The following is a 115,343-nucleotide window of genomic DNA, read 5'->3' as shown; positions in this document are numbered from 1 at the left end:
GGACCGCGTGCTGATCAACCTGGCCCGCTGGGTGCGCGGCGCGATGGTCTACGGCGCGGACATGACGGGCTACCGGCAGTACGCCATCAACCACGAGGTCGGGCACGCGCTCGGCAACAACCACGTGGGCTGTCCAGGGAACAACCAGCCGGCGCCGGTGATGATGCAGCAGTCGTTCGGGGTCAACGACGACTACGTCGCGAAGCTCAACGACATCCCCGGCGGCGACAAGGGCAAGGTCACTGCGGACCACCAGGTGTGCCTGCCCAACGCGTGGCCGAACCCGACGCCTCCCGCCCGGTAGGACGGCTGAGGTACAACGTCCCATAATATGGGAGCCGGGAAGTCCCCCTTGCCAGCGAGCGTTGTGGATACTGGGATCGACTACGCGACCCGCGCGAGTATGGAGGACCCGATGTCAGACACGGCACTGCCGCCGCTCGTCGAGCCGGCAGCCGAGCTCACCAAGGAAGAGGTGGCCCGGTACAGCCGTCACCTGATCATCCCCGACGTCGGGGTGGTCGGGCAGAAGCGGTTGAAGAACGCGAAGGTCCTGGTGATCGGCGCGGGCGGCCTCGGAAGCCCGGCGCTGCTGTACCTCGCCGCGGCCGGAGTGGGCACGCTCGGCATCATCGACTTCGACGTCGTCGACGAATCGAACCTGCAGCGCCAGGTGATCCACGGCCAGTCCGACCTCGGCAAGCTCAAGGCCGCGTCGGCGCAGGAGTCGATCGCGGAGATCAACCCGCTGGTCAAGGTGCACCTGCACGTGGAGCGGCTCGAGTCGGCGAACGCGCTGGAGATCTTCAGCCAGTACGACCTGATTCTCGACGGCACCGACAACTTCGCCACGCGCTACCTGGTGAACGACGCCGCCGTGCTGCTGGGCAAGCCGTACGTGTGGGGTTCGATCTTCCGGTTCGAAGGCCAGGTCAGCGTGTTCTGGGAGGACGCGCCGAACGGCAAGGGCCTCAACTACCGCGACCTCTACCCCGAGCCGCCGCCCCCCGGCATGGTCCCGTCGTGCGCCGAGGGCGGCGTGCTGGGCGTGCTGTGCGCGTCGATCGGCTCGATCATGGTGACCGAGGCGATCAAGCTCATCACCGGCATCGGCGAGCCGCTGCTCGGCCGCCTGATCAGCTACGACGCGCTGGAGATGCGGTACCGCGAGGTCAAGATCCGCAAGGACCCGGAAACGCCGAAGATCACCGAACTGATCGACTACGAAGCATTCTGCGGCGTGGTTTCGGACGAGGCCGCCAACGCGGCGTCCGGCAGCACGATCACCCCGGCGGAACTGAAGGCAAAGTTCGACAGCGGCGAGAACTTCGCCCTGATCGACGTCCGCGAGCCGCACGAGTACGAGATCGTGAACATCAAGGGCGCCACGCTGATCCCGAAGGACCGCATCCTGTCCGGAGAAGCGCTGGCCGAACTGCCGCAAGACAAGCCGATCGTGCTGCACTGCAAGTCCGGCGCCCGTTCGGCGGAGGCCCTTGCCGCCCTGCACGCCGCAGGGTTCAAGGACGCCACCCACCTAGGCGGCGGCGTACTGGCCTGGGCCAGGCAGATCGACCCCAGCCTGCCCACCTACTGAGCCGAACGTCCGTGAAGGGAACCATCACGGAATCTAATTCCCTCATGGTTCCCTTCACGGACTTCCCCCACCACCCAACCGCAGCCCGCCCATTCTCCACAAAAGACCAACCTGACCAGCGGGTCTGCGCCAGATCGAGCGCTTACCGCGGTACCCTGACCCACCGTGCGGTCAACCCTGGAACATCCCCCCGAACGCGTCTGTGCCGCCTTCGGCACCGATGCCACCACGGTATCGACCCTCCCCGACTCCACCTCCTGGCGCAGCGGCGACCTCATCCTCAAACCGGTGACCAACCGCTCCCAGTCCCTCTGGACCGCCCGCGCCCTGGACTTCGCCGACGACCACGGCCTCCGCATCGCCAAACCCATCCGATCACGGGACGGCCGCTGGATTGTCGGTGACTGGTCCGCCTGGCGGTACCTCTCCGGCACCACCGAACACCGCTGCGACGAAGCCGTACTGGCCGCAGTACGCCTGCACCGCGCAACCGCCGACCTGCCGCGCCCGGACTTCCTCTCCGCCCGCGACGACCGCGACGCCATCGCCGACCGCATCGCCTGGGAAGACATCGATCGCCCGCTGCCGGAGGAAAAAGGCGGCCGCTGGTTCGAAATCCTCGCCCCCGCCCGGCGCCCGGTGAAGCTGCCGCACCAGGTCGCGCACGGGGAACTCCTGGCCAGCCTCCTTTTCGACGGCGACGCATTACCCGGCGTCGTGAATTTCGTCCCGTACTACCGCCCTGGCGAATGGGGTGCCGCCATCGCCGCGGTCGACGCGCTCGCCTGGGGCGGGGCCACCGGCGCGCTGCTGGAACGGTGGGCGCACCTGCCGGAATGGCCGCAGCTGCTCCTCCGGGCGGTGTTGTTCCGGCTGGCCGCACACGCACTCGACCCGCGTTCCACCAACGCCGCACTGGATGGGCTGCGAGCTGCGTCACGCGAGGTCAGCGCCGTCCTCTGACTCACTGCGCGTTCCGCGGCGCGGAGCGGGCATTGTCAACTCCCGGAAACATTCGGGCACTTCGAGGTAACACGGCGTCCTTACGGTCGGTGCATCGCCGACCCGAGGAGCGCCTGTGCCGCATGTCGACACACATTGCCCGTATTGCGCGCTGCAGTGCGGGATGCGCCTGGCCGGAACCGAGGTCACGCCACGGGAGTCCCCGGGCGGGCTGTGCCAGAAGGGCTGGACGTCCGGTGAGCTGCTGCGTTCCGGCGACCGGCTGACCACCCCGCTGGTCCGGTCCGGCGGAGAACTGCGGCCGGCGAGCTGGGATTCGGCGCTGGATCTCGTTGCCGCGAAACTGGCCGCACTGCGCGGTTCGCACGGCGCGGATTCGGTCGCGGTATTCGGCGGCGGTGGGCTGACCAACGAAAAGGCTTACCTGCTCGGCAAATTCGCTCGCGTCGCACTGGGTACCTCGCAAATCGACTACAACGGGCGCTTCTGCATGTCTTCCGCGGCGGCCGCGGGCATTCGCGCCTTTGGCGTCGACCGCGGGTTGCCGTTTCCGGTTGCTGATCTTGCCGAGGCGAACGTCGTATTGCTTGCCGGGGCCAATCCAGCCGAGACGATGCCGCCGTTCATGCAGCATTTGCGCGAGGCTGACCTGATTGTCGTCGACCCGCGGCGCACGCCGACCGCCGAGCAAGCGCGGTTGCATCTTGCACCTGCGCCGGGTACAGATTTGGGTCTGTCATTGGGAATTCTGCACGCGGTGGTCGCCGAAGGATATCTGGACAAGTCCTATGTGGATCTTCGGACCTCCGGCTTCGACGAGATGTGGCGGATTGCGGCGGCGTGGTGGCCGGAGCGGGCGGAGCGGGTGACGGGCGTCGCGGCTTCGGATCAGCGGCGGGCTGCGGAAATGCTGGCGGGTTCGACGAATTCATATGTGCTCACAGCGCGGGGTACGGAACAGCACGCGACTGGTACGGCGACGGTCGGCGGGTGGATCAATCTTGCACTCGCTCTCGGATTGCCGGGGCGCCGCGGTTCAGGTTTCGGCTGCCTTACCGGTCAGGGAAATGGCCAGGGTGGTCGGGAACACGGCCAGAAAGCGGATCAGCTGCCGGGGTATCGCAAGATCGACGATCCGGCTGCGCGTGCGCATATCGCGCGGATTTGGGGGGTGGACAGCCTTCCTGGACCTGGGCGGTCGGCGACTGAGTTGCTGGACGCGCTGGGGGAGGACCTGAAGGCGCTGCTGGTGTTCGGGAGCAATCCGGTGGTGTCGGCGCCGCGGTCGGCGCACGTCCAGGATCGGCTGCACAAGCTGGATCTTCTGGTGGTGGCGGACTTTGTGTTGTCCGAGACCGCCGCAATTGCCGATGTCGTGCTTCCCGTTACCCAATGGGCGGAGGAGGACGGGACGCTGACCAATCTCGAAGGCCGGATTCTCTTGCGGCGCAAAGCAGTCGACCCGCCATCGGAGGTACGGACGGATCTCGGAGTAATGCAGGGTCTGGCTGTTCTTCTCGGGCAACCTTTCGAGAGATTTCCGTCCGACGTCGTTGCGGTATTCGAGGAACTGCGGGCTGCATCGAAGGGCGGAATCGCGGACTACTCCGGAATCAGCTACGAACGGCTGCGCGCCGGAGAGGTTCTGCACTGGCCGGTCCCCTCCGACGATCACCCTGGTACGCCGCGGATGTTCCTCGACCGGTTCGCGCACCCGGATGGTCGCGCTCGATTTGCCGCGGTTGACCACAGTGGACCCGCCGAGTCACCGGACGCCGAATTTCCTTTGCAGGCGACCACCGGCCGAGTGCTTCAGCATTACCAGTCCGGTGCGCAGACCCGGCGGATTGCCGAGCTGACTGCGGTGGTGCCCGAGGTGTTCGTGGAGGTGCATCCGGACACGGCAGCGCGGTCCGGACTGTCCGAAGGGGACCGTGCCGTCGTGCGGTCTCGCCGGGGGGAAACGGTCGCGAAAGTGCGTTGTGTGCCTTCGCTCCGTCCGGACCTCGTGTTCCTGCCGTTTCATTTCCCCGGCGAGGCACGGGCGAACCTGGTGACCAATCCGGCGCTCGACCCGGTCAGCCGGATGCCGGAGTTCAAAGTGTGCGCGGTTTCGCTGGCGAGGGCAGAAGGATGAGCGCGCGAAATGTGGTCGTCGTCGGCTATGGCATGGCGGGTGCCCGGCTGGCCGACGAGATTCGCCGCCGTGACCCGAAGGCCGAACGGGTCCGGCTGACTGTCCTTGGGGCGGAACAACATCCTGCGTACAACCGGGTCCTGCTGTCCTCTGTGGTCGCCGGGGGAATGAACCCGGACACCGTCCGGCTGCACGATGCGGAGTGGGCCGGACGGTCGCAAGTGGACTTACACCTTGGCGTGACGGTGACGCGGCTCGATCCCGCCCAGCGACTGGTCCAGACCTCGACCGGCGAGTTTTCGTACGACTCCTTGGTGCTGGCAACCGGAGCGACGCCGTGGCTTCCACCGGTCGAAGGGCTTGAGCCAGGACCGGAAGTCGTGACGTTTCGGACCTTGGACGACTGTGCCCGCATTCTCGACGCGGCTCGTCCGGGCGCACCGGTGGTGGTGCTCGGCGGCGGGCTGCTGGGGTTGGAAGCCGCACGCGGGCTGGCCGGGCGCGGCGCGAACGTGACCGTGGTCCATCCGTACTCCCACCTCCTGGAAAGGCAGCTCGACTCCGGTGCCGGTCGCGTGCTCGCGCGGCAGCTGGCGGACCTGGGCGTCACGTTCCGGTTCGAGGTGACCGCTGCCCGGCATCTCCCCGGCGACGGACTGAAACTCGATGACGGCAGCTTCGTTCCGGCGGACCTGGTGGTCGTCGCGGCCGGGGTGCGGCCGGAGGCCGCCCTTGCGGAAGCGGCCGGGCTCGCGGTGGATCGTGGCGTGCTCGTGGACGACCTGCTGCGGACCAGCGACGGCCGGATCCACGCCCTCGGCGACTGCGCGGTGCATCCCGGTGCGCCCGCCGGACTGGTCCAGCCCGCCTGGGAACAGGCTGCGGTACTTGCGGACCTGCTCACCGGAACCGATACCGGTGCGCGATATCGCGGCACCCGCGCGGTGACCCGGCTCAAGGCCCGAGACATCGACCTTGCCGCACTCGGCGAAACGCACGTGTCCATCGAGGACGAATCCGCCGAGATCATCACGTTCGACGATCCGGCCGGTGGGCGTTACGGCAAGCTGGTCGTCCGCGGCGAACGTGTCACCGGTGCGATCCTGTTGGGGTTGCCCGATGCCGCCGCGATGGTGACCCAGTTGCACGACCGCGGCATCCCGGTACCGGACGACCGGCTCGCCGTGCTGCTCGGCCGCGCGTTGCCCGCAGGGGCACCGACCGCGGCGAGCCCGGCCGACCTCCCGTCGTCCGCCTTGATCTGCCGCTGTAACGCAGTGACCAAAGGACGGCTGATCGAAGCCTGGCGGGGTGGCGCCGCCGACGCTGCCGCTCTCGCCCGCACCACCCGCGCCACCACAGGCTGCGGCAGCTGCCGCGACACCGTGGACGCGGTCGCCGAATGGCTTGCGGCGCAATAGATACCGCTTCCGTGCACTGAGGAGGACGCCATGACCTGGATCGAGCAATGGGACCCCGAGGACGAGCAGTTCTGGGAGCGCACTGGCAAACGCATTGCGCGGCGCAATCTGTGGTTTTCCGTTTTCGCTGAACACATCGGATTCTCCATCTGGACACTGTGGTCGGTCGTCGTGCTGTTCATGGGTCCGGCGTACGGCTTCTCCGCGGCGGACAAATTCCTGCTCGTGTCCACGCCGACGGTGATCGGTGCCGCGATGCGGATCCCGTACACCTTCGCCGTGGCCCGCTTCGGCGGTCGCAATTGGACAATCATCAGCGCCGCATTGCTTTTGGTACCAACAGTGTTGACCGCGATTGTGCTGCACCCGGGAACCTCACTCGGCACCTTCTTGCTCGTGGCCGCGCTTGGCGGGATCGGTGGAGGCAACTTCGCCTCGTCGATGGCGAACATCAACACCTTCTACCCGGAGCGGTACAAGGGCTGGGCACTCGGGCTCAATGCCGGTGGCGGCAATCTCGGCGTCGCGGTGATTCAGCTCGTCGGACTGCTCGTGATCGGCACTGGCGGAGCGACCGCGCCACGATTGGTGTTGTACATCTACCTTCCGCTGATCGTGATTGCTGCCGTGTGCGCGGCGCTGTTCATGGACAATCTCGCGCCGGTTCGCGGGGACACCAAGGCAATGCGCGAAGTAGTCCGATATGGACAGACGTGGGTGATGTCGCTGCTGTACGTAGGCACGTTCGGTTCCTTCATCGGGTACAGCTTCGCCTTCGGATTGGTGTTGCAGAACCAGTTCGGCCGGACACCGTTGCAGGCGGCGGCGGTGACGTTCCTCGGGCCGCTGGTGGGTTCGCTGTCCCGTCCGATCGGTGGCTGGTTGTCGGACCGGATCGGCGGCGGCCGCGTCACTTTCGCGACATTCGGCGCAATGGCATTGGCGACCATCGTGCTGGTGCTCGCTTCCTCGGCCGATTCACTCGGGCTGTTCACCGGAGCGTTCATCGTCCTCTTCGTCCTCACCGGAATCGGGAATGGCTCGACGTACAAGATGATTCCGGCGATCTTCCAGGTCAAGGCGCGGGCGGCCATCCAGGCCGGTGCCGACGAGGCCACCGAATTGCGGACCGCGCGGCGGTTGTCGGGAGCGTTGATCGGGCTGGCCGGGGCAATCGGGGCATTGGGCGGGCTGTTCATCAACCTCGCCTTCCGGCAGTCGTTCGCCGACGCGCACAGTGGGGTCCCGGCGTTCATCGGATTCTTGGCGTTTTACGCGGTGTGCGTAGGTGTGACGTGGTTCGGCTACCTGCGCAAACCGGTGGTGCGTGCGCAAGTGGCACTGGCGGGAGCGGAGGTCTGACAATGCCGACCATGGTGGTTGCCGGGCACGGGATGGTCGCGCACCGGCTCGTGGAGGCCGTCAGGGTGGCAGATCCGGCCGGGGAATGGCGGATCGTGGTGCTCGCCGAGGAAAGCCGTCCTGCGTATGACCGAGTTGCGCTGACGTCCTATGTGGAGAGCTGGGACCCGGCCGCGCTGGCGTTGCCCGGCAATGACTACGCCGGGGACGACGCTGTAGACCTGCGCCTCGGCGACGCGGTGATTTCGGTGGACCGGGACGCGAAGACGGTGACCGCAGCGTCAGGTTCTGTGCAGTCGTACGACGTTCTCGTGCTGGCAACGGGGTCCCGGCCGTTTGTGCCGCCAGTGCCAGGCCGCGATCTGCCGGGTGTATTTGTGTATCGGACGATCGAGGACCTCGACGCTATTCGCGAGGCGGCGGAACGGCGGGGCCGCGGACGGCGAGCGGCCATGGTGATCGGCGGCGGTCTGCTCGGATTGGAGGCCGCGAAGGCCTTGCGGGACCTGGGCTTGTCGCCGCATGTCGTGGAGATGGCGCCGCGGTTGATGCCGCTGCAGGTCGACGACGGGGGCGGTGGGGTCCTGCGTCGGCTGATCGCGGACCTTGACGTCACCGTCCACACGGGAACGTCCACAGAGGCCATCTCCGCCGACGGTCCGCGGCTGTTGGCCAGGCTGGGCAACGGCACCGAGCTCGACGTGGACCTGGTCGTCTTCTCCGCGGGTATCCGGCCGCGCGACGACCTGGCCCGCGAGTCCGGTTTGGACGTCGGCGAACGCGGCGGGGTGCTGGTTGATGCGACCTGCCGCACGAGTGATCCGTCGGTGTATGCGATCGGTGAGTGTGCGGCGGTCGAGGGACGCGTGTACGGGATCGTCGCTCCGGGTTACGCGATGGCCGAAGTGGTTGCAGCGCAGCTGACCGGCGGTACGGCGACCTTCCCCGAACCGGACACGGCGACCAAGCTCAAGCTGATGGGGGTGGACGTCGCCAGTTTCGGCGATGCCCACGCGGCAACGGAAGGTGCGTTGGAGGTCGCGGTGAACGACGCCGTGGCCGGGACGTACAAGAAGCTCGTGGTGAGCGACGATGGGCGGACGCTGCTCGGTGGGGTGCTGGTCGGCGATGCCGCGGAGTACAACACATTGCGCGCATTGGTCGGTCGCCCGCTGCCGGCGGAACCCGTCGCATTACTGGCCCCGACCGGCGCGGCGGTGGGAGTCGACGCACTGCCGGACGAGGCGCAGATCTGTTCGTGCAACGGAGTTTCCAAGGGCGCGTTGACCCGGGCGATCACAATGGACGGTTGCGAGTCGGTCAGCAAGCTGAAGACCTGTACCCGCGCAGGAACGTCGTGTGGTTCGTGCGTGCCGATGCTGGCGAAGCTGCTGAATGCATGTGGGGTCGAGCAGTCGAAGGCCTTGTGCGAGCACTTCACCCAGTCGCGGGCTGAGCTGTTCGAGATCATCCGGGCCACGCGGATCACCACGTTCAGCGAGGTCGTGAGCAGGTACGGCATGGGCACGGGATGCGCGGTCTGCAAGCCCGCGGTGGCGTCGATTCTGGCGACGCTCGGCAACGGGCACATCCTCGCTGGCGACCAGGCGGCGTTGCAGGACACCAACGACCGGTTCCTCGCGAATCTGCAGCGCAACGGCAGCTATTCGGTGGTGCCACGGATTCCCGGTGGCGAGATCACGCCGGACAAGCTGATGGTGATCGCGCAAGTCGCGCAGGACTTCGGGCTGTACACGAAAATCACCGGTGGACAGCGGATCGATCTGCTCGGGGCCACTGTGGACCACCTGCCGGACATCTGGCGACGGCTGGTCGACGCGGGGTTCGAATCCGGGCACGCGTACGGGAAGTCGTTGCGCACAGTGAAGTCGTGCGTCGGGTCGACGTGGTGCCGGTACGGGGTGCAGGACAGCGTCGGGCTGGCGATCGACCTGGAACTGCGGTACCGCGGTCTGCGCTCGCCGCACAAGATCAAGGCCGGGGTTTCCGGATGTGCCCGCGAATGCGCGGAAGCGCGGGGCAAGGACTTCGGGGTGATTGCCACCGAACACGGCTGGAACCTGTACGTCGGCGGCAATGGCGGGGCGACGCCACGGCATGCCGAACTTCTGGTGTCCGATGTGGACACCGAGACCTTGGTCAGGACGATCGACCGGTTCCTCATGTTCTACGTCCGCACGGCAGACCGCTTGCAACGCACCGCGCCGTGGATCGAGGAGCTGGATGGCGGCCTCGACCATCTGCGCGCGGTGATCGTGGACGACAGTCTGGGTATCTGCGAGGATCTGGACGCGGCAATGGCGAAGCACATCGAGGACTACACCGACGAATGGCGTGGGGTGTTGGAGGACCCGGACAAGCTGGCGCGGTTCAGTTCATTCGTGAACGCGCCGGGAGCGCCGGACCCGTCGATCTCGTTCCGGGCCGAGCGGGAGCAGAAGATCCCGGTGCTGCTGGGTGTTCCGGAGGTGCGGCGATGACCAGCCTGATGACCTGGACCGCGGTGTGCCCGGCGGCGCAGGTGCCGGAATTCTCCGGGGTCGCGGCACTCGTGGGTGGGCAGCAGATCGCGGTGTTTCGGACTGCGGACGGCTGGTATGGACTGTCCAATTGGGACCCGTGTAGTCAGGCGGCCGTGCTGTCCCGCGGGATCGTCGGCGACGCCGGAGGAGAGCCAGTGGTGGCGTCACCGGTCTACAAAGAACGGTTCTCCCTCCGCAGTGGACAGTGCCTCGACGGCGACGGAGTTTCGGTTCCGGTGTATCCGGTGCGGGTACGGGAAGGGGTCGTAGAGGTGGGCTCCCCGTGACCGAAGTCCGGCCGCTGGCCGGTTTCACAGTGGGGATCACGGCAGCGCGCCGAGCTGAGGAGCTGGGTGCGCTGCTGGTGCGTCAAGGTGCGACAGTCCGTTATGGACCAGCGCTGAGGATCGTGCCGCTGGCTGATGACACCGAACTCCACGCGGCCACTATGCGGTTGTTCGATGCTCCGGTGGACGTCGTGGTGGCAACGACCGGGATCGGCTTTCGGGGATGGGTCGAAGCTGCGGAGGGCTGGGGTGTCGGCGAGAAATTGCTCAACGGGTTGTCGTCGGCATCCCTGCTGAGCCGGGGTCCAAAGGCAGCCGGTGCCGTGCGGGCTGCCGGTTTGGCCGAGGAGTATTCGCCGGCGTCGGGGAGCAGTACCGAACTGCTGCACTACCTGCTGGAGTCCGGAGTGGACGGACGGCGGATCGCCGTGCAGCTCCACGGCGAACCGCTGCCGTACTTTGTGGACACTCTGCGCGAAGCTGGCGCGGACGTGATCGAGATCCCGGTGTACCGCTGGGTCGGACCGGCAGACCCAGGACCGCTCGACCGGTTGCTGGACGCGGTGCTGGAAGGAACCGTCGATGCGCTGCCGTTCACGAGCGCTCCGGCAGCGGCTTCGACGGTGGCGATGGCCCGCCGTACCGACCGGCTGACGGCATTGGTCGATACGTTGTCCAGCCGGGTGGTGGTGGCCTGTGTCGGCCCGATTTCCGCCGCGCCGTTGGCTGCGCTGGGGATCCCGACTGTCCAACCGCGACGGTCGCGAATCGGCGCGCTGGCCCGAACTGTGGCGGATTCCCTGATTGCCCGCTCGCCGAAACTGTGTACCGCGGGGCAGGTACTGGAGGTTCGCGGTACGGGAGCGCTGGTGGACGGCGAATGGCGGGAGATCTCACCCGCACCGATGGCACTCTTGCGGGCACTCGCACGGCAACCTGGCCGCGTAGTGTCGCGTCGGGAGCTGTCCGCCGAATTGCCCGCGGGAGGAGACACGCATGCGGTGGAGACCGCGATCGGACGGCTGCGGACCTCCCTCGGCGGCGCGGCTGTCGTGCAGACGGTGGTGAAACGCGGCTATCGGCTGGCGGTCAATCCGGCTGGCTGACCGCATCACCAGGTGTTGAGCCCTGATCCCACCAGTCGAGCACGCGGGTTCCGTACAGGGTCAGCCATTTCGACGGTGCCCCGGCAGGCACGTCGACGTCGAACCAGACCTCGCCGTGCATCGGGTCGTTCTGGAGCCACGTTCCGTCCGGCTGGCGGGCGGCGCGGATGCGGTCGACGGCCTCGGCGAGGCGGGGTTCGGGCGGTACGTCGTCGACGAGAGCGGCCTCGCGGAAGTACTCGACCGCATTGAGAGCGCTGTAGCGCCAACGGAACGGGTACGTGAAATGGTCCACCCACGGCGCGACCTGCTCGCCGGTCGAGCGGCGGCGGAGCAGGCCGCGTTGCAGGAGGTATTCCTCACCGGCGCGGCGGGCGGCGAGGGTTTCGTCGGTGCAGCCGGTGGCAATGTCGTAGGCGAGCAAGCCTTTCAGCGCGTTCAAAGTGGAGTGGAACGACGAACGCGTCGACCCTTCGACCCATTCGCAATTCCAGCCGCCGTCGGCCATGCGGTGATCGAGGAACCAGCGGGTTATTCCGGTTACGTCGGCGCCCAGCCAGAGCCCGTTCGCGAGGGTCCAGGCATTGATGCAGACGTCGACCTCACCGCCCCAATAAGGCAGATTTTCGTATTCCCACCTGGAGTTTTCCGCGATCAGTTCCGCGGTGCGACGGGCTCTGAGCACCGTCGGGTCCAAACCCCATTCGCGCAATGCGGTGAGTGACCAGGTAGTGGCGGTCCATGGTTGCCCGGAATCGGGGCTGGGGCGGAATTCCGCAGGGAAGTACGCACCGCCTGCCCATTGCCCATCCGGATCTTGCCGGGCGAGGAGCTGCGCGCCGAAGCCCTCGGTGGCGACTTTCGCCCGGGTGGCCGTCCAGACCTCGGGCGGCGCCCCCGCCAGGTCGCGTTCGACCTGCCAGCGGAGTGCCGGATCCGAATCGAGTAGCCAGGTGAGCACGGTCACCTCCAGCACTGTAGCCCTTGCGCGGGCAGCGCGCTCATGACCATTTGACGGAAACGTCCGGATATCCACGCGCGGTTGCGGCGCGTTCGGCCTCTTCCTCGGCAGCGGCCCGGTCGGCGCGGCGGAGCGGGTCGAATTCGGTGAGGGTGAAGGTCAGCCGTTTGCCTGCGCCTTTGGTACGCCATACGCCGAGGATTTCGCCGTCCACGAGAATTGCGCCGGGGCTGCCGAGGATTTTCCAGACCTCCTTGGCTCGCGCTTTGTCCGGCACCAATACCGCTTTGTCGCGAGCCTGGGTGTACGGGTCGAATGGGGGCAATAGCCGTACGCCCGATGGGGTTGGCGGGTTTTCCAATGCGGGTAACCGATCTGTCGGCACAAAGGCGCGTCGACTGTCCACTTTGACCTCGGTGACTTCGTCTGCTGGCCAGGTTTCCTGCACGCAATTCCTTGCGGTGCCGACGAAACCGGCTGCGTCGCCGGGGGTGGCCGGGCCGTTGAATCGCAGGTATTGGTGCAGTAGATGGGAGACGGCTTTGGGTGCGGGCCGGGTGGAAAGCCGTCCGCGCTCTTCGAGCGGGGCAAGCGTTGCCGGGGTTTGCCCGGGTTCGAGCCGCACGCCGCCGTGCAGAGTGGCGATCCGCATGAGCTGTTCGTGGACATGCGTTGCGTTGCAACCTCGGCACCAGCGGCTGAATGCCGGCGGCAGTATTTTGGTGATCGCGGTGCTCACCGCGCCCTTGGTCATCGGTTTGGTGACCACCTTGCGGATCGCTCGGGCGGTGGTGAACAGAACGTCCACAGCGGACACTTCGGTGGCCCGCATTTCCTTCTGCTGCCACAACATTCGGGCCAGCGCGTCGGGATCGTCGATGGGTACCAATGCGGAGACGAGCTCGGGCAGGTCGGCGCGGCGGTGGAAATGCGGCGCGCCCCGGTGCGACCACACCAGAGCCAGGCGTGGATCGTCCACAAGCGACTCCGGGGTGACCGGACCCGGTACGCGGGCGGCCAGGGAGAGCAGGGCGGTGTCGCGCATGCTGTCCTGCAGACCGAGGTCGAGCAGTGGCAGCTCGTACGGATCGGCGGCCGTGCGGTGCAGCCCGTGCTCCGCGATCCGGTACGCCAGCGCCTGGTTGCGCGACACCTCCAGCACTTGCAGCCTCCTTCAGAGCGTGTAGTCGAACGTGTACGACACCGTCGGTTCGCCCAGTACGCCGTGCACCGTGCCGCGGCCCGCGAGCCCGGCCAGCTCGCCGGTGCCGGAGCCCGGCACGACCTCGAACTCCGACCGGATGCTCTGCGGGTCGAAACTCCACTCGTGGCGGACTACGAACGTGCCGCGCCGGCCGTCGACGGTGGCTTGGAACCGGTCGTACCCCGGCGACGTGGTCGCGCCGCCGTCGTAACCCTCACCCGGGTAGTACAGCAGGTAATCGCCCGTGGATTCACCCTCGATCAGGCCGGAGTACTCCAACGTGGCGTGTACGTACGCGACCCGCGGGCCACCCTCCTCGCCGCTCGCGAGGTGCTCGTCCCACTTCTTCATGCCGAACGTGTTCATGACGGACACTGAATCATTCATACCTGCCATCTAGTGTCAGGTTTTTCCGGCATACTTGCGGGATGCGTGCCGGCCGTCTGCTCACCGTGCTCCTCCTGCTGCAGAACCGCGGCCGGATGACCGCCGAGGAACTGGCCGCTGAGCTGGAGGTTTCGGTGCGCACGGTGTACCGGGACATCGAGGCGCTGTCGGCGTCGGGCGTGCCGGTGTACGCGGACCGCGGGCGCAGCGGCGGCTACCAGCTCGTCGACGGTTACCGCACCCGGCTGACCGGCCTCAACGAGGAGGAAGCCCAGTCGCTGGCGCTGGCCGGGCTGCCGGTGGCGGCCGCGGAGCTGGGGTTGGGGACGGTTCTCGCCGCTGCGCAGCTGAAGCTGTACGCCGCGTTGCCGCAGGAGTTGCGCAGCCGCGCCGGCCGGGTGGCCGAGCGGTTCTACCTCGACGTCCCAGGCTGGCACCGCGGCATCGAAAGCCTGCCGACCCTGTCCGCGGTCGCCGACGCCGTGTGGTCCGCGCGCCGGATCCGGATCCGGTACGAACGATGGGGTCAGCGCGAGGTCGAGCGCGTGCTGGAGCCGCTGGGTCTCATCCTGAAGGCAGGCAACTGGTACCTGGCGGGGCGGTGCGAGGGGACCGTTCGCACCTACCGGATTTCGCGCATCCACGAGCTGACCGACCTGGGCGAAGTGTTCGAGCGACCGGCGGATTTCGACCTGGCCGGTTACTGGCAGGAGTGGTCGGAGCAGTTCGAACGCCGGATGTACCCCAGAAGGGCGACAGTGCGCCTCTCCCCGAGGGCGCAGGCTCTCGTACCGTTCTACGCAGGCAGCGTCGGCGCCCGGGCCCTCCGGGAGGCAATCGCCGCGGGCGCGGTACCGGACAGCGATGGCTGGTTGACAATCGCCCTGCCGGTGGAACCGGGTGAACCGGCGATCGGGGAGCTGCTCCGGTTCGGGCCGCATCTGGAGGTCCTGGAGCCGGTGGAGTTGAGAGCGGAACTGGCAAGGGCGATCGAGGAGATGGGGCGGCGGTATGTGGCTGAGCCGGGCGGGGTGGAGTGAGCGGGGAGCGAGGTAGGTGACGTGGGTGAGCGGGATGGCTGAACGCGAAGGGACCGGCGAGCGAGGCTGGCGGCGTGGGTGAGCTGGGCGGGTCTGGGGTGGCTGAACTGGGCGGCGCGAGCACGGGTGAACTCGGTAGCAGGCAAGGCAGTCGGCATGCGTGAGTTCGGCGAGGTCCGAGGGGTGACTGGATGGGGCGAACTGAGAGGCAGGCGAGATGGGTGAGCTGGACGGGGTACGGATCGGCGTGACGGCCGAGCGGCGGGCGGACGATCTGATCGGCGCGCTGGTCCGCCATGGCGCTCAGGTGCAGCATGCGCCCACGATCACGATCGTCCCCCTGGCTGACGATCCCGAGTTGCGTCGCGGCACCGAAGCCGTGCTCGCGGCTCCGGTCGCCTTCACCGCGGTCACGACCGGCGCGGGCTTCCGCGGCTGGCTCGCTGCCGCTGAGGGCTGGGGTCTCCAGGACGCCCTCCTCGAAACGCTGGCCGGGTCGCGCATCTTCGCCCGCGGGCCGAAGGCTGTGGGGGCCGTCCGGGGGGTGGGGTTGCGGGAGGAATATTCGGCGCGGACTGAGACCAATGAGGAGTTGTTCGCAGCCCTTGCCGAAGCTTCCGGGGCGGGCGGATTTGCCGCTATGGGCACGGCGGCTGGTGGGGGGATTGCGGGCGCGCCTGGTCTTGCTGGAGGCATGTCCGGTGTGCCCACCGGCTGGGAAGATTCGGGCCTGCCCGCTGGTGGAGGTGCTTCCGGCGTGCCCGCTGACGGTGGAGTTCCTGGGACACCGGCCGACGGGAGCGTATCGGGCGGGTCAGCTGGTCGACGTGATACCGGCCTATGCGCCGACCAAGGCCCTTCCGGCGAGCCTGCTGGGGGTGGCAGCCCTGAGGTGGTGTCCACCGATGAGGGCAACCTCGGCCCGTCCGGCGACCAACCTACGTCCAGCGCCCCGACCAACCAAGGCATCTCCGGCACCAGGATCGCCGTCCAGCTTCACGGCACCCCGTTACCCGAGTTCACCGGCCCCCTCACCGCCGCCGGAGCGCGTGTGCTCCCCGTTCAACCCTATCGCTGGCACTCCCCGCCCGACCCCGCCCCGGTGTTTTCCCTCGTCAACGACGCCCTCTCCGGCGCCTTGGACGCCCTCGTCTTCACCAGCGCCCCGGCGGCGGCCAACTTTCTCACTCTCGCCGACCAATCCGGACGCGGTCCGCAGCTGCGCAAAGCCCTGGTCGAAGGCGCGGTCGTCTGCGCGTGCGTCGGGCCGGTTACTGCGGCGCCGTTGGAAGCTGTCGGCATCCGGCCGTTGCAACCTGAACGGCAGCGGCTCGGGGCGCTGGTGAAGCTGGTGGTCGCGGAGCTCGGCCAGTAGCCCTCAGGAAGCCCGCTCCCGGCCGACGGCTTCCTCGCTCATGCCCTGGCGCCAGTAGCCGGTGAAGCAGATTGCGGTCTTGTCGAAGCCGCGTTCGCGAACCAAGTGCCGTCGGACGAGCTTGACCACGCCTGCTTCGCCCGAAACCCACGCGTACGGCGTGCCGTCGGGCAAGGTCGCCGCGCGGACGGCGTCCACCAGGGCCTCGCCGTGTGGGCGCGCGCCGCGGACTACCCAGTGCACCTCGACGGCGCCGTCGGTCGAGAAAGTCTGGCGTTCGGCGCGGTCGGGGATTTCGGCGTACACCGTTGCGCGCGCCGAACGCGGCAGCGCCTCCAGGATGGCGCCGATCGCCGGGAGGGCGGTCTCGTCGCCGACCAGTAGTTGCCAGCCGGTGCCGTCGGGGACGTCGTAAAGCCCATGCGGCCCAAGGAACACGACCTGACTGCCGACCGCCGCCTGTCCCGCCCACGACGACGCCGGGCCGCCGCTTTCCTCGTGCAGCACGAAGTCGACGTCCACCTCGCCGCTCTCCGGACGCGCCGCGCGCACCGTGTACGTCCGCATGGGCGGCCGGACGTCGTCGGGCATCGCGAGGTACGTGCGGTACCACGACAGCACGCCTTCGTCGTCCATCTCGGTCGGTGGCAGGTGCGGTACGTCGTCGCCGGGCAGGGGGAAGAACACCTTCACGTACGCGTCCGGCGCCGCCGGGCCGGCTCCCGCCAGGCCGGGGCAGTCGAACGTGATCCGGGCCATGTGCGGCGTGACCCGGCGGACGGCAGTGACCCGGCCGGGATGGTAAGTCAGGACACTCATTAGGTCAGGCTAACCTAAAACAGCCCGGGAGGGCCATCGTCCGTTTCGTCCCCGTCCGGGCGCCAGCGGTACTTGCGCAGGTCGACCCGCTGTCCGTCGGCGAGGACGCCTTCCGCCCGGAGCCGCTCGAGCTGTTCGTGCAGCAGGTGCGGCGCGGGGGTCCCGTTCGCGCGGAGGATGCGGTGCCACGGCACGTCGTGGCCGTCTTCGGCGAGCACGCGGCCCACCAGGCGGGGCGAGGGCGCGCCGGACAGCGCCGCAATGTCGCCGTACGTCGCGACGGTCCCCGCGGGTACGTCGGCGATGACCGCGCGGATCCGCTCGTGCAGTTCGTCGTCCATGACCCATCAGGTTACGAGGCGCGATAGTCCGGCCGAGGGGTGTGCCGGTGCGCCACCCGGGTGAGCGGGCATGGTTCCATCGCTGATGTGCACGTGCGGAGAGCAGGGACCGGGCAGGCGCGGCTGGTGCGCCCGCCGGTCCCCGGCACACCCACGTTCACCTGGGACGAGGGCGCGCGCCGCCTGCTGTCCGAGCCGTCCGGCTTCCTCCGCGTGCTCGGCGGTCCGGGCACCGGGAAGACGGCGCTGCTCGCCACCGCCGCCGCGCGCCGCATTGCCGAGGGCGCCGACCCGGAGAGCGTCCTCGTGCTCACCACCTCCCGCAAGGCCGCCGACGCCCTCCGCGCCGACCTCACCCGCCGCCTCACCTCGGACCCCGACCAGGCGTCGCCCTTGCCGCGCACGGTGAGTGAACCCCTCGTACGCACAGTGCATTCGTACGCGTTTTCCTTGCTACGCCTGGAAGCCCGCGCCGAGGAACTGCCGCCGCCGCGGTTGCTGGCCGGGGCGGAGCAGGACGTCGTCGTGCGTGAACTGCTCGAAGGCGACCTCGAAAGCGGCGCGACGGGCTGGCCCGAGCAGCTGCGCCCGGCGCTCACCGTGCCCGGCTTCGCCGAGGAGCTGCGTGACCTACTGATGCGCGCGGCCGAGCGCGGGCTCGGGCCGGAGGACCTGATCGAGCTCGGGCACCGGCAGGACCGCGACGAATGGGTTGCCGCCGGGCAGTTCTGGGCGCAGTACGAGGAGGTCACGCAGCTGCAGGGCGCCGGGGGCAACGCGCTCGGCCTGCCCGCCGCGCCCGCGCTCGACGCCGCCGAGCTGGTCACCTCCGCGCTGCTCGCATTGGAGGACGACGAGGAGCTGCGCGAGCGCGAACGCGGCCGGGTGCGGCACCTGTTCGTCGACGATGCCCACCATCTGGACCCGCTACAGGTCCAGCTGGTCCGCACGATCGGCTTCACCGCGGCGGAGTTCGTGGTTGCCGGTGACCCGGATCAGTCGGTTTTTTCCTTCCGTGGCGCCGATCCGCGGCTGTTCGCCGACTCCGACACCGACGGTGACCGCACCGTCGTGCTGACCACCTCGCATCGACTGGCCCCGACGGTGCGCGCGGCGGTCACGAAGCTCGGCGCAACGCTGCCCGGCGCTTCGCAGCATCGCAAACTTGTGACACCGCAAGGTAAACGTGGCGGCAAGGTGCGAGTACGGCTGATGCCGACCCCGGCTGCGGAAGCCGGATGGATTGCCGACCAGCTGCGTCGCGCGCACCTCATCGACGGTGTGCCGTGGTCCGACATGGCAGTGCTGGTCCGCTCTCCTGCGCGGACTTTCCTTGTCCTGCAACGAGCTCTCCGCGCAGCCGGGGTGGCGATCGGCTCGGCCACCGAGGAATTGCCGCTGGCCAAGCATTCCGCGGTACGGCCGTTGCTCGCGGTGCTGCGGATTGCCGCCGAGCCCGAGCTGCTCGACGTCGACCTTGCCGAAATGCTCCTTTCCTCGTCGCTTGGCGGCGCGGATCCGTTGGCGCTGCGCCGGTTGCGTCGTGGTCTGCGGCGGCTGGAACTGGCCGGGGGAGGGCAGCGGTCGAGCGACGAATTGCTCGTGGAAGCGTTGCGGGGTGGGGACATTCTCGTTGGTCTCGCCGACAACGAAGCGCTGCCGGTACGCCGGGTCGGGAAGCTGCTGAGTGTCACGCATCAGGCGGTGAGCCGCGGTGACGGGGTCGAGCAGGTGCTGTGGGAGCTGTGGCAGGCGAGCGGTCTGCAGGAACGGCTGCTGCGCTTGGTTGACCGTGGTGGTTCCCTTGGTGCACAAGCGGATCGTGACCTCGACGCGGTGGTCGCATTGTTCGATGCCGCCGGACGGTATGCCGACCGGCTGCCCAAGGCGAGTGTCGCGGCGTTCGCGGATTACCTGTCGTCGCAGAACATTGCCGGGGACACGCTGGCCCCGGCCGCCATTCCGGGCGAAGGGGTTTCCCTCCTCACCGCGCACGCTTCCGCGGGTCGCGAGTGGACAGTGGTGGCGGTTGCCGGAGTGCAGGAAGGTGCGTGGCCGGACCTGCGGTTGCGGGGTTCGCTGCTGGGCGTGGAACGGCTCGTCGACCTGCTGTCCGGAGTGGACGAACACGACAAGGTCTCCGCCATCGCGCCGATTCTCGCCGAGGAACGCCGGCTGTTCTACCTGGCCGCGAGCCGCGCGCGGCGCACCTTGCTAGTCACCGCTGTGGCGGGAGAGGACGAGCAGCCGTCCCGTTTTCTCGACGACCTCGAAGAAAACGGCGCTGACGACGGCATGCTGGACTCCCGGATGAAACCGCCCGGCCGGTCTCTCGTGCTGGCCGAGCTGGTCGGTGAGCTGCGCGAGGTGGTATGCGACGAGAAGGCCGAACCGCAGCGCCGTCAACGTGCGGCGAAACAGCTTGCCCGGCTGGCTGATGCCGGGGTACCCGGAGCGCATCCGGACACCTGGTACGGGCTGCTTCCGGCGTCCACAGAGGACCCGGTGCACCGGCCGGGCGACCTCATGCGGGTCTCTCCGTCCACAGTGGAAATCCTCGTGAAATGCCCGTTGCGGTGGCTCATCGAACGCCACGGTGGGAGCGATCCGGCGCAGCTCGCCGCGGTCACCGGAACCCTGGTGCACGGGCTGGCGCAGGCGGTCGCGGGCGGGAGTACCGACGAGCAGATCCAGGCCGCGCTCGACGAGGCGTGGGTGCGGGTCGACGCCGGTGCGCCGTGGTTTTCCCGGCGCGAACGGTCCCGGGTGGAGCAAATGCTGCGCAACTTCGTGACCTGGCTGGAAATGTCGCGGCGGGAGCTGATCGAGGCCGGGGTGGAGCAGGACATCGAGGTCGAGCTGCCGATGGGCGACGACGAGGTGCGCGTGCTGCTCCGCGGCCGCGTCGACCGGGTGGAGCTGGACAAGGACGGCCGTCCGGTCATTGTGGACATCAAGACCGGCAAGGTTCCGGTTTCCGGTGCGGACGCCGAGAAACACCCGCAGCTGGCGGCGTACCAGCTGGCCGTTCTGCTGGGTGCGATCGAGGGCAAGAAGTCGCCCGGCGGCGCGCGGCTCGTGTATGTCGCGAAAGGAAACGCGAAAACCGGGGCCACGCAACGGGATCAGCCGCCGATGGACGAGGACGGTGGCCGCGAGTGGCTGGAGCTGGTCCGTTCGGCCGCGGCTGCCGCGGTGGGCCCGGACTATCAGGCGCACGAGAACGCCGACTGTGACCGCTGCCCGGCGAGGGGTTGCTGTCCGCTGCGTCCGGAAGGCAGGCAGGTGACCGGGCCGTGAGTCCGCTCGTCACCAACCCGGTCGGACCTGCGGAAATGGCCGACGCCCTGGGTTTGCACCGACCGACACCCGAGCAGGCGACGGTGATTGCGTCCCCGGTCGAGCCGTCGCTGGTGGTCGCGGGTGCGGGCGCGGGGAAAACCGAAACCATGGCCGCGCGCGTGGTGTGGTTGGTAGCCAACGGAATCGTGAGCCCGGAACGCGTGCTGGGTCTCACCTTCACCCGCAAGGCCGCGAGGCAGCTCGGCGAACGGGTGCGCGCGCGGCTGCGGCGGCTCGCCGGTTCGGGACTGCTGGAGCGGATCGATCCGTCCGGGGCGTTGCGGTCCACTGTGGTCGCAGGCGAGCCGACAGTGCTTACGTACCATGCTTATGCCGGACGATTGCTGTCTGAACATGGTCTACGGCTTCCGGTGCAGCCGGGGGTCAGATTGCTGTCGGAGACGTCATCCTGGCAGCTTGCCCACCGTGTCGTGTCCACTTGGGACAACGACCTGGACACCGACCGCGTACCGCCGACGGTCACCGCGCAGCTCCTCGCGCTGGCCGGGGAGCTCGGCGAACACCTGATCTCCATCGAGAAACTTGCACAGTACACGGAATGGCTGTGCGAGATCATCGAAAACGCGCCACGGGCCAAGGGACAACGGGCTTCGTTGCCGGTGAAGTTGCAGGACGTTCTTGCCGCGCAACGGTTTCGACTCGCGCTGCTTCCGCTGGTCGAGGATTACCACCGGCGTAAGCGGGCCGAGGGTGCGCTCGATTTCGCGGACCAGATGTCGCTGGCCGCGCAGCTGGCCGACGGTTACCCCGCGGTGGTCACCGGAGAACGTGAGCGATACGGCGCTGTGCTGCTGGACGAATACCAGGACACCGGCCACGCGCAACGGGTGTTGCTGCGGTCGTTGTTCGGTGGGGTGGACCATCCGCCGATGCCGGTGACCGCGGTCGGTGACCCGGCACAGGCGATTTACGGCTGGCGCGGCGCGAGTGCGGCCAACCTGCCGAGGTTCACGACGGACTTCCCCCGCCAGGAAAAACAAACCGCGCACGAATTCGGGTTGCTCACCAGCTTCCGCAATCCACCGGAAATCCTGGAACTCGCCAACGCGATTTCGGAACCGTTGCGCCAGCGGGGACTTGGTGTCGCAAGACTTCGCGCACGGGATGGCGCGGGCCCGGCCGATATCGCGGTCGCCCTGCTCCCTGACGTGCGGGCGGAACGCGAATGGGTCGCCGATGCGATGGCGCGCCGCTGGCATTCGGAGAAAGAGGAAACCGGGAAACCGCCGAGTGCCGCGGTGCTCGTCCGCCGTCGCGCGGACATGGCGCCGATCGCGGCGGAAATGCGGGCGCGCGGGCTGCCGGTGGAGGTCGTCGGGCTCGGTGGCCTGCTCGACGAACCGGAAGTCGCCGACCTGGTGTCCACGCTGCGGGTGCTGGCCGACCCGCTGGCCGGAAGCGCAGCCGCCCGCCTGCTCACCGGTTCGCGCTGGCGGATCGCGGCGGCCGATGTCGCGGCGTTGTGGCGGCGGGCCAACGAACTCAACACGCCCGAGCCGCGCGCGGACGGCAGCGACGAACCGGTGCTGGTCACCGAACGCGCGGAGCAGGCCGGATTGATCGACGCCGTCGACGAGCCCGGTGCGCCGGAACGGTATTCCGCGGACGGATATCGCCGGATCCGCCGCCTCGGCGCAGAATTGACGGCATTACGCCGGAGGCTGGACCAATCGTTACCCGAATTGGTGGCCGACGTCGAACGCACGCTTTTGCTCGACGTCGAATCCCTCGCCCGCCCGGGTTCGGCCGGACGGGCGCATCTCGACGCGTTCGCCGAAGTGGTCACCGACTATGCGGAAACCGCGCCGACCGCGACCCTGCTGTCCTTTGTGGACTATCTGAACACCGCAGTACACGCGGAAGACGGTCTTACCCCGGGTGAGGTACAGGTGGTACCGGATCGGGTGCAGGTCCTCACCGTCCACTCCGCGAAAGGCCTGGAATGGGAGGTAGTGGCGGTACCGCATTTGGTCGCGGAAGTGTTCCCGGGTAAACGCCGGTCGTCGTCGTGGTTGCGTACTTCCACCGCGCTGCCTGCGCACCTCCGGGGCGACGCGGCCGACCTGCCGAAACTGCAGGTAGCCGAAGGCTTTGACCGCAAGGAAGTACAGGAGGCGCTGGAACTTCACGAGGAAGGGTTCGTCGCGCGCGAAGCCGACGAGGAACGACGGCTGTGTTACGTCGCGCTCACCCGTTCCGAACGTGCGTTGCTCATTTCCGGGCATTGGTGGAACGAAAGCAGTACCCGCGCCAAGGGGCCGTCGATCTTCCTTTCCGAAATCGCCGACGTGATGCGCGAGGCCGACCCGCCACTCGGCGTGCTCGACGCCTGGGCCGACGAACCGGAGGAGGACAGCGAAAACCCGCTCGTCGCCGATTCCCGCACCGCGCAGTGGCCGGTGGACCCGCTGGGGGACCGGCGGTCCGGGGTCGTCACCGGCGTCGAACTGGTCCAATCCGAAATGGCCGGGCTAAAACCAGAACCAGAACCAGAACCCGAGCCAGAACCGGCAGCCGACGACGACGAAATCCCCCTGCCCCCCGAACCCGAACCGGAGGACGAAGAATACTTCCCCACCGAGGACGAGGACGTCGTGGACCCGGAAGATCCCGACGGCTGGGCCGCCGACACCGACGTCCTGCTCGCCGAACGCGCCCGCGCCCAGTCCACTGTGGACCGAGTTGCCCTGCCCGCACAGCTGAGCGTGAGCCAGCTGGTCGACCTGGCGTCCGATGCAGACGCCCTTGCGCAACGCCTGCGCCGCCCACTTCCGTTGCCGCCCAATACCTTCGCCCGCCGCGGCACCGCCTTCCACAGCTGGCTGGAACAACGATTCGCCGGTGACCGATTGCTGGAAATCGACGATCTCCCCGGCGCGGCCGATATCGGCGAAGCCCCGGACACCGAATTCGAAGACCTGCAGGCCGCATTCGAACAAAGCGAATGGGCCGACCGCGTCCCCATTGCCGTCGAGGTGCCGTTCTCCGCGGACGTGGAGGGAATCACCGTGCGCGGCCGGATGGATGCGGTGTATGCCGACCCCGATGGCGGCTGGACCGTGGTGGACTGGAAGACCGGCGCCGTACCTTCCGCAGAACGGCTGCCCGCGCTGGCCGTTCAGCTCGGCGCGTACCGGCTGGCTTGGGCAGCGCTGCGCAAAATCCCGGTGGAACGCGTGCGCGCGGCATTCCACTATGTGCGACACGACCACACTTTGCGCCCGGCGGATCTGCTGGACGCGGAGGGCCTGCGAAACCTGCTGCGGGCTGTACCGCGCGAGTGAGGCCGGATTTGGGCTATCCTCGCCGCTGTGAGTGACGCCGAACACCCGCGGGGAGCCGGTGCATGAAGGCCCTGAGGCGGCTGCCCCTGAACGTCCGGCTGAACGACCGGCCCGACCACGAGCTCGTCGGCGTGATCCGGATGCCGGAACTCACCGTCAGCCCGATGCGATCGATCGTCAAGCGGATCATCGGCGCGCTGCTCGCGCTCACCGCCACGGTGCTGATCGTGTACCTCGACCGCGACGGCTACCGCGACGCGAACGGCGACGGGGTGTCCTTCCTCGACGCCATCTACTACTCCACCGTCTCGCTCTCGACCACCGGCTACGGCGACATCGCCCCGGCCACGGCGTCCGCGCGGCTGGTGAACGTCGTCGTGATCACGCCGCTGCGGGTGCTCTTCCTCATCGTGCTCGTCGGGACGACCCTGGAGGTGCTCACCGAGCGCTCCCGGCAGGCGTTCAAGATCCAGAAGTGGAGGACGAAGGTGCGTGACCACACCGTCGTCGTCGGATTCGGCACGAAGGGCCGCTCGGCCGTCAACGCGCTGCTCGGCGACGAGGAGCTGCAGGCCAACCGCGTCGTGATCGTCGACACCGACCAGCAGGCCCTCGACGCGGCGAGCGCGCTCGGCCTGGTGACCGTGCACGGGTCGGCGACCAGAGCAGACGTGCTGCGCGTCGCGGGGGTGCAGCACGCGCGGGCAGTGGTGGTCGCGCCGAACCGCGACGACACCGCGGTGCTGGTCACGCTCACCGCGCGCGAGCTGGCTCCCAAGGCGCACATCGTGGCGTCGGTGCGGGAGGCGGAGAACGTCCACCTGCTCAAGCAGTCCGGCGCCAACCAGGTCGTGGTGTCCAGCGAGACGGCGGGACGGCTGCTCGGCATGGCGACGGCGAGCCCGCTCGTGGTGGACATGGTCGAGGACCTGCTCACCCCGGAGTCCGGACTGGCGATCGCCGAGCGCAGCGTGGAACCGAGCGAGGAGGGCGGCTCGCCGCGGCACCTGCCGGACATCGTGCTCGGCGTGGTCCGCGACGGCATCCTCTACCGGGTGGACGCCCCGCAGGCCGACGCGATCGAACCGGGCGACCGGCTGCTGTACGTCAAGAAGGTCACCCAGAACGACCAGGTCGAGCGCTGACCCGGGGTCCCCCGGACGCGGGCACCTCACTGGGTTTTACCAGGGGGATCTGGAAGCATGGCCATGTGCAGGTTTCCGCCCCTCCGGAGAAGAGCGCCATCACGCGGTGGCTGCAGGTGGGCATCCCGGTCGCGGCCGGGGTGCTCGTCGTGGTGCTGGCGTGGCTCGCCGGGCCGGGCCTGTTCGGCATTCACGCGAAGGTCGCAGGCACCTCGGTCGCGGCGCAGGTCAGCAAGGCCGCCGACTGTTCCGCGCCGGGAGCCGCCGAAACGGTCACCTTCCAGCTCGGCGGCAAACCCCGTGAGGGCACGCTCGACAGCTGCGGACACGGCAAGGGCGAACACCTGCAGGTCGTCGTGCCGGACGACGCGCCGGCCGACGGCACCATCGCGGTCACCACGCCGGACAGCACGGCGGGCGCGCAGGACCTGCGGGCCCCGATCGCGCTGGTGCTGCTGGTGTTCGCGTGCTTCTGCGGCGGAATGTACGCCTACCTGGTGATCCGCGGCTCCGGCAAGCTCGCGCTGCTCAGCTGACCGCCGACGATGGCGCCGCGAAGGTGTTGCAGTCGGCGATCCGGTTGTCCTTCGCCCCGGCCCGCCACCACTGTGCGTAGTGCGCGTTGGTGCCGTGGTCGTGGCTCTTCGACGTGTTGTCCCCGCGGGTTTCCTGGTCGTTCCAGGCTTTGTTGTACATGTCGCGGGTGACCGTGCCGCCGCGGTCGACGTGCGCGCCGAGGAACATGCCGGAGAAACACTGCGCCTGCAACTCCTTGCGGCGCGACATTTCCAGGCCCTCGGGGCTGTTCTGGCCCGCCGCGTAGATCTTCTGCCACGCGGCGTCCATGATCCCCGCGACCTCCTGCACGTGGTGGCCGTACTCGTGGGCGAACAACGCCAGGTAGACGCCGGGGTTGTTGCCGTACTGGTCGGTCTGCAGGCCCTTGAACGGGACGTACAGGTTGTTCTCGCAGTAGTACGCCGCGGTCGCGATGCCGACCTGGATGGTGCCGCATTCGGTGTCGAAGCTCGGCCCGGTCGGGAAGTGCAGCGCGGGCGGGGTGAACGGCAGGTGGTAGGCGGTGAGGAACGGACCCCACACCGCGTCGAGGCATTTGCTCGCGGCGGTGAAGAACGCCTCTGCCCCGTCCTGTGTGCTCACCCACGGCGGCAGGGTGCAGACCATGTTCTGCAGACCGGCGTTCCGGTCCTGCAGGATCGGGTGGTTGGCCAGCTCGAGGATCTTGTGCGGACCGGTGCTGGAGATGGTCGGGCCCGGCGACGACGTCGGCGCGCTCGACGTGGACGCCGACCCGTTGTTCGGCGGCAGCTCGTACGGCGACGTGGGGCCGGGAGCGGGGGTGAAGCCTGCGTTGCTGACACTCGACCCGCGGTTCAGCGCGACGATCGCGACCACGCCGAGTACCAGCACCGCGACCGCACCGAGGCACAGGCCGATGATCAGCCCGGTCGGCTTGCGCGGCGGCACCGGGTAGGACGGCGGCTGGTGCCACGGCGGCTGTCCCGGCGGTGGACCCTGCGGCGGCGGGCCTTGGTATGGACCTTGCTGCGGACCGGGTGCGCCCTGGTACGCGCCCTGCCCGGGTCCCGGCACCGGCGGCGGTTGAACGGTCCCGCGGGGCGGAACTCTGCCGTAGGGCGGTTGCGTCATCAGGGCAGTCCCGGTGGGTGTCGGCGCGGGCCGGGTGGCTCCCGGCTTGCCGTTCAGCATATCGGGGGACGCGGGGGCCGCTGCAGCACTTCCGCCGACCTTTGGCCCATCCGGACGTCACCCCAGGTCTGGCCGGGTAAGGAGGCCTCTGGAAGAGTGCAGGCAGCAACCGAAGGGCCGTGCAGACGAGGGGCTCCGATGACAGACACACCCGGTTCGCCCGGACCCGGCGACGACACGCCGACCCCGAGCCGCGGGTTCGCGCGTCCCGAGCCACCGGAATCCACCGGCGCAACGCCGCCGTCGGCCGCGAATCCGCCGCCGGGAAGCCAAAACTCGCCGCAATCCGGCGCGTCCACCCCGCCGACCCCAGGTGAGACACCGCAGCCCGGCGGATGGCAGTCCCCCGGGCAGCAGCCGGGACCGCAGCCGCTGCCGCACTACCCCGGCGGACCTCAGGGTCAGCAGGGTCGGCAGGGCTGGAGCCCGGACGGGCTCGGCAAACCGGGGGTGATTGCGTTGCGGCCGCTGAACGTCGGGGACATCCTCGACGGCGCGATCACCGCCATCCGCCGGTACCCGGTGCTGATCCTGGGCATGTCGGCGATCGTCGCGGTGATCGCCGGGGCGCTGAACCTCGGTGCGTCGCTGCTGCTCCTGCCGAAGATCGACCGGGTCGTGCAGCTCGGCCCGGCCGCCACCGAACAGCAGCAGCTCGACGCGCTGTACAGCGTCCTCGGCTCCACGCTCATCGCGGTGCTGCCGGCCCTGGTGATCACCATGCTCACCCAGACTTTCCTCACCGGGTTCTTCACCGTGGTGATGGGCAAGGCGGTGCTGGGCCGTCCGGTCGATTTCGGTTCGGCCATGCGCGAGGTCGCGCCGCGGTTGCTGCCGCTGCTGGCGGTGACCGTGCTGTACACGGTGGCCACGATCGTCGCGGCGGCGTTCTGCCTGCTGCCCGCGGTGCTGCCGTACGTGTTCTGGTCGCTCGCCAGCCCGGCGCTGGTGCTGGAACGCGGCACGATCGGGCAGGCGTTCTCGCGGTCGCGCCAGCTCGTGGCCGGTGCGTTCTGGCGCGTGTTCGGCGTGCTGCTGCTCGCCGAGGTGATCGGCTGGATCATCCGGACGATCATCGGGCTTCCGTTCAGTTTCTCCTCGGGTGCGTTCAGCGGGCTGTTCGACCCGCAGGCGACCGTTCCGGAGATGACCACCGGCGGGCTCGTGCTGCAGTCGGCAGGCACGGTGATCGCGTCGACGATCGTCGCGCCGTTCATCGCGCTGGTCACCGTGGTTCTCTACCTCGACCAGCGGATGCGCCGCGAGGGCATGGACATCGAACTGGCCAGGGCGGCGGGCATCAAGCCGCCGCAGGCGTGGTGATCCTGCTCCTCACCGACGTCCCGGTCGACCTCGACCGGGACCCCGCCCGCCTGCGGGCGATCGAGGAGCTGCGCGACCCGGGGTACGCGGCGGCGCGGCCGGGTGTCGTCCAGCAGGTGATGGAGTGGCTCGGCCAGCGGATTTCCGACCTGCTGGACGCGCTGTCCGGGGTCCCCGGCGGTCCGCTCGGGCTGCTGCTGGTGATCGGGCTCGTGATCGTGCTGGCCGTGGTGGTGCGGTTGCAGGTGGGCAAGGTCGGCCGGACTGCGCGGTCGGCGGGCGAGGTGTTCACCGGGCGTCGGCAGACCGCCGACGAGTACCGCCGGGCGGCCGAGGAAGCCGCGGCACGCGGGCAGTTCGCCGACGCCGTGCGGGAACGGTTCCGTGCGCTGGTCCGGGGCTTGGAAGAGCGGGCGTTGCTCGACGTCCGGTCTGGCCGCACCGCGGACGAAGCTGTCGCCGAAGCCGGGAAACTCCTGCCCGATCTGGCCGCCGACCTCACCGCGGCGGCCCGGCTGTTCGACGACGTTCACTACGGCGGGCGGCCCGGCACCGAGGCGGGCTACCAGGCGTTGACCGATCTTGATGAGCGTGTTCGGCGTACGCGGCCGGTGTTGGCGTCCGCATGAGCACAGCGGTTTCTCCCGATCTGCGCCGGATTTGGCGAGGTGTGCGGTTTCCCCTGGCCATCCTGTTGCTGATCGTCCTCGTCGCGCTGGGCATCGTGCTCAGCCGTGGGTCGCAGACTTCCGGTGAGCTCGAACCCGGTTCTTACGAGCCACGCGGCAGTCACGCCCTTGCACACCTGCTGGAGCAGGAAGGGGTCCAGGTCCAGCCGGTACACACGATCGCCGAGGCCCGGCAGGCCGCCGACGGTGGCACGCTTCTGGTCACCTCGCCGGATTTGGTGCCTGGCAACGGGTTGACCGAGCTGCGGCGGCGGGTCGCGCATCTGGTGCTCGTCGCGCCCGGGCCGAGTTCGCTGGTACAAACCGTGCCGTCGGTTTCGGCGGCAGGCAAGGGAGAAGTCGGTACGCTGCAGCCGGAGTGCACGGTCGGCGCCGCGGTCAGTGCGGGTACGGCCACGCTCGGCGGAGTGCATTACCGCACTACAGATCCCAAAGCGCGCTCGTGCTACCGCGACGGCGGCCTGCCGACGTTCGTCCAGGTGGCCGACCGGTCCGGCACCGTCACCGTGGTCGGCACCGGTGTCGCGCTCACCAACGACCGCATCGCGGACGAGGGCAACGCTGCGTTCGGCATGCGGCTGCTGGGAGATCACCGGAAGCTGGTCTGGTACGTACCGTCCACAGAGGACCCGGCGCTGGCCGGCGAGAAGCGGCCGTTCTTCGACCTGATCCCGCCGGGCTGGCGGTACGGTGCGCTCACCGCCGGGATTGCCGCGGTGCTGTTCGCGTTGTGGCGGGCGCGGCGGCTGGGACCGGTGGTGCGGGAACCGCTGCCCGTGGTGGTGCGGTCGGCGGAAACGGCCGAGGGCCGGGCGCGGCTGTACCGCCGGGGTGGCGCGAGCGGGCACGCGGGCGAGACCTTGCGGGAAGCGGCCCGCGAACGATTGCGGACGAGGCTGGGCTTGCCGCGCGATGCCGGTCCACCCGCGGTGGTGGAGACGGTGAGCGCGCGCACCGGCCGGGCGCCGGCGCAGGTCGGAGCGGCGTTGTACGGTCCGCCGCCTGCCGACGAAGCGGCGTTGGTGCGGCTGGCGGACGAACTGGACGTGGTGGAACGAGAGGTGGAGCGTTCTTGAGTACGGAACAGAGGCAGGACGCGCGAGCGGCCCTGATCGCATTGCGCACCGAGGTCGGGAAGGCCGTGGTGGGCAACGACGCGGCCGTCACCGGGCTCATCCTCGCGTTGCTGTGCCGCGGACATGTGCTGCTGGAAGGCGTACCCGGCGTCGCGAAGACGTTGCTCGTGCGTGCGCTGGCCGCGTCGCTGGACCTGAAGACCACGCGCGTGCAGTTCACGCCGGACCTGATGCCGGGCGACGTCACCGGGTCCATTGTGTACGACGCGCACAGCGGCGAGTTCTCCTTCCGCGAGGGACCGGTGTTCACGAACCTGCTGCTGGCGGACGAAATCAACCGCACGCCGCCGAAAACCCAGTCGTCGCTGCTGGAGGCGATGGAGGAGCGGCAGGTGTCGATCGACGGCCGGTCGCGTCCGCTGCCGGACCCGTTCGTCGTGGTCGCGACGCAGAACCCGGTGGAGTACGAGGGAACGTACCCGCTGCCGGAGGCGCAGCTGGACCGGTTCCTGCTGAAGCTGACCATGCCCGCGCCGTCGCGCGAGGACGAGATCGGCATCCTTTGGCGGCACGCACAGGGTTTCGACCCGCGTGACCTTGCTGCGGCAGGCATCCGCCCGGTGGCCGGCGCGGCAGAACTCGCGGCGGCGCGGCAGGCGGTTTCGCAGGTGACTGTGGGACCGGAAGTGATCGGATACGTGGTCGACCTGTGCCGGGCGACCCGTGAGCTACCCGCGGTACGGCTCGGCGTTTCTCCGCGTGGGGCAACGGCTTTGCTCGCCGTCTCACGCGCGTGGGCTTGGCTGGCCGGGCGGGATTACGCAACTCCGGACGACGTCAAGGCGCTGGCCCGGCCCGCGCTGCGGCACCGTCTCGACGTCCGGCCCGAGGCCGAACTCGAAGGCGTGACCGCGGACGGCGTCCTCGACCGGGTGCTGGCCTCCGTGCCGGTGCCGCGCTGAGCATGGCCCTCACCGGGCGGCTCGGGCTGCTGGCGCTCGTGGGGGCGCTGGTGGTGGGGCTGCTGTTTCCGTCCATCGTCGGCGTTGCGGGCGTTGTCGCGGTGCTGCTCGTGCTGGTCGTCGTGGACCTGGCGCTGGCCGGGAGTGTGCGGGCGCTGCAGTTTTCGCGTAGTGGCACCAATTCCGTCCGGCTCGGGGAGCCGGCCGAGGTCACTTTGACGGTGACGAATCCGGGTCGGCGCGTGGTTCGCGGAGTGCTGCGGGACGCTTGGCCGCCGAGCGCGGGTGCGGATGACCGGCATGCGGTGGTGATCCCAGCGGGGGAGCGACGGGCGTACCCCACGGCGTTGCTGCCTACGCGGCGGGGCGATCGCGTGGCGGCTCGGGTGACGGTGCGTGCGGTGGGGCCGTTGGGGTTGGCGGCGCGGCAGGGTTCGCATGTCGTGCCGTGGACGGTTCGGGTGTTGCCGCCGTTCCACAGCCGGAAGCACCTGCCGTCGCGGCTGGCTCGGTTGCAGCAGCTGGATGGGCGTAATGCGGTGCTGATCCGGGGGCAGGGGACGGAATTCGACTCGCTGCGTGAGTATGTGATCGGGGATGACGTCCGCTCGATCGACTGGCGGGCGACTGCCCGTGCGGCGGACGTGATGGTGCGGACGTGGCGGCCGGAACGGGACCGGCAGGTGGTGCTGGTGCTCGATACCGGTCGTGTTTCGGCCGGTCGGGTCGGTGATGCGCCGCGGTTGGATGCGGCGATGGATGCGGCGTTGTTGTTGGCTGCGCTGGCTTCCCGGGCGGGTGACCGGGTTGATCTGGTGGCTTATGACCGGGTGGTGCGGGCTTCGGTGCCCAGTTCGTCTTCGTTGCTGCCGTCTTTGGTGAACGCGCTGGCGTCGGTGGAGCCGTCGTTGGTGGAGACGGATGCGCGGGGGATGGTGGCGGAGGTGCTGCGCCGTACCCGGCGGCGGGCTTTGGTGGTGTTGTTGACCGGGTTGGAGACGGCGCCGCTGGAGGAGGGGTTGTTTCCGGTGCTGGGGTCGCTGACTGCGCGGCACGAGGTGTTGGTGGCCTCGGTGGCGGATCCCCGGGTGGCGGAGATGGCTGCTTCGCGGGGGTCTGCGGAGGCGGTGTTCGATGCGGCTGCGGCAGAGCGTGCGTTGGGGGATCGGGCATCGGTGGTGGCGCGGTTGGGGCGGCGGGGGGTGGGGGTGGTGGATGCGGTGCCTGCCGAGCTGGCGCCTGCGTTGGCTGAGAGGGTGCTTGTCAAGGCGGGAAAGATGCCTTGACAAGCACCCTCCGCACGTGTGGGGGCTTCGGATCGGGGTGCAGGGCGGGGGCTGGGTGCCTGGTCCCGGTGGGTGCGTCGGCTGCGGTAGGTGGGTGGGGGAAGTCCGTGAAGGGAACCTTCACGGAATGTAGGTCCGTGAAGGGAACCATGAGGGAATCTGATTCCGTGATGGTTCCCTTCACGGAATCAGGCGGCTTCGGGGAGCGCGTCTCCGGCGGTGCGGGCGTCTACGTCGCCTACCTCGCCCTCGCGGGCGGCTCGGCGGCCTAGGGTGAAGACGTACGTCAAGAAAAGTAGTTCCACCACCGCGCCGATGCCGATGCGTAGCCAGGTCGGCCAGCCGGACGGGGTCACGAAGGCTTCGATTACGCCTGACACCAGCAGGACGCACGCCAGACCCAGCGCCATCACTACCACCGAGCGGCCCTGTTCCGCCAGGGCTTTGCTGCGGGAGCGGCGGCCTGGGTCGATCACCGTCCAGCCCAGTTTCAGGCCCGTGCCCGCTGCGATGAACACTGCGGTCAGTTCCAGCAGGCCGTGGGGGAGAAGCAGGCCGAGCAGGACGTCGCCGCGGCCGGCGGCGGTCATCAAGCCAAGGGCGACGCCTACGTTCAGCGAGTTCAGCCACAGTGCGGAGATCACCGGCAGGCCCAGCGCTATCCCTAGGAACAGGCAGGTCGCGGCTACCCAGGCGTTGTTCGTCCACACCTTTGCCGCGAACGACGCCGCCGGGCCGCTCGAGTAGTACGACTCGAACTGGCCGCCGGGGGCGGTGAGGGCCTTGACCTCGTCCGGCGAGACGATCGATGCGCGGACCTGGGGGTCTCCGGCAATCCACACGCCCAGCACCGCCATCACGGCCAGCGACAGCAGCGCGGCCGGGATCCACCAGCGGCGGCTCAGGTAGACCGCGGCCGGGAAGCGGCGGGTGAAGAACAGGGCGACCTCGCGCCACGCCGGGCTGTGCGAGCCGGCGACCGCTGACCGGCCTCGGGCGACCAGGGCGGACAGCCTCGCCAGCAGTGCCGGGTCGGGGGCCGTCGAGCGGATCATCGAGAGGTGGGTGGCGGCGCGCTGGTACAGCATGACCAGTTCGTCGGCCTCTGCTCCGGTGAGCCGGCGCCGGCCTGCGAGTTCTCCAAGCCGGGTCCACTCCGCGCGGTGCGCGGCGACGAACACATCGACGTCCACTGGGCCAGGATAGTGGTGGCCCTCCCGCCCGGGCGCTCTACGCTGGTCGCGTGCAGGAAGAGTCCGATCTCGTCACCGGTGAGGCCGTCGTCCTCGACCTGCGGGTGGCCAAGCTTGCCAGCCGCGCGGTCGCGATGCTCCTCGACGTCCTGGTCCAGGGCGCGTTGCTGCTGCTCGCGGTCGTCGCGCTGGGTCTCACTGCCGGGTCGCTCGACTCGGCGCTCGCGGTGGCACTGCTGCTGACCGTGTTCGTGCTGGTCGTGATCGGGTACCCGGTGCTGTTCGAGACGCTCAGCCGCGGCCGTTCGCTCGGCAAGCTCGCGCTGGGGCTGCGGGTGGTGCGCGTCGACGGCGGTCCGATCAGCTTCCGGCACGCCCTCACCCGGGCGCTGGCCGGGTTCTTCGTCGACTTCTGGGCGCTCGGTTTCCTCGGCGCGGTCGCCGTGATCGTGTCGCTGACGTCGTCGGACGGCCGTCGCGTCGGCGACTACCTCGCCGGCACCCTGGTGATCCGCGAGCGCGTGCCGGAATCCGCGCAGGCGTTGCTGCTGATGCCACCAGGGCTCGAAGGCTGGGCCGCGCAACTCGACCTCAGCCGCCTCTCCGACGACCTCGCCATGGCCGCGCGTCAATTCCTCAGCCGGTATCACGAACTGCGCCCGGAAGCCGTGGCCTCGCTCGGGTTCAGCTTGTCGCAGCAGGTTTCCGCGGTGGTCGGCGTGCCGGTGCCGTACGGGATGCCGCCGTGGGTTTTCCTCACCGCGGTGCTGGCCGAACGGCGTAACCGCGACCACGCGCGGATTGCTCCCCACTACAGCCCGCCGCCGGTTCCCCCCGCCCCGCCGGTCCGGCCCGACTCCGATCATCCGTTCACTCCGCCGAGCTGACATGCTGGTCGACATCACGGTCACCACCGCGCCGGACGGCCTGCTCACCGTCGTCGAACGCGTCGTCACCGATGCCCCGGCCGTACAGCACCTGGCCGAACGCATCCCGGTCACGGACGACGAGATCCGCCGGTACTCGATCACCGACGTCCAGCTCGCCGGCGCCGCCACCGCCGACGGCACCACGATCAGTTTCACCGGACCGGCCACCTTGAAGTACACAGTGGACGGTGCGGTCGCCGCCGGTGGTGCCGTCCGGTTCCAGGTCACCGGCGGCTGGGAGCAAGACCTCGCCCGCGTCACTGCCACCTTCGCCGCCCCCGGAGTGTCCACAGCGGACTGTTACGCGGGACGGGTCGGTTCCGCTCGGCAGTGCACGTTTTCCGAGCTCCGCGGCGGCGGAGTCCGCGCGGAGCAGGAGGGGCTCGCGCGTGGTGATCGGATCGACCTGGCTGTCCAAACCGGACCATTGCCGGTGAACGCCCGGTTCGACTCGTCTTCGCCGTTCGCCGTTTTCCTGCCTGGACTGCCGATTGCCGCGCTGGTTTTCCCCGGTGCCGGGTGGTTGTTGCGTCGGCGCCGCGAACAGACCATGGCCGAGCGCCGCGCCGCCGTGAGGTCCGGCCGGTGAACCTCGCGGCCCTCCTGGTAATCCCGTTCCTGCTCGCGCCCCCGTTGCCGGGCTTGCCGCAGAGCGCAGAGGTCGAACTGAAGATCCAGCGAGACGGCAGCTTGTCGGTCACGGAGGCGGTCTCCGTTCCGCGCGGCGCCATGATGACCCGCACGATTCCGTTGCGTACCAAGGTAGATCGCGACCACGAGCGGGTACTCGGCGTACGCGACGTAAGTATCGAAGGCGCCGGAAATGCCGAGTCGGGCAAGGACCAGATCACCTTCACGCTGAACGGCGGGACGTCCGTGCTCCGGTACACAGTGGACGGTGCGGCCAGCGAAAGCCTCGGCGTCGAGAACGTGACCTGGGATGTCGCGGGCGGCTGGGACACCCGGCTCGGACTGGTCCGTGCGACCTTTGCCGCCCCGGCCATCCCCGACGCGCTCACCTGCCTCGCCGGTCCACCCGGTACCACGACCCGCTGCGGCGCCGCGCAAATCGACCATTCCGGTCTCACCCGCGTCTCGGTCTCGAACCTCGAGCCCGGCTCGCGGGTGGAGCTGACCGCCGAACTGCCCAGCGGCACTGTCCCGGCGACGCAGAAGCTCGTCCCCATAAACGCCTTCGCAGTCACCACACCGGTCTGGTGGGCATGGCTCGCCTTCGCAGCTCTCGCCGCCATCGGTGCCGCTGTAGCCCTCGGTATGCGGCGTAGAGACCGACGCGCGCCCGCAGTGCCCCTTCTCGACGGCGGCCGGTTCGCTTCGCCCGACGGTGTCCTCCCTGGACACATCGGCCCGCTCTTCACCGGACGCGTCAGCCCCATCGACTTCGCCGCCACAGTGCTCGACCTATGCGTGCGTAACTACCTCTGGGTCAGCGAAGTGGGCCCGCGCGAGTGGGTGCTCATGAGACGCAACCCGCCGGACGAGCAGCTGACTGCCTTCGAACGAGCCGCGTACGCAGCAGCTGTATCGGGCGAGTCTGCCGAAGCAGAGCTGTATGCCGACGTGATCCGCCGCGGATGGCTATCACGCCGTACGTCGCGACTGTCGAAGATTGGCTGGCGACTGTGTGCGTACGGTGGATTCCTCACCGTGCTACTGGCCTTCACCGTCGGTTACGCACAACTCGGGTTGGTGCTTCTCACCCTCGGCGTCGCCGTGGCGGCCAGTGCACGAATCGTGCCTACGCGGACGTCAGCCGGAGCCGAGCTACGCGACCGACTACGCGGCTTTCGTGCCGAGCTGTTGGCCACGACCCCGGACGACGAACTGCTGTTCTCCCGCGCGCTCCCGTACGCGTACGCGCTGGGCGAAGCGGACGCGTGGCTGGAGAAGGGGCGTTCGCTCACGGCGTACTGGTACGGCACCGCCGAAGAGGACACCGTGCCCACGGCCCGGACCAGCGGTTTCGTCGCCGCGCTGGAGACGGCGTTCAGCAAGGTGGAACAGGTGCGACCAGACGAGCCGAAGGCACCCGTGCCTGCGTAGGGTGGGGGCATGGCCGATCCCGAGCTCATCCGTTTCACGATCGACAACGGTCTGCGCGTGGTGCTCGCCCCGGACCCGACCGCGCCGGTGGTCGGCGTCAGCGTGCACTACGACGTTGGCTTCCGCTCCGAGCCGGAGGGGCTGACGGGGTTCGCGCACCTCTTCGAGCACCTCATGTTCCAGGGCAGCGAGAGCCTGGAGAAGCTCGCGCACTTCCGGCACGTGCAGTCCAGCGGCGGCACCTTCAACGGGTCCACGCATCCGGACTACACCGACTACTACGAGGTCCTGCCCTCGGCCGCGCTCGAACGCGCGCTGTTCCTCGAGGCCGACCGGATGCGCGCGCCGAAGCTCACCGCGGAGAACCTGGCGAACCAGATCGAGGTCGTCAAGGAGGAGATCCGGCTCAACGTGCGCAACCGGCCGTACGGCGGGTTCCCGTGGATCCTGCTGCCGCCGGTGCTGTACTCCACTTTCGCCAACGCGCACGACGGCTACGGCGCGTTCGAAGACCTCGAAGGCGCCACGCTGGAAGACTGCGCCGCCTTCTTCGACACTTACTACTCGCCGGCCAACGCGGTGCTCACCGTCGCGGGCGACTTCGAGGTCGACAACGCCAAGGCGCTGATCGAGAAGCACTTCGGCGACGTCCCGCACCGGCCCGCGCCGGTGCGCCCGTCGTTCGCCGAACCGCTGCCCACCACCGAACTGCAGGGCGAGCACACCGACGCACACGCGCCGCTGCCCGCGCTGGCGGTCGGCTACCGCATGCCGGACCCGATCAACGACCTCGACGGCTACCTCGCGTACCTGGTGCTGGCGGGCGTCCTCACCGACGGTGACGGTTCGCGGCTGCAGCAGCGGCTGGTGCACGTCGAGCTGCTGGTGGTCGACGTCGGTGCGGGCGCCGGGCTCTTCGGCCCGTTCGAAGCCCGTGACCCGGACACGTTCACCATCACCGCGATCCACCCGCCGGACGTGCCGCGCGAACGCGTGCTCGCCGCACTGGACGAGGAGCTGGAGAAGCTCGCGTCCACGCCGCCGGACGCCAACGAGCTCAAGAAGGTCACCGCGCGCTGGGCCGCAAGCCTCCACACGGAGCACGACCGGCTCGTGTCGCGCACGCTCGCGCTCGGCGCGTTCGAACTGCTGTACGGCGATGCGTCGCTGGTCTACCGGCTCGCCGACCGCCTGTCCGCAGTCTCCGGCGAAGCTGTGTCAGCGGCAGCGAAGGCGCTTCGCCCCGACGCGCGCGCCGTGCTCGTCGTCAAGCCCGCGCAGAATTCCGAAGGGACGGACGAACAGTGACCTCGGCAGAACAGGTCAAGGCCGCACACCGCAGCGCCGAGGAGATCGGCCGTACCGCTGCCGGACCGCGTCCGCTTCCCGTGCTCGGGCAGCAGCGCGCCGCCGCTGAGCTGTCCCATGTGGACACCACGCTGTCCAACGGGCTGCGCGTGCTCGCGGTGCGCAAGGCGAGCGTCCCGATGGTCGAGCTGCGGCTGTGGATCCCGTTCGCGGGGGAGGACCGGCTGCACGCGGCCACCGCGGAGGTGCTCGCGGAGACGGTGCTCACCGGCACCGCGCGGCGCGACCGCGTGGAGATCGACGCCGAGGTCGCGCTGATCGGCGGTGACCTCAGTGCGGGTGTCGACCCGGAGCGGTTGTTCTTCAACGGCAGTGCGCTCGCCGACGGTCTGCCCACACTGCTCGACGTGCTCGGCGACGTGCTCACTGGCGCCACGTACGGCGAGGCGGAGGTCGCGCGCGAACGCGAGCGGCTGATCGAGCGCATCGCGGTGTCGCGTACGCAGCCGCGCACGATCGCGCGGGAAGCGTTGCAGAAGCACCGTTACGGCGATCACCCCGTCACGCGCGAAGTCCCCGAAGCGTCCGATGTGGCCGAAGTGACCCCTGAGCAGGTCCCTGCGCTGCACGCGGCTTCGGTGCTGCCGCGCGGCGCCGTGCTGGTGGTCGTCGGCGATGTCGACCCGCAGGCGGTACCGTCCGAATTGGAGCGTGCGCTCGGCGGCTGGGCGTCGGAGCGGTCCGCGATTGTGCTGCCGCCGCTGCCGGAACTGAACGGTGGCAACGTAATCCTGGTCCCGCGAGCCGGTGCCGTGCAGTCGCAGATCCGGTTGTCCGCACAGACCGTGTCGCGCACCGATCCGCGTTATCCGGCTCTGCAGCTGGCGAATCTGGCGTTCGGCGGGTATTTCTCGTCGCGGCTCGTGGAGAACATCCGCGAGGACAAGGGATACACCTACGGGGCGCATTCGGGATTCGAGTTCACCGGCGACAGCGCAGTGGTCAATGTGGACGCTGACACGGCCAACGAGGTCACCGCGGCGGCGTACCTGGAAACTCGGTACGAGATGTTCCGGCTCGCCACCGTGCCGCCGTCGGCCGAGGAGGTCGAATCGGTGCGGCAGTACGCGATCGGCTCGCTCGTCACGGGTACGTCGTCGCAGTCCGGGCTCGCCGGGCAGCTGCTCGCGCTGGCGTCGAACGGCCTCGGTGCGGAGTGGCTGCAGGAGCATCCGGAGCGGATCGCGGCGGTCACCGCGGAGCAGGTCGCCGAGGCGGCGGCGGAGTTCTTCGCCCCGGGCCGGTTCACCGGCGTGGTGGTCGGCGACGCGGAGCAGCTCGCCCCGAAGATCGCGGCTCTCGGCGTGGTCACGGGCAAGTGATGAGCGTTCCGTTCGAACTGGGGGCGCTGCCGACCCTGTCCCGGTCCACTGTGGACCGTCAGGAGACGCTGCGGACAGACCCGGAACGGCTTGTCTCCAGCTGGTCGCAGGCCCGCGTCGTGCTGCTCGACGACACCGGCCGCACGCCGGTCGCCGAGGGCAGTTCGGCGCTGGCCACCCGCAAAGCCATCGACTTCGGCACCGAACCGCCCGCGGACGCGGTGTTCCTCGGCGAATGGGAGGACACCGCGTACTGGTCGCTGCCCGGCTGTCCCGAGGGCGACGCGGACACCGTCCGGATGGCCGGAAGCTGGGGCGTGGTCGAGGAAGTACCGCGCGCCGACGGCGAGGTGTGGGTCGAGCTGCGCGGGTACGGCGACCGGCTGGACGACACGTCGGCCGGGCTTTTCACCACCGCACAAGCGCTCCGCAACTGGCGGCGGCAGTCGCGGTTCTGCACCCGGGACGGTTCGCCGACCCACCTGGTCCAGTTCGGCTGGGCCAGCCGCTGCGAGGCCAAGGGGCACGAGGAATACCCGCGCACGGACCCCGCGGTGATCTGCCTCGTCCACGACACCGACGGGGTCAACGGTTCGCACGTGCTGCTCGCGCGCCAGCCGATCTGGCCGCCGGACCGGTATTCGGTGCTCGCCGGTTTCGTGGAGGCGGGGGAGTCGCTGGAGGGCTGCGTCGTCCGCGAAATCCGCGAGGAAGTCGGCGTCGACGTCACCGACGTGCGGTATCTGGGCAGCCAGCCGTGGCCGTTCCCGCGCTCGATCATGCTGGGCTTCACCGCCCGAGCCGACCGGGATGCCCCGCTGGTCCCGGCAGACGGCGAGATCGAGGAAGCGCTGTGGGTGTCGCGCGAGGAGGTCCGGACCGCGTTCCGCAACCTCGGCACGGCGACCCCGATTGCCGGTGGCGCATCGAACCTGTTGCTGCCGGGGAATTCGTCGATTGCCCGCGTGATGCTGAAGGCGTGGGCCGAAGCCTGACCCTCGGCGTCCACTGTGGACCTTCCAGGTCCTTTGCCGTTTTCGGTTGGACACTCTCCGCGCATGTTTGACGACTCTTTGCAGCTTTCGCGCGCAAGCCGTTATCGCGCTGTTTCCCCAGCCCATTGACGCCTGTGGCGCCGCTCACTACAGTCGCCGGAAACCGTCTGTAAAGTTTCCTAATAAAGGAGCGGCCAGGTGCGAGCCGGCAGTCCACGGGTGTTGCGCGAGATGAACGACCGCGCGGCGATCGAGGCGTTGCTGCGGGACGGGCCGCTCACGCGGGCCGAGCTCGGGGCCGCGATCGGGCTGTCCAAACCGGCTACCGCGCAGCTGCTCACCCGTCTTGAGCAGGACAATCTCGTCGGCAAGGCCGGGGAGCACGCCGGTGGCGGGCGTGGGCCGCGCGCCCAGCTGTGGGCGGTGAACGGCGGCCTCGCGCACGTCGCGGCCGTCGATCTCACGCCGCAGGTCGCGGACTTCGTGGTCGCCGACGTCGCCGGTGCGGTGCTCGCCGAGTACCGCGTGCAGCTGCCGGTCGCCGAGGATGCGGACGTCGTCGGCTCGTTCGGCCAGGCGTTGCGCCGCGTCACCAAGGCCGCCGGGCTGCAGCTCGACGACCTGGCCAACGTCGTGATCGGTGCGCAAGGCGCGTTCGATCCGCGCACCGGCCTGCTGTCCTCGGCCCCGCACATTCCCGGCTGGCTCGGCTTCGACGTGCCCGCGCGGCTCAGCGACGAGCTCGGCGTTGCGGTGACCATCGAGAACGACGTAAACCTCGTTGCGGTGGAGGAAATGACCGTCGGCAACGCGCAGGGCGTCGACGATTTCGTGCTCGTCTGGCTGTCCGAAGGGGTCGGTGGTGCGCTGGTGATCGGCCGCCGGCTGCTGCGCGGCGCGACCGGCGGCGGGGGTGAGATCGACTGGATGCGGGTTCCCGATCCGGCCACTGTGGACACCGGCGACAGCTGGCCGGCCACCGGTGCTCGATTCGGCAATCTTGTCGACTCGTCTGCCATTGCCCGGCTTGCGAAGGCGCACGGCATCTCCGCGGACACCGGCTGGGATGCGGTCACCAAGGCTCGAAGCATTGCGCACCAAGGGTTCATGGACGATCTCGCCCGCCGGGTCGCCAGTGGAATCGCGAGCCTTGTCGCGATCGCCGACCCGCAGCTGATTCTGCTGTGCGGTGACACCAGCCGCGCGGGTGGCGACGAATTCGCGGAGAACGTCGCCGAAAAATTGCACGATCTGGTGTTGCCGCGGACACCCGTCGGCGCTGCTTCGGTGCAGGGCAACGCCGTGCGCGCGGGTGCCTTGCAGGCCGCGCTCGCCACCGCCCGTGAGGACGTCTTCGGCGTCGTCACGCCCACCCTCCTCGGGTTCCGCCGCCCCGAGGGGGACAAATCCCCGTCCCCGACCGAGTAGAACCACCCGATGGACAGGAGGGTCATGTCCGCTCCCACCCGCACCAGGGGGCTCGCGCGCAGGCGCGGGTCTCTGCTGCTCAGCGCCGTGGCGGCGAGTGCGCTGCTGGCGACCGCCGCGTGCGGTGCCGCCGCACCCACCGGTTCCGGCGACGCCGCCGCGCCGCCGAACAAGGACGACAAGCTCACCATCACCGTCTACAGCAAGTTCACCGACCGTGAATACGGCGTGGTCACCACCGCGCTGAACAAGCTGAAAGCCAAGTACCCCAACATCACCGTCAAGCACGAAGGCAACCAGGACGACGACAAGCTCACGCAGTCGATCCGCGGCGGCAATCCGCCCGACGTCGCGATTTCGTTCTACACCGACAATCTTGGCGCGTGGTGCTCCACCGGCAGTTTCCAGGACCTGAAGCCGTACCTGGATCGGGACAAGGTCGACCTGGAACAGATTCCGCAGGCAGTCCGGGATTATACGTCGTACCAAGGCAAGCGGTGTGCGATGCCGATGCTCGCCGACGTTTACGGGCTCTACTACAACAAGGCCCTCTTCGCGGCCAAGGGAATCACGTCGCCACCGAAGACGACCACGGAACTGTTCGAGGACACCAAAAAGCTCACCGAGTTCAACGCCGACGGTTCGATCAAGGTCGCCGGTTTCCTGCCCGCCATGCCGTTCTACGCCAACCAGGCGCAGTACTGGGCGCCCAACTTCGGCGCGAAGTTCATCGGCGACGACGGCAAGTCCTCGCTTGCTTCCAGCCCCGGCTGGAAGGAGATGTTCGAATTCCAGAAGAAGCTGATCGACTTCTACGGCGGCCACGACAAGGTCGAGAAGTTCAAGGCCGGACTCGGTGACGAGTACTCGAAGGACCACGGTTTCCACACCGGCAAGCTGGCGATGATGTACGACGGCGAGTTCCGCACCGCATTCATCAAGGACCAGACCCCGTCGCTGGACTACGGAACCGCGCCCGCGCCGGTGCTCGACAGCATGGCGAACCAGTACGGGGGCGGATTCGCCACCGGTACGATCATCGCCATTCCCAAGGGCGCCAAGAATCCCGGTGCGGCATGGGAGCTCATCAAGCAGGTCTCCCTCGACACCGACACGCTCGTGGACATGGCCAACGGCCTGAAGAACGTGCCCAGCACCAAGGAATCGCTCAGCTCGCCGAAGCTCGACGTGCCGCCGCAGTTCAAGACGTTCCTCGACATTTACGGCAGCGGCAAGCTGGTCGCCAACCCGACCACGCCGATCGGGGACGCGTTCCTCAAGGCAGTCAACGATTTCGCCGAGAAATGGCAGGCCGGTTCGGTGCCTGACCTCACGGCCGGGCTCAAGCAGGTCGACGCGCAGGTCAACGATGCGCTGGCGCAGAAGGGCGCCGGGGGATGACCACGCTGTCCGTTCCGGAATCCGCAACTCCCTCCGCGCCCGTAACGGCGCGGAGGGGTTCGGTCCGGGCCAAGCGCCGTCGCACGGTGTTCTATTTCATGGCACCGGCGACGCTCGGATTCGTCGTCTTCTTCGCCTACCCCCTGCTGGCGACGCTGTACTACTCGTTCACCCGCTACGACCTGATCAACCCTCCACAGTGGATCGGGCTGGACAACTACGTCCGCATGTTCACCAGCGAACCATTGGTGAAAACCGCTGCGTACAACACGTTGTGGCTGGTGATCGTACTGACGGTGTGCCGGGTGCTGTTCTCCCTCGGCGTCGCGTCGGTGATCTCGCGACTCAAATCCGGTGTGGGTCTCGTGCGTACGCTGTGCTATCTGCCCGCGCTTGCGCCGCCGGCTGCCGCCACACTCGCGTTCGTTTTCGTGTTCAACCCGGATTTCGGTCCGGTGAACCGGTTTCTGCGGCTGGTGGGGGTCGACGGCGGGTTGTGGTTCAACAGCCCGGCGATGTCGAAACCCGCGCTTACCTTACTCGCGTTGTGGGGTTCCGGCGAGCTGATGATCATCATCCTGGCCGCGTTGCTCGATGTCCCGCAAGAACAGTACGAGGCCGCCGAACTCGACGGAGCCGGTCCGCTGCGGCGGTTCTGGCACGTCACCCTGCCGTCGATCTCGCCGGTGTTGCTCTTCGGCGTGGTGAATTCGATGATCTACGCGCTGCAGTTTTTCACGCAGGCAATTGTCGCAGCGTCCGCATCGGCGGGTACTGCTGACGTCGCCGGAAACTCAAAGCTGATCGGCGCGCCGGAGAACTCGACCCTGACCTATCCGATCTGGCTGTACGTACAGGGTTTCCGGTACTTCAACATGGGTTACGCCGCCGCGATGGCCGTCCTGCTGTTCATCGTTTCCGCGGGATTCACGTGGATTCTGGTACGGCAGATGCGGAAGACCCAGCATCAGGAGGAGGGCGCATGACCACGCTTTCGGCACCCGCGCCTCCAGCCAGTCCGCGGGTGCAGTTCAAGCGCCGGTGGGATCGGAAACTGTCCTTTGTGGCCACTCATGCGGTCGGCATCGCGCTCGGCGTGATCTTCATGCTGCCGCTGCTGTTCGTCTTCCTCACGTCGGTGATGAAGAGCGACCAGGCGATGTCGTCGAGTCTGTGGCCGGCGGAATGGCATTTCGAGAACTTCATCGAGGTGTTCAAACGGGCGCCGCTGCTGGAGTACTTCGGCAACAGCCTGCTGTATTCGGGACTTGCCACGATCGGCGCGCTGGTGTCGGCGATCCCGGCGGCGTACGGCCTGTCGAAACTGCGGTGGCGGGGCCAGAATCTGTTCTTCATGCTCACTGTGGTCGCGATGATGCTGCCCCCGCAGGTCACCGTCGTTCCGCTGTACGACCTGTGGGTGCGGCTCGGTTTCACCGGCACCCTCGTGCCGCTGATCGTGCCGTACTTCTTCTTCGACGCGTTTTCGATCTTCCTGCTCCGGCAGTTCTTCCTCACCATTCCGAAGGACTACCTGGAAGCGGCGAAGATCGACGGCTGCAACGAGTTCCGGGTACTCACGCGGGTGCTCATCCCGATGGCGAAACCCGGGATCGCGGCCACCGCGATGTTCTGCTTCCTCTTCACCTGGAACGACTATTTCGGGCCGCTGCTCTACACCGGCGAGAACAAGGACAACTGGCCGCTGTCGCTGGCCATTGCGTCCTTCCGCGGGATGCACCACGTGGAATGGAATCTCACGATGGCCGCCACCGCACTCATCATGGCGCCGGTGATCGTGCTGTTCGTGTTCGCGCAGAAGTCGTTCGTCAAGGGCATCACGTTCACGGGAGTCAAGGGATGAAACTGGCAGTGGTCGGCGGTGGGTCCACCTACACGCCGGAGCTGATCGACGGCATCGCCGGACGGCGGGCCTCGCTCGACGTCGACGAGATCGTGCTGATCGATCCGGACGCCTACCGGGTCGAGGCCGTCGGCGGGTTCAGCCAGCGGCTTCTGGAGCATGCCGGGCACCCGGCCCGGGTGCACACGACGGCCAACCTGGAGGAAGGCGTCGACGGCGCGTCGGCGGTGCTCATCCAACTGCGGGTCGGCGGCCAGAAGGCCCGTGCTTCGGACGAGACTTTTCCGCATGTCTGCGGTTGCATCGGCCAGGAAACCACCGGTGCGGGCGGGCTGGCGAAAGCGTTGCGCACAGTACCGGTGGTGCTCGACATTGCCGAACGCGTGCGCAAGGTGGTCGGCGATGACACGTGGATCGTGAATTTCACCAACCCGGTCGGCATTGTCACCCGCGCGTTGTTGCAGGAAGGGCATCGCGCGGTCGGCCTGTGCAACGTCGCGATCAATCTGCAACGCAAGTTCGCGAAGCTGCTCGGCGCGTCGACCGGCGACGTCCGGTTGGTCCACACCGGACTCAATCACCTCAGCTGGGAACGCGGCGTACTGGTGAACGGCGTCGACCGGTTGCCGGATCTGCTTGCCCAGCATGCGGAATTCGTCGGCGAGGAGGTCAGCGCTCCGGTGGAGTGGATGCGGCGGATGCAGGCGGTTCCGTCGTATTACCTGAAGTATTACTACTCGCACGACGAACTGGTGGCGAAACAGCTCACCGAGCGGCCGCGCGCCGAGGTCGTCAGCGATGTCGAAGAAGAGCTGCTGAAGATCTACCTCGACCCGGAGCAGGTAACCAAGCCGGAATCACTGGAAAAGCGTGGTGGTGCCTACTATTCGGAAGCTGCGGTGCAACTCGTGCACGCGCTGACCTCAGGTGGTCCGGCCGAAGAGCATGTGGTGAATGTCCGCAACAACGGTACCTTCGATTTCCTGCCCGACGATGCCGTGATCGAAGTATTGTCCACTGTGGACTCAACTGGTGCACAGGCAATCCCGCAGTCCCCGGTGGACCCACGATTCGCCGGGCTGATTGCGGGTGTCACGGCATATGAGCACTTGGCGCTCGACGCTGCGATCAAGGGCGGCCGGGATCGCGTCGCGGACGCCCTGCTCGCGCATCCGCTGGTAGGCCAATACGCGAAGGCGGACCAGCTGGCGGACACCCTCGTCGCCCGTAACCGGGATTTCCTGCCCTGGGCGCGGGCATGATCGTCGCGATCGACGGGGGGAACAGCAAGACCGAGGTGCTGGTGGTTTCGCGGGACGGCGAGGTACTCGGCGAATCCCGCGGCCCTGGCGCTTCGCCACAACGGGTCGGCGTCGACGGATGCGTTGCCGCGTTGGAAGATCTCGTCCTGACCGCGCTCCACTCCGCGGGTTTGCCCACCGAACGCCCTTTTGCCCTCCACACCACTGCATATTTGGCCGGTCTCGATTTCCCGCGGGAAGAAGACGCCCTACGCACTGTGTTGGCGGCCCGAGGGTGGAGCTCCACTTTGGCCGTTGGCAACGATGTTTTGGCTTTGCTACGCGCCGGAACCACAGACGGTACCGGCGTCGCGGTGGTCTGCGGTGCCGGAATCAACGGCGCCGGCGTTGGTCCGGACGGTCGCTCGTACCGATTCCCCGCACTGGGTAAGGTATCGGGCGACTGGGGCGGCGGTTACCGGCTCGGCGAAGAAGCCCTTTGGTGGGCGGTACGCGCTGAAGACGGACGTGGTCCACGCACCGCTTTACAATCCGCGGTGGCGAACTATTTCGGTGCGGCAACACTTCTGGATGTCGTACAGGGATTGCACTTCCACGAGATCGACGCCGCTTCGATCCACGGTTTATGCCCGCTCCTGTTCGAGGTCGCCGCAGCAGGAGACGAGGTGGCACAGGAGGTCGTAACCCGTTTCACCGAGGAAGTAAGCCTCCTGGTCGCAGTAATCCTGCGACGGCTGGAACTCACGTCAGCGACTCCGGAGATCGTTTTGGGCGGCGGTGTTCTGACCGGCGTCGGAAGCCCGGTGATTGCGGAAATCGAACGCCGCTGCTTGAAAGTGGCGCCCCGCGCCCAAGTGCGGGTTGTCGACGTGAACCCGGTAGTCGGGGCAGCGTTGTTCGGATTGGATTTCTTGAATACCCCAGCCGCCGCAAAAGCCGCGCTGAAAGCGGCAACACAGCGCGGCTGAACCGCCGAGAGTGGCTGTGCCGGGTGAGCACAGCCACTCTCGACGTCAGGCAGCGACGCCCTTTCCGGTCTCCAGCACGGACTTGAGGTCGGACAGCACCCACGCCCAGCCCCCACCGGCGTTTTCCCCGGGCGCGGCGTTGATGTCTTCCTGCGCGCCCGAAACGAGAGCGGCGTGGCCAGGGGCACCGGTGACGTCGTGCGTCACGGTGAGGCGGGTGCCCGCGGTCTGGGTTTCCTCGATGTCGTAGGTGAGCGTGGTGTACGGCTCGGCAATGAGACCGGGGTCCATCAGCAGTTTCCACGTGATCACGAGCTTGCGTGGCGGATCAACTTCGAGGACCTCGCCGTCCAGCAGGTCGCTGGTGTAACCGGCGTCGATGAACGCCTGGGTCGGCTTGGTGCGGTGCTTGCCGCCGCGCTTGAGGTCGAACTCCGCCAGGCCGGTGTACCCGTATTTCGCGGTCCATTCCGGCTTCGTGATGGCGTCCCACACGGCCTGCGGGGTTGCCTTGATGTAGACGCGGTTGACCTGCACGGTCGTGGTCTCGGTCATGAGTCGGGCTCCTCGGATTCGAGCTCGGCCTTGAGGTCGAGCAAGGACGAAACGTGCTGTTCGGTGTATTTGTCGATCCAGCGGTCGTGGATCTGCCGGATCGGGACGGGGTTGAGGAAGTGCCGTTTCTCGCGCCCCTCCTTGCGGGAGACGACGAGCCCGGCTTCCTCGAGCAGCTTGAGGTGCTTCATCACCCCGAACCGCGTCATGTCCACTTCGGACTCCAGCTCGGTGAGCGTGCGGCCGTCACGCGCGTAGAGCAGGTCGAGCAGGAACCGGCGGGTCGGATCCGCCAGAGCCTTGAAAACCAGGTCCTCGTCGGGCACGCACCGAGAATAGGTGACCAAAAGGTCACATGTCAACCGGCACTGCTCAGAGCAGCGCGCCGAGCGGCAGGATGAGCGCGATCGCGACCACCGAAATCACCGTTTCCATCACCGACCAGCTCTTCAGCGTCTGCCCGACGGACATCCCGAAGTACTCCTTGACCAGCCAGAACCCGGCGTCGTTGAGATGGGAGAAGAACAGCGAGCCCGCGCCGATGGCGAGGACCAGCAGCGCGTTGTGTGTCGGGTCGAGGGTGGCGGCGAGCGGGGCGACGATGCCTGCCGCGGAGACCGTGGCGACCGTTGCCGAGCCGGTCGCGAGGCGGATGGCCACCGCGACCAGCCAGCCGAGCAGCAACGGCGACAGGTGCGCGCCCGTGGAGAGGCTGGTGATCACGTCGCCGACCCCGGCGTCCACGAGTGTCTGCTTGAACCCGCCGCCCGCCGCCACGATCAGCACAATGCCCGCGATCGGACCCAGTGATTCGCCGATGATCGACGACAGCCGTTCCCGGTTCAGCCGCGCCGGGCGGCCGAGCACGACCATTCCGACGAGGACCGCCAGCAGCAGAGCCACGAGCGGGTCACCGATGAAGTCGAGGACCCGGCGGGCGAGATTTTCCTTGTCCGCCAAGATGTCCGCGAGTGCCTTCGCCAGCATGAGTACCACCGGTAAGAGCACAGTGGACAGTGTTGCGGCGAAGCTGGGGCGGTGTTTCGGGTCGGTGCTTTCCGATTCCGGCACGAGCCGCTCCGGGGGTTCGGCGTCGGGGACCATCCGTGCGGCGATACGGCCGAACAGCGGGCCTGCGATGATCACCGTCGGAATGCCGACGAGCAGGCCCAGCGCAAGCGTGATCCCGACGTTCGCGTTCAGCGCCCCGGCCGCAGCCAGCGGACCGGGGTGCGGCGGCACGAGCCCGTGCAGCACTGACAACCCTGCCAGAGCCGGAATTCCCAGCAGCAGCACGGGTTTCCCGCTGCGCTTGGCGACCAGCAACACCACCGGGATGAGCATCACGAGCCCGATCTCGAAGAACATCGGCAACCCGATCAGCGCGGCCACCAGTGCCATCGCCCACGGCAGCCCGCCGCCGCGCACGCGGCCGAGCACGGTGTCCACGATCCGGTCCGCACCACCGGAATCGGCGAGCAGTTTCCCGAGCATCGCGCCGAAGGCAATGAGCACGCCGACCGACGCGACGGTGCTGCCGACGCCGTTCGTGAAACTCTTCAGCAGCTTCGCGACCGGCATCCCGGCGACCAGCCCGAGCGTGCCGGAGCCGAGTGTCAACGCGAGCAGCGGATGCAGTTTGACCTTGCTGATCAGCACGACGATCACCGCAATGGCGAGAACTGTCGCGACGATCAACCGGGTGTCGTGGCCGGTCCAGGCGGCGGTCATGCGCACTCCCGAAATGCGGTCAGTGCCGCTGCCACCACGTCGGCGGGCGAACGGCTGATGTCAAAGGTCGAGCCCGGCTCGTCGGGCTCCAGCGGCTCCAGGTCCGCAAGCTGGGAATCCAGCAGGGACACCGGCATGAAGTGGCCGGTGCGGGTTTTCATCCGCTTGGCCAGCAGGTCGTGCGACCCGTCCAGGTGCAGGAACCACACCTGGCCACTGCCGCGCAGCACGTCGCGGTAGCGCCGCTTCAAGGCGGACGAGCTGACCACGCCGCCGCTTTCCTGATGTTCGGCGATCCACGTCGCGATCGCGGCCAGCCACGGCGCGCGGTCCTCGTCGGTGAGCGGGCGGCCCGCGGTCATCTTGTCGATGTTCGCCTGCGGGTGGAATGCGTCCGCCTCGGCGTACTCGACTCCGAGTGCCCGCGCGACTGCCGTGCCGACCGTCGTCTTGCCCGAGCCCGACACACCCATCACCACGATGACAGTCATGCGCCACCTCCGGCGACCAGTGAAACCCAAAAGTACTACTTATTCAAGAAGTAGTAGTACTTAATCGAATCAGGGCGCTAGGTTGGGCAGGTGGGGAGTGACCGGCACGAGCAGATGCTCGACGAACTCGGCGCGGCGATCGTGAACGGTGCGCTGGCGCCCGGCGAGGTGCTGCGGTCGGAGGAGCTGCAGGAGCGCTACGGCACGTCGCGCACGGTGGCGCGCGAGGTCGTGCGGGTACTGGAGACGATGGGGCTGACCACGAGCCGCCGCCGCGTCGGGGTCACCGTGTGCGAGCCGGCCGCGTGGAACCACTACGACCCGCGGCTGATCCGCTGGCAGCTCGACGGCGCGGACCGGCCGGCCGCGCTGCGCACGCTCACCGAACTGCGGTCCGCGGTCGAGCCGGTTGCCGCCCGGTTCGCCGCGCTCCGGGCGACGCCGGAGGAACGTGGCCGCCTCCGCGCACTCGCCGTGCATCTCCGCCAGACGGCGCGCGCCCGCGACCTCAGCGCCTTCCTCGGCCACGACATCGCGTTCCACGACCTGCTCCTGTCCGCATCGCGGAACCCGATGTTCGCCCAGCTGTCCTCGGTGGTCGCCGAGGTGCTGGCCGGACGCACCGGGCACGGCCTGATGCCCGAGGAACCGCAGCCCGAGGCGGTCGCACTGCACGTCGCGGTCGCGGAGGCGGTGGACGTCGCCGACGCCGTCCGCGCCGAGCGGGCGATGCGGGACATCGTCGAGCAGGCACACCACGAAATCGCCGCCGCGGTGTCGAGTAACCTCGGCGGCTGAGTTCGTTCACGTTCGGGGGTTACTGGTGAGCGCGGCGCGCGCAATCGGCTTGATGCTCGGCCTTGCTGCCGACAGTGCACTCGGCGACCCGCGGCGCCGTCCGCCGGTCGGCGCCTTCCGCAAGGCCACCGGGCCGGGATCCGCCGCCGGACTGGGGCTGGCCGGGCTGGCCGTCACCGCCGGGGTGCTCGCCGAGCGCGCCGGACGTCGTCGGCCGGTGCTCCAGGCGGCTACCACCGCGCTCGCCACCTGGGCCGTCGTCGGCGCGGCCGGGCTCGCCACCCAGGGCACGGAACTCGCCCGCGATCTCGAGGAAGGCCGCCTCCAGCCCGCCCGCGACACACTGTCCGAATTGGACCCCCGCGTCGCCGAAGGGCTCGGCACGGCCGCGCTTTCCCGTGCGTCAGTGGAAACTCTGGCGGAGAATACGTCCGAAGTGGTCGTTGCGCCGCTGCTGTGGGGTGCGGTCGCGGGGGTACCCGGACTCCTGGCGGCCCGCACGGTCGGACTGGTGCGCCGCGCCTCGCCCGGCCACTGGATCGTCGACCGGCTTCACGAACTTGTCCAGCTCCTGCCGACCCGCGCGGCCGCTGCATTGACAGTATTGGGCGCGCCGGTCGTCGGCGGCTCCGCAGGCGGTGCATGGCGAGCCTGGCGACGCGACACGATCGCCCATCCGAGCCCGAACGCGGGTCGCGTCGAGGCAGCTTTCGCCGGAGCGCTGGAAATCCGCGTCGGCGGGCGGACGGTGTACCCGCATGGCGTCGTGGAGCTGCCGGTGCTGGGGATCGGCCGCAATCCGGATGCCGGGCACGTCACGCGCGCGGTGGAACTGTCCAGAGTGGTCGGCTGGCTGGCCGCAGGGACTTCCGTGGTGGTGGCGATGTTGTCCGGGTTGCGCCGCTCACGGCCGTAAGTGCGCCACCGCTTCCGCATCATGGATACCGTCGCGTTCGGACAGTCGCGCCCCGATTCGCTGACGGTCTTCCGCAGTCTTGTTGCCGCCGTACTTGAATTTCGCCCGAACCTCGGTCACGGTGAGCTCGATACCGCGGATTCCGGGTAGCAGACGGCGATCCGGAGCGTCCACAGAGGACACTGGGGTGCGCTTGCCGTCCGGCTCGAAATGCGCCAGCTGGCGATTCAAGATGGCCGCCTTGGCGGCCGGGTCATCGACGATGCGGACGTCGCAGGCCAGCTGCACGCTCGCGTAGTACGACGTCGGGACACCGAGTGCCGGGTCGTCTGCGGCGTCCCACGGGTGGATCAGCATGCCGCCAGTATCGACGGCGCGCGCACTTCAGGCGGTGGGGGTGTACTCGTCCTCGGCCAGCATCTCGGCCACCGACTTGCGGCGGCGGCTGCGCTCCGGCCGTTCCGTGGTGAGCGCGCCGCCCGGGCGCATTTCGCGGATCGTGAAGTACAGCCAGCCCATCAGCGCCATCGTGCCGAACGCGAGCCACTGCAGCGCGTACGAGAAGAACGGGCCCGAGTCCAGCTGCGGCAGCGGCAGCGCGCCGAGCACGCCGGGCTGGCGCTGGTCGAGCTGGAAGTACCCGGGCCGGATTGTGAGCCCGGACGCCTTCGCCACCACTCGCGAGTCGACGGTGTAACTCTGCAGCTTCCCGTTCGTCGACGCGTCGGCGAACGCGTCACGGTGCTTCGGGTCTGTCTCGTCGCTTCGCACGCGCGCGACCACCGTGACCTGCCCGCCCGGCGCCGCTGCGTACGGGAGCACGCCGGAGTCGCTGTTGAGGCGTACGTAGCCGCGGTCGATCAGGTACACAGTGCCGTCGGTGGCGCGAAGCGGCGTGAGGACCTCGTACGCACCTTCGCCCTGCACAGTGCGCAGCCGCGCGACAACCTCCGCCGACGGCAGGTACGTGCCGGTGATCGTGACGAGGTGCCACTCGGTGCCCTGGCCCGGCGAAGTACCCGGCGGCAGCATCTGCGCGGCCGGCGCCGGCTTCGCGGTGAAGGACGTGCTGAGCGCGTTGTTCTGGGTTTCCTGCTCGCTGTCGCGCCGGAACTGCCACGGGGCCAGCAGCGTGTAACAGCAGATGGCAAAGGTGAACACCACCGCTGTCAACGCCAGCCATCCGGGCCGGAGCAGGAACCGCAACCGCACCCCTCTACGGTAAGCCGTCGCGTTCCGTGCGCGCACCCGGACCTGGCGTCACCCCTGCTTGCGGACCCAGTCCAGCAGCCCGGGGACGGTCCGCTCGATCATGGCGAGCACGTCCTCGAAGCCGTCGTCGCCGCCGTAATACGGGTCCGGCACCTCGGCGCCGTCCGGAGCGGACGGGTCGAACGACCGCAGGAGCCGTACCCGCGAGGGGTCGTCGACGCGGGAACGCAGGAAGTCGAGATGCCCTTCATCGGCGGCGAGCAGCAGGTCAGCCTCGAGATCGTCGTCGGTGACCTGCGCCGCGGCGTGCTCGGTGGGGTAGCCGTGCGCCTTGAGCGTGGCGCGCGCCCGGCGGTCGGCAGGCTCCCCGGCATGCCAGGGCCCGACCCCGGCACTGGACACGCGCACGTCGTCGGCGAGCCCGGCGGCGGCGAGCTTCGCCCGGAAGACGAGCTCGGCCATCGGGGAACGGCAGATGTTTCCGGAACAGACGAAGACCAAGTGCGACACGGGTAGCCAGTCTTCCAGAGCCGTCGTGCGAGGATCCCGGGCGTGCCTGCTCTAGCCGAGATCATCGCTGTCCTCGAACGCAGTTACCCGCCCCGGCTGGCGGAGAGCTGGGATGCCGTCGGGCTCGTGTGCGGCGACCCGGTCGACGACGTCCGGCGGGTGCTGTTCTGCGTCGACCCCGTCGAGGAGACCCTCGACGAGGCGGTGGAGATCGGGGCACAGCTGATCATCGCGCACCATCCTCTTCTCCTGCGCGGGGTGCACGGCGTCCCGGCCGACACTGCCAAAGGATCGCTGGTACACCGCATGATCCGCGGCGGCATTGCGCTCTACTGCGCGCACACGAACGCCGATTCGGCCGACCCGGGAGTGTCCGACGCGCTTGCCACGGCCATCGGCCTGGACGTCGACCGGCCGCTCGACCCGCACGAGCCCGGCGGGCGGACCGGGATCGGCCGGATCGGGCACCTGCCCGCGGCCGAGCCGTTCGCGCAGTTCGTGCAGCGGGTCGCCGACGCCCTTCCCACCACCGTGCCCGGGGTGCTCGGCGCGGGCGATCCGGACCGGCCGATCCGCACCGTCGCGGTGTCCGGCGGCGCGGGCGACTCCTACCTCGCGAAGGCGACCGCCGAGGGCGTCGACGCCTACGTGACCGCGGATCTGCGCCACCATCCCGCCGGGGAACACCTTGCCGCGGCCGGTCCGGTACCCGCGCTGGTCGGGCTCACGCACTGGGCCAGCGAGTGGCCGTGGTGCGGACAGGCCTCGGCCCTTGTCGGCGCGGCCTTTGCGGGTACCGTCGAAGCTCACGTCTCCACGAGGTGCACCGACCCGTGGACCGTCCGCGCCACCCGCCCAGCTGAATAGTGAACCAGGGAGCACAGTGAAGGCCGACCCCGCCGTCCAGCGCCAGCTGCTCGAACTCGCGAAGGTGGACGCCGAGCTTTCGCGCGTCGCGCACCGCCGCCGTACCCTGCCCGAGCTCGCCGAGATCGAAGCGGGGGAGAAGACCGCCCGCGACAAACGCGACGCGCTCGTGTCCGTCGAAACCGCGGCGTCGGACCTCGACCGGGAAATCGCCCGGCAGGAGAAGGAGGTCGAATCGGTGCGGGCGCGCGAGGACCGCGACCGCAAGCTGCTGGAGTCCGGGTCCGTCGGCGCGAAGCAGATGACCGACATCGAGCACGAGCTGCAGACGCTCACCCGGCGGCAGAGCGCGCTCGAGGACGACCTGCTGGAACTGATGGAACAGCGCGAGGCACTGGGCCTGGACGCGCAGCGCACCAGCGCCGAGGTCGACAAGGCAGTGCACGAGGTCGAGGCCGCGAAGGGCCGCCGGGACGAGGCGTTCAAGGACCTCGACACCACCGACGCCCGCCGCACCGAGGACCGCGCGAAGCTGCTGCCGCGGTTTCCCGAGCCGCTGCTGAAGCTGTACACCAGGGTCTACGACCACAAGGGCATCGGCGCCGCGCTGCTGCGGGCCCGCCGTTGCGGGGGCTGCCAGCTGGAACTGGACCGCAACACCATCGCCGAGATCAAGGCGGCGCCCGAGGATTCGGTCGTCCAGTGCGAGAACTGCGGCGCGATCCTGGTCCGCACGCTGGAGTCGGGCCTGTGACCGACCGGGTGGTCGTGGAGGCCGACGGCGGATCGCGCGGCAACCCCGGTCCGGCCGGGTACGGCGCGGTGGTGAAGGACGCGGCCACCGGCGAGGTACTCGCCGAGCGGTACGAATTCCTCGGCGTGGTCACCAACAACGTCGCGGAGTACTCCGGCCTCGTCGCCGGGCTCACCGCGGCGGCCGGGCTCGGAGCGTCCACTGTGGACGTCCGGATGGACTCGAAGCTCGTGGTGGAGCAGATGTCCGGGCGGTGGAAGATCAAACACGCCGCACTGCAACCGCTCGCCGCACAGGCCCGCGAACTCGCCGAACGCTTCGACCGGGTCGGCTACACCTGGATCCCGCGTGCTGAGAACGCCGACGCGGACCGGCTCGCGAACGTTGCGATGGACAGCGGCACCGGGGTCGAGCGCAAGGTGGGCGGTACCAGCGGCGGGCGCAAGGTCACCGAGCCGGACCGGGTATCCCCGGCGGGCTGGACCGGCGCCGTCGGCACCCCCACCAAGCTGCTCCTGCTGCGCCACGGCCAAACCGGAATGTCGGTCGACCGCCGGTACTCCGGCCGCGGCGACGTCCCGCTCACCGAACACGGCCGCGGCCAGGCGGCTGCGGCGGCCAAACGGCTGGCGTCGATGCCGGGCGTGATCGGCGAGGACGGCGAGCCCGCCCCCATCGTGGCGTCGCCGCTGATCCGCACCAAGCAGACCGCGCAGGCGGTCGCCGACGCGCTCGGCGGCCGCGTCGAAACGCATCCCGGGCTGATCGAGACCGACTTCGGCGAGTGGGAGGGCCTCACCTTCACCGAGGCCGCGGAGCGCGACCCGCAGCTGCACCGCTGCTGGCTCAGCGACTCGTCGTGCGCGCCGCCCGGCGGCGAGAGCTTCGACGCCGTCCACCAGCGGGTCGGCCAGGCCCGGCGCGACCTGGTGGACCAGTACGACGGGCGCACGGTCGTGGTGGTCAGCCACGTGACGCCGATCAAGACGCTGCTGAGGATGGGCCTCGACGCGGGCCCGTCGCTGCTGTTCCGGCTGCACCTCGACCTGGCGTCGCTGTCGATCGTCGAGTTCTACCCGGACGGAAATGCTTCCGTCCGGCTCGTCAACGACATTTCGCACCTGTCCTGACCAGCCTCGATGTGGGATGGATCACGCTCGGGGATGACGCGTGAAAAGGCCCGGATGAGGTATTGGCTAGAGTGCGGTGTCGACCGCGGCGCCGCGGCGCAGGTTCCGGGAGGGGCTTCAAGGGGGGCGCAGGCTCGTGCGTTTCTTCGGCAGACTCCGCGAGTGGAAACAGTGACGAGGACATGACGGCTAGCGCACTCACCGCAGTATCCGACCCCGGCTTGCCCGGGGAGGTGACGTCCGACCCTCCTGCCCGCCTCCGCTACAGCTGGCTTGCCTCGACCCTCGCGGTGCTCGCCGGCGTGGCAGCCGTCGCCTGGCACGCCACGCGGTACGGGCACTGGATCGTGGACGACGCGGCGATCACGTTCTCATACGCGCGCAGCGTCGCCGAAGGTCTCGGCCCGGTGCTCGCACCCGGCGCGCCGCCGGTGGAAGGCTTCTCCGACCCGACCTGGATGATCTTGCTGGCGTTCGGCAAGCTCGTCGGGCTCTTCGACCGCGGCCTGCTCCTCGGCATCCCGGACTACGTGCTCTACCCCAAGCTGCTCGGCCTGCTGTTCACCGCGGGCATCCTCGTGCTGTGCCATCTCGTGGCCCGGCAAGTATTCCGGCGGCACGCATGGGCGGTCACCCTCGCCGTCGGCTGCACACTCGCGCTGATCCCGTCGTTCGTGATCTGGGTCGTGTCCGGGCTGGAGAACTCGCTCTTCGCTTTCGCCGTCACCGGGCTGGCCGCGCTGCTGTTCACCGCGGTGCGCAAGGAACGCACGCTGTCGTTCAAGATCGCGATCGGCGTCGGCGTGATCGTGGCGTTCGCCGCGCTGACGCGGCCGGAAGGTCTGATCTACGCGGGCGCGTACCCGATCGTCCTGCTGTTCGGCGTGCGAGCGGCGGGATTCTGGCCCAGTTTCCGGTCCGCGCTCGTGTCGATCGTGGCTTTTGCGGTGCCGTTCGGCGGCTACGTCGTCTGGCGGTACACGGAATTCCACCGGCTGCTGGCCAACCCGTCGGTGGCGAAGAAGCAGGGTCTGCCCGACCTGGCGTCGATCGTCCGGCCGCACGAGCTGGCCGTGTACGTGGGCATTCCGGCGACGATCGTGCTCGTCATCGTGGTGGTTTGGGCGCTGCGCAAGGCGCCGTGGCGGCGGCCGCTGCTCGGTCTGCTCGTGCCGCTGGCGCTCGGCGTGATCGCGTACGGCGTGATGGTGCCGGACTGGATGACGCAGGCCCGCTTCGCGACGCCGGTGTGGGTGCTCGGCGCGCTGGCCGGGACGATGGCGTTCGGTGAACTGGTGCGCAGGCTGAAGGTCCGCTGGCGAGTGGTGGCGTCGGTCGTGCTGGTGGCCGCGTCGGTGCCGTCGCTCTTCGGCTTCGTCGCCAGTTCCGACAAGTTCATCAAGAGCCCCACCATTACCGCATGCCTGGTCGCCGACCGGTTCGGCCGCGGCTTCAACTCGTACGCGGACATCCTCGGCCTGCAGAAGGCGTCGCTGTTGCTGCCGGACCTCGGCGGATCGTCGATGACGAGCCGGCTCGAGCTGGTCGACATGGCCGGTCTGGTCGACGCGCCGATCGCCGACCTCACGCACGACGGCAACATCGAAGGTCTGCGCAACTACGTGTTCGACCAGGTCAAGCCCACTTTCATCCACTCGTGGGGCCCGTGGGCCGACGGCAACGGGATCACCGTCGACCCGCGCATCGACCGGGATTACTACCCGATTCTCGTCTACCCGGGTCCGGGCAAGCGCAACGGTGACTTCGTGCGCAAGGACGCGGTGACTGACCCGGCGAAGCTCCAGGCCGTGCAGCACTATGCGCAGGTCACGATGATGAACGTCGAGGCGCAGCGATTCGGCGACGGCCTGGCCGACTGCGGACCGACGCTGTCGCGCGGCAGCACCATCGCGCCGCGCGGCTAGCCCGGGAGCACCAGCCATAGTGCGCAGGTCGCCGCTGCCAGCGACAGCGGGGTCGTGAGCAGGCCAAGGCGGAGGAAATCGCGCGGGTGTTCGCCGTGGCGGGCGAGAACTCGGCGCCACAACAGGGTGGCGAGTGAGCCGAGGTAGGTCGCGTTCGGGCCGATGTTCACGCCGAGCAGAATCGCGGGGAGCACGGCGGGATTCGGGTGCGCGGACAGCAGGATCAGCGTCGCGGGCAGGTTGTTGACGAGGTTGGCCAGCACCGCCGCGATGGCCGCGGCGAGCAGGAGCTCGGGCAGCCCGGCGGCGGTCGGCAGTATGGTGTCCAGCAGCCCGCCGAGGACGTGCTCGTCCACCGCTTCCACCACCACCGCAAGCGCGAGCACGAACAGGACCAGCAGCGGCGACGCCTCGGTGACCACCTGCCACGGCCGGATCTTCCGCTCGGCCAGCGCCCGTGCCGCGAGGACGAGGGCAGTCAGCGCGGCCACCAAGACCGGTTCGACGTGCACCAGCTGCCCCACGGCAAACCCGGCGAGCATCACCGCCAGGACGACCAGCGTGAAGACCGGTGCTGCGGTTTTCGGAGCGGTAGCCCGGGGCGCCGGTGGTTGTCGGAGATCGGCGCGGAAGTACCAGAGGAATACACCGAGTTCGATCGCGATGGTGACCAGCCAGGGGAGGGCCATCAACGCGGTGAAGCCCGCGAAGGTGAGCCCGGAGGCAGCGAAGGCTAGGAGGTTCGTCAGGTTGGAGACGGGCAGCAACGTGGACGCCGAGTTGGCGAGGTGCGCGCAGGCGTAGACGTGCGGGCGCGCGGGGAGGCGAAGTTTCCCGGCCGTGGCAAGCACGACGGGCGTCAGGAGGACGACGGTGGCGTCAAGACTCAGTACGGCAGTCGTGACGGCCGCTGCGGCGAACGTGAGAAGCAGCAGCCGCTTCGGCTCGCCGCGGCAGATCTCCGCGAGTTCCGCGCCGAGCCAAGTGAAGACGCCCTCCGCCGCGGCGAGGTGGCTGACCAGGAGGATCGCCGCGAGGAAACCCATGGTGGGCAAGATCTCGACCACCCGCTCGATGGCATGCGTAGCCAGATGCGTGGCGAGGACGACCCCAGCCACCGGCACGGCGACCACCGCTTCGGGCAGCCCCCGGGGACGGGTCATGGCGAACCAGAGGGTACCTGCGAGAAGAACGGCGGCGAGGACTGCGGCTGGAGGACCACTCACTCCCGAACGTTAGCTCCGGGGGTGAAGGGACCCTTCACTCCGGAGTGTCGCTTGGCGCGTGACGGGACCCTTCAGTCTCGACCGTTGTCCCACGCATGAACGGACCGTTCGCTCTGGGGCGCAGCTCGGCGCATGATGGGACCCTTCACTCTCGACCGTTGTGCCGCGCATGAACGGACCGTTCGCTCTGGGCACGGCCCGGCGCATGATGGGACCCTTCACCCCAGAACGCTGCTCGACGCACGAATGGACCGTTCGCTCCGGAGCGGGGCTTGGCGGGTGAAGGGACCCTTCACTCCCGACCGCTGTCCCGCGCATGAAGGGACCCGTCACCCCCACCCGTCACCCCCACCGTCACTCCGGAGCCGTTGCCCGGCGCGCGAGGGGGCCGTTCGCTCCGCGGCGCTACCCCGCGCGTGAAGGGACCCTTCACTCCGGCCCACGGCCCGACGTGTGAACGGCCCCGTCACCCCCGCCCGCAACCCGAGCACGAACGGACCATTCGCAGCCCAGCCAAGCCGGACCACCCGCAAAACCGGGTCCGGTGAACGGGCGGAAGCACCAGGCCGGGTAGGATTTCGCGGCGGACGAGCTGGCAGGACGGTCGCGGATCGGGGTACCCCCGGTTCGAGGAAAGTCCGGACTCCGCAGGGCAGGGTGGTTGCTAACGGCAACCCGGGGTGACCCGCGGGACAGTGCCACAGAAAACAGACCGCCCCCGTCCCCGGACGGGGGTAAGGGTGAAACGGTGGTGTAAGAGACCACCAGCATCCCGGGTGACCGGGATGGCTCGGTAAACCCCACCCGGAGCAAGGCCAAGAGGGAGCGGTCCGCCGCTCCTGCGCAGGCGATCGAGGGCGGCCCGCCCGAGCCTGTGGGTAGGCCGCTCGAGCCTGCCGGCGACGGCAGGCCCAGATGGATGACCGTCGCCCGTCCGGCCGTGAGGCCGGCCGGGAACAGGATCCGGCTTACATGCCAGCTCGTCCCGCTCCTGTGTCACGATCGTCCGCATGGGTGAAGCCGCCGAAACCGCCACCGCGTTCAAAACCAGCTTCGACACCTTGCACGCCCTCATCTACTTCGCGCCCGAAGCCCACGAGCGGCTCACTGCCGTGGGCTTGCGACCAGGGTCGATGACGTACTTCGCCAGCCGCTGCGCGCCGATGGGCGCCATCGGCCCGGCCGCCGCGGCCGCGACCTTCTACAACTTCAACCCCGACCGCATCGCCCGCGCCCTCCCGCGCGCGTGGACCCTCGCCAGCCCGGAGGCCGTCGTAGCGGCCAGGCTTGCCGCCGTCGATGACGCGTACCGCCGACTGCTGGGTGACGAAGTGCTCGCGTCCGCCGAAGTCGCTGAAGCGGCCGCTCTCGCGCGCGAAGCGACCACTGTGTGTCGTCCAGAAGGACGCCCACTGTACGCCGGACACGCGAGCCTGCCGTGGCCCGATAAGCCGCACCTTGTCCTCTGGCACGCCCTGACGCTGCTTCGCGAGCACCGTGGAGACGCGCACGTCGCCGCATTGACACTGCACGGCGTACCCGGCCTCGCCGCCTTGATTACCCACACCGCAACCGGCAAGGGCACTGCCGCCGAAGCGGCGAAGCGCACTCGCGGCTGGAGCGACGAGCAGTGGGACGCCTGCGTCGCGCAGCTGACCGCCGACGGGGTCCTCGATCCAGCCGGCCTCACCGAGCGTGGCTGGGACCTTCGCGAGCAGGTGGAAGCGGCGACGAACGCGGCGTCGGAAGACCCGTGGCGGCACCTCGGCGAGGAGAAAACCACCCGTTTGCACGAGTTGTGCCTTCCGCTCAGCCGGACCGTGGTCGACGCGGGTGCGATCCCCGGGCAATAACCCGGCCGCTGACCTGCCCAGGATCACGCTATGTGGTGAACAAATGCGCACATCCGGCGCGAGGGTGACGGGTATCGCAGCCCTCCGTGATCGATTCCGCATCGATCTGCGGACCCGGTGCTCACTCACCGGACTCGCGCGGGGAGGCCGAACGGGGCATGCCACACTTGTCCCCGCCCGACACGCCGGGCCGGAGCGCACTGAGAGTGAACACCGCACTTCCCGTGGGGTGACTTCGCCGGGGCACTGCGAAATCCGGGTGGCTGGGGTTATTGAGGAGCACCCTTGCCACGATGATGGAGGGCGAGGAATCCTGACCACCGGACCGTAATACCCGCCCCTGTCCACAAGTCGACATCTACCCAGCGCGCTTTGACCATTACCCCTCGTAACGCCATGATGGTGTTCGTAGCTTCGCCGAAGCCAGAACAGCGCGGCGTCCGCCGTGCACCGGGAGTATCGCGATGACCAGCATGACCACCCTCGAGACGCTGGCTGCCGGCGAGCTCGGCACCGGCAACGTCCGCACCTGGCTGCTCGACAACATCATCCCCCTCGTGCTGCTCGCCGTTGCGCTGCTGCTCCTGTGGCTGGGCGGCGGCAAGGGCGACAACGCCGGGGTCATGCGCAGGCTCGCCGGGGTCGTCATCGCGCTCGCGATCATCGGGCTCGCCGTGAGTGGCGCCGGGGTCAACGTGGGCCGGTGGATCGCCGGCCTGTTCACCGGCTGAGGCGGGGCAGGCGTGCGCATCAGGACGGATGACGAGGTCTACCGGGTCGACGCCGTCTGGCTCGGTCCGCCGAAGGCGACTTTTCCCTGGCGAGCCCGCTACGTCGCGTGGCTCGTCGGCATTCCGGTCTTCCTGGTCGTGCTCACCGTGGAGCGGTGGGCAGGCTGGAGTTTCGGGTTTTTCTCCACGGCGTGGGCGTTCGTGGTCACCATCGTCATCACCCGGCTGATCACGTCGAAGATCAGCCACGAGCGCCCGCTCGGCGCGGTGATCGCGATGGCGGGCCAGGAACTGCGCACGCCGCGGGAGCAGACCTCGGGCACGGGTGGCGCGGTGAGCGCGGCCCGGGTCCGGGTGCGGGCCACGCGCCCGCTGCCGAAGCACAAGAGAAGGCGGCAGTACCAGCACCAGGGCACGAGCCGCGGTGCCGGGACGAGGGCCGGAGCACAGGGAGCACCACGAGCGCGCCGGAGCCGCCCCGCGGCTCGGGCCGGGAGGTAGTCGTTGTTCGGTCGCGGCGGAAGCCGAGGGAAGCGGGATCAGGACGTCCCTGCGGGTGCCTGGAACGCACCCCAGCAGGGCCGGGCGAGCACCGGCGGCAAGACGAGCTCCGGCGGCAAAGGCCGTCGGCTGCCTGGTGAGCAGGCGATACCGGCGTACACGCCGTCGATCGCCGCGCGCAGCATCGACGGGCATCTGCTGCGCACCGGGTACGAGGTGTACGCGTGGTATCGCCTCGCGCCGCAACGCTGGTCGTTCCGCTCCGACTCGCAGCGCCGCGACCTGATCGCGGCCATCGCGGGCCAGTACGCCGAACTGCAGGGCCGGTGGCTGCACCTGCGCGTCACGAACCGGCCGTACCCGATCCGGATGTGGGCCGAGGCGCACGTGCACAACGCGGTCGGCAGGCCGAACGACGTGCCGGGCGCGCTGTCCTTCGACGACTACCTGATCGGCGAGCAGCAGCAGCTGATGGGCCGTTCGATGGCGGAAAAAGAGGTCTACCTGGGCGTTCAGGTGCAGACCCGGCGCATGGTCGACCGCGCCGTGGAGCGCGCCGCGCCGGTGCTGCGCCGGATCCTGCCCGAGGCGGTCGACGCCGAACTGGCCGCGCTCGACTCCGAGATCGAGCACCTCGACCAGGTCATCGGCAGCGCCGGGCTGGAAGGCCGTCCGGTGCACGCCGAGGAGATGTCCTGGCTGATGCACCGCTCGTGCTCGCTCGGCCTGCCCGCGCCGCGCAACATGCCCGCGGTACCGGGGGCGGCGTGGGAGCCCGAGGATCTCGCCAGCTTCACCGACGCGGCGGATTTCCACGCCGAGCCGTACGCGCCGACGGTCACCGTGCGTGGCCGCACCGGGTCCAACGCCGGGGTCTCGCGGCATCTCGCGGTGCTCACCGTCGGGCAGATGCATGGGCTGCAGATCCCCGAGGTCGACGACCCGTGGGTGCAGCACGCGGACCGGCTGCCGGCCGCGGTCGAGGTGTCCGCGCGGATTTACGTGCGGCGGCCGGAAGAGGTGTCCGGCGAGCTGCAGCGGCAGATGAACAAGGTCCGCTCGCAGGTCAAGCACTACACCGACGAGCACGAGCTGGAGCCGCCGCAGTCGCTGGCCCGCCAGGCCGGGCGGGTGCTGGAGATCGACGACGAGATGACGTCGGGGTTCACCGCGCTGGCCACGCGCGTGCGGTCGTGGTGGCGGATGGCGGTGTCCGGGCCGACCGAGCGGGACGCGCTGCGGCTCGCCCAGCAGCTGCTGGACCTGTACAAGCCGAAGATCGCCATCGAACACCCGGAAGCGCAGTACGCGATGGCGCGCGAGTTCATCCCGGGCGAGCCGCTGGCGTCCGGCGCCTACATGCGGCGCGGTTCGGTGGTGTGGACGGCGTCCGCGGTGCCCACCGCAACCGCGGAGGTCGGCGACCGGCGCGGCATCCTGCTGGGTGAGACGGTCACCGCCACTCGGCGACCGGTCGCCTGGGACCCGTGGATGGCGCAGGAAATCCGCGACGGCTCGGGCCTCACCGCGATGGTGGCCGGTCTGGGTGGCGGGAAGTCGTTCCTCGGCGGCGGCATCGTGTACAAGACGCTGCGGGCCGGGGCGCACTGGACGATCCTGGACCCGTCGGGCCCGCTGTCGCGGCTGTGCGACCTGCCGGAGATCCGGCCGTACGCGCGGCCGATCAACCTGCTCAACGCGCAGCCCGGCATCCTGAACCCGTACCGGGTGGTCGCCGAGCCGCTGATCGAGCACTTCCTGGACGAGGACGATCCGGAACGCTCGTGGCGGCGCGAAAAAGCGCTGGCTGGCGCCACCCGGCGGCGGCTGGTGCTCGACGTGCTCACCGGCGTGCTGCCGTACGAGGTATCGCGGATGGCGCAGACTCGGATCGTGCTGCTGCGAGCGGTCCGTGCCGTCGGCGGGCGGTTCGACGCCGACCCGGGCCAGGTCATCGACGCGCTGCGGCGGGATTCGAGCGAGCACCACGAGCACGCGATGGTGGTCGCGGACTTCCTGGACGAGATGCGCGAGCGGATGGCGTTGCTGATCCCGGAATCCGACGCGGACCCGTACGCCGAGACCCGCGACGACCGGATGACTGTCCTGACGATGGCCGGTCTGACACTGCCGAAGGACGGCGTACCGCGCGAATACTGGACGGACGCCGAATCGCTCGGCGTGGAAATGCTGAACCTCGCCGCGTGGCTCACCCAGCGGTCGGTGTACGAGAAGCCGAAGGAACTGCGCAAGGGCGTCTGGATCGACGAGGCGTTCTTCCTGTCCGAGGTGCCGACCGGGCGGGTGCTGATGAACCGGTTCGCGCGTGACTCGCGAAAGTGGAACGTCCGGGTGCTGCTGTCGTCGCAGATTCCGGCGGACTTCCTGAAGATCCAGGGTTTCGTGGCGCTGCTCGACTCGGTGTTCGTCGGCCGCCTCGACGACGACGATGCACAGGCGGACGCGTTGCGGCTGCTGAAGGTGCCGGTCGGCGTGGGGTACGAGCAGGTGGTCGCGGCGCTGGGCCGGCGTCCGGGAGCGCAGCGCGGCCTGGAACGCGACCTCGAACCACGGCAGTTCATCTTCGGCGACGGGGCAGGCGGCGTGGAGCGCATCCGGGTCGACTTCTCCGGCCCGCACCTCGACCAGCTGCGCGCGGTCATGGACACGACCCCGGGCTCGCCCGACGCACGCACGAAACCGGGCAGCGACCTCGTGGTACCCCGCGAGGACGAGCCCAAGCCGTACGTCCCGACCCCACCGGAGGACGACGAGCTGGCCCACGACTTCGAACTCCAGGCGGAACTCGAGGTCGGCCTCACCGACGAGCAGCTGCTTGGCTCGCCGGACCCGCTCGCGTCCGAAACCGGCGAGGTGGAGGGTGCAGTGCAGAACGGAAGGCAGGACCGGCACGCACGAGCCGGCGGCAAGGGCGGTACCGGCAGGGATGCCGCGTGAACCCCGGTGATCCGGCGTCAGCCGATTCTTCGGCGGCCGCTGTCGTGGTGGCTGCTGCTGGGGTGGCCGCTATTCCGGTGGCTGCTGCTGTGGCCGCTGCTTCGGTGGCCGTGAGGGAGGCCGCGTGAACACGGTCTTCACGCTGGCGTTCGTCCTCGCGTTCGCCGCCGGCTGGCACGCGCTGCGCAAGCGCATCAAGGAAGGCCCCCGCCGGCCCGGCCGCCGCCCCAGCCGCCGCGCGACGATGCTCGCGGTAGTGGCGATCTTGGGGATGCAGACGGTGCTGTTCGCGCCGTCGGCAAATGCGGCAGCTTGCGGGGAGGCCCCGAACCCGGAACGCCCCGGCGCTGGCATGGTCGGCGCGCTGGATCCCGCCGAAGGCCATGGCGAGTCGGGCAGTCCCTACATCGACTACAGCTATGCCGGGTTCGTGTGGAACACGTTCCAGACGAACTGCACGCCGCTGTCGAGCATCGCTTCGCCCAACTCCACGATCGACACGTGGGCGGGCAACCAGCTGTTCAACATCGGCAAGAACATCGTGGGCGCCACCAACTCCTTGCACTACACGGTGTTGGAGGGCGGCCTGCTCAACCCGATCTACAACGCCGTCAAGGCCGGTGCGGAGAAGGTCTACAACAACATCTACGCGCAGCTGTTCGGGCTCGTGGCACTCGTGTTGTCGATCATGCTTTTCCGCAACATCTGGCGCGGTGACCTGGCCGGGGTGAGCAAACGCGCGTTGTACGCTCTCGCGGGAGTGTGGCTTGCCGCGTCGTCGCTTGCGATGCTGCGGTACTTCGATCCGATCGACAAAGCAATCGTGCAGACCACCACGAACATCCAGGCAGGGTTCGTGGACGAGTCCGAGAACCGGGTCGTCCGGCACGTCCTGCCGACCGATCTGCACAACGAGGTCGTCTACAAGAACTGGTTGCGCGGGGAATTCGGGGCTCCGGACGCACCTCAAGCGGGCCAGTTCGGACGTCCGTTGCTCGATGCGCAGGCCTTCACCTGGGCCCAGCTGCGCAATGGCGACGACGGAAAACAGAATGTCGTCGATGCGAAAAAGGCGGCCTTCAAAGACATCTCCACCAAACTCGGCCCCGCCACCGGGTACTTCACCGGCGAGGCCGGTGGCCGTACCGGCTCCGGATTCCTTGCCCTCGGCCAAAGTCTCGTCTACTCGCTCTTCCAGCTTCTCGCCAAAGCCTCCGTGCTGCTTGCGCAGGTGCTGATCCGCCTGTTCGCGCTCACCGCGCCGCTCATCGGGCTCGTCGCGCTGCTGCACCCGGACATTCTGCGCCGTGTGCTCAAGGTCGCCGGGGGCATCGCGTTCAACCTGGTCGTGCTGTCGGTGCTCGCCGGGGTGCACGCGCTGTTGCTGCAAGCGATCTTCGCCGCCGGTGACTCGCTCAACCTGCTCACCAAGATGGTGCTGGCCGGGCTCATCACCGTGCTGCTGTTCCTCGTCGGACGGCCGGTGCGGCGGTTGTGGCAGATGGTCGAGATGTCGGTCAGCATGGTCGGCGCCGCGGTGCCGTCGCCCGGTGGGCTCTTCTCCCGGTTCCGCAAGAAGAACGGCCCGACGCCGCAGGACGAGTTCTGGCAGAACGTCCGCGACACCGACGACGTCGTCGACGGCGATCTGCGCGGGCCGATCGGGGCGACCGTCGGCGGTGGGCGCTACCGGCCCGAGGCGGCGGTTTTCGCCAGTGCGCAACGGCTCGACAACGGATCCCGCGCCGCCCGGCCCGCTGCGGCGTGGTCGGGTGCGCCATGGCCGGGCGCGGTCGGGCCCGCCCAGTCGGCCGCGGGTGCGCTGCCCGCGGGTGGCGGCGGGGGTGCGCCGGTGTTCGGCCAGTACCACCCGGTCGCCGGCGAACCCGGGGACTACGTCGTCACCGGCGTGCGCCGGCCGGTACGGGAAAGCCGGCAGGTCGACACGTCCCCGGTCGCCGACCGGCGGTGGAGCGACGAGCCGGAGCCGGTCGTCGTCCCGTCGCGGATGAGCGCGCCTGACCGCGGGTACTCCGCTCCGGCGCCGGACCAGCCGGGGTACACGCCGCCGCCGGGTATCCGGGCACAGCCGCGGCGGGTCGATCCCGAGGTCGTCGCCGGGAAACCGGTGTTCGTGCTGTACCGGCCGTCGCGCGGCATCGAGGTGCGCGACACCGACCAGGTCATGGGGCGGTGACGCGTGCCGATCCGGACCAACCGCGGCCGCACTGCGGTCTACCGACGGCTCTGGGGCTTCCCGCTCCGGTCGCCGCGGCATCTCGTGGGCACGCTGGTGTTCCTCGCCTTGCTGGTCACCGTGCTGGGCGTCGTCCTGCCGAAGGTCGTCGGCAAAGCGGCGACGGCGGACCCCGGGGCGGCCCCGCCGAGTTCGTCAGCAGCGCCGCATCCCGGGGTCGCCGCGCCGGTGCCGTCCACCGAAACGTTGCCGACGCGGCTGTCCCAGCCGCTGGTCACACCCACTTCAGCGCCGCCGAACCCGGAGGCGCTGAACGTCGCCAAACAGTGGGCCGCGGCGTGGGTCCACCATCCGGCGGGCATCTCGAACGCCGACTGGCTCAACGGCATGCGCGCGCTCACCACGGACGAGTACCTGCCCGTGATGTCCACTGTGGACCCGGGAAACATCCCGGCGACGCGAGTCACCGGTGAGCCGGCGGTTTCCTCCTCGTACTCCAGTTCGGTCAAGGTCGTGGTCCCCACCGACGGTCCGAAACTCAGCATCACCGTGGTCAAGACGGCCGCGGGATGGCGGGTGTCGGACTACGACCAGGCGAGCTGACCGTGAAGCTCGGGATCCTGGTCGGGGTGCTGGTCGCTGCGGTTTTCGCGGCGGTGCTCGCCACTAACGTCGTCACGCAGGTCGTCATCGACCAGCAGCAGGCGGCGGCAGGCGGGATCGCGAACACGGCGTGCGACGCGGCGATCGGTCCCACCCAGCCGGGCCAGCCGGAGCAGGGCGGCTCGGACGCTTCGCAGCTCGACCAGGAGCAGCGCGGGATCGTGTCGCTCATCATCTCGATCGGCAAGCAGCGCAGCCTCGCCCCGCGCGCGTGGCAGGTCGCGATCCAGGCCGGCATGACCGAATCGCGGCTGCGCAACCTGAACCACGGCGACCGCGACTCGCTGGGCATCTTCCAGATGCGCCCGTCGATGAACTGGGGCAGCGTCGCCCAGGTCACCGACCCGAACTACGCGATCAACAAATTCTTCGACGTCCTGCTCGGCGTCCCGGACTGGCAGAACCTCCGCCCCGGCGAAGCGGCACAGGCGGTCGAGCGGTCGGGGTTCCCGGACCGGTACCACCGGTGGGAACCCATGGCGGTCTCGCTGGTGCAGAACCTCGGCCAGGTCGTCGACGTGGCCGGCTGCGGGCAGGGGCTGGGCGCCGCGCTGCCGCCGAGCCAGGCGGCGGCGCAGGCGATCAAGTTCGCACTGGGCGAGCAGGGGAAGCCGTACGTGTGGGGCGCGACGGGACCCAATTCGTACGACTGCTCCGGCCTCATGCTGCGGGCGTACGAGTCGGCGGGCGTGATCCTGCCGCGCGTGTCGCAGGACCAGTACAAGGCGGGCGCGATGCTGCCGGTCCGCGAGGCGCAACCCGGTGACCTGGTCTTTCTCGCAACGGACCCGGCCGACCCGGCGACAATCCACCACGTCGCGATGTACCTGGGCGACGGCAAGATCGTCGAGGCTCAGCAGACCGGCGTCCCGGTGCACATCCGGCCGTTCTCGTTCGACGAGGCCGAAGTCGTCCCGCAGGCGGTGCGCCCCGGCGTCTAGCATGGGTGCGGGAGGCACCGGCTCTTGACCCGTCCCGCGGGTCCGGATTCACCCGAAGTCGCGGCCTGTCCACGAGCACGTGGCCGCGCGCTGGCAAGAGGATGGCACACGTGGCACGGAAATTCGGCAAGAGAGGCAAACCGGGCCAGAACGAGGCCCAGGACCCGGCGGCGCTGTTCGGTGCGCCGCAGCCCCCGCGCCAGTCCGCGCACCCGGCGTCCAGCACCCCGCTGGCCGACCTGCTGAACCACGGCTGGCCCGGCGTCGATGCGGGGTACGTCGTCCTGCCCCGCTCGCTGGCGGAAGGTATGTCGCTGCCGTGGCAGCAGCAGATGGCCGCCCTGTTGTCGCAGTTCCACGCCGAGAACGCGCGGCTGTCATGGCCGGTGTACCGGGTGGTCCCGTCACGCTACGAACGCTTGGTCGACCTCGACGAGGAGCAGCTGGCGGAAGCCGGGTACCTGGTGGAGATGGACACCGAAGGCGAGATGGTGTACCGCGAACGGAGCGGACGGAAGGTCCAGGACCCGGACCATACGACGGTTCTGGTGTCTTGTCTGGACCCGATTCCCCGGCCTGCTGCTCCCCCTGCCGCGCCTGCTCCGGCGCCGGGTCCACTGGCGGCTCCGGCACCGATGAACATCGGCCCGGCGCCGGTGTGGAGGTCGGTTGGCGGGGAGGGTGGCCCTGGGGTTCCTGGGGTTCCTGGGGGGCCGGGTGTTCCTGGCGTTCCTGGCGGGCAGGGTGGTTGGGCTGGGGAGAGTCCTTCGTTTGGCGGCCCCGGTGTTGGTGCCGGTGCTGCCGGTGGTGCTGGTGCTGCCGGTGGTGCTGGTGGCCCTGGTGCTGGTGGTGGTGCTGCCGGTGGCCCTGTTGCCGCTGGTGCTGGTGCCGGTGGCCCTGGTTCCAGTGCCGGTAGTGCCGGTGGCCCTGTAGCCGCCGGTGCTGGTGGCCCCGGTGACAGCGCCGATGGTGCCGGTGCCGGTGGCCCTGCTGGTGCTGGTGGCCCCGGCCCCGGCCCCGGCCCCGGTGTCGGGGCCGATGGTGCTGGCGGCCCTAGTGCCAGTGCCAGTGCCGGTGGTGCTGGTGCGCCGCCCGATGTCGTAGCGCACCTTCCGGCGAGCAACGCTGTTGCCCAGCCAGCCGCTCCTGCAGCCAATGTGATGCGTCAGCCCAGCGCCCAGCCTCCGAGCGCAACCGGCCCCACCCAGCCTCCGTCAGCCGGAGCACCGCTGCCGACCGATTCCTCCCCCTCGACCTCGCCCCCACCTGAGGTGACTCAGTCCGCGAGCCCGCCCCCTCCGGCTCCGTCACCGGCGGCCCAGCCCTCGGCTATCCCCGGCCGCACTCCGGAGCCTCCCGATACGGCTCAGCCACCCGCCCCCGCCGAGCCTTCGCCCGCGACGGGCCACGGCGAGGCCTCGAGCGGTACTGGTGGCATCGAACCGTTGTCCGTTACCGGCGACGCTGCGGGGGGCAGTTCGACTGAGCCTTTGCCTGGCGCGGGCCAAGCTGCGCCTCCGAGCGGGACCAGCACGACCGGCCTTGATCGAGCCGCGCCCAGGGCCGGTGCGGTCGAGGCTGCGTCCGGCCCAGGCGAAGCTGTCGCCGCGAGCGGGCATCCTTCGCCCGGCACCGGCGGAGCCGCATCCCCGAGCGAGACCGGCGTGGCCGAGAGTTCGGAAGGTGCAGGTCAGGCTGACGTTGCCGACTCGTCCGTAAGCGCGGCGCAGAACTCGCCAAGTGAGGTGGAGGGTTCGTCGCAATCGGCCAGCGCACCGCAGGTGACCGACGGCGCTGAGGCTGGCTCGTCGGATCGGGTGCCGGATGAACCTGCCTCGGCTGCGACCGGCGGTCTTGCCGACGTGCCGGAGCCAGTCTCGTCGGAGATTGACATCGTCGGTCCGGCGGCTGACGTGGTTTCTGCCGAGAACTCGTCACCGGCGGATTCGGGCTCGGGGGAGTCGACCGTCTCACTGGCCGAGCAACCCGACGATCCGCAGTTGCGGGCCAGGCAGGCTTGGCAGCCGCAACCGTACGTCCACGAGCGTCGCGCTCGTCCAGAGTCGGAATCGGGGAACGGCGCGCAGCCGCAGGGACGGCATGAGGCGGTACATCCGGCTGAACCCCGCGCTGACGAAGGCCATTCGACGGGGCCCCGCCATCTCGCGCCGGACGCTCGGCTCGGGTCGAATTCACCTGCCGCGCCCGAACGCCCTGACCAGGGGTCGGACCCGGAAAGTGCTGTGCGTCAGCCGGATTCGGCTAGTCTTCAGCCAGGTCCGACTCCTCAGCCAGGTCCAGTGTTCCAGCCGGGCCAGGTGCCGCAGCCGGGCCCGACGCTTCGACCGAGCCAGTCGGCTGTGCCAGGTCCGGTGGCGCAGCCGGGTCAGGCACCTGAGCCAGGTCCGGTGTTCCCGCCGAGCCAGGCGTCTCAGGGAAGCCCGCCGTTCCACCCCGCCCCGACGGCTCCGCCCTTCCAGCAGCCGCCGCTGGGGTACCAAGGGCCGGTACCCCAGCAGGCCGGGAACGAGATGCGGCCGCACATTCCGTTGCCACAGCCCGGTGGCGGGCGGCGCCCCGCGGAGACCGGGCCGGACGGGCGGCCCTTGCCCGTCTTTCCGGGGCTGGAGACCGGACCCGCCGCGCCGCCGCCGCGGGTGCATCGGGCGGAACTGCCCGTCTTTCCGGGAAAAGAGCCTGCCGTACCTCCGGTGCCGAATCCGGATTACCCCGCACCGTCACCGGCCGACGACGCCGCGACGCCGCCTCGCGGGTTGCCCGTCCAGGGTGCCCGCGGGTGGTTCGACGAGCATCCGGACCGCGACGACAACGGGCCCGGCGAGTTCGGTCCTACCGGGGAACCCACGGAGATTCCGTTCCGCTGGCGCAAGTGAGCGGGGAGGTGTCACGCTGAACCCATGTCTGACGACCCGAACCCGGACCAGGGCTGGTACTACAACACCCGCACGCACGAAGTCGAGCACCTGCAACGCAGCCGCGGCATCGACCTGCTCGGCCCCTACCCCGACGAAGCCACGGCCCGCCGGGCCCTCGAGATCGCCCGCGAACGCACCCGGCAATCCGACGCCGCCGACCGCGCCTGGGACGGCGACTGAAAGCACGTGCACAGACTGGCCCCGCGGGGTCAGGTGGCTGGCCGGTGGTTCGGGATGTGGAGCACGACGTGAGCGTGGCAGGGCGTGCACGCTGGTGGTTCGGGATGTGCAGCGTGACCTGAGCGTGGCAGGGCATGCACGCTGGCGGTTTCGGGAAGCGCGGGCAGGCACGCCGGTGGGGCGGCGAGAGCAGCACGACTGACGAAGCGCGGTCACCGGCGGACAAGCGCCGGGACCGACTGGCCCAGGCAAAGTGCACCACGACTTGGCCAGGCACGCCGGTGGGGGCGAGTGCAACAGGGCCGATGAGCATCGGGTGAGGCGGCTGGCCCAGGCAAAGTGCACCACCACTTGGCCAGGCACGCCGGTGGGGGCGACAGCAACGTATCGGGTGAGGCGGCTGGCCCACGCGAAGAGCACCACCACCCGGGAACGCACGCCCGCGAGGCGGCTGGCCCAGATCAAGAGCAGGACCACCAAAGCACAGGCCAGACAGCCCCACAAAGGCCTCTCACCCAGCCGTAAGTACCGCCGGATCCAAGACGAACTCCGGATCCACCTGTGCCTCCAAATCCACCCCTGCTCGTCCGTTCCCCCACGCCCGCGCGTTGCGTAGGTGGAACTCCACCCCCTGCTGCTGGTACCGCGCCCAATCCCGGGAAGTCGCGTCCACCCGGGCCTGCATTGCCGACAGCGTCTCCAGGTTGTGCGGCTCCAACTCGCCGATCGGCCGCGTGGCACCGCGTTCGGCGGCTCGGACGTGGCCCGACGTCGTCAGCCAACCCAGCAAAGCCGGGCCCAGTTGAGCGGTCAGGAAGTCGACGTCGTCACCATCGGTCACCTTGTTGCCGACCGCTACCAGGTGAACCCCGAAATCCCGCGCGTGATCTGCATACTGCCGGTACACGCCGACGCTCCGCAGGGTCGGCTCGCACACCAGGAACGTCACGTCGAAGCGCGTGAACAGGCCCGACGCGAAGGCGTCCGCGCCTGCGGTCATGTCCATCACCACGTACTCGCCCGGGCCGTCGACCAGGTGGTTCAGCAGCAGCTCCGCGGCGCCGACCTTCGAGTGGTAGCACGCCACCCCCAGGTCCTCTTCCTCGAACTGGCCCGTGACACCCAGCCGGACGCCGCCCAGACCGCGGAAGCAGGCGTCGAAAATCGGGTTGTCCTCGAACGGTCGCACCAGCCGGGAGCCGCGACCCGGTGGGGTCGTCTTGATCATTGCGTCAGCGGAGGGGATTCGGGGGTTGTCGCCGCGCAGGTAGTCCTTGATGAGCGGCATGTGCTCACCCAGCGTCGGCCACGCCAGTGCCTGCTCCTCCGTCGCGCCGAGGGCCACGGCCAGGTGCTGGTTGATGTCGGCGTCGATGGCCAGTACCGGGTTGCCCGCGCCGGCCAGGTGGGAGACGAAGAGTGACGACAGCGTGGTCTTCCCGCTGCCTCCCTTGCCGACGAACGCGATCTTCACGACATGCCCTTTCCGAAAATGAAGACGGTTTTCATCGTCGTACGCTACACCCGACCGGCCCGCGCCCGAACGGGCGATCGGCGACGGTCCGGCGGGATAGTGTTGTGTCGTGCCGCCACTCGTGCTCAGGACACCAGCGTCGGGAGGGGACTTCGGTCGTCTCCGGACGGAATTCACGCTGCCGGAGTCGTTCGGGCCCGAGGTGCTCGCCGAGGCCGAGGCGGCGGTGCTCGATCCGCTCGCCTCCGCCGGCGGCCGGGAGGACGCCACCGACCTGCCGTTGGTCACCATCGACCCGCCCGGTTCGAAGGACCTCGACCAGGCCATGCTGATCGAGCGCCGCGGCGCCGGCTTCCGCGTGCACTACGCGATTGCCGACCTCGCCGCGTTCGTCCCGCCCGGCGGCGCGCTCGATCACGAGGCTCGCCGCCGCGGGCAGACGCTCTACCTCCCCGACGGCAACGTCCCGCTGCATCCACCGGTGCTGTCCGAGGGCGCCGCCAGTCTGCTACCCGGTGAGGTCCGCCCGGCCGTGCTCTGGACGATCGACGTCGGCGAGGACGGCGAGCCCACCGTCACCCGCGTCCGTCGCGCGCTCGTGCGGTCCAGTGAGCAGTTCGATTACGAGGGGGTCCAGGCCTCGATCGACGCCGGACGGTCGCATCCGTCGATCGAGGCGCTGCCCGACCTCGGTCGGCTCCGGCGCGCGCTTGCCGTGCAACGCGGGGCGGTCGAGTTGCAGCTGCCGGAACAGGAAATCAGCGGCGACAGCGATGGCGGCTGGGTGCTGGCCCGGCGGCCGCGCACGGTCGTCGACGCCTGGAATGCCGAGATCTCGCTGCTCACCGGGATGGCCGCGGCGCAGATCATGATCGACGCCGGAGTCGGGGTGCTGCGCACGTTGCCGCCACCGGAGCCGGACGCCGTCGAATGGTTGCGCCGGTCCGCTGCGGTGGCCGGGTTGCCGTGGCCGGACGAGCTCGGCGTCTCGGAGTTTCTGTCCGCTTTGGACCCTGGGCAGCCCGCGTCGATGGCGCTCTACGCCGACACGACGCGTCTCCTGCGCGGCGCGGGGTACACCTCCTTCGACGGCGAATTGCCCGCCGTCACCACGCATGCCGGAATCGGTGGCGCGTACGCGCATGTGACCGCTCCGATCCGGCGGCTGGTCGACAGATTTGGTACGGAGGTGTGTCTTGCGGTCACGGCAGGGCGCGAAGTTCCTTCGTGGGTAAGGGAAGCGCTGGGCGAAGTTCCGGCGCAAATGTCTGCTTCGGACAGTCTGGCGGCGCGGGTCGAGCGCGCGTGCATCGACCAGGTGGAGGCGTGGGTACTGGCCGAACATGTCGGGCACGAGTTCACCGCGGTGGTGCTGCGTGCGGAGGAGAGCCGCGCGGAGATCCTGGTCGAGAACCCGCCGGTGATGGCGAGGTGTTCGGGCGAGAAATTCCCTGAAGGAGCACGGATCCGGGTGCGACTGACCGAAGTGGACGTTCAGCAGCGGAAGGTATCGTTCGAACGGGTATGAGGAACGCAGAACTATTTGACGATCTCGGTGAGCCGGTGCCGCTGGCGGGTCCGCCGCAGCGGGTGGTGTCGCTGGTGCCGTCGCTCACCGAGGCAGTCGAGGTGAGTGCGCCCGGAAGGCTGGTCGGGGCAACGGATTACTGCACTCATCCGTCCACTCTGGACGTTCCGCGGGTAGGCGGCTCGAAGTACCCGAAGCTCGACCGGGTGCTGGCGCTCGCGCCGGACCTGGTGCTCGCCAATTCCGAAGAGAACCGTCCGGAAGACGTGGAAACCCTGCGCGCCAATGGGATTCCGGTGTTCGTGATGGCCGCTTCCGAGTCCGTTCCGGCAGCATTGGGATCGTTGCGCCGAATTCTCACCCAAGCTTACGAGATCGCCGAGCCGGAATGGCTGGTCACGGCGGAGGATCTGTGGCGCGAGGTCGAACCGGTGCGCCACCGGGCAGTGATTCCGGTATGGCGCAAACCCTGGGTCGTGCTCGGGCGCGACACGTTCGCCGGGGACGTGCTGCGCCGCGTCGGGGTCGAGAATGTCTACTCCGGACACTCCGAGCGGTATCCCCGGCCGTCGCTGGAGGAACTTCGCGAGACCGGGGCCGACCTGGTCGTACTGCCCGATGAGCCGTACGAGTTCACCCAGGACGACGGCCCCGGCTTCTTCCCGCAGATGCGCCCGGTGCTGATTTCCGGGCGCTACCTCACGTGGTACGGACCGTCTCTTGTGGACGCCTATGCGGCGCTCAAAGAGTCAGTCCGGTAAGGACGGTCACGCGTTCCTCGGTGAAGTCCGCCATCGCCGCGGCCGGGCCTTCCCGGCCGATGCCGGAGTCCTTCACCCCGCCGTACGGCATCTGGTCGGCGCGGAAGCTCGGCACGTCACCGACCAGCACGCCGCCGACCTTCAACCGGGCCGAAAGGTCGAACGCCGTCGGCAGGTCCCGCGTGAACACACCGGTCTGCAACCCGAAGCGGGACGCGTTGATCCGCTCGACCCCGTCGTCCACAGAGGACACTCGGACCAGCGAGACCACCGGGCCGAACACCTCGTCCGCCATCACTGAAGCGTCTTCTGGCGCGTCGGCGAGTACGGTCGGCTCGACTGTTGCACCCGAACGGCCTCCGCCGGTAAGAACCTTGGCGCCCGCGGAAACGGCGTCGCTGACCCAGGATTCCACTCGGGACGCGGCTGTTTCGTTGATCAGCGGACCAACGTCGACGCCGTCCTCGCGCGGATTTCCAGTACGCAGCAAAGCAACCTGAGCGAGTACCTTCTCCTGCAATGCGTCGTAGACATCCGTGTGCACATAAACCCGCTGCACCGAAATGCACGACTGTCCGGCTTGGTACATCGCAAACGTCGCGATCCGCTGCGCGGCGAAGTCCAGATCGGTCCAATCAGGACAGACAAGAACCGCGCCATTACCGCCAAGCTCCAACGCGACGTGCTTACGTGGCACGCTGTCCCGGATCGCCCAGCCCACCGGCACCGAGCCGGTGAACGAAACCACCGGCAGCCGCGGGTCCTTGACCAGCTCGGCGGTCGCCTCGTTACCCAGCGGCAGAATCGACCAGCTACCCGCCGGAAGATCAGTCTCAGCAAGGATTTCGCCGAGTACCAACGCGGTCAGCGGCGTGGCCGGGGCAGGTTTGAGCACGATCGGCGCGCCGACCGCAATGGCCGGGGCGACCTTGTGTGCCACCAGATTCAGCGGGAAGTTGAACGGCGTGATGCCCAGCACCGGTCCGCGCGGAACCCGTCGGACGAGGGCGAGCCGTCCGGTACCACCGGGATCGGTGTCGAGCCGCTGCAGCTCACCGGAGAACCGCCGGGCTTCCTCGGATGCCCAGCGGAACGTCGACACCGCCCGGCCGACCTCGCCGCGCGCCCACTTCAGCGGCTTACCCGACTCGGCGGTGATCAGCTGCGCGATCTCCTCCGCGCGCTCGGCCAGCCGCCGCGATACGTGGTCCAGCGCGCCCGCTCGGACGTGCGCGGGCAGCGTCGCGAACTCGTCGGCGACGTCGGCCGCGGCCTGCACCGCAGACTCCACTTCGGACGGTCCTGGCACCTTATGCGACCCGGCTTCGGAGCCGTCGAAGGAATGCCGGACCACGGCGGTCTCGCCACTCGAAACCGGCTTTCCGGCTACCCAGAACGGAAAAGTCACTTGCGAGCCTCCGTACGGACTGCGTACTCGAGAACGGTCAAACCCTCGTCGAGCAACTCGTTGGACAGGGACAGCGGGGGGAGCAGCCGGATGACGTTGCCGTACGTGCCGCAGGTCAGCACCACGACACCCTGCGCGTGACAGGCCGCCGCGATCCGCTTGGCGAGATCGGCATCCGGCGTGTCGGTACCCGGCTTCACGAACTCGGCGGCCAGCATTGCGCCACGCCCGCGGACGTCGCCGATCACGCCGGTTTCCGAGGCCAGCGCCCGCAATCGCGGCAGTACCTGGTCCTGCACGCGCCGCGCGGAACCGGCCAGATCCTCGTTGCGCATGGTCTCGATCGCGCCCAGCGCGGCCGCGCACGCGATCGGGTTGCCGCCGTAGGTACCGCCGAGCCCGCCCGGACCGACCGCGTCGAGCAACTCCGCGCGCCCGGTCACCGCGGCGAGCGGCAGGCCACCCGCGATGCCCTTGGCCGTGCAGACCAGGTCCGGGACGACGTTCTCGTGCGTCGAGGCAAACCACTCGCCGGTGCGGCAGAAGCCGGTCTGCACCTCGTCGGCCACGAACACGACGCCGTTTGCCGTGCACCACGCGGAAAGCGCGGGCAGGAACCCGGGCGCCGGTTCGATGAACCCGCCCTCGCCCTGGATCGGTTCGAGCACCACGGCCGCGACCTGGTCGCCGCCGATCTGCTTCTCGATCCGGTCGATCGCCAGCCGCGCGGCCTCGGGACCGGACAGCCCGTCGCGGTACGGGTACGAGCCCGGCACGCGGTAGACCTCGGGCGCGAACGGGCCGAAACCATGCTTGTACGGCACCGATTTCGCGGTCATGCCCATGGTCAGGTTGGTGCGGCCGTGGTACGCGTGGTCGAACACCACGACGGCCTGGCGCCCGGTGGCGGTACGCGCGATCTTCACCGCATTCTCGACCGCCTCGGCGCCGGAGTTGAACAGCACCGACTTCTTCGCGTGCGTGCCCGGCGTCAGCTCGGCCAGCGCCTCGCACACCTCCACGTATCCCTCGTACGGGGTCACCATGAAACAGGTGTGGGTGAACCAGCACGCCTGCTTGCGGACTCGGTCGACGACCGCGGGCGCAGAGTGCCCCACGCTCGTCACCGCGATGCCAGACCCGAGGTCGATCAGGACGTTCCCGTCGGCGTCAGTCAGCAGCCCGCCGCTCGCGGACGTGATGTAGGCGGGCAGCACGGACGAGACCCCAGCCGCCACCGCGTTCGTCCGCCGCTCCTGCAGCGCGCGCGAAGCGGGGCCGGGGATCTCGGTCTGCAGCCTGCGCTGCCTGGGCGCCGGAGCCTGCGGCTCGGCTGCGGTGCTGGTGGTCACGGGTGCTCCTGCGCTGCGGGTCATGGGGTGGTCGTCCCTCAGGATGAGCCCTCGGCGAGCAGACGTCAGCTGGCCGTTTTGGCCAAGTTATCCTCTACAATTGGCCGTTATGGCACTGACCCTGCGCGCGCTCGCTGCGGAACCGGCGCTCGGCCTGCGCGTGGTCGCCGGGGCGGCCGGGCTCGACCGTCAGATCGGCTGGGTGCACCCCACCGAGCTCACCGACCCGCAGCCGTTCCTCGAAGGCGGAGAACTGCTGCTCACCACGGGTCTGGCCCTCGACGACGCGACCGCTGCGGCGTACCTGCGGCGGCTCGTGGACGCGGACGTCGCCGGGCTCGGCTTCGGCGTCGGCCTGAGCCACGAGCAGGTGCCGGACGCGTTGGTGGCGGCGGCCGACGAGGTCGGATTCCCGGTGCTGGAGGTGTCGCGGCGGACGCCGTTCATCGCGATCACGCGCGCGGTGTCACGGGCGGTCGCCGCCGAGGAGTACGCCGCAACGGTGCGAATCGGCCGCGCGCAACAGGAGCTGACCCGCACGGCGGTCGGCCGCAGCGGCGCCGGGGGAGTGGTCCGTCGGCTCGCGCGTCTCATCGACGGCTGGGTAATCCTGTACGACTCCGCTGGGCGGGTCCGTGAGGCTGCCCCGGCAAAGGCGCGCGCGATCGACCTGGACGTGACCACCCTCCGCGCGGGCACGCGCGTGATCTCCCATGGCGACGACGAGGTCGTCTTGCAGACCCTGCATACCCGCGGCGCGCTGGCAGTCGGGACCACGGAACCGTTGGACAGCACCGGACGGCACATCGTGAACACCGCCGTCTCACTGCTTTCCCTTGCGCTGGAACAAGATCGAGCGCAGCGGACGGCACAGTCGCGGTTGCGTACGGGCGTGCTCGAACTCCTCGCGGCCGGGCAGGAGGATCTGGCGCGAGAGGTCGTCCCGGAAATTCCGCAGAACGCGTACGCCGTGCTGGCGATAACAGGATCCAAGGCAGCCAGGAATGCACTGTACGAACGGCTGGAAAACGCGACGGGACAAGTGTTTGCGGCGCATCGCGAAGACAAACTGATCGTGCTGGCTGAAGACGATCATATCACCGCCACGGTCGCCGAAGCCAGTGAATTCCACTGTGGACTGTCGACCGCCGCCGAGTTCCCCACCGCACTGAGGCAAGCGGAAGAAGCAGCCGAGGCCGCCCGAGCCCAGCGTATCCCGCTGCTGCGCTACGCCGACCACGCCGGAGCGGGACTCCTCAGCCTCCTGGAACCCCAAGCAGCACAAGCATTTTCCGAACAACTACTGGCCCCGATCCGCGAGTTCGACCGGACCGGGCGCGGCAACCTGGAGGTATCACTGCATTCCTGGCTCGAACACCACGGCCACTGGGACCTCGCTGCGACCAAGCTCGGCGTACACCGGCACACGCTCCGCAACCGGATCACCAAGGCCGCCGAACTCCTCGGCCGCGACCTCGAAGCCCCCGGCGTACGCGCTGAACTGTGGTTCGCCCTCCAGCTCAAGCAGTCACCAGCAAGGTGATCGGCGAATCCCCGCACCGCCGCAGCGTCGTGCCGCCCGGCGTCGTGTACGGCTCCGCGCCGGAAGCCCACCAAGCCGGTACGTCGACCTCGCGCACGAGCGACCCCGTCGCCTGCCGCACGCTGTTCGACACGATCACCCGCCCCTGCGCGTTGAGCAACGCCGCCGTCCGGCCCAAAGAACGCAGCCGGCGACTCACCGTGCGCTCGAACTCGCGGACATACACGTCTGCACCAACGACTCCGGCGAATTCCTCACCGCGCGTGACGGGCACGGTGAAGGTGAGCGTGTACTCGTCGGTGCAGAGATAGTCGACGTACGGCCCGTTGATGTGCCGCCGTCCGCTGTCGCGCGGCACGGTGAACCACGATTGCCGCGTGTAGTCCAGGAAATTCGGGCTCGCCGGGTCGAGGCTGATGAAGAGCTGCTCAGGCGTGTCGTCCTCGCTGAGGCAGGACGTCCACCACTCGAGACCGAATTCCTGGTCGGCCAGCACGTTCGGTGCACTCACGAACCCGGCGCCGACCACGAGGCCGCCGAGCGCCTCGATGACCTGCGGCCGGATGGAGTGCAGGGCTTCGGCGGTGGAGCCGTCCGGCTCGGCGAGCAGCGCTTCGGCGGCGGCCAGAACCGGTTTCAGGCGCGCGAAAATCTCCTCGACGAGGGCGGATACCTGGGTCACGACCTCTTCGCCGGTCAGCGCGCGGGTGTCGGGCACGATGCTCACCTCGTGATGCGGGTCATCGGAGCTTACGGCGTTTCGAGGGTCAAGTGCAGATCCGCGAGCCGGTCGAGCGCACCGAGGATGTGGTCTTCGGTCAGGGCACGCGCCCGATCGCCGTCGGCCGCGGCGATCGCGGTGACGATCGCCTGGTGTTCAGCGTAGGACGCGCGGCACGACTCCTCGTCGCCGAGGGGCACCCACAGCAGGACGCCGTATTCGCCCTGCAGCTGGACTTCCTGGTTGGTGAGCCGCGGCGACTGCGCGGCCGCCGCCACCTCGAGGTGGAAGTGCCGCTCCGCGCGGGTCGCCTCGGGACCGGTTACGCCGAGCAGGTCTTCCGCCGTGAGCCGCAGCCGTTCGAGATCTTCGGGCGTACTGCGTTCGGCGGCGAGTTTCGCGGCGGAACCGGCGACAGCGAGGTAGTGGTCGCCGAAGTCGCGCAGGTCCGCCATCGACACCAGCCGCAGGCGTTCGGCCCACGAGCTGGCGGCCGGCCATGCCGGGGTACGCACGAAGCTGCCGCCACCGCGGCCCCGGCGCGTTTCGACCAGACCCTGCTGGCGCAACACGGCGAGCGCCTCGCGCACCGTGACGGTGGAGACGCGGAACTGCGCGGCCAGTTCCGCTTCGCTCGGCAGCTGCTCGGCGTCGTCGAGCAGACCGAGCGTGATGGCGTCGAGCAGCCGCGCGGCGACCGCCTCGGCGCGCCCCACTTGGTCCAGTGGGGCGAACATCGCCAGGCGCGCGCTGTTCGACATCTCCTTGCGCATCGTTGGTCCACCCGTCTCGGCAAGCAATGGGGTCAATCCTGCCCCAGGGCCTTGTCATTTGAAATATGGAGTTATATGTTTCATCCTGCCACGGAGAGTCAGGAGGCGCACGCGTGCAGGAACTGAGGGATTTCGTCGGCGGGAAGTACGTCGACTCGCTGTCGGGAAAGGTCTCGGAGATCGTCGATCCGGTCACCGGACGGCCGTACTGCACCGCGCCGGTCGGTGGCGCCGAGGACGTCGACCGTGCGCTGAAGGTCGCCGCGGAAGCGTTCGAAAGCTGGCGCGAGACCACCCCGGCGCAGCGGCAGCTCGCGTTGCTCAAGATCGCCGACGCGCTCGAGGCACGCGGTGAGGAGATCATCCGCGTCGAGTCGCAGGACACCGGGAAGCCGTTCGCGCTGACCATGTCGGAGGAACTGCCCCCGGCGGTCGACCAGGTGCGCTTCTTCGCCGGTGCCGCGCGCGTGCTCGAAGGCCGCGCGGCCGGCGAGTACATGGAAGGCCACACGTCGTTCGTCCGGCGCGAGCCGGTGGGGGTCTGTGCGCAGGTCACGCCGTGGAACTACCCGCTGATGATGGCGATCTGGAAGATCGCACCCGCACTCGCGGCAGGTAACACGATCGTGCTCAAGCCGTCGGACACCACGCCCGCGTCCACGTTGCTGCTCGCCGAGATTTGCGGCGAGTTCCTGCCTGCGGGCGTGCTCAACGTGATCTGCGGCGACCGCGACACCGGCCGCGCGTTGGTGGAGCACGAAACCCCGGCGATGGTGTCGATCACCGGCTCGGTGCGCGCCGGGATCGAGGTCGCCGGTTCGGCCGCGCACGACGTCAAGCGCGTGCACCTCGAGCTCGGCGGCAAGGCGCCGGTGATCGTGTTCCCGGACGCCGACCTCGATGCCGCCGCCGAAGCCATTGCCGCGGCTGGGTATTTCAACGCCGGTCAGGATTGCACTGCCGCCACTCGCGTGCTGGTACACGAGGACGTGCACGACACGTTCGTCAACGCGCTCACCCAGCAGGCCGAGGCGAACAAGACGGGCCGCCCGGACGATGAGGATGTCGCGTACGGTCCGCTCAACAACGCTGCACAGCTGGAAAAAGTGGCCGGTTTCGTCGACCGGCTGCCCGCGCATGCGACTGTCCACTGTGGAGGACGACGGTCCGGCGACGAGGGCTACTTCTACGAGGCCACCGTGGTTTCCGGCGTCCGGCAGGACGACGAGATCACCCAGAACGAGGTGTTCGGCCCGGTGATCACAGTGCAGCGGTTCACTGGCGAGGACGAGGTACTGAAGGCAGCCAACGGGGTGCCGTACGGCCTCGCGTCGTCGGTGTGGACCAAGGACCACCAGCGCGCCATGCGCGTGTCGGCGAAGCTCGACTTCGGCTGCGTGTGGATCAACACGCACATCCCGCTCGTGGCCGAGATGCCGCACGGCGGGTTCAAGAAGTCCGGCTACGGCAAGGATCTCTCGCTGTACGGCCTCGAGGACTACACGCGGGTCAAGCACGTGATGAGTGCGCTGTAGCGAGTGGTGACCGGATCCATGGGAAGGCCCGTCATGCCCCATCAAGCCCCCGCCGAGACCCGGCCGCCCGGCCCGAGCCTGCCCGGCGGCCAGCCGGCGATCCGGCTCACCGGCCTGGAAAAGCACTTCGACAAGGTGCGTGCCGTGGACGGGGTCGACCTCGACATCCCGCCCGGCGAGTTCTTCTCGATGCTCGGCCCGTCCGGCTCCGGGAAGACCACCGTGCTGCGCATGATCGCCGGGTTCGAGCTGCCCACGTCGGGCACCATCGAGCTCGACGGCCAGGACGTCAGCCAGCTCGCGCCGTTCGACCGTGACGTGAACACGGTTTTCCAGGACTACGCGCTCTTCCCGCACATGTCGGTGCAGCAGAACGTGGAGTACGGGCTGCGGGTGAAGCGGGTACCGAAGGCCGAACGTCGCGAGCGCGCAACGGAAGCGCTTCGCACGGTACGGCTGGAGGAATACGGCGACCGCAAGCCGACCCAGCTGTCCGGCGGGCAGCGGCAACGCGTAGCACTTGCGCGCGCGTTGGTGAATAGGCCGAAAGTGTTGTTGCTCGACGAACCTCTCGGCGCGCTCGATCTCAAGCTGCGCCAGACGATGCAGGTGGAGCTCAAGCAGATCCAGCGCGAGGTCGGCATCACCTTCGTCTTCGTCACGCACGACCAGGACGAGGCGCTGACCATGAGCGACCGGATCGCGGTGTTCAACGCGGGCAAGATCGAACAGGTCGGCACGCCGATCGAGGTGTACGAGAGACCGGCGAGCGCGTTCGTCGCCGGTTTCGTCGGCACGTCCAACCTGCTCAGCGGGCGTAGCGCGGAGGCGGTGATCGGCAAGCCGGGCGTGTACAGCATCCGGCCCGAGAAGATCCGCATCGACGGCGATCTCGCGTCGCCCGCGGGTCCCGGCGAGACATCCGCGACGGGTTCGGTGACGGATGTCGTGTATGCCGGGTCGACAGTGCGCTACGCTGTCGCGCTCGATGCCGGGGGCCAATTGTCCGTTGTCCGCCAGAACACCAGCGAACCGACCGAGTTCGCCGACGGTCGCGTCCGCCTGCGCTGGCGCCGCGAACACAGTTTCCGGGTCCCCGAAGCCGGCTAGTTCCTCACGGGAAGGTTTCTCTCGCTATGAAGAACAGGAAGACGCTGCTCGCAGGTGTGTGCGGCGTGAGCCTCCTGCTCGCTGCCTGTGGCACCTCGGGCTCCGACTCGAAGACCGGGTCGGCGCCGGGAGCACAAGGTTTCACGCCGCCGAAGCTCGCCGCGCTGACGCAGCTCGGCCAGCCGGAAGGCCAGCTCAACGTGCTCGCGTGGCCCGGTTACGCGGAGAACGGCTCGAACGACCCGAAGGTCAACTGGGTCACGCCGTTCGAGCAGCAGACCGGCTGCAAGGTGAACGTGAAGCCGTTCGGTACCTCCGACGAGGCCGTCACGCTCATGAAAACCGGCCAGTACGACGTGGTTTCGGCGTCCGGCGACGCGTCGCTGCGATTGGTCGCATCGGGTGACGTCGAGCCGGTGAACACCGCGCTGGTGCCGAACTACAACGACATCTACCCGTTCCTGAAGAACAAGTCGTGGAACAGCGTCAACAACGTCTCCTACGGCATTCCGCACGGCTGGGGCGCGAACGTGCTGACCTGGCGCACCGACAAGGTGACGCCGGAGCCGAAGTCGTGGTCTCCGATGTTCGACCAGAACTCGCCCTACAAGGGCAAGGTGATCGCGTACGACTCGCCGATCTACATCGCCGACGCCGCGCTGTACCTGATGGCGCACCAGCCTGACCTGGGGATCAAGAACCCGTACGCGCTGGACGACAAGCAGTTCAACGCCGCGGTGGACCTGCTCAAGAAGCAGCGTCCGCTGGTCGGGGAGTACTGGTCGGACTACCTCAAGGAAACGCAGTCGCTGAAGAGCGGCGACGGCGTGATCGGCACCGCGTGGCAGGTCACGGTAAACCTCGCCAAGAGCGAGGGCGCACCGCTGCAGGCCGCCGTGCCGAGCGAGGGGGCCACCGGCTGGTCGGACACGTGGATGGTCGCCGCGAAGTCGCAGCACAAGACCTGCGCGTACAAGTGGATGGACTACATCGTGAGCCCGAAGGCGAACGCCCAGGTCGCCGAGTACTTCGGCGAGGCTCCGGCGAACTCCAAGGCCTGCGCGGAGTTCAAGGACAAGTCGTTGTGCGACACCTACCACGCCAACGACGCCGCGTACGCCGCGAAGATCCAGTACTGGACGACGCCGATCCCGCAGTGCCTCGACGGCCGCACGGACGTCAAGTGCAAGGACTACGGCGACTGGACTCGCGCCTGGACCGAGATCAAGGGCTGACCTTCGCCCGCCGGGACCACCCCAATGTGGCATTGGGTGCATGTGACGCACCCAATGTGGCGTTCGTTGCGTGGGACGCACCCAATGTGGCGTTCGTTGCGTGGGATGCACCCAATGTGGCGTTCGTTGCATCTGACGCACCCAATGCCACATTGGGGTGCTCCCCGGCTTCGCCCATATTCACTCGAAAGTGTTACGACATGACTGCCGTGAGCCCGCCGAGCCACCGCGTCTCGGCCTTCTTCCACCGCAAACCCCGGCTGCGCCTCGGCATCCTGCTCTCCGCTCCGATGCTCTGGCTCGGCCTCGCCTATCTCGGCGCGCTCGCCGCCCTTTTCGTGACGGCCTTCTGGTCCACCGACGTCTTCACCGGCCAGGTGGTCACCGACTGGTCGTTCGGCAACTTCGTCACTCTCTTCAGTGATTCGGTGTACCGCACGATCACGTTCCGCACGGTCGGGATCGCGTTGCTGGTCACCGTGATCGACGCGGTGATCGCGTTCCCGATGGCGTTCGCGATGGCCAAGCTCGCCTCGCCGCGCGCGCAACGGATCCTCGTGATCATGGTGATGACGCCGCTGTGGGCGAGCTACCTGGTGAAGGCCTACGCGTGGCGGACCATGTTGTCCGGCAACGGGGTGATCAACTGGCTGCTGGACCCGTTCGGCCTGTCCGGACCTGGGTACGGCGTCGCGGCGACCGTGATCACGCTGTCGTATCTCTGGCTGCCGTACATGATCCTGCCAATTTATGCGGGTCTCGAACGGCTTCCGGCTTCCCTGGTGGACGCGTCCGGCGACCTCGGCGCGAAGTCGTTCCGCACCTTCCGCTCGGTGATCCTGCCGCTCACTTTCCCGGCGATCGTCGCGGGGTCGATCTTCACGTTTTCGCTGTCGCTGGGCGATTACATCGCGGTGAAGATCGTCGGCGGTACTTCGCAGATGCTCGGAAACGTGGTGTACGACAACATCGGCGCGGCCAACAACCTGCCGTTCGCCGCGACGGTCGCCACGGTGCCGGTCGTGATCATGCTCGTCTACCTGGCCGCGGTGCGCCGCACCGGCGCGCTGGACAACCTCTAGGAGACCGCCGTGCGGATGTCGAAAGCCGCCCGGGTGCTGCTGTGGACCGCGCTCGGCGCCGGATTCGCGGTGATTTACTTCCCGCTGCTGGTGGTGTTGCTGAACTCGGTCAATGCCGACACGACGTTCGGCTGGCCGCCCAAGAGCTTCACCCTCGAGTGGTGGGGCCGCGCGATCACCAACGAAGGCGCGCTGCACGCGTTGTGGACGAGCGTCGTCGCCGGCCTCTCGGCGACCGTGATTGCGTTGGTACTGGGCACGATGGCTGCGTTTGCGTTGCAGAAGTACCGGTTCTTCGGGCGGAATTCGTTGTCGTTGCTGATCGTGCTGCCGATTGCGCTGCCGGGCATCGTGACGGGTATTGCGCTGAACAACGCCTTCCGTACCATTTTGGGTATCGACCTTGGCTTGATGACGGCGATCATCGCGCACGCGACGTTTTGTATCGTGGTGGTGTTCAACAACGTCGTCGCTCGCTTGCGCCGGATGGGCGGGAACCTGGAAGAGGCGTCGATGGACCTGGGCGCCGACGGTGCGACGACCTTCCGCCTGGTCACCTTCCCGATGCTGCGTTCGGCTCTGCTGGCCGGTGGGCTGCTGGCGTTCGCGCTGTCGTTCGACGAGATCATCGTGACCACGTTCACCCTCGGCACGGGCATGGAAACCCTGCCGATCTGGATCTACAACAACCTGTTCCGCCCGAACCAGGCCCCGGTGGTCAACGTGGTGGCGGCAGTGCTGATCGTGGTGTCGACGGTGCCGGTGTATCTGGCCCAACGCCTTTCCGGCGGCGACAGCTCAAGCGGCGGGCGGATCTAGCTAGCCGCCCAAGTCCGTGAAGGGAACCATCACGGAATCAGAGTCCGTGATGGTTCCCTTCACGGACTTCACGCCGGAACGAATCCGTCGCCTCCCGGAGGGCCGTCAGAATTCCCGGGTCGGTTACCGCATGTCCGGCGCCTTCGATCAGCCGCAGCGTGGAACCCGGCCACGCCCGGTGCAGCTCGTAAGCCGTGGCAGGCGGGCAAACGGCGTCGTACCGGCCCTGCACCAGCACCCCCGGGATACCGGCCAGCCGTGCGGCATCCCGGATCAGCTGGCCCTCCTCCAGCCAAGCGCCATGCCGGAAATAATGTACCGCAAGCCGCGCGAACGTCAGCGCGAACTCCGGATTCGCGTACTGATGAACGAAAGCCTCCTGTGGCAGCAGCGCCACCGTCGCGCCTTCCCAGACACTCCACGCAATCGCCGCGCGTTCGCGTACCGCCCGATCGGGGGAGTGCAGCAACGCAGCGTACCCGGCAAGCGGGTCGACCCCAGAATCCAGCGGGGCCAGGAAGGCTTCCCACTCAAGGGGAAACAGATTCGCCGCCCCGCCGCGGTAAAGCCAGTCGAGCTCCCGCTGCCGCACCGTGAAAACCCCGCGCAGTACAAGTTCCGACACCCGCTCGGGGTGCGTTTCAGCATAGGCGAGAGCGAGCGTCGAGCCCCAGGAACCACCGAACAACTGCCAGCGTTCGACATTCAACCGTTCCCGCAGCAGTTCCATGTCGGACACCAAGTGCCACAACGTATTCTCCGCCAGCCCCGCGCGTGGCGTGCTCCGCCCGGAACCACGCTGGTCGAACAAGATGATCCGATACGCGTCAGGGTCGAAGTGCCGCCGGGTCATCGGCGCGATCCCGCTGCCCGGCCCGCCGTGCAGCACCACGACCGGTTTCCCGTCCGGGTTTCCGGCTTCCTGACAGTAGATCCGGTGCCCGTCGCCGACGTCCAGCATGCCGTCGGCCCGCACCGGGGCCGGCGGGTAGAGCTCGTCCATACCGGACACTTTACGAGAGAAAGGGGACCCGCCCCCGCCGCCGGGCTGGGCGGGTCCCCGTCCGTGATCGCGTCAGCAGCCGGGTGTGGCGGCCACGTTCGCGAAACCCTTCCCGGCGGCAGTCACCGTGTTGCTCGCGCAGACCTTGTTCCCGGTGGCCTGCTTGACCACGTAGAACCCGTAGGCCGAGGGCGCCTGCACGTCCGCGGTGTTGCCGGCGAAGGTGTTGTCCCGGCCCCAGCCGTCCACCTGCACGTGGACCTCGAACGCGCCATACATGGCGTCGTGCACGAAAACCCGGCGCCCCTTGTTGCCGGTGATCAGGTAGCCGTTGCCCTTCACGTCGACCCAGCTGTCGGCGTAGTTCTCGCCGCTCTGCCCGGTGCCGTCGAAGGTGTTGCCGCGCAGTTCGCCGCCGGTGGTGCCTTCCTTGATGTCGACGGACTCCGCGCGCACGTCCGGCCCGATCTCGTTGCCGATCGCCTTGTTGCGGTCGCTGTGGTCGGGCTGCCCGCCGGGCCAGTTGCTCTTGGCCGAGCCGAAGTAGATGCCCTCGCCGTAGCCGCCGTATTCCTTGCCGGTGTCGGAAATCTCGGAGTTCTGCACGACGTTGTCACTGCTGCCGTGCTGGAAGTGGATGCCCTCGTGCCCGACGCCGGTGACCTTGAGCCCGTCGACCAGCGTGTGGTTCACCCCGAGTGCCATCAGGCCTTTCTGCCCGCCGGTGATGGTGAATCCGGACAACGTCCAGTAGCTGCCGGTGAGCTCCACCGTCCGCCCGCCGGACGCCTTCACCACCGCACTACGCGGCCCGGTGAGCGTGATCCGACTGGAGGCGGTCCCGTTGGCGGCCGCCTGGAAATTCCCGGTGTACGTCGTATTCGCGGCCAGTTCGATCGTGGTGCCGGGCTTCGCCGAGGCGAGCGCCGTCTTCAGTTCGGCGGAAGTCTTGACCGGGACAGTCCCGGCGGACGCCGCGGGTGTGGCCAGCGCGAGCAGGGTCACGGCTCCGGCAGTCGCTGCCAGAACCCGATCGCGGACACGCATTCCAACCCTCCTTCTCCCAGGTTCCGGATGCGGCGTGGCGCTCACGCTAAGCCATCGAGAGAACACTGGTCAAGTACATGACTGATGTTCATGGATGTGAACAGCCCTGCTTGCCCGGAGTTAACCCGGGTCTCGGTAGCTTGCCCGGGGAATGCCCGAACCGATGCGAGAAAGGCCCGGGAATGTCCGCGGTCAGCTATCTTGAGTCCATTGTGGTCGGTGCACTGCAAGGGGTGTCGGAATTGTTTCCGGTGTCCAGTCTCGGGCACAGTGTGCTGTTACCCGCGCTCGTCGGCGGAAGCTGGGCGCGGGACCTGAGCATCGGAAAAGGCTCGCCGTATCTTGCGGTGCTCGTGGCCATGCACGTGGCCACCGCGCTCGCCTTGGTGCTCTTCTTCCGGCGCGACTGGGTGCGCATTGTCAAAGGCTTCTGGACGTCCATCCGGTACCGCGAGGTCCGCAATGCCGACCAGCGCCTCGCGTGGCTGCTGATCCTCGCGACGATCCCGGTCGGCATCGCGGGACTGCTCCTGGAAAGCCTGCTGCGCGACTTCCTCGGCAAGCCCGTCCCGTCGGCGATTTTCCTCGCGCTCAACGGCGGCGTGCTCTACGCCGCCGAGCGATTCTCCCGGCGCCGTCGCCAGGGGGAAGAGGACACCGTCGACTTCAGCACGGAAGACACGCTCGTGATGCGTGCGGTGACGGTCGAGGAGGCCACCGACGTGAGGCTGTCGAAGCTGAGCGTGAAGGAGGCTGTCCTCATCGGTTCGGCACAGATTCTCGCGCTGCTGCCCGGGATCAGCCGCTCCGGCGTCACGATGGTCGCCGGGCTGCGCCGCGGGCTCGACCACGAGGACGCCGCCCGTTTTGCCTGGCTGCTGGCGACCCCGGTGATCCTCGCCGCGGGCGCGCTCAAGATGCCGACGCTTTTCACGCCGGAGAACAGCGCGTCGCTCGGCCCGGCGCTCGCCGGAAGTGTCGTCGCATTCGTGGCTTCGTACATTTCTGTCCGTTTTCTGATGAAATACTTCGAAACGCGCACCTTGACCCCGTTCGCCATTTATTGCGTGCTCGCCGGAATCGGCAGCCTCATCGTGTTCGCCTGGTGAGGGTCGCCGAGATGCGCAATTCCGCTGGGTGCACACTGAATTCGTGCCGCCTGTGCCGCCGCTGAGCGGATCGACGTTCTTCACCGCCTGGACCCTCGACCTCCCGGCCGTGCTGATCGCGCTCGCCCTCGGCATCGGGTACGTCGCCGCCGCGCGCGGACAGCAGTGGGCACCCGGCCGCACGACGGCGTTTCTCTCCGGCCTGGCCGCTCTTGTGGTCGTCACCTGCTCGTTCCTCGGGGTCTACGACACGACCCTGTTCTGGGTCCGGGCCACGCAGAACACCGTGCTGCTGATGGTGACCCCGCTGCTGCTCGCGCTCGGCGCGCCGGTCACGTTGCTGATGCGCACCGCGCCGCCGCGCCTCGCCGGATGGTTGAAAAGGCACGGGCGTGGTCCGATCGCGCAGTTCCTCACCTTCCCGCTGTCGGTCACCGTGGTGCTCGTCGCGCCGTTCCTGGTTCTGTACCTGACGCCGCTGTACGGCCTGTCGCTCGAATCGGCCGTGGCCGGCGGGCTCGTGCGCGTGATGCTGGTGCTCGCCGGATTCCTGTACTTCTACAGCCGCCTGCAGCTCGACCCGACGCCGCGGGCAGGATCGCATCTGGTGTCGATGTGGATTTCACTCACCGAGGTGGTGTTCGACGGCGCGCTCGGCTTGGTGCTGTGGCTCGGTCCGCTGCTCGCGCCCGCGCACTACGATGCGGTGCACCGCACTTGGGGACCGGACCGGCGGACCGACCAGATCATCGGCGCAGGCGTGCTGTGGATCGGCGGCGACGTCGCCGGCCTGCCGTTCGTGGGTGCGTTGTTCATCCGCTGGGCCCGCGACGACGAGAAACGGGCAAAGCGCCTCGACCGCGTCCTCGACGAGGAAGCCGCGGCGGGCGACGCACCGGGGAAAGGGCTGTGGTGGGAGAACGACCCGGAGCTGGCAGAGCGGTTCCGCCGGTCTCCGTGAGTGCCGGTTTCACCCGGCACTCACGAGACCGGTCAGTGGAACGCGTGCTCCGGCGCGGGGAACTCGCCCCGCCGGACGTCCTCGGCGAACGCCGCCGCGGCGCCCTGCAGCACGCCCGCGACATCGGCGTAGCGCTTCACGAACCGCGGCGCCTTGCCCCGGCGCAACCCGGCCATGTCCTGCCACACCAGCACCTGGGCGTCGCAGTCCGGACCGGCGCCGATGCCGACCGTCGGGATCTTCAGCTCGTGCGTGACCCGCTTCGCCGCTTCGGCGGGCACCATCTCCATCACGACCGCGAAGGCACCGGCTTCCTGCAGGGCGAGCGCGTCGGCGAGCAGCTCCTCGGCCGCTTCGCCGCGTCCCTGCACCCGGTACCCACCGAGGTTGTGCTCACTCTGCGGGGTGAACCCGATGTGGCCCATGACCGGGATCCCGGCCGAGGTGAGCGCTTCGACGTGCGCCGCGAACCGGCGTCCGCCTTCGAGCTTCACCGCGTGCGCCCGGCCCTCCTTCATGAACCGCACGGACGTGGCCAGCGCCTGTTCCGGGGACAGCTGGTACGAGCCGAACGGCAGGTCAGCGACCACGAGCGCGCGCTTCGTCGCCCGCGTGACCGCGCGGACCAGCGGAAGCAGCTCCTCGACCGTGACCGGCAACGACGTGTCGTAGCCGAACACGTTGTTGGCCGCGGAGTCGCCGACCAGCAGCACGGGGATGCCTGCCTCGTCGAAAAGCTCGGCGGAGTACATGTCGTAGGTGGTGAGCATCGGCCACGGCTCGCCGCGTTCCTTGAGCTCACGCAGGTGATGGATGCGGACCTTCCGCGCGGGTGGCGCCTGGGCGGGAGTGCCGGGGCCGTTGCCGTATGGGGCGGCCACTTCACCGGAAGATCCGGCATTTCGGGCAGACATCGTCGTCGACCGTCCTTCCCTCGAGGCCTCGCAGAGGTCCCCGGGTCGTGGAATCAGTACCGAACACAGCGTGACACGCAGGCGGTGGCGTCCCAAGGTCGTGCGACCAGCTTCACACGCCAGGGGTGTGACAACCGTTCTGCCGTCTGTGACGTCTTGGTAGGCATCGGGCCGGAATGCGCCCGATGGTAAGAAAGCCCGGACCCCGCCCCGCCACCACCCTCAACGGAGCGGCTGCGCCGCGCAGGAAGGATCCGATGGGAACGCCAGTTAGCGCCCGAGTGCGCATCCCAGGCTGGAAGGCCCGAGCAGGCGGACTCGTCGCCACGGTCGTTCAGCTGGCGGCCGTCTTCTCGGTCGTCCTGCTGCTCGCCGGGGGCAGGCACGGACGCCTGCTGAACGGCGTCGACATGGCGTTCTCCGTGCTGAACGTGCCCACCAGCGCGAGCCTGGTGATCGTCCTGTGCATGGTGGTGCTCGGGGCGGCGCTGCGGCGGCGGAAGAAAGCCGCGCTGTACGTGCTGGTGCTGTTCCAGGTCGGCGGCCTGGTGACCACGCTGACGCTGCAGGCGTTGCTGCTGTGGGCGCCCGACCTGCTCACCCTCAGTGCCCGGCAGATCCGGCACATCCCGATCCAGGTCGGCGCGCTGGCGGTCGCGGATGTGCTGTCGATCCTGCTGATCTGGTTCCTGCTGACGCTGCGTCCGGCGTTCCCGGCGAGGCTGGCGCCGGGCGCTTGGTGGAACGGGCTGTCGGTGTTGTTCGGTGGCTTGCTCGCGGTGGTCGTGGTCGGCTGGGGGCTCACCGAAGTGTTCCCCGGCGGGCTCGGCGACGCGTGGGAGCGCTTCGCCTGGGTGCTCAACCACGCCACGGGCGAGAACGTGCAGCTGCGGCGCATCGGCGTCGGCGAGGGACCCGCGTGGCTCGACGTGGTGCTCGACCTCGGCGCGACATTCGTCGTCACGGCTGCCCTGTACACGCTCTTCCGCGGCGTACGCAGCCGTCGCATTCGGACCGACGACGAAGAGCTGCAGCTGCGGCGGCTCATCGCGGAGTACGGCGAGGACGATTCTCTCGGCTACTTCGCAACGCGTCGTGACAAGAGCGTCGTCTTCTCGCCGAACGGGCGCGCTGCGGTCACGTACCGCGTGCTCGGCGGCACGAGCGTGGCGAGCGCGGACCCGATCGGCGACCCGGATGCGTGGCCGGACGCGGTGCGGGCCTGGCTCGACGAAACGCGGTCGTACGGCTGGACACCCGGCGTGCTCGGGGCGAGCGAACAGGGCGCGAAAGTGTACGCGGCGGCGGGGTTGCGCGCGCTGGAGATCGGCGACGAGGCCGTGCTGGACGTCCGCGAGTTCTCGCTCACCGGTCCGGAGCGGAAGTCCGTGCGGCAGGCGGTGAAACGGATCGAGCGGGCCGGGTACACGGCGCAGGTCCGGCGGCACAGCGAGATCCCCGAGGCGGAAATGGCGCAGCTGCTCGCCCGCGCGCAGCAGTGGCGGGGTGCGGAGTCCGAGCGCGGCTTCTCGATGGCGCTCGGCAGGCTCGGCGATCCGAGTGACGGCCGCAGCGTGATGGTCGAGGCGTATGACATCCGGGGTGAGCTGCGTGGTCTGCTGTCGTTCGTGCCGTGGGGACGGCGCGGGCTGTCGCTCGACCTGATGCGCCGTGACCGGGATGCCGAAAACGGGCTCAACGAGTTCATGGTCGCGGAGGTCGTCGCGGCGGCACAGCACGTTGGTGCACAACGGATTTCGCTGAACTTCGCGATGTTCCGGGCGGTTTTCTCCGAGGGGGAGCGGATCGGCGCGGGTCCCGTGCTGCGTGCGTGGCGGTCGGTGCTGGGGCTGGCGTCGCGGTTCTTCCAGCTGGAGTCGCTGTACCGGTCGAATGCCAAGTACGGCCCGGAATGGCATCCGCGGTTCCTCTGCTACTCCTCGGCGCGGCGCCTGCCGCGGGTCGGCATCGTCGCTGGTGCGCTGGAGGGTTTCGTGCCCACCGGACGCGCGCGGGCGCTGCGGCTGGAGACCGTGGGGGACGAGTTCGTCGCGGAGGTCCGCCGGATCGACGAGGAAGCCGCGAAGGTGGCGCCGCGGGCGAAACGGCGTCCGGAACAGGTCCGCGTGCGAGTGGCCAAAGTGGACAAACTGCGCGAGCTCGGGGTGGACCCGTATCCCGTTGGTTTCTCCAGGGAAGACCTGCTTGGCGACGTCGTCCGCACGTTTTCCGGGCTGGAACCCGATTCGCACACCGGAAAGCGCGTGCGGGTGGCCGGTCGGGTACTCGCGCTGCGCACCCTCGGCGGGCTGTGTTTCGCGCGGATCAAGGACTTCTCCGGCGAACTTCAGCTGATGCTCGACGCGAAGGTCCTCGACCTTTCCGGCTGGCGCACCGGCGTCGACCTCGGCGACCACGTCGGCGTGAGCGGCGAGGTGATCACGTCGAGGCGCGGTGAGCTGTCTGTACTCGTCGACGAGTGGACGGTCACCGCGAAGTGCCTGCACCCGTTGCCGGACAAGCGAAAGGGCCTCACCGACCCGGAGACGCGCGTACGGCAGCGGTACCTCGACCTCGCGGTCAACCCGGACTCGGCGCAGATGCTGCGGCTGCGGTCCACTGTGGTCCGCGCAGTACGGGAGCGGTTGCACCAGGGCGACTACCTCGAGGTCGAAACGCCCATGCTGCAAACCGTGCACGGCGGAGCGAACGCGCGGCCGTTCGTCACGCACATCAACGCGTACGACATGCGGATGTACCTGAGGATCGCGCCGGAGCTGTACCTGAAACGGCTGTGCGTCGCGGGCGTGGAGCGGGTGTTCGAGCTGAACCGGAACTTCCGCAACGAAGGCGTGGACGCCACGCACAACCCGGAATTCACGATGCTCGAGGCGTACCAGGCGTACGCGGACTACAACTCCATGCGCAACCTTACGCGCGAGCTGGTGCAGTACGCCGCCGAAGCCGCGTACGGCGCACAGATCGTCCGCCGCCACGACGCCGACGGCCGCCCAATCGAACACGACATCTCCGGCGACTGGCCCGTGATCCCCGTCCACACAGCAGTATCAACGGCCCTGGGCGAGGAAATCGACTCGAGCACTTCCGTTGCCACCCTGCGAAAACTGTGCGCTGCCGCGGGGGTCCCGGTGCCGGAGGAAGCCGGACACGGCGACCTGGTACTGAAGGCACACGAGCATCTGGTCGAGGGCTCGACGGTCCAGCCGACGTTCTACACCGACTACCCGACGGACGTTTCCCCGCTGACCCGCCAGCACCGGGTAGACCCGCTACTGGCCGAACGCTGGGACCTGATCGCGTTCGGCTCGGAGGTAGGTACGGCGTACACGGAGCTGACGGACCCCATCGAACAGCGCCGCCGCCTGGAAGCCCAGTCCCTGCGCGCCGCAAGCGGGGACGTGGAAGCAATGGAACTGGACGAGGACTTCCTGCTGGCGCTGGAACACGGCATGCCCCCGACCGGCGGATTGGGGCTGGGAATCGACCGGTTGCTGATGATGCTGAGCGGGTCGTCCATTCGGCAGACGGTGCTTTTTCCGTTCGTCCGTCCGCAGGGGTGAGTCTTTTCTGCCGGTTTGGCGCCTTGGAAGTTGGGCGGCAGTTTGACGGCTTGGCAGGTTGACGGCTTGGCAGGTTGTCGGAGAGCTGACGTCCCGCCCGTCCTCGGGGGCGACCTTCGCTTTGCCGACCTGCCTGCCATCCTGCGCGCCCGGCTTCTCGGTGACCCTCGCCTGTCTGCCCTGGGTGACCTTTCGCTTGCCAGCCCACGTGCCCGGCTCCTCGGTGACCCTCGCCTGTCTGCTCTGAGTGACGTCCGCCTGTCTCCAAGCCGGGTGACGTTCGCCTGCGAGCCCGGTGACCCCCGCCTGTCTCCGAGCCAGGCGACCTTCGCCCGCGCCCCCGCGACCCTCACCTGCCCGCCCCGGGCGACCTCCACCTGCCAGCGAACCAGCCTGCCAGCTAAGGCGACCTTCGTCTGCGTGCCCGGCTGCCCGGAGGCCCCAGCGCTCCTCGTCCGCTCGCCCGTCCGCGAACCCGCGAGCCCGGCGGCTTGAGTGACTTCCGACCTTCCGTCCACCCCTCCGCCTGCCCTCCCACGTCGCGGGTTGGCACAACCGCTCGGCCAGCCCGCCAGCCCGCCAGCCCGCCAGCTCGCCAGCTCGCCGCAGGCCGCCAGCCTGCCGCAGGCCGCCAGTCCGTAGCCCCGGCCACCCCATCACCCCATCACCCCGCCAGCCCGCCGAAGGCCGCGAGGCCGCGAGGCCGCGAGGCCCGCCCCACGCCACCAGGCTCTGCCAGTTCGGTGAGCCCCGCCCCACTCCAGCAGGCCGCCAGGCCCGGCATTCCGCCAGCCCGCCAGCCCACAGAGCAACCCCCCATCCGCCAGCCGACTCGTTCGCCCCTCCCACCCCGCCCACCCCTCCCACCCCACCGCCCCTCACTTGCCAGACCCGCACGAGCACCGACAACGGGGCCCGACCTAGCCCACTGCCAGCCTCCCCACCCCCAAGCTCGGACCCCGCCTTCTCACCCCCTGGGACGCTCCGGTGCGTGAAGGGCCGGTAGCTGCCGGTGTCCGGATCTTCCGATAAGTCACGGGTGTGACACCATCCGGTACTCCGTCGCACGGATTCGCTTAGGGTGGGCAAGTGCGTGCTGCGCGGCTGACTGCGATCGTCCTGATCGGACTCGGTGTGGTCGGCTATTCCGCGTGGCTGCTGGAGTTCTTCATACCGACGGAGGTCTCGCCGCTCGACCAGCCCGCCTCGGACCTGCTGCACGCACAGCCCGTCTTCCGGATCGTGACCAGCCTCGCCGGGCTCGCCTTCCTCCTCGCCGGACCGCCCCTGATGCGGCTCGCGCCGGTGCACTGGACGGGCCGCCTCACCGCGGTGGCCGTCTCGACGTTCGGGATCGTGCTGATCGTCCACGCGGGCGTCCCCGAGACCGTCGTGACCCCGGTGCTGCTGAACGTGATCTTCGTGATCGGAGCAGGGAGCCTCGTGCTGTGGTGGCCGCCGGGCTGGCGCGCGTGGGCCGTCGGCGGGCTCGTGACCGTGCTGGTGGCGTGGGTGCTCGTCCTGGTGTCGTCCATGGTCGGGCACCTGGACGGCCTGTTCAGCCGAGTGCAGCTCGCGGTGCACGCGCTGGAGTTCGCCCTCGGCGGGGCGTACGTCGTGCAGATGCCCCTTACTTCGAGCGGAGGCCGGAAATTGTCGGTGCCGGGTGAGATGCTGCGAAGCAACATCGACCCGAAGTGAGGACACCATGGCAGGCAACGTTCCCCCGATCCCCGACGAGCGCTCCGGACTTCTCGGTTTCCTCGCCCAGCAGCGCGAAGCCGTCAAGATCGCCGCATACGGCCTCACCGACGACCAGGCCCGCGCAGTGCCGAGTGCAAGCGAACTGAGCGTCGGCGGGCTGGTGAAACACGTGTCGTTCACCGAGAGCGGGTGGATCGACCTGGTGCTGCGCATCCCGCCGAAGCCGTTCATGGAAAGCATGGCCAGCTACCAGGAGAACTACCGCCTTGGCCCAGACGAGACGCTGACCTCGGCCTTCGAAGCGTACGACCGCGTGGCCGCCCGCACCGCGGAGGTCATCGCGGGTATCGAGGACCTGAACCAGGAAGTCCCGGTCCCCCAGGACGTCCCGTGGTACCCGGACGACGTCAAGGCCTGGTCGGTCCGCTGGGTCCTCCTGCACCTCATCGAGGAAACCGCAAGGCACGCCGGCCATGCCGACATAGTCCGCGAATCCATCGACGGCGCCACGGCCATGCCCCTGATGGCAGCAGCAGAAGGCTGGCCGGAGACGGACTGGCTGAAGCCCTGGAAACCAGCCGTGTGAGCCGAGGTCCGCGCTGACCGCCGCGGGCGGCGCGTTGGTTGGGGTTGCCGGTGGGGGAGGAGGCAGATTCCGGTAAGCCGCGCTCGGCTGGGTGTGCCCGACGGTCAGGGCCGTTGCACCGGAGTCCGGTACGTGGCACCGGGTGCGGTACACGGCGGGTTGGTGTACCGGCTGTCCGTGCGATGGGTCGCTGCTGCCGGGCTCGTTGGCAATCGGCCAAGTCGATGGCCCGATGACTGGTGGTCGGTGGTCGGTTTGTCCTGAGCCGACGGGTCGGTCCGAAATCAGCGGTGCCATCGCCAGCCCCGACTCGCCCACCAGCCCTGCCCGGTCCCGCTCGGCCCGGCCTGCCCCGCCCGGCCTGCCCCCTCCGGTTGCGTCCTGCCCCGCTCGGCCCTGCCCGGTCGCGTCCTGCCTGGCTCGGCCCGGCCGGCCGCGCCCGGTCGCGTCCTGCCTGGCCCGGCGTGCCCCGCCCGGTCGCGTCCTGCCCCGCTCGGCCCGCCCGGTCGCGTCCGGCTGCGTCCTGCCTGGCCCGTCCGGTTGCGTCCTGACTGGCCCGGCCTGCCCCGTCCGGTTGCGTCCTGACTGGCCCGGCCTGCCCCGTCCGGTTGCGTCCTGACTGGCTCGGCCCCGCTCGGCCCCGCCCGGTCGCGTCCTGACTGGCTCGGCCCCCGCCGTGCCCAGTTCTGCCCCGTCCGGTCCGGTCCGGTTCAGCCCCATGCGCAGCCTGGCCGGTCGCGCTGGATTCGGCCTAGCCCCGCTCGGCGCGGCCCGGTCCCGCGGTAACCAGGACCCCTGGTGACAGCTGTGCGAATCGCCCATCGCCCGGGCGGCGGGTCACCCCTCCGGTTTGTGCGCGACAAGCGCGACCGCCATGAGATGCGCCCGGTGGGTGCGGAACGTCTTGCGCATGGCCAAGACCCGCTTCCGCGCGGGTGGGTGCGCGAGCAGGTTGGCCGCGAAGCGCGTGGCTCCGCGGAGGCCCTCGTCGGCGATCAGGCGGCCGGGTTGCAGTAACGCCATTGGTGCGGTCTCGATGTGGTCGACCACCAACCCGTGTTCGGTCAGCAGTTCCGTCCACTCTGCTGACGTCAGCGGGCGGGCGTTGACCTTCACCGTGTGGGCCAGCGCCTGGCGCACATCCGACTTGATCTCGTCGGTGAGGGTGTCCGGGGTCAGGCCCAGTTCGTGGATTGCGTACCGGCCGCCGGGGCGCAGTAGCCGGACGGCCTCCTCGACGATGGCCGCCTTGCCTCGGTCGCTTTGCAGCGTGAGCAGGGCTTCGCCGAGGACGACGTCTGCGCTGGCGTCCGGCAGGCCCGTCCGGGCGGCCTCGGCGGTGCGGACGTCACCCCACTTCTGCACGATCGGCCGGACCCTTCGCGCGGCCTCCGCATCCCGGTCGACCCCGTGGTAGGAACGCGGCTCGCGGGCCACGACCTCCGCTGCGGTCCAGCCGCGGCCGGGGGCCAGTTCGACGACGTCGGCGCCGGTCAGTGATGTCCGGTCCAGCAATGCGTGGGTCAGTTCGATGCCGCCGGGGCGCAGCACTTGCTTTCCGAGATGGGCCAGCAGCCAATGCCCGTGCACGTTTTCACCGGCCCGGTGGGCGAACGACAGCCGCCCGGCGCTCATCAGCGTGCCTTGGCTCGGCTGGTGTCCAGCACCAGTGCCTGCCGACGCTGATGCACAGTGAGATAACGCAATCCGCTGTCCCCGGCGAGAAATGCGCGCTGCGAACGGCGCGGCAGCCACAGCAGTACCCCCGGCGTCAGGTCGATCGTGCTGCGTTCGGTGACGAGGTTTCCGTTGCCGGCGAGCACGTGGACGAGCACGTCGAGATCCGGCCCGGCATGGGTGTCGATCGTGCCGTTCGGGGGGAGTGCCACGATGTTGGAGTCGAGATCCCGTTCCCGCGCTTCGAGCTTCCACACCGCGCCGGTCGCATCGGTGGTCGCCGGAGCGAGGTCGGACGTGTCGGCCAGCATCCTCGGCAGCGGCGTCGTGGCGAGCTTGGTGATCTTGATCCGCCAGTCGCGCACCTCCCGGTTGACGTACTCCCACCCGAAACTGCCCGCGTGATCGGCTTCGAACTCGTCGTGCAGATGTTTCGGGTCATGGTCGTTGACCAGGACGAACGCTTCACCCACGCCGAGTTTGGCGTACGTGGCGAAGATCGTGGGGTGCTTGTCGGGCTTGCGCATTCCCCGTACGTCCAGCTCGCCGGTCTCGTCGACGTTCGTGGCTTCGGAGGTCATCGAGGCGTCCTCAATTCAATTTTAACCAATGAGTTCATATAAACGATACCGTACCGCGGCAGCCGGTCAGGTAGCGAGGAATGCGCCCATCACCACGAGGGCGACGCTGAGTGCACCGAGTGCCGCACGCAGGCTCCCGGCCGTTCGGGCACCGCGGCGCACTTGTTCGCTCAATCGTCGGTCGCCGGAGGTGGAGAGCAGACGGAGCTGGCTCATGCGCCGGGCTTGGACCACGGCAATTCCGAAGGTCGTCACGAGCACCGCCGCCACGATGACTGTTGCCACCAGCAATCCGTCCCAGCTGCGATCACGTAACAAGACTCCGCCGTCAACCAGCGCGATGACCAAAGCAGGACAGCCGACCCGCAGGTACGCTCGACCCAGTGACCGGAAGAACGCGACCCGGGTGGCCGCATCGAGAGTGGCCGACGCCACCCGTGCGACCACGGCGATCGCAACGTAGCCGCCGACCCAGATGCTGGTCGCGAGAATCAATACGCTGAGCAGGGCTGCGTCACCGGGGTTTGTCATCGGCTTCGCTCGTGGGTGACCGTCACGCGTAGCTGCATCTTCGTCCTCCCGGCTCTTTTATACAAGTATGACTCGTACAAAATAGCCGGGCCGGGATGGTGGGTCAGAACAACGTCGGCTCCTCGGGGAACGCTCCTTCGATCACGAGCATCTTCCGCTTCGTCTCGACGCCGCCCGGCGCCGAGAAGCCACCGGTCTTGTTGCCTGCCCCCAGGACGCGATGGCACGGCACGATGATCGGGAACGGGTTGTTCCCCATCGCCTGCCCGACCGCCTGCGCCGACCCCGGCACGCCGAGCTCATGGGCGATGTCGCCGTACGTCAGGGTTTTACCAGGCGGAATGGCACGCGCGACGTCGTATGCGCGACGGTTGAACTCGGGTACGTCGCGAAAATCCAGCGGTGCATCGCGCAAGTCACGCGCTTCGCCCGACAGCAGCGCTACGACGTCCTCCACGACCACACGCAACTCCTCCGGCGCCGGAGACTCCACCGCACCGGGGAACCGAGCCGCCAGATGCGCGCGCGTCCGATCGGGAGTTCGGCCCGGCAACGCAGTCCCCACCACTGCACCGTCCCGCCAGACAAGGCCGCACGCCCCGATGGGAGTGTCGAACACCGTGAACGCAACCGTCATGACGCCAGCGTACGACCCGCCACCGACAGAAACCGGCGAGAAAACGACACGACCCTGACCGGTTCGGGTACACGAACTGCCGACGTTCCCGCCGACCCAGCCAGAGCCTGGACATCGCCCTCTCGATCGCTATCCCCGCCTCGAAGCGAGCCGGGCTATGGTCCCAGCTTCCTCAGCGGCGCTGCGGCACCCGGCTGCACCCCTGCCGGACTTGGAAACGCGAACCGGCGACGCATTACCGCGGCTTCATCGCGCCTTGGTGGCAACCTCCGCGGGTTCAGTAGTGCAGGTTCTGCTTTGCCGCGTGCGGGCGGTCCGGCCTGTGCGTCCGTGCGTCCGTGCGTCCGTGCGTCCGTGCGTCCGTGCGTCCGTGCGTCCGTGCGTCCGTGCGTCCGTGCGTCCGTGCGTCCGTGCGGGCGGGCTACATGCGGGCGGTCTGGGATCGCTTCGAGAGGGCGCCAGCGGTCGGGTTGCGTGGGTGTTGTGGTCCCGGCTCTGCCGCGTGGGGACTCGCGTCGGAGGGTTGTGCCAGCGTTCGGGTGCTGAGGTTTCGGCTCCCCTCCGCGCGGGCAGCCCACAGCTCCGGCCCGGCGGCGCCGACAACGGAAAACTCAACCCGTCCGGCCGCAGCACCCAGCGTCAGCCCGTCGAGCCGCGGCGTTGAGCGTCGGCCCGTCGAGCCGCGGCGCTGAGGCTCAGCCCGTCCGGCCGCGGCGCTGAGCGTCAACCCGTCCGGCCGCAGCACCCAGCCTCAGCCCGTCGAGTCGCGGCGTTGAGCGTCAGCCCGTCGAGCCGCGGCGCTCAGCCTCAGCCCGTCCATCCGCAGCACCCAGCCTCAACCCGAGCCCCGGCACCACAACACCCCCGCACCGCAAACACACCCATCAAGACTTGCGTTCCCTCCACCGGTTCGTCATCGGAAGCCGCCGATCCCGGCCGAATGCCTTGAACGTGATCTTCGTACCCGGCGGATACTGCCGTCGCTTGTACTCCGCTCGGTCCACCAATCGCACCACCCGGTCGATGGTTTCCGGGTCGAAGCCTGCCTCCAGGAGGTCCGCGTACCCGCGGTCGTTCTCGACGTAGTCGTCCAGAATGTCGTCCAGCAGGGCGTAATCCGGCAGGGAATCCGTGTCCTTTTGGTCAGGGCGCAGTTCCGCCGACGGTGGCTTCGTGATCGAGTTCTCCGGGATCGGCGGCTTCTCCCCGCGCTTCGCGGCCTCCTCGTTACGCCACCGCGCCAGCTGCCACACGTGCGTCTTGAACAGGTCCTTGATCGGCGCGAACGCGCCCACCGCATCGCCGTAGATCGTCGAATACCCCACGGCCAGCTCGGTTTTGTTGCCCGTCGCCAGTACGAGGTGACCGTCCAAATTGGACAACGCCATCAGCAGCATCCCGCGTACCCGCGCCTGGATGTTCTCCTCCGCCAGGCCGGTCAACGACAACTGCCGGACGTACCCGTCGACCAGGTCCGCCACCGGTTCCACCCGATAGTGTGCGCCGATCCGCTCCGCCAGGTCCGCCGCGTCGTCCTTCGAGTGCGACGACGAGTAGTTCGACGGCATCGACACGCCGTACACGTTGTCGCCGCCCAGCGCGTCGGCCGCCAGCGCTGCGCACACCGCCGAATCGATCCCGCCCGAAAAGCCGAACGTGACCGAGGAAAACCCGTTCTTGTGCACGTAATCCCGCAACCCCACGACGAGCGCCGACCACACCTCGGCCTCGTCCGACAGCGGTTCGCTCACCGCCGGCGCGGGCAGCGGCTCGTAGGCAGGCAGCGGCGCATCGCTCAGCACCCGCCGGTGCACCGCCAGCCCTTCGAAGGAACCCGAAGCAAACGAGCCCGAGGACGGCAGATCCAGATCCACCACCAGCAGGTGCTCCACGAATTGCGGCGCCCGCGCGAGCAACATGCCGTCCGCGCCGACTACCAGCGAATCCCCGTCGAACACCAGATCGTCCTGACCGCCGACCTGGTTCGTGTACACCAGTGGCGCGCCCGCCTCGGCCGCACGCCGGGCCACGAGTGGCAGCCGCTGCTCGTCCTTCGACCTCTCGTACGGCGACGCGTTCGGCGCCACCACCAGGTCGACCCCGGCCTTGCCCAGCGCGGAGATCGGGCCGCCGTCCTGCCAGATGTCCTCGCAGATCACCATGCCGATGTCGACGCCGTGCAGCCGCAGCACCTCGAGTTCGGTACCCGGCTTGAAATACCGGTGCTCGTCGAACACGCCGTAGTTCGGCAGGTGGTGCTTGAACTGCCGGGCCACGACCTCGCCGCGGTACAGCGCCGCCGCTGCGTCGCGCGGGCCTACCTCGTCGTGGTCAAGGTATCCGACGTACGCGAGCACGTCGCCGCAGCCCGCCTCGTCGAGCCGGCGCGCCAGCTCGGTGACCGACCGCCGGGATGCGTCGGCGAACGTGCGCCGCAGCGTGAGGTCCTCGACCGGGTACCCGGTCTGGGACATCTCCGGGAACACGACGACGTGCGCCCCCGACTCGGCGGCTTTGCGCGCCCACTCGACGGTGAGCGCGGTGTTGCCGTCGATGTCGCCGACGGTGGTGTTGACCTGGGCCAGTGCGATGCGCAGTTGCGGCATGCCGTCATTCTGTCTCACCGCACCGACAAAAACTAAGCGGATGTGGGCCAGAAGTCCGTGAAGGGAACCATGAGGGAATCAGATTCCCTGATGGTTCCCTTCACGGACCCGCAGCAAAGTCAGGACTTCTTCATCCGCATCATGCTGCGCACCTTCTTCACCGTCTGCTCGAAATCCGAGTCGAACGGGTTGTCGTGCACCAGGTACGTCCACGTCGTGTTCGCGCGCCGCACGCCCGCGTCGGCGAGATCGAGGCCGTCGTCGGTGATCTCGACCTCCTCCAGCGTCTTCGCCGCCCGCGCTGCCGCTTCCGCGATGATCTTGTGGAACTCCGGGATCGCTGCGCGGTGGAACTCGTCCAGCGGCGTCTCCCGCGCCAGCGCTCGCAGGTGGATGCTCTCGCGCACGTCGGTGAGGTACGCCAGATGATCCGACCACAGCTGGTCGAGATGGAACAGCCGGACCTCGCGACACACCTGCTCGAGCCGCTCGGAGTCGTCCAGTTTTTCTTGAAGCTCCCCGAACTTCTCCGGAAGGGCCGCCTCCAGGTCCGTAGCCGCCAGCCCCGTGCGCAGCACCTGATCACGGTGCTCCAGCAGCTCACCGCGCTGCCGTTCGATCAGCCGGGTGTAGCGCCAGGTGTTGCGGTGGATCTCCAGGTCGACGCCCTCGGCCACGCGCTGGGCGTGGTTGAGCTGCCGGTGCGCGGCCGGGTCGGTGATCTCGCCGGTCTCGGAATCGGAGTCGATGCCGTCCGGGAGGTCCGGCGCGTTCGACAGCACCAGATCGTCGTTGAGGCTCGCGAAGAAGATCGCGCTACCCGGGTCACCCTGCCGTCCGGACCGGCCGCGCAGCTGCCCGTCGAGCCGGCTCGACGGGTACCTCGCGGTGCCGATCACGTGCAGCCCGCCCAGCTCGGCGACCTCCTCGCGGCTGGACCCGTCGGTGCCGCCGAGCCGGATGTCGGTACCGCGACCGGCCATCTGCGTGGACACGGTGACCGCGCCCTTCTTGCCCGCTTCGGCGATGATCGCGGCTTCCTCGGCGTCGTTGCGCGCGTTCAGCACCACGCACGGCAGGTCGACCTTCGCGAGTTTCTCCGCCAGCTCCTCCGACTCGGCGACGTCCTGGGTGCCGACGAGAATCGGCCGCCCGGTTTCGTGCACCGTCCGGATTTCCTCCTCGATCGCCCGCAGTTTCTGCGACGGCGAAGCGAAAACGCGGTCCGGCTGGTCCTCGCGGACGTTCGGCGTGTTCGGCGGGATCACCGCGACCTCGAGCCGGTAGAACTCGCGCAGCTGCTCCGCGACCGCCACCGCGGTCCCGGTCATGCCCGCGACCTCGGGGTACCGCGCGAGCAGCGCCTGCACCGTGATCGAGTCGAGGATTTCGCCCCGGTCGGTGGCGGTGACCTGCTCCTTCGCCTCGACCGCGGCCTGCAGCCCGTCCGGCCAACGCTGCAATTCCGCGACGCGGCCGCGCGCGGCGTTGATCAGCTGCACCTTGCCGTCGCGGACCAGGTAGTCGACGTCGCGGGTGAGCAGGGCGTGCGCATGCAGGGCGACATTCACCGCGGCCAGCCGGTCCGACCCGGATTCGTCGTACAGGTCGATCCCGCCGAGCGACTTCTCCACCACGGACGCGCCGGCGCTGGTGAGCCAGGCATTACGGCCGTCTGAGTCGGTTTCGTAGTGCAGGCCGAGCCGCAGCCGCCGGACGATCGTGGCGACCTCCTCGTCGGCGTCGTTGTGGTCGATCGAACCCGCCATGACCAGCGGCACCCTGGCCTCGTCGACCAGCACCGAGTCGGCCTCGTCGACGATCGCCACCTCGGGCGCCTTCTGCACGAGGTCGTCGGCCTGCGTGACCAGCCGGTCGCGCAGCACGTCGAAACCGATCTCGGCCACCGCACCGTACGTGACCTCTTTGCCGTACGACTCCTTGCGCTCCTCCCGCGTGTGCGCCGGCTCGACCCAGCCCACGGTGACGCCGAGCAGCTCGTACACCGGCCCCATCCACTCCGCGTCGCGGCGGGCGAGGTAGTCGTTGACCGTGACCACGTGCACGGACCGGCCGCGCAGCGCGTACCCGGCGGCCGCGAGCGCACCGGCGAGCGTCTTGCCTTCACCGGTCTCCATCTGCACGACGTGCCCGGTGAGCAGCCCCATGGTGCCGAGCAGCTGGACGTCGAAGGCCCGCTCGCCGAGCGCGCGCCGGGCCGCCTCCCGGCCGAGCGCACCGACCTCGACCAGCTGGTCGTCGGTGAACGAGGCGGCGCCGCCGAGCGCGTCCCGCAGCTTCCCCGCGCGTTCGGTGAGCTCGGCGTCCTCGAGCTTCTCCAGCTCGGGCTCGAGTTTCCCGATCGCGGGCAGCAGCGCTTCGTAGCGGGTCAGCTCGACGCTGCCCGGCCGCTGGATGATCCGGCGGAGCCGCTTGCCCACCCGGCTGATCAGTGCCACCCCTGGTCTCCTCGCCTCGATGTGTCTCCGGTCGCACCCGAACTGCCCAACGCGCCGGTGGGGCGTTCGAGTTCCGCGCCCGGATGGCACGATCAAACCGTGTCCCGTCATCCCAGCGCCAGCCCGTACGCCAACCGGATGGTCGCGCTTGCGGCGTCCGGCCTGCTCGCGACCACGCTCGTGGCGTGCTCGCCGCACACCGGACAGGCGCTACCTTCGCCGACGGTCGAATCGCACCCGCCGGTGGGTCCGGTGCCCGCCGGGCTCGCGCAGTTCTACGGGCAGAGCATGACCTGGGATTCCTGTGCACCCTACGCGACCTCGGACGACGCGCGGTCGGCCTTCCGGGCGAAGGGCATCGAATGTGCCCGGCTGACCGTTCCGCTGGATTACGGCAAACCGGACGGGCAGACCATCACCCTCGGCGTGCTGCGGCACCGCGCGAGCGATCCCGGTGACCGGATCGGTTCGCTCGTGGTGAACCCGGGCGGACCGGGCGCTTCGGGCATGGTTGCCGCGGCCGGGCTGGTCGATCAGGTGAACAAGACCGACCTCGGCAAGCGGTTCGACTTCGTCGGCTTCGATCCGCGCGGGATCGGCGCGAGCGAACCGCAGATCAAATGCCTCACCGGGCAGGAGCGAGACGCCGACCGCGCCGACGACAGCGAAACCGACGGCTCGCCTGTCGGCGTCACGAAGCAGGAGAGCGAGCAGAAGGACTTCGCCGCGAAGTGCGCACAGCGGACGAAGTTCGGCGACGACATGCTCGCGCACGTCGGGACACGCGACGTCGTGAAGGACATGGACGTGCTGCGAAGCGTCCTAGGCGACGAGAAGCTCACGTACCTCGGCTTCTCGTACGGCACGCGCCTCGGGTCCACGTACGCGGAGACGTTCCCGACGAACGTGCGCGCGCTCGTCCTCGACGGCGCTGTCGACCCGATGCAGACCCCGGCAGAGTCACTTGTCTCCCAGGGACAAGGCTTCGGCGGCGCGTTCGGCGAGTTCGTGAAGTGGTGTACGCCGCAACAGGATTGCGCGCTCGGCCACGATCCCGCTGCGGCCACGAAGGTGTTTCAGGACCTCACGCGACGCCTGATCGACTTCCCGGTGCCCGTGGGTGACGGACGCAAGCTGTCGTACGAAGACGCTACGACGGGCGCGATACAGGCGCTGTACCAGCAGAGCCTCTGGGAGTACCTGAACACCGGTCTGAACGAGCTGAAGCAACAGCGCGGTAGCACGCTCGAGAAACTGGCGGACATCTACAACGAGCGCGGCGCAGACGGCAGCTACGGCACCACGCAGGACGCCTTCACCGCGATCCGCTGCGTCGACGATCCGCCCGTCACGGATTCGCAGCAGATCCTCGCAGCGCAGGAGAAATACGTGAAGGCCGCTCCGTTCCTCGATGACGGCAAACCGGCCAGCTCGGCCCGCGACGCCTGCGCGTTCTGGCCGGTGCCGAACACGTCGAAACCGCACGAGCCGAACGTGCCCGGCCTGCCGAAGACGCTCACCATCTCGACCACGAACGACCCGGCCACGCCGTACCAAGCGGGTGTCAACCTGGCGAAGGCGTTGAAGGGCGCCTTGCTCACCTTCGAGGGCACCCAGCACACGGTGTTCTTGCAGGGCAACGAATGCGTCGACCAGGCGGGCGCGGACTACCTGATCAACGGGACGACGCCGCCGGACGGCACCCGCTGCAAGGGGTAGTTTTCACCGGGCCCGGCCTGCCTCGCCGATCTGATGCTGGAGGTCGCCGAGTGGGCCGTCACACGGGAATCCGGCGCAGAACTGACCCTTCATCCCTTCCTTCTTGATCTCGTCCGTCAGGAACTCGTCCGGGTAGCTGGTCCGGCTTCTGCCCGAAAACGCAATGTGCGGTGGCTGGCGGGACCCCGAGAAATGCCACTCCGGCCACCACGCCGATCGTTGCCGATTAAGGCTGATCAGTGAATAGTCCAGAAGTAAGCGCCTAGGGTCGCTGGTCGGTGAGCAATACCTCGTACATCACCGGGCTGTCGCGTTCCGTCGCGGGCGGCACCTGCAGCCACAGCCGCGCGAAGCGGCGCGGTTGCGCGGCCGTCACCCAGATCTTCACGTTCACGTCGTCACGGATCTGCGGCACCAGCTTCGCCGCGACCGCCTGCGCCACGGTGCCGCCCACGCGGTAACCGTCGACGTGCTGGATCGTCTCGCGGATTTCGGTCTGCGGCTGCCGGATTTCGGTCAGCAGGGACATCAGGCCGGAGTCCGGGCCGAGGTACCGGCCGACCGTGAACGGCGTGGTTTCGCGTGTTTCGTGACCGTCCGTACCCGTCGTCGTCGCCTTGTCCCCGGACACGGTGAACGAGAATTTCCGGTCGCCGAACTCCGCGCTGCCGGTGGCCTGCCCGTGGCCGGCGAGGTTCGCGTTGCCCTCGAGCTTGCTGAGTGGCAGGCCGGGCAGGACCCCGTTCACCACCACCGAGAAATGCAGGCTCCGGACGGCGGTGAAGTTCGCCTTCGCCGCGTCGAGCAGTTCGCCCGCGGCGGGCAGCGGAGGTGACGCTGTGCAACCGCCGAGCAACCCCAGGAACAGCAGCGCCGGCAAGACGCGTCGGCTGAGCATGGCCGAGAGCCTAGTCTGTTGGCCCGATTCTTTCGGATAGTGGCCTTCAGGCCACTGTCGGGAGCGTGATCGACACTGCAGACTGGTCGTTTGTGACTGTCGAGACCCGCCCTGCCCGCCGTCTGCACCGCGCCTGGTTCGTAGCGGCAGCCGCGTTCGTCGCTTTGCTTGCCGCCGCCGGCTTCCGCGCCGCGCCGGGTGTCCTCATCGACCCGCTGCACGAGGAGTTCGGCTGGTCCCGCGCCACGATCGGGTCCGCGGTTTCGGTCAACCTCGTGCTGTACGGCCTCTTCGCGCCCTTCGCCGCAGCGTTGATGGAGCGGTTCGGGATCCGCCGTGTGTCTGCGACGGCGTTGTTCGTCGTCGCGGTCGGCGCCGGCGGCACGGTGTTCATGAGCGCCAGCTGGCAGCTGATCATGCTCTGGGGTGTGCTGGTCGGCGTCGGCACCGGGTCAATGGCCATGAGCTTCGCGGCGATGGTGGCGACGCGCTGGTTCGTCCGGCACCGCGGCATGGTCACCGGCGTCCTGACGGCCGCAGGGTCCACCGGACAGCTGATCTTTCTACCCGTCGTTGCTTCGCTCGCAGTGCACGACGGCTGGCGTACGGCGTCCATGGTTGTCGCCATCGCAGCGCTCGCGGTGGTTCCTGTCGTGCTTCTCGCTGTACGCGACCACCCGGCGGACATCGGCACCGTCGCGTACGGAGCACCCGAAGACACCGAAGTCGCACGCCCCACGCCGACGGTCGGCACTGTGCGTCGAGGCCTGACAGTGTTGTTCCAAGCAGCGCGTACCCGCTCGTTCTGGCTACTCGCGGTCGGCTTCGCGATCTGCGGGGCGACCACGAACGGGTTGGTCAGCACCCATTTCGTACCCGCCGCCCACGACCACGGGATGCCACAGACGACCGCTGCGGGCCTGCTCGCCCTGGTCGGCATCTTCGACGTGGTGGGGACCATCGCGTCGGGTTGGCTCACCGACCGTGTCGACCCACGGCTCCTGCTCGGTGTCTATTACGCGTTGCGGGGAGTTTCGCTCGCCCTGTTGCCGCAGCTGTTCACGGATTCGGTACAGCCGAGCATGTGGGCGTTCATCCTCTTCTACGGTCTCGACTGGGTGGCCACCGTTCCGCCGACGGTCGCGCTCTGTATCCGCACCTTCGGCGAAGCCGGTCCGATCGTGTTCGGCTGGGTTTTCGCGTGCCATCAGCTGGGTGCGGCCTTCGCCGCGTCGGCCGCCGGAGCGGTGCGCGACCAGCTGGGCGACTACGCCGTCGCGTGGTACGTGGCCGCGGGGCTCGCGGTCATCGCGTCGGTCGCGTCGCTGTCGATCACCCGATCCGGGAAACCCCAGCTCGTGCCCCGAGCGCTCGTGGGTGACCCGTGAAACATCCCGTTAACACGTCCTGGTTAGGGTGCGGCCATGGATCGCCAGCAGGAATTCGTGCTCCGCACTTTGGAAGAGCGCGACATCCGTTTCGTCCGCCTGTGGTTCACCGATGTGCTGGGGTTCCTCAAGTCCGTCGCGGTCGCGCCCGCTGAGCTGGAGGGCGCGTTCAGCGAGGGCATCGGGTTCGACGGCTCGGCCATCGAAGGCTTCGCGCGCGTGTACGAGTCGGACATGGTCGCGAAGCCAGATCCCTCCACGTTCCAGGTGCTGCCGTGGGAAACCCCGGACGGCGGCCCGTACTCCGCGCGGATGTTCTGCGACATCGCGATGCCCGACGGCTCGCCGTCGTGGGCCGACCCGCGGCACGTGCTCCGCCGCCAGCTGTCGAAGGCCAGCGAGGCCGGGTTCACCTGCTACGTGCACCCGGAGATCGAGTTCTTCCTGCTCGCCACCCTCCCCGACGACGGCACCGAGCCCGAGCCCGCGGACAACGGCGGGTACTTCGACCAGGCCAGCCACGCCACCGCGACGCACTTCCGCCGGCACGCCATCGAAACCCTCGAAGCGATGGGGATCTCGGTCGAGTTCAGCCATCACGAAGGGGCACCGGGGCAGCAGGAAATCGACCTTCGGTACGCAGATGCCCTCACCATGGCGGACAACGTGATGACGTTCCGTTACGTCGTGAAGGAGGTCGCGCTCACCCAAGGCGTGCGCGCGACCTTCATGCCGAAGCCGTTCACCGACCAGCCCGGGTCGGGGATGCACACGCACGTCAGCCTGTTCGAGGGCGACCGGAACGCGTTCTACGACGCCGAGGACCCGCACGAGCTGTCCGAGACCGGCAAGGCGTTCGTCGCCGGGGTGCTGCACCACGCCAAGGAGATCTCGGCGGTCACGAACCAGTGGGTCAACTCGTACAAACGCCTGATCAGCGGCAGTGAGGCGCCCACGACGGTGTCGTGGGGGAGGGCGAACCGCTCGGCGCTCGTGCGGGTGCCGATGTACTCGCCGGGCAAGGCGTCGTCGCGGCGCGTGGAGATCCGCACGCTCGACTCGGCCTGCAACCCGTACCTGGCGTACTCGGTGATACTGGCCGCCGGACTGAAGGGCATCGAGAAGGGGTACGAGCTGCCGCCGCCTGCCGAGGACAACATCTGGCAGCTGTCGGATTCCGAACGCCGCGCCGCCGGGTACGCCCAGTTGCCGCAGAACCTCGGCGAGGCGCTCGCGGAGATGGAGAAGTCGGAGCTGCTGCCCGAAGCACTCGGCGAGCATGTTTACGACTTCTTCTTGCGCAACAAGCGGGTCGAGTGGGACAACTACCGCAGCGCGGTCACCCCGTACGAGCTCCGGACGTTGCTGCCCATGCTCTGACGGACCCGGCCGTGTTCCGACGTTGGGGAGGCATCGGACATGGGAAGAAGACTGCCCGCGATCCTGGCGGCGCTGGTCACGGCGGCGGGGGTGATCACGGCGGTGCCTGCGGAATCCGCTGAGCTGCACTTCGATCTCGATCGCGCGGACATCCCGTCGCTGCAGCAGCGGATGGCGTCCGGGCGGCTCACCGCGGTCGGCCTGACCAGCGCGTACCTGGCGCGGATCCGGGAGCTGGACCCGAAGGTCAACGCCGTCCTCGCGCTCGATCCGGGTGCGCTGGCCCAGGCCGCGGCCAGCGACGTCCGGCACCGGACCGGCCGCGCCCGTGGTCCGCTCGACGGGATCCCGGTGCTGGTCAAGGACAACGTCGACACGGGGGACCAGCAGACCACCGCCGGTTCCCGGGCGCTGCGCAGCCGACCGGCCGCCGACGCGACGCTGATCACCCGATTGCGCGATGCCGGCGCGGTGCTTCTCGGCAAGGCGAACCTGTCGGAATGGGCCAACTTCCGTGCGGCGAAGCCGACGTCGGGCTGGTCTGGCGTCGGTGGCCAGACGAACAACCCTTACGTGCTCGACCACAACCCGTGCGGGTCGTCCGCCGGGTCCGCGGCCGGGGTCGCCGCGTCGCTGGCGCAGGTCGCGATCGGCAGCGAGACCGACGGGTCGATCGTGTGCCCGGCGGGCATGACGGCGACGGTCGGGCACAAGCCGAGTCTCGGGCTGGTCAGCCGCACCGGCGTGGTGCCGATCTCGGCGGAACAGGACACGGCGGGACCCATCGCGCGCAACGTCGTCGACGTCGCGCTGACCCTGTCGGTACTCCAGGGCCGCGACCCGGCGGACCCGGCGACCCAGCGCTACCCGTCGACCCAGCCCACGGACTACGCGAAGCTCCTGCACCCCGGCGCCCTCCGCGGCACCCGGATCGGCCAGTGGCGGCTGCCGGTGCTCGGCCCGGAGACGGATGCCGTGGTCAGCCAGGTCGAACGCACGCTGACGCTCGCCGGCGCGACGGTCGTCGAGGTGCCCCCGCCGTACCAGGACCGGCTCGCGGAGCTGGAGTTCCCCGCGCTCCTGACGGAATTCCACCGCGACATCGACGCTTACCTCGCCACGCGCCCCACCGGGCCACGCACTCTGGCGGACCTCATCGCCTACAACCGCGCGGACCCGCTGGAGCGCACCTGCTTCGCCGGGCAGGAGTTGTTCGAGCAGGCCCTCGCCGCCCCCGGCCCCGACGACCCGGGCTACCGCGCGATGCGGGCCGAGCTGACGGATCTGGCGCGGCGTTCCCTTGACGAAACGCTCGCTCGGTACGACCTCGACGCCATCGCGTCCCCGACGAATCCGCCCGCATGGAAGACGGATTGCGCCAAGGGCGACAACGACGTGATCCCGTCGTCGACCCCGGCTGCGGTGGCGGGCTACCCGGCGGTGACGGTGCCCGCCGGATTCGTCGGACCGCTGCCGGTGGGGATTTCGTTCATGGGCGGGCAGTGGACGGACGGGCGCATGCTGGCGTTGGCGGCGGACTACGAACGGGCGGCTCCGGTGCGGGTTGCGCCGCGGTTCTTGGCCGGGTTGCCGGGGTAGGTGGGCTGGTGCCGGTGCGGGTTCTGCTGCGGTTCTAGCTCTGGTTGCCTGGGTCGGGCAGGTGGGCGGGTGGGTGGGGTAGGTGCTGGGTTCTGCTGCGGTTCTTTCGTGGGCCGTGGGCCGTGGGCGTTCGTCGTTGGCTGTTGGCCGTTGGCTGTTGGCTTTGGGCCGTGGGCCGTGGGCGTTCGTCGTTGGCAGTGTGCCGTGGGCCGTGGGCCGCTGGAGTGGGCCGTTGGCCGTGGGCGCTGGGTTGGCCGTTGACCGTGGGCGTGGGCCGTGGCCGTGTGCGCGGGGTTGGGCGTGGGCCGCTGGCCGCTGGAGTGGGGTGGGCTGGCGTCGGTATGGGTCCTGCGCTCTGGCTCTGGTTGCGCGAGTGAGCGGGTAGGCCCGTGCCCGTGCCCGTGCCCGTGCCCGTGCCCGTGCCCGTGCCCGTGCCCGTGCCCGTGCCGGTGTGGGTTCCGCTGCGGTGCTTGCCCTGGTTGCCCGAGTTGGGGTGCGTTGGTGCCGGGCCGGTTCGAGGCTGGGGTGGTTGCGGCCCGAGCCGGGCCTGGTTCTGCGGGGTTGCTGCGTGAGGTTTCGGCTCGAGCTGGGCTGGCGGTGTTCTCGCCTGTGAGGTTCGGGCTCGAGCTGAGCTGGCGCTGGTCCCGCCCGGGAGGTTTCGGCTCGACCTGGGCCGGACATGTCCGGCCCAGGGTCCACGCCAGAGGTTCCGGCCGCGAGGTTCAGCGGAGACGCCAGCCGGAACTGGGCCGGTTCTGCTTGAGCTCAGTACAGGAGGCTGCCGCACTGAACTCGGGCTTGGTCGTTCCGGCTGGGCTCCGTGCGTGAGGGTTCGGCTCGAGCCGGGCTCTGTCCCCGTCTGGATGACTTCGGCCCGGCAGCTGCGTCCCTTACCTGAGACCTGGGTCACTGGCAACCCTCCAGCCGGGTCCCGACCTGGGTCCGGCCCTGGCGAAAACGCTCGCCAAGTCCTGTTCCCGGCGGGTTGACCTGCGCCGATGTCGTTAAGTGACCCCCCTGTTTTCGGGCGGTTGCCAGGCATGTAATCTTCTCTTCGTCGCCAGGAACACCGGGTCGGCGGGGCCGCAAGCCTCCCGAACCAGGCGCCAGGGCCGAGCGGTTGACACCGCGAATCGGACCAGGTAATGTTCAGCGTCGGCCCACGAGCGGCCGCCGACTCCCTACGACTAACCGTGTAGGTATCGGCATGCTCGACCAAAAGCTTGAAACAACGCATCGGGCTTGGCCTGGCTTTCTGGGTTTGGTTCGGGGTGTGTTGCTTGAGAACTCAACAGTGTGCTAGTGAACTAAGCCAGTAGAGCTTATATGAAACCCCCTCGTCGGGGTTTCC

Annotated in this window: 96 protein-coding genes, 1 other RNA gene and 3 pseudogenes (1 of these 100 running past the window's edge); 68 read left to right on the top strand and 32 right to left on the bottom strand. The window is 68.8% G+C overall.

Features of this window, described 5'->3' with window-relative positions; all coding sequences use genetic code 11:
• The 9 genes from OO71_RS39145 to OO71_RS39105 form a co-directional block, all read left to right on the top strand.
• Positions 1-304 carry the final stretch of a DUF3152 domain-containing protein gene (locus OO71_RS39145; RefSeq protein ID WP_033295091.1) on the top strand. It extends 863 nt beyond the left edge of the window, so the window shows 304 of its 1,167 coding nt (coding positions 864-1,167); its start codon lies beyond the left edge, outside the window; its stop codon occupies positions 302-304.
• Between the two features lie 111 nt (positions 305-415).
• Positions 416-1,597, top strand: coding sequence for an adenylyltransferase/sulfurtransferase MoeZ (gene moeZ / locus OO71_RS39140; protein WP_033295152.1), 1,182 nt, complete (start codon positions 416-418; stop codon positions 1,595-1,597).
• A 165-nt stretch (positions 1,598-1,762) separates the two neighbouring features.
• Positions 1,763-2,560 carry a TIGR02569 family protein gene (locus OO71_RS39135; protein WP_033295090.1) on the top strand — a complete coding sequence of 266 codons (798 nt, stop codon included), beginning with the start codon at positions 1,763-1,765 and terminating at the stop codon, positions 2,558-2,560.
• Positions 2,561-2,675: 115 nt separating this feature from the next.
• On the top strand, positions 2,676-4,697 hold the full coding sequence (locus OO71_RS39130; protein WP_033295089.1) for a molybdopterin oxidoreductase family protein: 2,022 nt from the start codon (positions 2,676-2,678) through the stop codon (positions 4,695-4,697).
• The gene (locus OO71_RS39125; protein ID WP_033295088.1) at positions 4,694-6,118 is read left to right on the top strand and encodes an NAD(P)/FAD-dependent oxidoreductase; all 1,425 of its coding nucleotides are present in this window, start codon (positions 4,694-4,696) and stop codon (positions 6,116-6,118) included. The genes OO71_RS39130 and OO71_RS39125 overlap by 4 nt, the downstream gene beginning before the upstream one ends.
• A gap of 30 nt (positions 6,119-6,148) precedes the next feature.
• The gene (locus OO71_RS39120; RefSeq protein ID WP_033295087.1) at positions 6,149-7,480 is read left to right on the top strand and encodes a nitrate/nitrite transporter; all 1,332 of its coding nucleotides are present in this window, start codon (positions 6,149-6,151) and stop codon (positions 7,478-7,480) included.
• Positions 7,481-7,482: 2 nt separating this feature from the next.
• Positions 7,483-9,981: a nitrite reductase large subunit NirB gene (gene nirB, locus OO71_RS39115; protein ID WP_033295086.1), complete on the top strand. Its 2,499-nt coding sequence runs from the start codon at positions 7,483-7,485 to the stop codon at positions 9,979-9,981.
• Complete coding sequence (nirD, locus tag OO71_RS39110; RefSeq protein ID WP_033295085.1) at positions 9,978-10,310, top strand: nitrite reductase small subunit NirD; 333 nt, start codon at positions 9,978-9,980, stop codon at positions 10,308-10,310. Before nirB ends, nirD begins: the two co-directional genes overlap by 4 nt.
• The gene (locus OO71_RS39105; RefSeq protein ID WP_033295084.1) at positions 10,307-11,416 is read left to right on the top strand and encodes a uroporphyrinogen-III synthase; all 1,110 of its coding nucleotides are present in this window, start codon (positions 10,307-10,309) and stop codon (positions 11,414-11,416) included. The genes nirD and OO71_RS39105 overlap by 4 nt, the downstream gene beginning before the upstream one ends.
• On the opposite strand, the gene OO71_RS39100 is transcribed toward OO71_RS39105, so the two are convergent.
• Genes OO71_RS39100 through OO71_RS39090 form a run of 3 tightly spaced genes read right to left on the bottom strand, consistent with a single transcriptional unit; the run spans position 11,400 to position 13,947 of the window.
• A complete protein-coding gene (locus tag OO71_RS39100; RefSeq protein ID WP_211260808.1) occupies positions 11,400-12,383 on the bottom strand; it encodes a squalene cyclase in 984 nt (327 codons plus the stop codon). The genes OO71_RS39105 and OO71_RS39100 overlap by 17 nt on opposite strands.
• Positions 12,384-12,417: 34 nt before the next feature.
• Entirely contained in the window at positions 12,418-13,539 is a 1,122-nt protein-coding gene (locus OO71_RS39095) for a winged helix DNA-binding domain-containing protein (RefSeq protein ID WP_211260807.1), read from the bottom strand.
• Between the two features lie 12 nt (positions 13,540-13,551).
• Positions 13,552-13,947 carry a DUF3224 domain-containing protein gene (locus OO71_RS39090; RefSeq protein ID WP_033295149.1) on the bottom strand — a complete coding sequence of 132 codons (396 nt, stop codon included), beginning with the start codon at positions 13,945-13,947 and terminating at the stop codon, positions 13,552-13,554.
• Positions 13,948-14,009: 62 nt separating this feature from the next.
• Here OO71_RS39090 and OO71_RS39085 point away from each other — a divergent pair, with 62 nt between their 5' ends.
• The 3 genes and pseudogenes from OO71_RS39085 to OO71_RS52680 form a co-directional block, all read left to right on the top strand.
• Positions 14,010-15,008, top strand: coding sequence for a helix-turn-helix transcriptional regulator (locus tag OO71_RS39085; RefSeq protein WP_033295083.1), 999 nt, complete (start codon positions 14,010-14,012; stop codon positions 15,006-15,008).
• 217 nt (positions 15,009-15,225) lie between these two features.
• Positions 15,226-15,636 (top strand): annotated as a pseudogene (locus tag OO71_RS50665) (uroporphyrinogen-III synthase); the annotation flags it as partial.
• 336 nt (positions 15,637-15,972) lie between these two features.
• Positions 15,973-16,383: pseudogene (locus OO71_RS52680) on the top strand (uroporphyrinogen-III synthase); the annotation flags it as partial.
• Between the two features lie 3 nt (positions 16,384-16,386).
• Here the strand turns inward: OO71_RS52680 and OO71_RS39070 are convergent.
• Positions 16,387-17,202, bottom strand: coding sequence for a siderophore-interacting protein (locus OO71_RS39070; RefSeq protein ID WP_051792823.1), 816 nt, complete (start codon positions 17,200-17,202; stop codon positions 16,387-16,389).
• A gap of 14 nt (positions 17,203-17,216) precedes the next feature.
• Positions 17,217-17,543 (bottom strand): MGMT family protein, encoded by a 327-nt coding sequence (locus OO71_RS39065; protein WP_033295082.1) that lies wholly within the window; start codon positions 17,541-17,543, stop codon positions 17,217-17,219.
• Between the two features lie 126 nt (positions 17,544-17,669).
• Between OO71_RS39065 and OO71_RS39060 the strand changes: the two genes are divergently transcribed.
• The 4 genes from OO71_RS39060 (at position 17,670) to OO71_RS39045 (ending at position 25,871) form a co-directional block, all read left to right on the top strand.
• Positions 17,670-20,843: an ATP-dependent helicase gene (locus OO71_RS39060; RefSeq protein ID WP_033295081.1), complete on the top strand. Its 3,174-nt coding sequence runs from the start codon at positions 17,670-17,672 to the stop codon at positions 20,841-20,843.
• Between the two features lie 35 nt (positions 20,844-20,878).
• Positions 20,879-24,190: an ATP-dependent helicase gene (locus OO71_RS39055; protein WP_425388739.1), complete on the top strand. Its 3,312-nt coding sequence runs from the start codon at positions 20,879-20,881 to the stop codon at positions 24,188-24,190.
• Between the two features lie 62 nt (positions 24,191-24,252).
• On the top strand, positions 24,253-25,335 hold the full coding sequence (locus OO71_RS39050) for a potassium channel family protein (RefSeq protein WP_033295079.1): 1,083 nt from the start codon (positions 24,253-24,255) through the stop codon (positions 25,333-25,335).
• 116 nt (positions 25,336-25,451) lie between these two features.
• Complete coding sequence (locus OO71_RS39045; RefSeq protein WP_033295145.1) at positions 25,452-25,871, top strand: hypothetical protein; 420 nt, start codon at positions 25,452-25,454, stop codon at positions 25,869-25,871.
• Here OO71_RS39045 and OO71_RS39040 read toward each other — a convergent pair.
• Positions 25,864-26,949 (bottom strand): neutral zinc metallopeptidase, encoded by a 1,086-nt coding sequence (locus OO71_RS39040; RefSeq protein WP_425388736.1) that lies wholly within the window; start codon positions 26,947-26,949, stop codon positions 25,864-25,866. The genes OO71_RS39045 and OO71_RS39040 overlap by 8 nt on opposite strands.
• Positions 26,950-27,204: 255 nt before the next feature.
• On the opposite strand from OO71_RS39040, the gene OO71_RS39035 reads away from it, so the two are divergent.
• The 5 genes from OO71_RS39035 to OO71_RS39015 are packed head-to-tail and all read left to right on the top strand — an operon-like array spanning position 27,205 to position 32,402.
• Complete coding sequence (locus OO71_RS39035) at positions 27,205-28,389, top strand: DUF7847 domain-containing protein (RefSeq protein ID WP_033295077.1); 1,185 nt, start codon at positions 27,205-27,207, stop codon at positions 28,387-28,389.
• Entirely contained in the window at positions 28,383-29,018 is a 636-nt protein-coding gene (locus OO71_RS39030) for a DUF4129 domain-containing protein (protein WP_033295076.1), read from the top strand. Before OO71_RS39035 ends, OO71_RS39030 begins: the two co-directional genes overlap by 7 nt.
• Positions 29,015-30,154 carry a DUF4350 domain-containing protein gene (locus OO71_RS39025; RefSeq protein WP_033295075.1) on the top strand — a complete coding sequence of 380 codons (1,140 nt, stop codon included), beginning with the start codon at positions 29,015-29,017 and terminating at the stop codon, positions 30,152-30,154. The genes OO71_RS39030 and OO71_RS39025 overlap by 4 nt, the downstream gene beginning before the upstream one ends.
• On the top strand, positions 30,151-31,116 hold the full coding sequence (locus OO71_RS39020) for an AAA family ATPase (RefSeq protein ID WP_033295074.1): 966 nt from the start codon (positions 30,151-30,153) through the stop codon (positions 31,114-31,116). The genes OO71_RS39025 and OO71_RS39020 overlap by 4 nt, the downstream gene beginning before the upstream one ends.
• A gap of 2 nt (positions 31,117-31,118) precedes the next feature.
• Positions 31,119-32,402, top strand: a complete 1,284-nt coding sequence (locus OO71_RS39015; protein WP_033295073.1) for a DUF58 domain-containing protein — start codon at positions 31,119-31,121, stop codon at positions 32,400-32,402.
• 188 nt (positions 32,403-32,590) lie between these two features.
• On the opposite strand, the gene OO71_RS39010 is transcribed toward OO71_RS39015, so the two are convergent.
• Positions 32,591-33,595: a stage II sporulation protein M gene (locus tag OO71_RS39010; RefSeq protein WP_033295072.1), complete on the bottom strand. Its 1,005-nt coding sequence runs from the start codon at positions 33,593-33,595 to the stop codon at positions 32,591-32,593.
• 50 nt (positions 33,596-33,645) lie between these two features.
• Between OO71_RS39010 and OO71_RS39005 the strand changes: the two genes are divergently transcribed.
• The 12 genes from OO71_RS39005 to OO71_RS38950 all read left to right on the top strand — a co-directional run bounded on the left by OO71_RS39005 (position 33,646) and on the right by OO71_RS38950 (position 47,196).
• Positions 33,646-34,482, top strand: a complete 837-nt coding sequence (locus OO71_RS39005) for an RDD family protein (protein ID WP_033295071.1) — start codon at positions 33,646-33,648, stop codon at positions 34,480-34,482.
• A gap of 1 nt (position 34,483) precedes the next feature.
• Positions 34,484-35,113: a DUF2207 domain-containing protein gene (locus OO71_RS39000; RefSeq protein ID WP_245633918.1), complete on the top strand. Its 630-nt coding sequence runs from the start codon at positions 34,484-34,486 to the stop codon at positions 35,111-35,113.
• Positions 35,110-36,588 carry a DUF2207 family protein gene (locus OO71_RS38995; RefSeq protein ID WP_033295070.1) on the top strand — a complete coding sequence of 493 codons (1,479 nt, stop codon included), beginning with the start codon at positions 35,110-35,112 and terminating at the stop codon, positions 36,586-36,588. The genes OO71_RS39000 and OO71_RS38995 overlap by 4 nt, the downstream gene beginning before the upstream one ends.
• Before the next feature lie 9 nt (positions 36,589-36,597).
• On the top strand, positions 36,598-37,896 hold the full coding sequence (locus OO71_RS38990) for a M16 family metallopeptidase (protein WP_033295069.1): 1,299 nt from the start codon (positions 36,598-36,600) through the stop codon (positions 37,894-37,896).
• On the top strand, positions 37,893-39,278 hold the full coding sequence (locus OO71_RS38985; RefSeq protein WP_033295068.1) for a M16 family metallopeptidase: 1,386 nt from the start codon (positions 37,893-37,895) through the stop codon (positions 39,276-39,278). Before OO71_RS38990 ends, OO71_RS38985 begins: the two co-directional genes overlap by 4 nt.
• Positions 39,278-40,273, top strand: coding sequence for an NAD(+) diphosphatase (nudC, locus tag OO71_RS38980; protein ID WP_033295067.1), 996 nt, complete (start codon positions 39,278-39,280; stop codon positions 40,271-40,273). The genes OO71_RS38985 and nudC overlap by 1 nt, the downstream gene beginning before the upstream one ends.
• Before the next feature lie 219 nt (positions 40,274-40,492).
• On the top strand, positions 40,493-41,701 hold the full coding sequence (locus OO71_RS38975) for an ROK family transcriptional regulator (RefSeq protein WP_033295066.1): 1,209 nt from the start codon (positions 40,493-40,495) through the stop codon (positions 41,699-41,701).
• Positions 41,702-41,725: 24 nt separating this feature from the next.
• Positions 41,726-43,102 carry an extracellular solute-binding protein gene (locus OO71_RS38970; protein ID WP_033295065.1) on the top strand — a complete coding sequence of 459 codons (1,377 nt, stop codon included), beginning with the start codon at positions 41,726-41,728 and terminating at the stop codon, positions 43,100-43,102.
• Positions 43,099-44,088 carry a carbohydrate ABC transporter permease gene (locus OO71_RS38965; RefSeq protein ID WP_033295064.1) on the top strand — a complete coding sequence of 330 codons (990 nt, stop codon included), beginning with the start codon at positions 43,099-43,101 and terminating at the stop codon, positions 44,086-44,088. Before OO71_RS38970 ends, OO71_RS38965 begins: the two co-directional genes overlap by 4 nt.
• Positions 44,085-44,966: a carbohydrate ABC transporter permease gene (locus OO71_RS38960; protein ID WP_033295063.1), complete on the top strand. Its 882-nt coding sequence runs from the start codon at positions 44,085-44,087 to the stop codon at positions 44,964-44,966. The genes OO71_RS38965 and OO71_RS38960 overlap by 4 nt, the downstream gene beginning before the upstream one ends.
• On the top strand, positions 44,963-46,228 hold the full coding sequence (locus OO71_RS38955) for a 6-phospho-beta-glucosidase (protein WP_033295062.1): 1,266 nt from the start codon (positions 44,963-44,965) through the stop codon (positions 46,226-46,228). The genes OO71_RS38960 and OO71_RS38955 overlap by 4 nt, the downstream gene beginning before the upstream one ends.
• Positions 46,225-47,196 (top strand): N-acetylglucosamine kinase, encoded by a 972-nt coding sequence (locus OO71_RS38950; protein WP_033295061.1) that lies wholly within the window; start codon positions 46,225-46,227, stop codon positions 47,194-47,196. The genes OO71_RS38955 and OO71_RS38950 overlap by 4 nt, the downstream gene beginning before the upstream one ends.
• A 45-nt stretch (positions 47,197-47,241) precedes the next feature.
• On the opposite strand, the gene OO71_RS38945 is transcribed toward OO71_RS38950, so the two are convergent.
• The 4 genes from OO71_RS38945 to OO71_RS38930 are packed head-to-tail and all read right to left on the bottom strand — an operon-like array spanning position 47,242 to position 49,973.
• Complete coding sequence (locus OO71_RS38945) at positions 47,242-47,751, bottom strand: SRPBCC domain-containing protein (RefSeq protein WP_033295060.1); 510 nt, start codon at positions 47,749-47,751, stop codon at positions 47,242-47,244.
• Positions 47,748-48,077: an ArsR/SmtB family transcription factor gene (locus OO71_RS38940; protein ID WP_033295059.1), complete on the bottom strand. Its 330-nt coding sequence runs from the start codon at positions 48,075-48,077 to the stop codon at positions 47,748-47,750. The genes OO71_RS38945 and OO71_RS38940 overlap by 4 nt, the downstream gene beginning before the upstream one ends.
• Positions 48,078-48,123: 46 nt before the next feature.
• The gene (locus OO71_RS38935) at positions 48,124-49,482 is read right to left on the bottom strand and encodes a GntT/GntP/DsdX family permease (RefSeq protein ID WP_033295058.1); all 1,359 of its coding nucleotides are present in this window, start codon (positions 49,480-49,482) and stop codon (positions 48,124-48,126) included.
• Positions 49,479-49,973 carry a gluconokinase gene (locus OO71_RS38930; RefSeq protein WP_033295057.1) on the bottom strand — a complete coding sequence of 165 codons (495 nt, stop codon included), beginning with the start codon at positions 49,971-49,973 and terminating at the stop codon, positions 49,479-49,481. The genes OO71_RS38935 and OO71_RS38930 overlap by 4 nt, the downstream gene beginning before the upstream one ends.
• Positions 49,974-50,087: 114 nt before the next feature.
• On the opposite strand from OO71_RS38930, the gene OO71_RS38925 reads away from it, so the two are divergent.
• Together OO71_RS38925 and OO71_RS38920 are read left to right on the top strand one after the other, a co-directional pair.
• Complete coding sequence (locus tag OO71_RS38925) at positions 50,088-50,771, top strand: FadR/GntR family transcriptional regulator (RefSeq protein ID WP_033295056.1); 684 nt, start codon at positions 50,088-50,090, stop codon at positions 50,769-50,771.
• A 25-nt stretch (positions 50,772-50,796) separates the two neighbouring features.
• Positions 50,797-51,687, top strand: coding sequence for a cobalamin biosynthesis protein CobD/CbiB (locus tag OO71_RS38920; protein ID WP_033295055.1), 891 nt, complete (start codon positions 50,797-50,799; stop codon positions 51,685-51,687).
• Here the strand turns inward: OO71_RS38920 and OO71_RS38915 are convergent.
• The 3 genes and pseudogenes from OO71_RS38915 to OO71_RS38905 all read right to left on the bottom strand — a co-directional run.
• Positions 51,676-52,029, bottom strand: a pseudogene (locus OO71_RS38915) (FMN-binding negative transcriptional regulator); the annotation flags it as partial. The gene OO71_RS38920 and the pseudogene OO71_RS38915 sit on opposite strands and share 12 nt — an antisense overlap.
• A gap of 42 nt (positions 52,030-52,071) precedes the next feature.
• A complete protein-coding gene (locus tag OO71_RS38910) occupies positions 52,072-52,899 on the bottom strand; it encodes an SURF1 family cytochrome oxidase biogenesis protein (protein ID WP_033295054.1) in 828 nt (275 codons plus the stop codon).
• A 48-nt stretch (positions 52,900-52,947) separates the two neighbouring features.
• Complete coding sequence (locus OO71_RS38905) at positions 52,948-53,409, bottom strand: low molecular weight protein-tyrosine-phosphatase (RefSeq protein WP_033295053.1); 462 nt, start codon at positions 53,407-53,409, stop codon at positions 52,948-52,950.
• Between the two features lie 42 nt (positions 53,410-53,451).
• Here OO71_RS38905 and OO71_RS38900 point away from each other — a divergent pair, with 42 nt between their 5' ends.
• The 4 genes from OO71_RS38900 (at position 53,452) to OO71_RS38885 (ending at position 58,085) form a co-directional block, all read left to right on the top strand.
• Positions 53,452-54,276 (top strand): Nif3-like dinuclear metal center hexameric protein, encoded by an 825-nt coding sequence (locus OO71_RS38900; protein ID WP_033295052.1) that lies wholly within the window; start codon positions 53,452-53,454, stop codon positions 54,274-54,276.
• A 16-nt stretch (positions 54,277-54,292) separates the two neighbouring features.
• Positions 54,293-55,030, top strand: coding sequence for a zinc ribbon domain-containing protein (locus tag OO71_RS38895; protein WP_033295051.1), 738 nt, complete (start codon positions 54,293-54,295; stop codon positions 55,028-55,030).
• Positions 55,027-56,160 carry a bifunctional RNase H/acid phosphatase gene (locus OO71_RS38890; protein WP_245633916.1) on the top strand — a complete coding sequence of 378 codons (1,134 nt, stop codon included), beginning with the start codon at positions 55,027-55,029 and terminating at the stop codon, positions 56,158-56,160. Before OO71_RS38895 ends, OO71_RS38890 begins: the two co-directional genes overlap by 4 nt.
• Before the next feature lie 182 nt (positions 56,161-56,342).
• Positions 56,343-58,085: a hypothetical protein gene (locus OO71_RS38885; RefSeq protein ID WP_033295050.1), complete on the top strand. Its 1,743-nt coding sequence runs from the start codon at positions 56,343-56,345 to the stop codon at positions 58,083-58,085.
• Here the strand turns inward: OO71_RS38885 and OO71_RS38880 are convergent.
• Entirely contained in the window at positions 58,082-59,248 is a 1,167-nt protein-coding gene (locus tag OO71_RS38880) for an SLC13 family permease (RefSeq protein ID WP_051792820.1), read from the bottom strand. The two genes, OO71_RS38885 and OO71_RS38880, sit on opposite strands and share 4 nt — an antisense overlap.
• Positions 59,249-59,899: 651 nt before the next feature.
• Between OO71_RS38880 and rnpB the strand changes: the two genes are divergently transcribed.
• From rnpB to OO71_RS38845, 8 genes are all read left to right on the top strand, one after another.
• Positions 59,900-60,298: RNase P RNA component class A (rnpB, locus tag OO71_RS47990), an RNA gene on the top strand.
• A gap of 23 nt (positions 60,299-60,321) precedes the next feature.
• Positions 60,322-61,164, top strand: coding sequence for an SCO6745 family protein (locus OO71_RS38875; RefSeq protein ID WP_033295048.1), 843 nt, complete (start codon positions 60,322-60,324; stop codon positions 61,162-61,164).
• A 464-nt stretch (positions 61,165-61,628) separates the two neighbouring features.
• The gene (locus OO71_RS38870; RefSeq protein ID WP_033295047.1) at positions 61,629-61,895 is read left to right on the top strand and encodes a hypothetical protein; all 267 of its coding nucleotides are present in this window, start codon (positions 61,629-61,631) and stop codon (positions 61,893-61,895) included.
• 12 nt (positions 61,896-61,907) lie between these two features.
• Positions 61,908-62,396, top strand: a complete 489-nt coding sequence (locus OO71_RS38865) for a hypothetical protein (protein WP_033295046.1) — start codon at positions 61,908-61,910, stop codon at positions 62,394-62,396.
• A 3-nt stretch (positions 62,397-62,399) separates the two neighbouring features.
• Complete coding sequence (locus tag OO71_RS38860; protein WP_033295045.1) at positions 62,400-65,354, top strand: ATP-binding protein; 2,955 nt, start codon at positions 62,400-62,402, stop codon at positions 65,352-65,354.
• A gap of 124 nt (positions 65,355-65,478) precedes the next feature.
• Complete coding sequence (locus OO71_RS38855) at positions 65,479-67,551, top strand: hypothetical protein (protein WP_033295044.1); 2,073 nt, start codon at positions 65,479-65,481, stop codon at positions 67,549-67,551.
• Positions 67,552-67,554: 3 nt separating this feature from the next.
• Positions 67,555-68,154: a hypothetical protein gene (locus OO71_RS38850; RefSeq protein ID WP_033295043.1), complete on the top strand. Its 600-nt coding sequence runs from the start codon at positions 67,555-67,557 to the stop codon at positions 68,152-68,154.
• A gap of 2 nt (positions 68,155-68,156) precedes the next feature.
• The gene (locus OO71_RS38845; protein WP_033295042.1) at positions 68,157-69,155 is read left to right on the top strand and encodes a C40 family peptidase; all 999 of its coding nucleotides are present in this window, start codon (positions 68,157-68,159) and stop codon (positions 69,153-69,155) included.
• A gap of 404 nt (positions 69,156-69,559) precedes the next feature.
• Here the strand turns inward: OO71_RS38845 and OO71_RS53500 are convergent, their stop codons facing one another.
• Positions 69,560-69,691, bottom strand: coding sequence for a hypothetical protein (locus OO71_RS53500; protein WP_425388735.1), 132 nt, complete (start codon positions 69,689-69,691; stop codon positions 69,560-69,562).
• A 235-nt stretch (positions 69,692-69,926) separates the two neighbouring features.
• Between OO71_RS53500 and OO71_RS50660 the strand changes: the two genes are divergently transcribed.
• On the top strand, positions 69,927-70,088 hold the full coding sequence (locus tag OO71_RS50660) for a hypothetical protein (RefSeq protein WP_156096779.1): 162 nt from the start codon (positions 69,927-69,929) through the stop codon (positions 70,086-70,088).
• A 21-nt stretch (positions 70,089-70,109) separates the two neighbouring features.
• Positions 70,110-70,259, top strand: a complete 150-nt coding sequence (locus OO71_RS50655) for a hypothetical protein (protein WP_156096778.1) — start codon at positions 70,110-70,112, stop codon at positions 70,257-70,259.
• A gap of 866 nt (positions 70,260-71,125) precedes the next feature.
• Here the strand turns inward: OO71_RS50655 and OO71_RS50650 are convergent.
• Positions 71,126-71,299, bottom strand: a complete 174-nt coding sequence (locus OO71_RS50650) for a hypothetical protein (protein ID WP_156096777.1) — start codon at positions 71,297-71,299, stop codon at positions 71,126-71,128.
• A 567-nt stretch (positions 71,300-71,866) separates the two neighbouring features.
• Between OO71_RS50650 and OO71_RS50645 the strand changes: the two genes are divergently transcribed.
• Together OO71_RS50645 and OO71_RS38830 are read left to right on the top strand one after the other, a co-directional pair.
• On the top strand, positions 71,867-72,049 hold the full coding sequence (locus OO71_RS50645; protein ID WP_156096776.1) for a hypothetical protein: 183 nt from the start codon (positions 71,867-71,869) through the stop codon (positions 72,047-72,049).
• Between the two features lie 24 nt (positions 72,050-72,073).
• Positions 72,074-72,271 (top strand): hypothetical protein, encoded by a 198-nt coding sequence (locus OO71_RS38830; RefSeq protein WP_033295040.1) that lies wholly within the window; start codon positions 72,074-72,076, stop codon positions 72,269-72,271.
• Between the two features lie 511 nt (positions 72,272-72,782).
• Here OO71_RS38830 and OO71_RS38825 read toward each other — a convergent pair.
• Positions 72,783-73,745, bottom strand: coding sequence for an ATP-binding protein (locus tag OO71_RS38825; RefSeq protein WP_033295039.1), 963 nt, complete (start codon positions 73,743-73,745; stop codon positions 72,783-72,785).
• 109 nt (positions 73,746-73,854) lie between these two features.
• Between OO71_RS38825 and OO71_RS38820 the strand changes: the two genes are divergently transcribed.
• Together OO71_RS38820 and OO71_RS38815 are read left to right on the top strand one after the other, a co-directional pair.
• Complete coding sequence (locus OO71_RS38820; protein ID WP_425388734.1) at positions 73,855-75,273, top strand: RNB domain-containing ribonuclease; 1,419 nt, start codon at positions 73,855-73,857, stop codon at positions 75,271-75,273.
• The gene (locus OO71_RS38815; RefSeq protein WP_033295038.1) at positions 75,270-76,034 is read left to right on the top strand and encodes a helical backbone metal receptor; all 765 of its coding nucleotides are present in this window, start codon (positions 75,270-75,272) and stop codon (positions 76,032-76,034) included. Before OO71_RS38820 ends, OO71_RS38815 begins: the two co-directional genes overlap by 4 nt.
• Here OO71_RS38815 and OO71_RS38810 read toward each other — a convergent pair.
• Together OO71_RS38810 and gabT are read right to left on the bottom strand one after the other, a co-directional pair.
• Positions 76,015-77,442 (bottom strand): aldehyde dehydrogenase family protein, encoded by a 1,428-nt coding sequence (locus OO71_RS38810; RefSeq protein WP_033295037.1) that lies wholly within the window; start codon positions 77,440-77,442, stop codon positions 76,015-76,017. The two genes, OO71_RS38815 and OO71_RS38810, sit on opposite strands and share 20 nt — an antisense overlap.
• The gene (gene gabT / locus OO71_RS38805; RefSeq protein WP_033295036.1) at positions 77,439-78,794 is read right to left on the bottom strand and encodes a 4-aminobutyrate--2-oxoglutarate transaminase; all 1,356 of its coding nucleotides are present in this window, start codon (positions 78,792-78,794) and stop codon (positions 77,439-77,441) included. The genes OO71_RS38810 and gabT overlap by 4 nt, the downstream gene beginning before the upstream one ends.
• A gap of 109 nt (positions 78,795-78,903) precedes the next feature.
• Between gabT and OO71_RS38800 the strand changes: the two genes are divergently transcribed.
• Positions 78,904-80,337, top strand: a complete 1,434-nt coding sequence (locus OO71_RS38800; protein ID WP_033295035.1) for a PucR family transcriptional regulator — start codon at positions 78,904-78,906, stop codon at positions 80,335-80,337.
• Here OO71_RS38800 and OO71_RS38795 read toward each other — a convergent pair.
• Together OO71_RS38795 and OO71_RS38790 are read right to left on the bottom strand one after the other, a co-directional pair.
• The gene (locus OO71_RS38795) at positions 80,315-81,055 is read right to left on the bottom strand and encodes a cache domain-containing protein (RefSeq protein ID WP_033295139.1); all 741 of its coding nucleotides are present in this window, start codon (positions 81,053-81,055) and stop codon (positions 80,315-80,317) included. The genes OO71_RS38800 and OO71_RS38795 overlap by 23 nt on opposite strands.
• Before the next feature lie 32 nt (positions 81,056-81,087).
• Positions 81,088-81,831 (bottom strand): FadR/GntR family transcriptional regulator, encoded by a 744-nt coding sequence (locus OO71_RS38790; RefSeq protein WP_033295034.1) that lies wholly within the window; start codon positions 81,829-81,831, stop codon positions 81,088-81,090.
• A gap of 113 nt (positions 81,832-81,944) precedes the next feature.
• Between OO71_RS38790 and OO71_RS38785 the strand changes: the two genes are divergently transcribed.
• The 5 genes from OO71_RS38785 (at position 81,945) to OO71_RS38765 (ending at position 87,612) form a co-directional block, all read left to right on the top strand.
• Positions 81,945-83,366 (top strand): gamma-aminobutyraldehyde dehydrogenase, encoded by a 1,422-nt coding sequence (locus OO71_RS38785; protein WP_033295033.1) that lies wholly within the window; start codon positions 81,945-81,947, stop codon positions 83,364-83,366.
• 33 nt (positions 83,367-83,399) lie between these two features.
• A complete protein-coding gene (locus OO71_RS38780; RefSeq protein ID WP_033295032.1) occupies positions 83,400-84,476 on the top strand; it encodes an ABC transporter ATP-binding protein in 1,077 nt (358 codons plus the stop codon).
• Positions 84,477-84,502: 26 nt separating this feature from the next.
• Entirely contained in the window at positions 84,503-85,711 is a 1,209-nt protein-coding gene (locus tag OO71_RS38775; protein WP_033295031.1) for an ABC transporter substrate-binding protein, read from the top strand.
• Between the two features lie 200 nt (positions 85,712-85,911).
• Positions 85,912-86,793 carry an ABC transporter permease gene (locus OO71_RS38770; protein WP_033295030.1) on the top strand — a complete coding sequence of 294 codons (882 nt, stop codon included), beginning with the start codon at positions 85,912-85,914 and terminating at the stop codon, positions 86,791-86,793.
• A 15-nt stretch (positions 86,794-86,808) separates the two neighbouring features.
• On the top strand, positions 86,809-87,612 hold the full coding sequence (locus OO71_RS38765) for an ABC transporter permease (protein WP_425388738.1): 804 nt from the start codon (positions 86,809-86,811) through the stop codon (positions 87,610-87,612).
• 37 nt (positions 87,613-87,649) lie between these two features.
• Here OO71_RS38765 and pip read toward each other — a convergent pair whose 3' ends face one another.
• Together pip and OO71_RS38755 are read right to left on the bottom strand one after the other, a co-directional pair.
• Positions 87,650-88,615 carry a prolyl aminopeptidase gene (gene pip, locus OO71_RS38760; protein ID WP_033295028.1) on the bottom strand — a complete coding sequence of 322 codons (966 nt, stop codon included), beginning with the start codon at positions 88,613-88,615 and terminating at the stop codon, positions 87,650-87,652.
• Between the two features lie 72 nt (positions 88,616-88,687).
• Positions 88,688-89,662 (bottom strand): right-handed parallel beta-helix repeat-containing protein, encoded by a 975-nt coding sequence (locus OO71_RS38755; protein ID WP_033295027.1) that lies wholly within the window; start codon positions 89,660-89,662, stop codon positions 88,688-88,690.
• A 182-nt stretch (positions 89,663-89,844) separates the two neighbouring features.
• Here OO71_RS38755 and OO71_RS38750 point away from each other — a divergent pair, with 182 nt between their 5' ends.
• Positions 89,845-90,771, top strand: a complete 927-nt coding sequence (locus OO71_RS38750; RefSeq protein WP_033295026.1) for an undecaprenyl-diphosphate phosphatase — start codon at positions 89,845-89,847, stop codon at positions 90,769-90,771.
• Between the two features lie 43 nt (positions 90,772-90,814).
• Positions 90,815-91,732, top strand: coding sequence for a cytochrome c oxidase assembly protein (locus OO71_RS38745; RefSeq protein WP_245633915.1), 918 nt, complete (start codon positions 90,815-90,817; stop codon positions 91,730-91,732).
• 32 nt (positions 91,733-91,764) lie between these two features.
• Here OO71_RS38745 and panB read toward each other — a convergent pair whose 3' ends face one another.
• Positions 91,765-92,646, bottom strand: coding sequence for a 3-methyl-2-oxobutanoate hydroxymethyltransferase (gene panB / locus OO71_RS38740; RefSeq protein WP_033295025.1), 882 nt, complete (start codon positions 92,644-92,646; stop codon positions 91,765-91,767).
• A gap of 257 nt (positions 92,647-92,903) precedes the next feature.
• Here panB and lysX point away from each other — a divergent pair, with 257 nt between their 5' ends.
• The 3 genes from lysX (at position 92,904) to OO71_RS38725 (ending at position 98,517) form a co-directional block, all read left to right on the top strand.
• Positions 92,904-96,227, top strand: a complete 3,324-nt coding sequence (gene lysX, locus OO71_RS38735) for a bifunctional lysylphosphatidylglycerol synthetase/lysine--tRNA ligase LysX (RefSeq protein ID WP_033295024.1) — start codon at positions 92,904-92,906, stop codon at positions 96,225-96,227.
• A 1,089-nt stretch (positions 96,228-97,316) separates the two neighbouring features.
• Positions 97,317-97,928 (top strand): hypothetical protein, encoded by a 612-nt coding sequence (locus tag OO71_RS38730; RefSeq protein WP_063740171.1) that lies wholly within the window; start codon positions 97,317-97,319, stop codon positions 97,926-97,928.
• A 7-nt stretch (positions 97,929-97,935) separates the two neighbouring features.
• Complete coding sequence (locus tag OO71_RS38725; protein ID WP_033295023.1) at positions 97,936-98,517, top strand: DinB family protein; 582 nt, start codon at positions 97,936-97,938, stop codon at positions 98,515-98,517.
• An 837-nt stretch (positions 98,518-99,354) separates the two neighbouring features.
• Here OO71_RS38725 and OO71_RS38720 read toward each other — a convergent pair.
• The 6 genes from OO71_RS38720 to secA2 form a co-directional block, all read right to left on the bottom strand.
• The gene (locus tag OO71_RS38720; protein ID WP_033295022.1) at positions 99,355-100,152 is read right to left on the bottom strand and encodes a class I SAM-dependent methyltransferase; all 798 of its coding nucleotides are present in this window, start codon (positions 100,150-100,152) and stop codon (positions 99,355-99,357) included.
• Positions 100,152-100,775: a DUF2249 domain-containing protein gene (locus OO71_RS38715; RefSeq protein WP_051792817.1), complete on the bottom strand. Its 624-nt coding sequence runs from the start codon at positions 100,773-100,775 to the stop codon at positions 100,152-100,154. Before OO71_RS38715 ends, OO71_RS38720 begins: the two co-directional genes overlap by 1 nt.
• 66 nt (positions 100,776-100,841) lie before the next feature.
• Positions 100,842-101,306: a hypothetical protein gene (locus OO71_RS38710; protein ID WP_033295021.1), complete on the bottom strand. Its 465-nt coding sequence runs from the start codon at positions 101,304-101,306 to the stop codon at positions 100,842-100,844.
• 103 nt (positions 101,307-101,409) lie between these two features.
• Positions 101,410-101,943, bottom strand: coding sequence for a methylated-DNA--[protein]-cysteine S-methyltransferase (locus OO71_RS38705; protein WP_033295020.1), 534 nt, complete (start codon positions 101,941-101,943; stop codon positions 101,410-101,412).
• Positions 101,944-102,827: 884 nt separating this feature from the next.
• Positions 102,828-104,549: an NAD+ synthase gene (locus tag OO71_RS38700; protein WP_033295019.1), complete on the bottom strand. Its 1,722-nt coding sequence runs from the start codon at positions 104,547-104,549 to the stop codon at positions 102,828-102,830.
• A gap of 119 nt (positions 104,550-104,668) precedes the next feature.
• A complete protein-coding gene (gene secA2 / locus OO71_RS38695; RefSeq protein ID WP_033295018.1) occupies positions 104,669-107,008 on the bottom strand; it encodes an accessory Sec system translocase SecA2 in 2,340 nt (779 codons plus the stop codon).
• 138 nt (positions 107,009-107,146) lie between these two features.
• Here secA2 and OO71_RS38690 point away from each other — a divergent pair, with 138 nt between their 5' ends.
• On the top strand, positions 107,147-108,727 hold the full coding sequence (locus OO71_RS38690; protein ID WP_033295135.1) for an alpha/beta hydrolase: 1,581 nt from the start codon (positions 107,147-107,149) through the stop codon (positions 108,725-108,727).
• 262 nt (positions 108,728-108,989) lie between these two features.
• Here the strand turns inward: OO71_RS38690 and OO71_RS38685 are convergent, their stop codons facing one another.
• Positions 108,990-109,625 carry an LppX_LprAFG lipoprotein gene (locus OO71_RS38685; protein WP_033295017.1) on the bottom strand — a complete coding sequence of 212 codons (636 nt, stop codon included), beginning with the start codon at positions 109,623-109,625 and terminating at the stop codon, positions 108,990-108,992.
• A gap of 92 nt (positions 109,626-109,717) precedes the next feature.
• On the opposite strand from OO71_RS38685, the gene OO71_RS38680 reads away from it, so the two are divergent.
• The 3 genes from OO71_RS38680 to OO71_RS38670 are packed head-to-tail and all read left to right on the top strand — an operon-like array spanning position 109,718 to position 113,992.
• Positions 109,718-111,013, top strand: coding sequence for an MFS transporter (locus OO71_RS38680; RefSeq protein ID WP_033295134.1), 1,296 nt, complete (start codon positions 109,718-109,720; stop codon positions 111,011-111,013).
• 36 nt (positions 111,014-111,049) lie between these two features.
• Positions 111,050-112,393: a type I glutamate--ammonia ligase gene (gene glnA, locus OO71_RS38675; protein ID WP_033295016.1), complete on the top strand. Its 1,344-nt coding sequence runs from the start codon at positions 111,050-111,052 to the stop codon at positions 112,391-112,393.
• 39 nt (positions 112,394-112,432) lie between these two features.
• Entirely contained in the window at positions 112,433-113,992 is a 1,560-nt protein-coding gene (locus OO71_RS38670) for an amidase (protein ID WP_033295015.1), read from the top strand.
• The last annotated feature ends 1,351 nt before the right edge of the window (positions 113,993-115,343 follow it).

It is taken from the genome of Amycolatopsis jejuensis (assembly GCF_000717335.1).
GTDB lineage: Bacteria > Actinomycetota > Actinomycetes > Mycobacteriales > Pseudonocardiaceae > Amycolatopsis > Amycolatopsis jejuensis.
This window is presented reverse-complemented; position numbering and strand designations above follow the sequence as displayed.

What these genes read in the sequence shown, in the direction of transcription:
- OO71_RS50650 (WP_156096777.1), bottom strand. Translation starts at nt 71,299, where the DNA reads ATGGCCTTCGTCAGCGCGGGGTTCAGCCGGATGTACCGCCTCATGCCG.
- OO71_RS39035 (WP_033295077.1), top strand. Translation starts at nt 27,205, where the DNA reads ATGACAGACACACCCGGTTCGCCCGGACCCGGCGACGACACGCCGACC.
- pip (WP_033295028.1), bottom strand. Translation starts at nt 88,615, where the DNA reads ATGGACGAGCTCTACCCGCCGGCCCCGGTGCGGGCCGACGGCATGCTG.
- OO71_RS38875 (WP_033295048.1), top strand. Translation starts at nt 60,322, where the DNA reads ATGGGTGAAGCCGCCGAAACCGCCACCGCGTTCAAAACCAGCTTCGAC.
- OO71_RS39120 (WP_033295087.1), top strand. Translation starts at nt 6,149, where the DNA reads ATGACCTGGATCGAGCAATGGGACCCCGAGGACGAGCAGTTCTGGGAG.
- OO71_RS38710 (WP_033295021.1), bottom strand. Translation starts at nt 101,306, where the DNA reads ATGACAAACCCCGGTGACGCAGCCCTGCTCAGCGTATTGATTCTCGCG.
- OO71_RS38725 (WP_033295023.1), top strand. Translation starts at nt 97,936, where the DNA reads ATGGCAGGCAACGTTCCCCCGATCCCCGACGAGCGCTCCGGACTTCTC.
- OO71_RS38720 (WP_033295022.1), bottom strand. Translation starts at nt 100,152, where the DNA reads ATGAGCGCCGGGCGGCTGTCGTTCGCCCACCGGGCCGGTGAAAACGTG.
- OO71_RS39000 (WP_245633918.1), top strand. Translation starts at nt 34,484, where the DNA reads ATGCTGGTCGACATCACGGTCACCACCGCGCCGGACGGCCTGCTCACC.
- OO71_RS38830 (WP_033295040.1), top strand. Translation starts at nt 72,074, where the DNA reads ATGTCTGACGACCCGAACCCGGACCAGGGCTGGTACTACAACACCCGC.
- OO71_RS38885 (WP_033295050.1), top strand. Translation starts at nt 56,343, where the DNA reads ATGACGGCTAGCGCACTCACCGCAGTATCCGACCCCGGCTTGCCCGGG.
- OO71_RS38670 (WP_033295015.1), top strand. Translation starts at nt 112,433, where the DNA reads ATGGGAAGAAGACTGCCCGCGATCCTGGCGGCGCTGGTCACGGCGGCG.
- OO71_RS38965 (WP_033295064.1), top strand. Translation starts at nt 43,099, where the DNA reads ATGACCACGCTGTCCGTTCCGGAATCCGCAACTCCCTCCGCGCCCGTA.
- OO71_RS39090 (WP_033295149.1), bottom strand. Translation starts at nt 13,947, where the DNA reads ATGAACACGTTCGGCATGAAGAAGTGGGACGAGCACCTCGCGAGCGGC.
- OO71_RS38690 (WP_033295135.1), top strand. Translation starts at nt 107,147, where the DNA reads ATGGTCGCGCTTGCGGCGTCCGGCCTGCTCGCGACCACGCTCGTGGCG.
- OO71_RS38870 (WP_033295047.1), top strand. Translation starts at nt 61,629, where the DNA reads ATGACCAGCATGACCACCCTCGAGACGCTGGCTGCCGGCGAGCTCGGC.
- OO71_RS39055 (WP_425388739.1), top strand. Translation starts at nt 20,879, where the DNA reads ATGGCCGACGCCCTGGGTTTGCACCGACCGACACCCGAGCAGGCGACG.
- OO71_RS53500 (WP_425388735.1), bottom strand. Translation starts at nt 69,691, where the DNA reads ATGGTCCGGGTCCTGGACCTTCCGTCCGCTCCGTTCGCGGTACACCAT.
- OO71_RS38765 (WP_425388738.1), top strand. Translation starts at nt 86,809, where the DNA reads ATGTCGAAAGCCGCCCGGGTGCTGCTGTGGACCGCGCTCGGCGCCGGA.
- OO71_RS38970 (WP_033295065.1), top strand. Translation starts at nt 41,726, where the DNA reads ATGTCCGCTCCCACCCGCACCAGGGGGCTCGCGCGCAGGCGCGGGTCT.
- OO71_RS38800 (WP_033295035.1), top strand. Translation starts at nt 78,904, where the DNA reads ATGGCACTGACCCTGCGCGCGCTCGCTGCGGAACCGGCGCTCGGCCTG.
- OO71_RS38950 (WP_033295061.1), top strand. Translation starts at nt 46,225, where the DNA reads ATGATCGTCGCGATCGACGGGGGGAACAGCAAGACCGAGGTGCTGGTG.
- OO71_RS38790 (WP_033295034.1), bottom strand. Translation starts at nt 81,831, where the DNA reads ATGCGCAAGGAGATGTCGAACAGCGCGCGCCTGGCGATGTTCGCCCCA.
- OO71_RS39025 (WP_033295075.1), top strand. Translation starts at nt 29,015, where the DNA reads ATGAGCACAGCGGTTTCTCCCGATCTGCGCCGGATTTGGCGAGGTGTG.
- OO71_RS39065 (WP_033295082.1), bottom strand. Translation starts at nt 17,543, where the DNA reads ATGGACGACGAACTGCACGAGCGGATCCGCGCGGTCATCGCCGACGTA.
- OO71_RS39015 (WP_033295073.1), top strand. Translation starts at nt 31,119, where the DNA reads ATGGCCCTCACCGGGCGGCTCGGGCTGCTGGCGCTCGTGGGGGCGCTG.
- OO71_RS38955 (WP_033295062.1), top strand. Translation starts at nt 44,963, where the DNA reads ATGAAACTGGCAGTGGTCGGCGGTGGGTCCACCTACACGCCGGAGCTG.
- OO71_RS38925 (WP_033295056.1), top strand. Translation starts at nt 50,088, where the DNA reads ATGCTCGACGAACTCGGCGCGGCGATCGTGAACGGTGCGCTGGCGCCC.
- moeZ (WP_033295152.1), top strand. Translation starts at nt 416, where the DNA reads ATGTCAGACACGGCACTGCCGCCGCTCGTCGAGCCGGCAGCCGAGCTC.
- OO71_RS38755 (WP_033295027.1), bottom strand. Translation starts at nt 89,662, where the DNA reads ATGCGTGTCCGCGATCGGGTTCTGGCAGCGACTGCCGGAGCCGTGACC.
- nirB (WP_033295086.1), top strand. Translation starts at nt 7,483, where the DNA reads ATGCCGACCATGGTGGTTGCCGGGCACGGGATGGTCGCGCACCGGCTC.
- OO71_RS38815 (WP_033295038.1), top strand. Translation starts at nt 75,270, where the DNA reads ATGAGGAACGCAGAACTATTTGACGATCTCGGTGAGCCGGTGCCGCTG.
- OO71_RS39125 (WP_033295088.1), top strand. Translation starts at nt 4,694, where the DNA reads ATGAGCGCGCGAAATGTGGTCGTCGTCGGCTATGGCATGGCGGGTGCC.
- OO71_RS38935 (WP_033295058.1), bottom strand. Translation starts at nt 49,482, where the DNA reads ATGACCGCCGCCTGGACCGGCCACGACACCCGGTTGATCGTCGCGACA.
- OO71_RS38780 (WP_033295032.1), top strand. Translation starts at nt 83,400, where the DNA reads ATGCCCCATCAAGCCCCCGCCGAGACCCGGCCGCCCGGCCCGAGCCTG.
- OO71_RS38750 (WP_033295026.1), top strand. Translation starts at nt 89,845, where the DNA reads ATGTCCGCGGTCAGCTATCTTGAGTCCATTGTGGTCGGTGCACTGCAA.
- OO71_RS38775 (WP_033295031.1), top strand. Translation starts at nt 84,503, where the DNA reads ATGAAGAACAGGAAGACGCTGCTCGCAGGTGTGTGCGGCGTGAGCCTC.
- nirD (WP_033295085.1), top strand. Translation starts at nt 9,978, where the DNA reads ATGACCAGCCTGATGACCTGGACCGCGGTGTGCCCGGCGGCGCAGGTG.
- OO71_RS39085 (WP_033295083.1), top strand. Translation starts at nt 14,010, where the DNA reads ATGCGTGCCGGCCGTCTGCTCACCGTGCTCCTCCTGCTGCAGAACCGC.
- lysX (WP_033295024.1), top strand. Translation starts at nt 92,904, where the DNA reads ATGGGAACGCCAGTTAGCGCCCGAGTGCGCATCCCAGGCTGGAAGGCC.
- OO71_RS38770 (WP_033295030.1), top strand. Translation starts at nt 85,912, where the DNA reads ATGACTGCCGTGAGCCCGCCGAGCCACCGCGTCTCGGCCTTCTTCCAC.
- OO71_RS38705 (WP_033295020.1), bottom strand. Translation starts at nt 101,943, where the DNA reads ATGACGGTTGCGTTCACGGTGTTCGACACTCCCATCGGGGCGTGCGGC.
- OO71_RS39050 (WP_033295079.1), top strand. Translation starts at nt 24,253, where the DNA reads ATGAAGGCCCTGAGGCGGCTGCCCCTGAACGTCCGGCTGAACGACCGG.
- OO71_RS38880 (WP_051792820.1), bottom strand. Translation starts at nt 59,248, where the DNA reads ATGACCCGTCCCCGGGGGCTGCCCGAAGCGGTGGTCGCCGTGCCGGTG.
- OO71_RS38990 (WP_033295069.1), top strand. Translation starts at nt 36,598, where the DNA reads ATGGCCGATCCCGAGCTCATCCGTTTCACGATCGACAACGGTCTGCGC.
- OO71_RS39070 (WP_051792823.1), bottom strand. Translation starts at nt 17,202, where the DNA reads ATGAGTGTCCTGACTTACCATCCCGGCCGGGTCACTGCCGTCCGCCGG.
- OO71_RS38685 (WP_033295017.1), bottom strand. Translation starts at nt 109,625, where the DNA reads ATGCTCAGCCGACGCGTCTTGCCGGCGCTGCTGTTCCTGGGGTTGCTC.
- panB (WP_033295025.1), bottom strand. Translation starts at nt 92,646, where the DNA reads ATGTCTGCCCGAAATGCCGGATCTTCCGGTGAAGTGGCCGCCCCATAC.
- OO71_RS38715 (WP_051792817.1), bottom strand. Translation starts at nt 100,775, where the DNA reads ATGACCTCCGAAGCCACGAACGTCGACGAGACCGGCGAGCTGGACGTA.
- OO71_RS38930 (WP_033295057.1), bottom strand. Translation starts at nt 49,973, where the DNA reads ATGACTGTCATCGTGGTGATGGGTGTGTCGGGCTCGGGCAAGACGACG.
- OO71_RS38700 (WP_033295019.1), bottom strand. Translation starts at nt 104,549, where the DNA reads ATGCCGCAACTGCGCATCGCACTGGCCCAGGTCAACACCACCGTCGGC.
- OO71_RS38960 (WP_033295063.1), top strand. Translation starts at nt 44,085, where the DNA reads ATGACCACGCTTTCGGCACCCGCGCCTCCAGCCAGTCCGCGGGTGCAG.
- nudC (WP_033295067.1), top strand. Translation starts at nt 39,278, where the DNA reads ATGAGCGTTCCGTTCGAACTGGGGGCGCTGCCGACCCTGTCCCGGTCC.
- OO71_RS38945 (WP_033295060.1), bottom strand. Translation starts at nt 47,751, where the DNA reads ATGACCGAGACCACGACCGTGCAGGTCAACCGCGTCTACATCAAGGCA.
- glnA (WP_033295016.1), top strand. Translation starts at nt 111,050, where the DNA reads ATGGATCGCCAGCAGGAATTCGTGCTCCGCACTTTGGAAGAGCGCGAC.